Below are 111,981 nucleotides of genomic sequence, written 5' to 3' on the forward strand. Positions count from 1 at the left end.
CTAATCCACCCCGAAGGGCTTCATCGTTCGACTTGCATGTGTTAAGCACGCCGCCAGCGTTCGTCCTGAGCCAGGATCAAACTCTCCGTGAATGTTTTCCCGTAATCGGGATGACACATCACGAGAGCGGTGCGAGGGGAGGAATAATCCCCTCGCACACAGCGTCCTCGCTGTGTTTTTTCAAAGGAACCTCGTCCTCCCGAGCGGGAGAGACGGGGTATCAACATATCTGGCGTTGACTTTTGGCACGCTGTTGAGTTCTCAAGGAACGGACGCTTCCTTTGTACTCACCCTCTCGGGCTTTCCTCCGGGCGCTTCCCTTCGGTCTTGCGTTTCCGACTCTATCAGATCTTTTTCCGATCCGATTTCCTCGGTGCTTTCCAGGTTCCCGCTCTCGCGTTTCCCTTTCCGGCGGTTCCGACTTTATCAGAAGCTTCAGGTCGCTTTGACCGACCGTCTGTTTCCGAATCATCGGGAGGGACTTCCTTGAAATCAACGATCGATGATCGATGTTTCCGGAAGTAGATAGGTTACTCACTGTTGCCGACCGGTGAACCTGGTTCCAGGCAACTGTTCGAATCTACCTCCCCACGCGCTCCGTGTCAACGGCTCTTGTGGGGCGAAGGGAACAGTAGCAGTTCGGTTGGGCCGTCCGCACATCACGCGGCTGTCGGGACGGTCGCGCTGCGCTCGGCTTCCTCGACGTCGCCGGTGTCTCCGGCGCGGGCCGCTCGACCGCCCAGGACATAGACGTAGACGAGGAAGGCCAGCTCGGCGGCGACGCCGATGCCGATGCGGGCCCAGGTGGGGAGGCCCGACGGGGTGACGAAGCCTTCTATGGCGCCCGAGACGAAGAGCACCAGGGCGAGGCCGATGGCCATGCCGACGGCGGCGCGGCCCTCCTCGGCGAGGGCTGTGCGTCGGGTGCGCGGGCCCGGGTCGATGAGGGTCCAGCCGAGGCGGAGCCCGGTGCCCGCGGCGACGAAGACCGCTGTGAGTTCGAGCAGACCGTGCGGGAGGACCAGGCCGAGGAAGGTGTCGAGGCGGCCGACCGAGGACATCAGGCCCAAGCCGACGCCCAGGTTGAGCATGTTCTGGAAGAGGATCCAGAGGACGGGGAGGCCCAGGAAGACGCCCAGGACCAGGCACATCGCGGCGGCTTGGGCGTTGTTCGTCCATACCTGGGCGGCGAAGGCGGCCGCGGGGTGGCTCGAGTAGTACGTCTCGTACTCTCCGCCGGGGCGGGTGAGCTCACGCAGTTCGCTGGGGGCCGCGATGGTGGACTGGACTTCGGGGTGGGTGCCGATCCACCAGCCCAGGAGGATGGCGACGGCGGTCGAGAGCAGCGCGGTGGGTACCCACCAATGGCGCGACCGGTAGACCGCGGCGGGGAAGCCGTGGCCGAGGAAACGCGTCACGTCGCGCCAGGAGGCGCGCCGGTTTCCTGTCACCGCCCCGCGCGCGCGTGCCACCAGCTGACTGAGTCGGCCGGTGAGCTGCGGGTCGGGTGCGCTGGACTGGATCAGGGAGAGGTGGGTGGCGGTGCGTTGGTAGAGGGCGACGAGTTCGTCGGCCTCCGTGCCGGTGAGGCGGCGCTGACGTCGGAGGAGGGCCTCGAGGCGGTCCCACTCGGCTCGGTGGGCGGAGACGAAGACGTCGAGGTCCATCGGTTTTCCTGCTCCTCGGCTGCTCGTCGACGACCGGTCTTGAGCGTCAGCTTGTCGTACTGCGGCGCGATGCGTCCTCAGCTTGGCAGACTGGCCGTCACCGGGGCAGAGCAGGGGAAGGGACGGCGGACGTGAGTGAGCTGGTTACCGGCGAGGCGGTGGCGTTGGAGCTGCGCCCCGCGAAGCTGCCCAGCAGGGCCTTGGCCATCGTGCTGGATCTTCTGGTGGCCATGTTCGCCTACATCGTCGTGACCATGGTTCTGGTGGTGTCCGCGGCTTCCCTGGACGAGGCCGCGCAGATCGCGTTGTCCATCGCCGCGTTCCTGCTTGTGCTGGTGGGTGGTCCGATCGCGGTGGAGACGCTCAGCCATGGGCGTTCGCTCGGGAAGCTGGCGTGCGGGCTGCGCGTGGTTCGGGATGACGGAGGGCCGATACGGTTCCGGCACGCGCTGGTGCGGGGCGCTATCGGCGTGGTCGAGATCCTGATGACGTTCGGAGTCGTCGCCTGTATCGCGTCGCTCGTCTCGGCGCGGGGGCGACGGCTCGGTGACGTGTTCGCGGGGACGCTGGTGGTGCGGGAGCGGGTACCCGTCGGGCACGCGGGCTTCGTGCCGCCTCCTCCGCCCTGGCTCGCCGGTCGCTTCTCCGGGCTCGATCTGTCGGCGGTTCCCGATGCGCTGTGGCTCGCGATCCGGCAGTACCTGGGTCGGATGCAGCAGTTGGATCCGGCGGTGGGTTGGACGATGGCGGAACGGCTCGCCGCCGACCTCTCGACCCGTACGGGCACTCCGGTGCCGCCGGGAGTTCCGCCGGCCGCGTATCTGGCGGCCGTGGTGCAGGAACGGCAGGTGCGGGAGGCGCGACGGGCCTTCGGGAACGATCCGGCGGCTGGTCCGCGGGCGGCGGGGAGCGGCCCCGTCGTGGGCCAGGCGGCCGGGCCCGGAGCCGCAGTGGGTATGCCGGGAGCGTACGGGCCTCCTGCCGGCCAGCAGCCGCCGGCGGGCGCTCCTCTGCCGCCCGCCACGGCGCCCTTCCCTGGGCATCACCCCGGGCATCACCCCGCGCAGCCTCAGACTTCGGCTTCCGTGGGCGCACCCCCGGCCCGCAAGGACGAGCCGCCGGCCGATCGCCCCGCCACCGGATTCGTGCCGCCGGCGTGACTCCGCCCGACCGCACGGCAGGCCGGCCGCTCAGTCGCCGGCTTGACCCCGGCACCGCCGCCTCACTCGAACACCGACGGCGGTGACTCCAGGTCCTCCAGCTCGATGCCGGGTGCCGCGAGGACCACGTCGCCGGCGATGTGCACGGTGTGCCGTTCGCCGGTGTCCAGGGCTGTGACCTGGTATTCGTCCACGGTCAGGGGGCCGTTGTCAGTGGCGTGTGCTTCGCTCTTCACCAGGGCCCAGGACTGGTCGACGGTGCGCGGGGCGAGGACCGGGTCGGTGAAGGCGACGAGGCGTACGCGGGTTGCCGCGGCGGAAGGGGTGAGGCGTAGGAGACGGGCGGTGGCGATGAGAAACGCGGGGGACGTGCCGGTGAAGGCGTGGGCGAGGACGTTGCCCTCCGTGGCCTGAGTGCCGGTGGGGTCGGTGCGGACCCAGGTGACGCCGTCCAGGGCGGCGCCGCGGACCTGCCAGCTTCTCGCGTGGAGTTCGAGGCGGATGGGGCGGCCGAGTTCGTCGAGGGTGAGGTCGACGGAGCCGGAGTGGTCGCCCGAGGGGGTGGTCAGTTGGGAGACGTAGCGCCAGCCGGAAGGGCCGGGGGCGCACTGGAAGTGCTCTTCTGCGAGGGGGGTGTGATCGTGCGGATCGTGGAGCGAATAACGGCCGCGGGGCATGGGGGTCCTGGATCTTGACGGGCTGACCGGGATCGGTGCGGCCGAAGGCCAAAGGGGCAGGCCCCCGGCACGGGGGTGCGGGGGCCTGCCTCGGAGGACCTGCCGCTGTGGGCGCGTCAGCGCACGGACGCGCCCACAGCGGGCGGGGCTACCGACTCGCTCACTACCGGCTCAGTAGCGGTAGTGGTCCGACTTGAAGGGGCCCTCGACCTCTACGCCGATGTACGAGGCCTGCTCGGGGCGCAGCTTGGTGAGCTTCACGCCGAGCGCGTCCAGGTGGAGGCGGGCGACCTTCTCGTCGAGGTGCTTGGGGAGCACGTAGACGCCGGTCGGGTACTCGTCGGGCTTGGTGAACAGCTCGATCTGGGCCAGGGTCTGGTCCGCGAAGGAGTTGGACATCACGAACGACGGGTGACCGGTGGCGTTGCCCAGGTTCAGCAGGCGGCCCTCGGACAGGACGATGAGCACCTTGCCGTCGGGGAACGTCCAGGTGTGGACCTGCGGCTTGACCTCGTCCTTGACGATGCCCGGGATCTTCGCGAGGCCGGCCATGTCGATCTCGTTGTCGAAGTGACCGATGTTGCCGACGATGGCCTGGTGCTTCATCTTGGCCATGTCCGAGGCCATGATGATGTCCTTGTTGCCGGTCGTGGTGACGAAGATGTCGGCCTTGTCGATGACCTCGTCGAGGGTCGTGACCTGGTAGCCGTCCATCGCCGCCTGGAGGGCGCAGATCGGGTCGATCTCGGTGACGATGACCCGGGCGCCCTGTCCGCGCAGGGACTCCGCGCAGCCCTTGCCCACGTCGCCGTAACCGAAGACGACCGCGGTCTTGCCGCCGATGAGGACGTCGGTGGCGCGGTTGATGCCGTCGATCAGGGAGTGGCGGCAGCCGTACTTGTTGTCGAACTTCGACTTGGTGACGGCGTCGTTGACGTTGATCGCGGGGAACAGGAGGACGCCGTCGCGCTGCATCTCGTACAGGCGGTGGACGCCGGTCGTGGTCTCCTCGGTCACGCCGCGGATCTCGGAGGAGAGCTGGGTCCACTTCTGCGAGCCGTCCGTGATGGTGCGGTGCAGCAGTTCGAGGATGACGCGGTGCTCGTCGGACTCGGCGGTGTCGAGGGAGGGGACCTTGCCGTCCTTCTCGTACTCGACGCCCTTGTGGACGAGGAGGGTGGCGTCACCACCGTCGTCGAGGATCATGTTCGGGCCGCCGGTGGGGCTGTCCGGCCAGGTCAGGGCCTGCTCGGTGCACCACCAGTACTCCTCCAGGGTCTCGCCCTTCCAGGCGAAGACCGGGATGCCCTGGGGGTTGTCCGGGGTGCCGTTCGGGCCGACGGCGATGGCGGCGGCCGCGTGGTCCTGGGTGGAGAAGATGTTGCAGGACGCCCAGCGGACCCGCGCGCCCAGGGCGGTCAGGGTCTCGATCAGGACGGCCGTCTGCACGGTCATGTGGAGGGAGCCGGTGACACGGGCACCGGCGAGGGGCTGCGCCTCGGCGTACTCCCTGCGGATCGCCATCAGGCCGGGCATCTCGTGCTCGGCGAGGGTGATCTCCTTGCGGCCGAACTCGGCCAGGGAGAGGTCGGCGACCTTGAAGTCCTGTCGGTTGTCGACAGTCGTCATTACGAGCTGCTCCTCGGGGTTGGGGGCGAGGTGGGTACGGCTGGTCTGCGCGGCGGCGGACACACGGGTGCCCGAAGGAGGACACAGGCATGCCCCCGTACGCGCAGCGCAGTCCGTCGGAGGCCCTCTCTCCCTCGGTCGGTCCGCGGTGGGACCGCCCGACCGCCATCAGCAGCGACGTCTGGCTCCGTCCCAAGCTAACACCGGTCGCCCCGGCCGCCCCAGTCCTCCTTCGCAGACATCCTGCCAACTACGGCGGTCGTTCGGTGTCCCCTGTTTGCGGGAGGGGAGGCCCGCGAGGGGTGGAGCAGCGGTGGCGGGCCCGGAGGACCAGGGACTTTTGCGTGCTTGTGCCTGTCCTTTGAGCGTGGGGGCAGGTGTTGGCAGGATGCGGGGAGATCGGCACAAGCGATCGATCTTGCGGGGCGTCCGGGACGGCGGCCCGTGTGACGAAGGCGTGAGGAGATCGATGTGACCAGTCCGGCCGGCCCTCCCCCCACGGGCAGCGACGACGGCGAGCGGAAGAGGCTCAAACTGCTCGCGGTGACCGCCTGTCCGACCGGCATCGCGCACACGTACATGGCGGCGGAGAAGCTCGCGCAGGCCGCCGAGAGCCGCGGTATCGACATGAAGGTGGAGACACAGGGATCCATCGGGGCCGAGAACGTCCTCGACGACAACGATGTCAGGACCGCCGACGGCATCATCGTCGCGGCGGACAAGGACGTGGACCTGAGCCGTTTCGTGGGCAAGCGGGTTCTGACCGTCGGGGTCGCCGAGGGGATCCGTCACCCCGAGCAACTGATCGAGCAGGTGAGGTCCGCGCCCGTGCACACGGCGGACGGTGCACCGTCGTCGCCGTCGCCGATGGGCGGGGGCCGGGGCGGTGAGCGGAGCGCGGTGTACAAGGCGCTGATGAACGGCGTCTCGTACATGATCCCGTTCGTGGTCGTGGGCGGTCTGCTGATCGCGGTCTCGCTCGCGCTCGGGGGTGATGCGACGGCCAAGGGCTATGTGATCCCGGAGGGCAGCTTCTGGGCCCATGTGAACGAGATCGGTGTCATCGGGTTCCAGTTGATGATCCCGATCCTGTCCGGCTACATCGCGTACGCCATAGCCGACCGGCCCGCGCTCGTGCCGGGCATGATCGGCGGGTGGATCGCCAACACCGGTGCGCTGTACGACTCGGAGGCCGGGGCCGGGTTCATCGGGGCGATCGTGACCGGGTTCCTCGCCGGGTATCTGGTGCTGGGGATCAAGCAGGTGAAGGTCCCGAAGTTCGCGCAGCCGATCATGCCGATCATCGTGATCCCGATCGTGGCGACCACGGCGCTGGGGCTGTTCTTCATCTACGTCATCGGCAAGCCGATCTCCTGGGTGTTCGAGCACCTGACCAGCTGGCTCAGCGGGATGACGGGCACGAGTGCGGTGCTGCTGGGTGCGATCCTCGGGCTGATGATCGCGTTCGACATGGGCGGACCGGTCAACAAGACGGCGTTCCTGTTCGGTGCGGGGCTCATCGCGACCGGCAACCAGACGGTCATGGGCATGTGCGCGGCCGCGATCCCCGTGATGCCGCTGGGGCAGGGGCTGGCCACGCTGATCCGCAGGCGGCTGTACACCGAGCAGGAGCGGGAGACGGGGCTGGCCGCGCTGTTCATGGGCTGCTTCGGCATCTCCGAGGGCGCGATCCCGTTCGCGGCGGCGCGACCGGCGCAGGTCATCCCCGCCAACATGCTCGGCGGCGCGGTGGCCGGTGCGGTGGCCGGGCTCGCCGGGGTGGAGGACGCGGTGCCGCACGGAGGGCCGATCGTGGCGGTGCTGGGCGCGGTGAGCGGCGTACCGATGTTCTTCGTGGCGGTGGTGATCGGCACGGTGGTGACCGCGGTGACGACGGTCCTGCTGCTGGGCTTCGGCGAGCGCGGGCGCCCCGGGGCGCCGGACGCCGGCCTGGGCCCGGCCGGTTCCGAGCCCGTGCTGGTCGGAGCCGGTGTGGGGGCGCCGGGCGGCGGTGTGGTCGTGTCGCAGCGGAGTGCGGAAGCGGCCGTGGGCGAACGGGCCGCGCGGGTCCCTGAGGCCGACGACGCCACTCGTGGGTCTGTGGAGACGGCCGCCGACGAGGCCGGCCGGACAGTCCCGGAAGGAGACGCCGAACCAGAGGTCCTCTCCGGGTATCTCACCGGGCAGACCGTCGAGGTCCGGCTCGAGGTCGCCGACAAGGAGGCCGCGATCCGGGAGATGGCGGGGCTGTTGGCCCGGACCGGGCGGGTCGCTGATGTCGACGCGTTGGTGCGGACGGCGCTGCGGCGTGAGGAGCAGGGCACGACCGGGCTCGGCGAGGAGATCGCGATACCGCACGCGAAGACGGACGCGGTGACCGCGCCGGTCGTCGGGTTCGCGCGGTCCGCCGAGGGCATCGAGTGGGGCTCGCCTGACGGTACGAAGGCCCGGCTGGTGTTCATGATCGCCGTACCGGAGGCGGCCGCGGGGGACGAGCATCTGCGGATCCTGGCGTTGCTGTCGCGCAAGCTGATGGACGCCGGGTTCCGGGAGCGGTTGCTGGCGGCGCCGGACGAGCGGGCCGTCCTCGACGTCCTGGGCGAGATCCGGTAGTCGCGGGCCTGCCTCGGGCCGCACAGGCTGTTCACGGTCCGCCGCTACGGTGCCGTGCTGTCGCTGGTGACCGTGCTGCTCTGGTAGCCGGCCCGCAGGCCCGTACGGGCCAGAAGGTCGACGGGGACGAGGTGCGGCGGGGTGACGTGGTGCTCGGCCTGGCCTCGCTGCTCGGGCTGGTCATGGCGCTGACGGGGCTGGGCCTCGGGATCGCCGCCGTGGTCGTGCGACGGCCGCGCCGGTCCCGGTGCGGCCGGCTTGGCCCACGCACGTCTGAGTGCGGGACCGAGGGGACGTGCGAAGGGGCCCGCCGATGTGCTCGGCGGGCCCCTTCGGCGTGTGTGCGGGGAGCTCAGTGCTCGGTGGGGTGCTGGGCCGGTCCCCCGGGGGTCGCCTCGCGGTCGGGGCCCTTGGCGGCCTCGGCCTCGCTGTAGATGTCGGGTTCGAGGTAGATCACGCGGGCGATCGGCACGGACTCGCGGATACGGGCCTCGGCGGCGTTGATGGCGGAGGCGACCTCGGCGGCCGTGTCGTCGTGCTGGACGGCGATCTTGGCGGCGACGAGCAGTTCCTCGGGGCCGAGGTGGAGCGTGCGCATGTGGATGATGCCGGTGACGGTGTCGCCGTCGACGATCGCGGTCTCGATCCTCTTGACCTCTTCGACGCCTGCGGACTCGCCGAGCAGCAGGGACTTGGTCTCGGCGGCCAGGACGAGGGCGATCAGGATGAGCAGGATGCCGATGCAGAGGGTGCCGATGCCGTCCCAGACTCCGTCGCCGGTGAGGAGCGCCAGGCCGACGCCGCCGAGGGCGAGGATCAGGCCGACGAGCGCGCCGAAGTCCTCCAGGAGGACGACGGGGAGCTCGGGCGCCTTGGCGCGGCGGACGAACTCCTTCCAGGAGAGGTCGCCGCGCAGCGGGTTGGACTCCTTGATGGCCGTCCGGAAGGAGAAGCTCTCGGCGATGATCGCGAAGACCAGGACGCCCACCGGCCAGTACCAGTGCTCGATCTCGTGCGGGTGCTTGATCTTCTCGTAGCCCTCGTAGATGGCGAACATGCCGCCGACCGAGAAGAGGACGATCGAGACGAGGAAGGCGTAGATGTAGCGCTCGCGGCCGTAGCCGAAGGGGTGTTGGGGGGTGGCCTCGCGCTGGGCCTTCTTGCCGCCGAGCAGCAGGAGGAACTGGTTGCCGGAGTCGGCGAGCGAGTGCACGCCCTCCGCGAGCATCGACGACGAGCCGCTGAACGCGAACGCCACGAACTTCGATACCGCGATCGCGAGGTTGGCGCCGAGTGCCGCCACGATCGCCTTGGTGCCGCCTGACGCGCTCATCTGTCCGGAGTGTCCCTTCGCCTTCGTACGTACGCCGTGCAGGGCGTGCCTCGTCGTGCCTGCCTCGTCGTGGCTTTGCCCGTCCTTTGCCGGTGGGCCATTGTTGCAGCCCGGTCCGACAGCGGTGCGGCAGGCCGCCCGTCCGCGGCCCTCGCAGCGGGATCGTCAGGCGATGACCGTGGCCCGGAAGACCGTTCCGGCGCCGGACACCTCGGCCTTTTCGCCCGCCGGGACGAAGACCGACCGGCCAGGCGTCAGTTCGTGTTCCCCCGCGCGGACGGTTCCAGCCGTGCAGAGCAGGATCTGCGGGGTCGCGCGGGTGAGGTCGTGGGCGCCGCCCCCTTCGGGGAGGACGTGGCGGGAGAGGCGGAACTCGTCGATGGGGGTCTCGTAGACCTCCTCGCCGTCCGGGGCGGCCTCCGGGCGCAGGACGCCGGGGTCGCCGGCCTCGAAGCGGACGATGCGCAGGAGTTCGGGCACGTCGACGTGCTTGGGGGTGAGGCCGCAGCGCAGGACGTTGTCGGAGTTGGCCATGATCTCGACGCCGAGGCCGCTGAGGTAGGCGTGCGGTATGCCGGCCCCGAGGAACAGGGCCTCGCCGGGCTGGAGCCGGACGTGGTTGAGGAGCATCGCGGCGATGACGCCCGGGTCGCCCGGGTAGTGGTGGGCGATGCCCGCGTAGGGGGCGTAGTCGCCGCCGAGGCGGTCGCAGGCGGCCGCGGCCTCGGCGACGGTGTGGGCCATCTCCTCGGGGTCGGCGGTCAGTACGGCGGTGAGGACCTCGCGCAGCGCCGCGTCCTCGGGATGGGCGCGCAGGACGTCGACGTACGGCTTGAGGGAACCGACGCCGAGACCCTCGAGGAGGACTGCGGCGCGGGCGGGGTCGCGGAAGCCGCACAGGCCGTCGAACTCGGTGAGGGCGCAGATCAGTTCGGGCTTGTGGTTGGCGTCCTTGTAGTTGCGGTACGGGGCGTCGACGGGGATGTTGCGGCGTTCCTCGTCGGCGTAGCCCTCCCGCGCCTGCTCCAGGTCGGGATGCACCTGGAGGGAGAGCGGGGCGCCGGCGGCGAGGATCTTGAGGAGGAAGGGCAGGCGGGGGCCGAACCTGGCGACGGCGCTTTCGCCGAGCTCTCGCTTCGGGTCGGCGTCGATGACCTCGACGAGCGTGCCGCGCGCGGTGCGCGAGGGTGCGCCCGGGTGCGCTCCCATCCACATCTCCGCCTGCGGTTCACCGGTCGGCTCGACGCCGAGCAGCTTGGGGATGGCGGTGGGGGAACCCCAGGCGTAGGGGCGCACGGTGTTGTCGAGGCGGTCCATGTACGTCGTGCTTCTCTCTGCCGGTTCTCTCGTACGACTCTCAGTGCGCCCGTACGACTCTCAGGGCGTCGTGGTCATGATCGGGCCCGCGAGGCGAGCGCCAGGTAAACGGCGGCGAAATCCGTGATGGCGATCAGTTCGGCGAGGGTCTCCAGTTCGCCCCCGGGCTCCGGCTCGAGCTCACTGATCGGGGTGTCGTGGCTGAGGGCCAGGTCACGGGCGGCGGGGGCGGCGGTGAGGCCGCCGATCGGGCGGTCGCGGAGCAGCACCACGCGCGCGTGCAGGGCAGGCGGCTCATCGACGCGGTCGCGGAAGAAGTCGTCGGGGTCGGCGCTGGCGGCCAGCGGGCCGGCGAGCAGGGCGCTGTGCGCGGCGAGCGCCTCGGGCAGGTCGGCGACGACCGCAGGGGTGCCGGAGAGCTCGGCGAGGGCGGCGACGAAGCGGTGGCCGGCCGGGCCCGCGGAGGTGCCCTCGGTCCAGATCACCGGGAGGGAGTCGGCGAGTTCGGCGGCCAGGGTCTTGGCGGGGTTGCTGTAGGTCGCGATGGCGGGGCCGCAGCGTTCGGCGACCTGGTCGAGGCGGTCGGCGACCTTCTCCAGGGCGTCGGGCTGGGCGGAGATCAGGCCGGCGCGGTCCAGGATCGCGAGGAGCGGGGTGAACAGGGCCCACAGGACGCCGGGGGCCGAGGCCGCGACGGGCAGCTGTTCGTCCAGCTCGTAGGGGGCGGTCGCCATGGGCACGAAGAGGCCGTGCGAGGCGCTGACCGACTCGGTGAGCAGGGCGCCGGCGGGTGCGACGGCGACGACGGTGACGCCGCGCCGGTAGGCCTGTTCGGCGAGCAGGGCGAGGGACGGTTCGGAGCCGTCGGGGGTGGCGATCAGGAGCAGGTCCACGGAGCCGGCCCAGCCGGGGAGTTCCCAGCGCAGGGCGCCGGCGGCGGGGGCCACGCCGGTGGGGGTGAGCCGGATGACGGGGCAGCCGGTGCCGGCGAGGGAGCCGAGGAGGTCGGCGACGCAGGTGGCGGCGGCGCCGGGGCCCGCGATGAGGATCGCGCGGGGGCGGCCGTCGGGTTTGAGGTCGTTGACGCCGGCCTCGGTGGCGTGCCGGAGGGCCGTGCGGACGCGGGCGCCCGCTTCGGCGGCGCCGCGCAGGAGGGCGCGGCGGTCGGCCTCGGCGAGGGCCTCCGGTGTGTCGAGCAGCGATTCGTCGAGCATGGGCGGCAGTCTCCGATCGCCGGGTCGTCGTCGTTAGGCGGGGCGGCGGGCCTCGTCGACGAGGAGGACGGGGATGCCGTCACGGACGGGGTACGCCAGGCCGCAGTCCTGTCCGGTGCAGATCAGCTCGGTGTCCTGTTCCTTGAGGGGGGCGTGGCAGGCCGGGCAGGCGAGGATCTCCAGGAGGCCGGCTTCGAGCGGCATGGGGGTTCCCTTCGGGGCGGGGTGGTGCGCGCGTGCGTGTGGTTTGTGCTTGTGCGGATGTGCCTGGTCAGGTTACCGCCGGTGAGGTTGCGGTGTGGGGGTGCGGCCAGGGCTGGGGCCGGGGGCGGGGTGGATCGCGCGGCCCGGCGCTGACGGGGTGCCGTCCGCGCCGACCCTCACCGGGGGTGTGGGCTCGAGCCCACACCCCCAATGCCTCGGAGGAAGGTCAGCCCCTGATGATCGCCAGGACCTCGTCCCGTACCTGGGCGACCGTCTTCTCGTCGCGGGCCTCGGCGTTGAGGCGCAGGAGGGGTTCGGTGTTGGAGGGGCGGACGTTGAACCACCAGTCGGGAGCGGTGACCGTGAGCCCGTCGAGGTCGTCGAGGGTGACGTCCTCGCGGGCCTCGAAGGCGGAGCGCACGGCGGCGAGGCGGCCCGTCTGGTCGGCGACCGTGGAGTTGATCTCGCCGGAGGCGGCGTAGCGGTCGTACTGGGCGACCAGGGCCGAGAGCGGGCCCTCCTGGCCGCCGAGGGCCGCGAGGACGTGCAGGGCGGCCAGCATGCCGGTGTCGGCGTTCCAGAAGTCCTTGAAGTAGTAGTGCGCGGAGTGCTCGCCGCCGAAGATCGCGCCGGTGCGCGCCATCTCGGCCTTGATGAAGGAGTGGCCCACGCGCGTGCGGACCGGTGTGCCGCCGTTCTCCTTCACGACCTCCGGGACCGACCAGGACGTGATCAGGTTGTGGATGACCGTGCCCTTGCCGCCGTGCTTGGCCAGCTCGCGCGAGGCCACCAGCGCGGTGATCGCGGACGGCGGGATCGGGTCGCCGTGCTCGTCGACGACGAAGCAGCGGTCGGCGTCGCCGTCGAAGGCGATGCCGAGGTCGGCGCCCTCCTCGCGGACTCGCTTCTGAAGGTCCACGATGTTCGCCGGGTCCAGCGGGTTCGCCTCGTGGTTGGGGAACGTGCCGTCGAGCTCGAAGTACATCGGCACGAGCTCCAGGGGCAGACCCGAGAAGACCGTGGGAACGGTGTGGCCACCCATGCCGTTGCCCGCGTCGACGACGACCTTCAGGGGGCGGATGGAGGTCAGGTCGACGAGGGAGCGCAGGTGTTCCGCGTAGTCCTCCAACGTGTCGCGGTGCGTGATCGTTCCCGTCGTCGCCGTCGGCGCGGGGGCGCCCCTGTCCGTCCACTGCTCGGCCAGCTCGCGGATCTCGGCGAGGCCGGTGTCCTGGCCGACCGGCGCGGCGCCCGCGCGGCACATCTTGATGCCGTTGTACTGCGCCGGGTTGTGCGACGCCGTGAACATGGCGCCCGGCAGGTTCAGCGCGCCCGACGCGTAGTACAGCTGGTCGGTCGAGCACAGGCCGATCTCGGTGACGTCGACGCCCAGGGCCGCCGCTCCGCGCCCGAAGGCCCGCGACAGGCCGGGCGACGAGGGCCGCATGTCATGGCCGATCACGATCGCCTCCGCCCCGGTCACCTGGGCGAAGGCCGCCCCGAAGAGCTCGGCCAGCGGCTCGTCCCACTGGTCGGGGACGACCCCGCGTACGTCGTACGCCTTAACGATCTGCGACAGATCAGCAGCCACGGCCAACCCTCCTGAAAGTCCTATCGGTCATCCCAAACTACCCGCCCAGGCTGACAGTCCGCTGTGTGGACCGTGAGTGGATTCCCAGCCGTCACCTCAGGTCAGGGCAGCGTTCGCGAACAGCTCAGGGCAGCATCCAGTCCAGCACCGGCGAGCTCTGGCCGACGACGATCAGGCACATCACCAGCAGCAGGCCCGCGCTCCACGGCAGCACCTTGCGCAGCACATCCCCCTCACGGCCCGCGAGGCCCACGGCCGCACAGGCGATGGTGAGGTTCTGCGGCGAGATCATCTTGCCCAGGACGCCGCCCGAACTGTTGGCGGCGGCGAGGAGTTCGGGCGACAGGCCCGACTCGCGGGCGGCCGTCACCTGGAGAGCGCCGAAGAGCGCGTTGGCGGAGGTGTCCGACCCGGTGACGGCGACGCCGAACCAGCCGAGGACCGGTGACAGGAAGGCGAGTCCCGCGCCGGCCGCCGCCACGAAGTGGCCGATCGTGGCGGCCTGTCCGGAGAGGTTCATGACGTACGCCAGGGCGAGCACGGACGTCACTGTCAGGATCGCGAACCGCAGTTCGCGCACGGTCGCGGCCCACTCCCTGACCGCCACGCGCGCGTGCACCCCGAGGACGACCGCCGTCAGCACCCCGGCGAGCAGCACGAGCGTGCCCCCGGTGGACACGATCGGCCAGGTGAAGAGGTTGCCGCTCACGGGCTTTCCGTCCGGGCCCGCCACGTTCAGGAAGGGCCAGTCGTAGGTCTGGTTCGCCTTCGCGAGCCAGTCCTTGACCGCCGGGATCTGGGCGACGGAGAAGATCGCGACGATCAGCGCGTACGGGGCGTAGGCGCGCACGACCTCGCCGCGCGGGTCGTCCTGGTCGAGTTCCTCGCTGCGTGCGCCGGTCAGGACGGACGCGCGAACGGACTCGGCGGCGGGCACGCGCGCGTGCGGTACGGCGGCCAGGGCCCCTGCACCCGCCAGGGCGGCGCCGATGTCGGCGAGTTGTGCGGAGACGTAGTTGGAGGCGGCGAACTGGGCGACGGCGAAAGCGAATCCGCATGCCAGGGCGGGCACCCAGGTCTCCCGCAGTCCCCGTCGGCCGTCGACCAGCCAGACCAGCACCACCGGCACCACGAGGGCCAGCAACGGCGTCTGACGGCCCACCACGGTGGCCACGGAGTCCAGCGGCAGACCGGTGACCTGAGCGAGCGTCACCACCGGCGTGCCCATGGCGCCGAACGCGACGGGCGCGGTGTTGGCGACCAGCGCGACGACCGCGGCCCGCACCGGGTCAAAGCCGAGTGCGACGAGCATGACCGAGCAGATGGCGACCGGCGCCCCGAACCCGGCAAGCGCTTCCAGGAGCGCGCCGAAGCAGAAGGCGACCACGAGTGCCTGGATGCGCGGATCGTCGGAGAGTCGCCCGAAGGAGCGGCGCAGGATGTCGAAGTGCCGGGTATGGACGGTCATCCGGTAGACCCACAGGGCGTTGACGACGATCCACAGGATGGGGAAGAAGCCGAACACGGCTCCCTGGGCGCCGCTGGAGAGCGTCTGGTCCAGCGGCATGCCGTACGCGAGCCAGGCGACCAGGACGGCCGCCAGGAGGCCTGTGAGGCCCGCCAGGTGTGCCTTGAGGCGGACTCCGCCGAGCAGGATCAGGACGAGGACGAGGGGCAGGGCCGCCACGAGGGCGGACAGGCCGAGTGAGCCGGCGACGGGTTCCAGTTCCTGGACGTACACGGGCGCCTCCCCGATTCCGTCATGCAGAAAGCGATTTCTCGTTTCGGCTGAACGAAATCGTCACGTCCACGACAAGCGCCCGTCAATGGGCGCGCATCGGCGAACGCGGATCATCACAGGAGGGGCACAACGCGCCGAGGGCGACTCAGTTGTCAGGTGAGCGCAGCACCCGCAGGTGGCCGCGGCGCGCGACCTCCATCGGGTCGGCCCGACGCCCCCCGCCGCCACCACCGGCCCCGGCCGCCCGCTCCTGCGGACGGGCCGCCTCGCGCACGGCGTTGGCAAGCGCTTCCAGGTCGTCACCACTGGGGCGCGCGGGAGCCGAGCTGTCGAGGAGCCGGACGACCTCCCAGCCGCGCGGGGCGGTGAGGCGCTCGGAGTGCTCGGCGCACAGGTCGTAGCAGTGGGGTTCGGCGTAGGTGGCGAGCGGGCCGAGGACCGCGGTCGAGTCGGCGTAGACGTACGTCAGCGTCGCGACGGCGGGTCGGCCGCAAGCGGTGCGCGAACAGCGACGTACAGGGCTCACGACGTTGGACGGTACCGCACTCTTGAGCGGGCCGCGACGACTCTGCACCAGGTCACTCCACCGTGTCGCCCCGTGAAACGCCCCACACGCCCCTCCCGGCGCACGGCGCTGACCTGCGTCGACCCCCTTGTCCAAGGTGCCAAACGGACCCGGGTACGGTCATCAGTCGGTACAAACCCCGTCAATTGCCTTGAGGCCGACGGTCTCGGAGAGATACGGAATCGAGCCCAAGCTTGGCTGGAATGGTCATCCTGCGACATGCCGTACGAGGCCGCCCAGCGGCGTCCCGGACAGCCCGGTGGCACCGCGTGGGCACCGGGCGCGCGACCCCGGCGGGGACTACGCTTCACCAGTGATGGACAACCCCGTACCGCCCCGTGCCGCCGGCCCCGGCCCCCGCCGTCGTGATCGACACGGCCGGGGCATGCGCGGGCCGATCGCACCGCCGCAGGTGCCGCTCGCGGCCAGCCGTGCCGAGGTGTTCGCGGACCTGGTGCAGGACTCCGTGGAGCGCCTGGAGCGACGGTGGCCGCAGCTCGCCGACATCGATTTCCTGGTCCTCGAGGTGCCGCGCCTCGACGGGCCCAGCGGTCCCTGGAACGACGAGGCGGTGCCGCTCGGCGGCACGGTGCCCGCGCAGGACGGGCGCCGGGCCCGGGTGGTCGTGTACCGGCGGCCGGTCGAGATCCGCACAAAGGGGCGGGACGAGCGGGCGGCCCTGGTGCACGAGGTGGTCGTCGAGCAGATCGCCGAGCTGCTGGGGCTGACTCCGGAGACGGTGGACCCGCGATACGGCGAGGACTGACCGGACGCAGGCCCGCCGCCGCGGCGACGCCCTACTTCTCCAGGACCGACAGATCCTGGTCCGCCTCCGGTACCGCCACCGTCCCCCGGTCGTCCGGCAGGGTCTGGATCGTGAAGCCCGGGACGCCCTCCTCGGTGGCGGCCAGGGTGCGGGCGGCGTACACCGGGGCGCCCGAGACGGGCTCCACCGTGAGCGCGTAGGTGCCCTTCAGACCACTGGGGACCGGCGGCTCGACGTCCTGGGTCGTCCCGGACTTGATCGTGTACGTCTTCGACGCCGCCGTGCCGCCCTCGCTGCCCGCGGATGCGGTGACCTTGACCTCGGCGGTGCCGGTCGGGGCGGTCAGGGAGAGCGTGGATCCCTTGCCGCTGTTGTCGGCGGACGTCGCGCGCGTGCCGACGGGGTTCGTGGCGGGGATGAACGCCGTCTCCTGCTTGTCGCCCTTGCCGCGGACCACGCGGACGGCCGCGACGACCGGCACCGACCGGTCCGTGGGGGTCAGCACCAGCGAACCCGCCTCCCCGCGCGTGACGTCGCCCAGGTCGACCGCGGTCGTCATGCCGCCCTTGACGTGCAGCGTCTCGCTCCCGGCGGGCGTGATCAGCCCGGAGGGCGAAGCGAGGCGCACCTTCAGGTCCGCGTCGGCGTCGCCCGGCGTGAAGGCGATCAGGCGCACGGACGAGGCGTCCTTCGGGATGCCCGGCAGGACCAGGCTCGCCGCCGGGTCGGTGGACGCGGGCAGCCAGTCGCCGCCGAGCTTCTCGTCCAGCGCCTGGACGGCGGCCCCGACGCGGCCGCTGCGGACGTTCACGTGCACGGTGAGGTTGTCCTGCTTGTCGTCGGTGAGCGTGGACAGCAGTACCGGCTCGCTGGAGTGCGGCTGGATCGTGATGCCGTCCTGCACCGTGGTCTGCAGGGCGCCGTCCTTGCCGTAGAGCTCGATGTCGACGACGGCGGCGGAGTCGTCCGGGTTGGTCAGGTGCACGTAGTCCGTGCGGTCGGTGGCCGTGCTGGCACCCGGGAACCAGAACTCCGTGTCGGGCGCGGTGCAGTTGACACCCTGGAGGCCGCGGCCGGTGCCGGCGGCGACCTCGGTGGTCTCCTGGACGGTCCAGCCGGGGGCGAACTTCCCCTCGGCGGTGCCGACCAGTGCGGGCGAGTCGGCGCCGGAGGCGTCCCCGGTGACGGGCGTGCCGGGCGCCTTCGGCGTGAGGACCGGCTTGTCCCCGCCCTTGCCCTTCTCGCCCTTCCCGTCCTGCTTGCCCTGCTTGTCCTTGGTGCCGTCGTCCCCTGTCCCGTCGCCCGACTGCTCCGTGGCGGACTCGAGTTCGGCCGTGCCGTCGCTTTCCGTGCCCTTGGTGACGGGCGTGAAGGACGTGTACGACGTCTCGGCGAGGTCGGAGGTGCTGGGCGCCGGGCAGAGCAGGCTCGTGCGTTCCACGGGCAGCTCGGCGGCCGCCTTCGTGGTGTCCGTGCCTGAGGCGTCGGGCGGGGTCAGCGCGGCGAATCCGGTGACGGCGGCGAGCGCGGCCACGCCGGCGAACAGGGAGATGGTCGTGCGGTTCACTGCTGGCTCCCGTCGGGGCGCTCACTGCCGTTGCCGTGCTGTTGTTGCTGCTGTTGTTGTTGCTGCTCCGGGTCGTACGCGGGGTCGTAACCCTGGCCGTACGACGGGTCGTAGGCCTGGTCGTACGTCTGGTCGTACGTCTGGTCGTACGGCGCCTGCTGGTTCTGGCCGCCGTAGGCGTACGGGTCGTACTGACCGCCCTGGTAGGGGTCGTAGGTCTGCGTCTGGTCGTAGGTGCCCGCCGAGTAGGGCTGTTGGGCGCCCTGGTACTGGTCGTCGCCGTAGGTGCCGTACTCGTTGCCCGCGTAGTTCGCCGCGTCCCACTCACCGTAGGGCTGCTGCTGGGGTACCGCCGCGACGGGCTCCGGCTGCGGAGGGGCGGGAACGTCCGTGTCCTGGGCGGCCTCCTCGGCCTCCGCCTGGGCGCGCAGGCGGCGGGCGCGGCGGCCCTCGCCGGCGACGGCCTGGGCCGGGACGACCGGCTCCTCGGGGAGGTCGTCGTCGACGTCGCGGCGGCGGCCCGGCAGGGCCAGCACGACGAGGACGACAGCGAGCGCGCCCTGGGCCCACAGCCAGGCGGTGTGGCCGATCGGGTCGTCGTAGGTGACGTCCAGCTTTCCGCCGGAGGCGGGGAGTTCGAAGCCCTGGGCCCAGCCGTCGACCGTGGTGCGGGTGAGCGGCTTGCCGTCCAGGGTGGCCGTCCAGCCCTCGGCGGCGGTGTCGGCCAGGCGCAGGATCCGGCCGTCCGCACCGCTGGGAATCGTGGTGTGGATGTCGACGAGTCCCGCGGCGACCGACCGCGGAGCGCCCGAGCCGGAGGCGGAGACGATGGCCGCGCGGGAGACCTGCTGGTCGACCCGCCACAGGGCGCCGCCGTTCTGCTCGCTGAGCCGGCGCAGTCCGGGCGTGGCATCCAGGACGCGGGTGACGTCGCGGGGCGCGCCCTTGTGGACCAGGACGTAGCGCACGGCGAACTTGCCCAGCTGGTCGACCTGGTCGGCGCCGGAGCCGGCGACCAGGTTGGCCACGATCTTGTCGAGCTTGGCGTTCTCGCCGTCGGCGGCGGCGAGTTCGGCGTCGCCGAGGCGGGCGCCGGAGCCGCGGACGAGCATGTAGGCGACGTGGGCGGCGGAGTCGCTGTCGAGGACGAGGGTGCGGGCCTGGTCGCGGTTGTTGCCGTCCTCGGCGACGAACGCGGGCACCTGCACCGGGTCGCGGCGCTCCAGGGGGTCGTCGGCGCCGCGGATCATCCAGCCGGCGGCGATGAGCAGCGGGCCCGCGGCCGAGGCGAAGGCGATCAGGGCGGCGACCGGCTGGCGCCAGCCGAAGCTCTGCTCGGCCACACGCGCGCGTGCCCCGTCGGCGCCGAGCGCTGCGGCGGCCAGAAGGGCGATGCCGTAGACGAGGGTCGCCGGTCCGGCCCAGGTGGAGCCGTTGGACAGGACCGCGAAGACGAGGCCCACCAGGGCGACGACCCAGGCCGCGAGGATGCCGGCCTGGCGCTCGGAGCGGAGCAGGGCGGCGAGCGCGGCCAGGACGATGCCGATGAGCATCAGGCCGCTGACCGTGCCGGGGCCGCCGGGGCTCGCGCCGAGCAGGTCGAGGGCGGAGGCCGTCGAGGAGCCGTACTCCAGGCCGGCCTCCTTGAAGAAGCCGAACGGCAGCAGCGTCAGGGACCAGGGCGCGAGGATCAGCAGCGGAGTGCCCAGCTGGGCCAGGAAGCGCGGTGCGTAGGCGGTGATGTCGGCGCGGCGCACGGCCAGCACGCCGATGCCCAGGAGCAGGGCGATGGGCCACACGATCGGGGTGAACGCGGTGGTGAGGGTCAGCAGCAGCGCGTACGCCCAGGTGGCGCGCCAACTGCCGCGCGTGTCGGCGGCCTTGGTGAGCCCGGCGGCGGCGATGCCCGCGCGCGCGACGAGCGGCAGCAGGACGGCCAGCACCGCGGTGCCGATGCGGCCGCCCGCGAGGGCGCCGGTGGCGGCGGGCAGGAAGGCGTAGACGACCGCCGCCCACGCGCGCAGGAGGCGGGACTCGACGAGCGGGCGGGAGGCGAAGTACGCGGTGACACCGGCCAGCGGGACCGAGCAGACCAGCAGCACCGTGACCGCGAGGCCGGTCGAGCCGAACAGCAGGGAGGCCAGCAGCGCGACGATCGCGAGGTACGGCGGCGCGGACGGGATGCCGCCGGCGCCGACGGGGTGCCAGGCGTCCAGGTAGCGCGACCACAGTTCGGAGGAGTCGGCCGGGGCCGGCAGCAGGGCGCCGCCCGCGAGCGCGCCGCCGCCGAGGAGGGCGCGACAGGCGGCCAGTGAGACGAGCAGCAGCACCAGGAAGAGCACCGGTCCCGGCTTGCGGGCGATGCGCTTGAGGCGGACGAACTGCTCGATCTCCAGGAAGTCGGCGTCGTCGCCGCCGGGGCCCGACTCGATGGCGCTGCCGTGCCGCCCGGCGCCCGCGGCGGCCTCGGTGTCGGAGCCGCCGACGAGGTTGCCCGCGACCTGTTCGACGGTGGCCCGCACGGTCGCGCCAGGCGGCGGGAACAGTGCCCGCAGTTCGTCCTTGTCGACGGCCGGACGGCCGCGTCGGCGCCGTCCGGCGATGATCCGCTCGGGCCGCAGCAGGGTGCCCAGGAGGCCGCGGATCTCGTCGACGGCCTGTCCGGGGACCTTGCCCACGAGGTAGGCGACGGTCCGCAGCAGGGTGCCGAGGACGAGGCGCAGCAGGATCCAGGGCAGGACCGCGGTGCGGGCGTTGACGAGGAGGGTGTAGGCGGCGCCGGCCTTGTCGACCTTGTGCGGGGAGGCGGTGGTGCGTCCCGCGCAGTCGACGGCGCGGCGCTCGCGGGAGGCCGCCTCGGCGTGTCGTACGACCGCGTCGGGGGCGACGAGGACGCGGTGGCCGGCGGCCTGGGCGCGCCAGCACAGGTCGACGTCGTCGCGCATCAGGGGCAGTCGGCGGTCGAAGCCGCCGAGCTGCTCGAAGACGTCGCGGCGGATGAGCATGCCGGCGGTGGAGACGGACAGTACGGACCGGACGTGGTCGTGCTGGCCCTGGTCCTGTTCACGGCGGTCCAGGCCGGTCCAGCGGCGGCCGGAGTTGGCGATGGTGACGCCGACCTCCAGGAGCTGGCGGCGGTCGTACCAGCCGCGCAGCTTGGGGCCGACGACGGCCACGTCGTCGCGGCCCAGTTCGAGTTCGTTCTCCACGACGCGCAGCAGCTCGGCCAGGGCGTCGGGCTCGGGGGCGCAGTCGTCGTGCAGCAGCCACAGCCACTGGACCGGCTCCCCGTGCGGAAGCTCGGGCATGTCGTAGGCGTCGTCGCGCCACGTGCGCGTGACGGGGTCCCAGCCGCTGGGTCGCTTCAGGTAGGGCAGCTCGTCCGGGGTGAGGACCGGGGCGGTGCGGGTGGCCTCCTCGACGGCTTGGCCGAAACCGGTGCGCCGGGCGAGATGCAGCACCTGGTCGGCGCCGAGGGCGTCGGCGACCAGCTGGGCGGAGTCGTCCGCGCTGCCGGTGTCGGCGGCCAGGGCGAACTGGACCGGGCGCTCCTGGCCGAGCAGTCCGGCGAGCGCGTCGGGCAGCCAGCGGGCGCCGTCGTGGGAGACGAGGACCGCGGTCACCACATGACGCGGAAACTCAGGTGTGGCAGCGGCGTCTTGGCGGGCTGCCGTGTGGCTGTGCACGGACATCGAGGTACGGGCCCCGGTTCGATGGACTGCGGTGGACGCCTGTGCCACCAGGGGGCGGCGGGGCGTCTCGGACGAGCGACCACACTATCGGCTGGGCATGACGACGGCCCGCCGCCTGTGGACAACCCACCCGCGACGGGCCGCTCGTACTGTGGACAACTGCCTGCGTGCGGATGCACGCCCTCCGCTCGGACGGCCATGCTCAGTCGGCCGCACTCAGACGGCCGCACTCAGACGGCCGCACTCAGACGGCCGCGCTCAGACGGCCGTGCTCAGACGGCCGTGCTCAGACGGCCGTGCTCAGACCGCCGCCTTCTTCAGCCGTCGGCGCTCGCGCTCGGACAGACCGCCCCAGATACCGAAGCGCTCGTCGTTGGCGAGGGCGTATTCAAGACATTCGGAGCGGACCTCGCAGGCGAGGCAGACCTTCTTGGCCTCGCGGGTCGAGCCGCCCTTCTCGGGGAAGAAGGACTCGGGGTCGGTCTGGGCGCACAGTGCGCGCTCCTGCCAGCCGAGTTCCTCGTCCGCGTCGTCGACCAGCAGTTGCTGCACCAGCTCGGTCATGTGCGCCCCTCGTCTGCTCTTTCGCGTCCCCGTGATGTTGCCGTTACCGATTCCGGCTGAACGACACGAGTGAAATTACAGGTGTGCTGCTCCGGGCGAGTCAAGCCGAGATCTGCTATTGGGCCCGTTATTCACTCTGCGGAACCAAGGCGGCGCCGAAAGTGTTCAAATCGCCATAAACATTGACACGCAAACGAGGCCCCGGGGGGCATAGGACCCCGTGCAGAGCCTGCACAGGTAAGGACGCCCCCGAGTGCGATCCCGTTGCGACACACACGCCGAAGCGAACCGGATCACAGTCGGATCACGGGACGGCAACGGGGCTTGCGCGACCGGATCGACCGGATGGACGCCATGTGTCCCGAGTACCCCATGCACAAACCTTTCACCTTTGAGGTGACCCGGATGAGGTGAAACACGTCCCACAAAGCGGGTGTCGAGTTGACAGTCGAGGTGTGACCCGATGTCCTTGTGGGCATGCTCGCGAACTTGGCACTCACCTCGACCCGCACCGCCGGGTCCCACGGTGCTGCCCGCGCTCGCTGTAGCTGTTGCTGTCCCAGCTGTTGAGCCCAACGCGCTCCGGCTGCTCTTGAGTCCACCGCGACTCGGCTGCTGTTTTCTCTGCCCTCACCAGGGTTTTCCTCCCGCCCGCGACCCGGGCGGACGGTACGCGACCCCCCAGCCCCCACTCTTCCGCCGAGGAACCACCGCACCCTCATGAACAGCGACAGCGACCTCCAGATCGCCGGCGACATCCTCGAAGTCCCGCACCTGCTCCAGCCCCCGCGCGAGCACCCGGCCACCGTCGCCGAGTTCGTCGGCCTGGCGCGCTCCATCGCCTCCGACCGCTCCCAGTGGGAGCACCTCGTGCAGTACGACGCGACGACGCGCTGGTACCACCGGCTGCGCACCGGCCCGGGCTACGAGGTGTGGCTGCTGTCCTGGGTGCCCGGACAGGGCAGCGGGCCGCACGACCACGGCCGCTCCTCCGGAGTGCTGACCGTGCTGGAGGGCACCCTGACCGAGCGCACGGAGCGCGGCACGCGCGCGTTGGGGGCCGGGGCGGAGCGCGTGTTCGCGCCCGGGTACGTGCACGAGGTCGTCAACGACGCGCTGGAACCGGCGGTCAGCCTGCACGTCTACTACCCGGCGCTGACAGAGATGCCCATGCACGCGGTCGGCTGCTCGGCCTCCGCGGCGCAGGGCCCGGTCGACGCGGTGCCGACTGGCTGACGCGTTGTCGTACCCGCCTGCAAGACTGCTCCCATGCGCATTGTGGTTCTGGCAGGCGGCATCGGCGGTGCCCGCTTCCTGCGCGGCCTGAAGCAGGCCGCGCCGGACGCGGACATCACGGTCATCGGCAACACCGGGGACGACATCCACCTCTTCGGGCTGAAGGTCTGCCCGGACCTCGACACGGTGATGTACACGCTCGGCGGCGGCATCAACGAGGAGCAGGGCTGGGGGCGGGCCGACGAGACCTTCCACCTGAAGGAGGAGCTCGCCGCGTACGGCGTCGGGCCCGAGTGGTTCGGACTCGGCGACCGGGACTTCGCCACGCACATCGTCCGGACGCAGATGATCGCCGCCGGATACCCGCTGAGCGCGGTGACCGAGGCGCTGTGCGACCGCTGGAAGCCGGGTGTGCGGCTGATCCCGATGACCGACGACCGCGTCGAGACCCATGTCGCCGTCACGCTCCCCGACAGCGGCTCCGCCGCGGGCTCCGGCGAGCGCAAGGCCGTCCACTTCCAGGAATACTGGGTGCGGCTGCGGGCCTCCGTACCGGCCCACGCGGTCGTGCCGGTCGGCGCCGAGCAGGCCAAGCCTGCGCCCGGCGTCCTGGAGGCCATCGCCGAAGCGGACGTCATTCTCTTCCCGCCGTCCAACCCGGTCGTCTCCGTCGGCACGATCCTCGCCGTGCCCGGCATCCGGGAGGCCATCGCCGATGCCGGGGTGCCGGTGGTGGGCCTCTCCCCCATCGTCGGGGACGCGCCCGTGCGCGGCATGGCCGACAAGGTGCTCGCGGCGGTCGGCGTGGAGTCCACGGCCGCGGCGGTCGCCGAGCACTACGGCTCGGGGCTGCTCGACGGCTGGCTCGTCGACACCGTGGACGCGGGCGTGGTCGAGCGGATCGAGACGGCCGGCATCCGCTGCCGGGCCGTACCGCTGATGATGACCGACCTCGACGCGACCGCCCGGATGGCCCGCGAGGCGCTGGCGCTGGCCGAGGAGGTACGAGGGGCATGAGTGACGCATCCGCCGACGGCTACCGGGTCTGGGCCGTCCCCGGCCTGCCCGAGGTCGCGCCCGGCGACGACCTCGCCAAGCTGATCGCCGCCGCCGCGCCCGGGCTGGTCGACGGGGACGTACTCCTCGTCACCTCGAAGATCGTCTCCAAGGCGGAGGGGCGCCTGGTCGAGGCGGCCGACCGGGAGGCCGCGATCGATGCCGAGACCGTGCGGGTCGTGGCGCGGCGCGGGGCGCTGCGGATCGTGGAGAACCGGCAGGGGCTCGTCATGGCCGCCGCCGGCGTCGACGCCTCCAACACCCCTTCCGGCACGGTGCTGTTGCTGCCCGAGGACCCGGACGCGTCCGCGCGCGCGATCCGGGACGGACTGCGGGACGCCCTCGGTGTCGACGTCGGGGTCCTCGTCACCGACACCTTCGGGCGGCCCTGGCGCGCGGGGCTCACCGACGTCGCGATCGGCGCGGCCGGCGTGCGCGTGCTCGACGATCTGCGCGGGGGCACGGACGCGTACGGCAATCCGCTCAGTGCGACGGTCGTGGCGACGGCGGACGAACTGGCCGCCGCCGGTGATCTGGTGAAGGGCAAGGCCGCCGGGCTGCCCGTCGCCGTCGTGCGCGGACTGCCGCACGTGGTGGCCGAGGGCGACGGCGAGGGCGCGCGGGCCATGGTGCGCGGCGCGCGCGACGACATGTTCCGGCTCGGGACGTCGGAGGCGGTACGGCTGGCGGTCACCCAGCGCCGTACGATCCGGGCCTTCACGGACGAGCCCGTCGATCCCGGGGCCGTACGACGGGCGGTCGCCGCGGCCGTGACGGCGCCGGCGCCGCACCACACGACGCCGTGGCGGTTCGTGCTGCTGGAGTCGGCTCGGTCGCGGACACGGCTGCTGGACGCGATGCGGGACGCGTGGATCGCGGACCTGCGACGGGACGGCAAGACGGAGGAGTCCATCGCCAAGCGGGTGCGGCGCGGGGACGTCCTGCGGAACGCGCCGTATCTGGTGGTGCCGTGTCTCGTCATGGACGGCTCGCACACCTACGGGGACGCGCGGCGGGACGCGGCCGAGCGGGAGATGTTCGTGGTCGCCACGGGGGCCGGCGTACAGAACCTCCTGGTGGCGCTGGCCGGGGAGCGGCTGGGGTCGGCGTGGGTGTCGTCGACGATGTTCTGCCGGGACGTCGTGCGTGAGGTGCTGGAGCTGCCGGAGGACTGGGATCCGATGGGGGCCGTGGCCGTCGGGCATCCGGCGGAGGAGCCGAGGGCTCGGGCGGAGCGGGATGCGGGGGCGTTCATCGAGGTGCGGTGAGCGGTCTTACGGTCGCTCCTCTCCGGAGGAGCCGGACAGGTCCTAGTCTCATAGGGCACCTTCGACGTCTCACAGGGCACCTTCGACACCCCGGGATCTCATTCGTGGCAGGACGTTTCGCTCCCCGGCCCACGCGTACGACCGTGCGCGGTGGGCAGGTCGGCATGCCCGCGGGGGTACCGCGGCAGGCGACGGGGCCGGGGCGGGTGCGGATGTGGGTGCCCGACGGGCCGCTGGATCTGGGGCTGGTGCTCGGGCCGCTGCGGCGTGGGCCCGGGGACCCGACGTTCCGGGCGACGCCGGACGGGTCCGTGTGGCGGACCTGCCTCACCCCGGCGGGCCCCGGGACGCTGCGGGTCGTCGCGCTCGGCGGGCAGGTGCGGGGGGAGGCGTGGGGGCCCGGCGCGGAGTGGCTGCTGGAGCAGTTGCCGGAGTTGCTCGGCGCCGCCGACGATCCGTCCGTCTTCGTGCCCCGGCACCGGGTCGTCGCGCTCGCGCGGCATCGACGGCCGGGGCTGCGGTTGACGCGGAGCGGACGGGTGCTGGAGTCGTTGATCCCGTCGGTTCTGGAACAGAAGGTCACGACCGATGAGGCGTATCGGGCGTGGCGGTTGCTGGTGCGGAAGTACGGGGAGCCGGCGCCCGGGCCCGCGCCCGAGCGGATGTCCGTGATGCCGGCGCCTCGGACGTGGGCGCTGATTCCGTCGTGGGAGTGGCATCGGGCCGGGGTCGACAACAAGCGGGCGTCGACGATTCTGCGGGCGGTCCGGGTGGCGCGGCGGTTGGAGGAGGCGGCCGGGATGGAGCCGGCGGCGGCCCGGGCGCGGCTGGAGCTGGTCTCCGGGATCGGGCCGTGGACGTCGGCGGAGACGGTGCAGCGCAGTCATGGGGCGGCGGATGAGGTGACCGTGGGGGATCTGCATCTGCCGGGGATCGTGGGGTGGGCGTTGGCCGGGGACCGGGATGCGGATGACGCGGTGATGTTGTCGTTGCTGGAGCCGTATGCGGGGCAGCGGCATCGGGCGGCTCGGCTGGTCTTGTTGAGCGGGGTCGCGCCGAAGCGGCGTGCGCCGAAGATGCGGCGGGTTGATATCGGGCGGTTGTGAGGTTGGGCGGTGCGGGGGTTGGGGCTGGGCGGTTAGTGAGGTTGCGCGGTGGTGGGGCTGAGGCTGGGCCGTTGCGCGGTGCTGGGGCCGAGGCTGGGTGGTTGTGAGGTTGCGCGGTGCTGGGGCTGGGCGGGGGTGGGTCGCGCGGCCCGGCGCTGACGGGGTGCCGCCCGCGCCCACCCGTGCCGCCCCAGCGGCACGACTGCCCGCTCGATCGCCGGGCTGGCTAGGGCGGCCTGCTGCCGGTGGCCGGTGTTACGCGTCCGGGGAGAAGCGCACCGCGCCTGCTGGGATGCGGGCGTCGCACCAGATTCGGGCGCCGTCTCGGAGTTCGTTGTCGGGGCCGATGACGGCTCCGTCGCCGATGACGGTGCCGGTGAGGACGGAGCGTTCGCCTACGCGGGCGCGGGTGCCGATGAGGGAGTCGGTGATGACGGCGCCGGGTTCGATGACGGCGCCGGGGAGGATCGTCGAGCCGAAGACCCTCGCGCCCTCGGCGACGAACGCGCCCTCGCCGACGACCGTGCCGCCGGTCAGCTTCGCGTCGGGTGCGACGGTCGCCGTCGGCAGGACCAGTCGGTCGCCGCAGCGGCCGGGGACCGCGGGGGACGGGGCACGACCGAGGACGAGGTCCGCGGAGCCGCGGACGAAGGCGGCCGGGGTGCCGAGGTCGAGCCAGTACGTCGAGTCGACCATGCCCTGGAGGTGCGCTCCGGCTGCCAGGAGGTCGGGGAACGTCTCCCGTTCGACCGAGACCGGGCGGCCGAGCGGGATCGTGTCGATGACCGAGCGTCGGAAGACGTAGGCACCCGCGTTGATCTGGTCGGTGACGATCTCCTCGGGCGTCTGGGGCTTCTCCAGGAAGGCGAGGACGCGCCCGGTGTCGTCGGTGGGGACGAGGCCGTACGCGCGCGGGTCAGTCACCTTGGTCAGGTGCAGGGAGACGTCCGCGCCCGTCGTCTCGTGGGTGTCGACGAGTCTGCGGATGTCCAGTCCCGTCAGGATGTCGCCGTTGAAGACCAGGATCGGGTCGTCGGGGCCCGAGCGCAGCCGGGACGCGACGTTGCGGATCGCGCCGCCCGTGCCCAGGGGCTCTTCCTCCGTGACGTACTCGATGTGGAGTCCGAGCGACGCGCCGTCGCCGAAGTACGGTTCGAAGACCTCCGCCAGGTAGCTCGTCGCGAGCACGATGTGTTCCACGCCCGCCGCTCTCGCCCGCGCCAACTGGTGCGTGAGGAACGGCACCCCCGCCGCCCTGACCATGGGCTTGGGCGTGTGCACCGTGAGGGGGCGCAGCCGGGTGCCCTTGCCGCCGACCAGGAGGATCGCTTCTGTCACCTTCGTCTCTGCTTCCTGCCGGGACCGGCCGAACTGTCTTTCGACCGGCCAGTGTATGCAGACCGTTGTGTGGCGCCTTCGATGGCCGTGCGTTGTTGGATGTCCCCCCGCTGCCCGTGACCCCGGGTCAGCGCCCCTGGTAGCGCGCCGCCGTCGAACGGGCCGAGCCGAGCTTGCCGTAGAGCTGCCTCCCTGGGCATTCCGTGGCGAAGCCGTCCCGGTGTCCGGAGATCACATGCAGTCGTACGTTCTTACCTTTTGCGTAGAGATTGCCACCGCCGGACTTCAGGTATGTCTTTCCGTTCGGATTGGCTCCGAACAGGCCCAGCTTCCATGCCGTCAGCCGGGCGACGCCCTTGACCGCTGAGGAGGACGGTTTGGAAGATCCGAACGTTCCGAGAACGGCGATCCCCATGCTGTTCGTGTTGAAACCGAGGGTGTGGGCGCCCATGACCGGCTTCGCCACGCCCCCGGCGCGGCCCTCGTAGATGTTTCCGCACTTGTCGACGACGAAGTTGTAGCCGATGTCGCGCCAGCCCATGCTCCTGACGTGGTAGCGGTAGATACCACGGATGAGCGAGGGCGACTGCGAACACTTGTACTTGTTGCCGGAGGCCGTGTGGTGCACGAAGGCGGCCTTCACCTTCTTCGTGTAGACGAACGTCCGCTCGCGCAGTGACTCGTCGGCGCCCCAGCCGCGCCGGGTGACGATGTGTGGGCGGGGGCCGATGTACGGCTTCGCGCGCTGCTGCTCCGTCAGCTCGTCGCCGAGCAGCGTGGACAGCTCCTGCTCCGTCTCCGACCGCGTCAGCTCGGGGATGTCGGTGGCACCCAGTGGTACGCGCAGAAGGTCGGTGTTGGTGGCGGAGGCCTCGGAGGCCTCCGTGCTCAGGGCGGTCTGGTCGTTCGGGTTGAGCAGGGGGCCGGTGCGCGGGACGTGCACGGGGGCGTGCAGCGGCGCGGTGACACCGGCTCTCTCGTCGGAGTCGTCGCCGCCCGGGTCGACGAGTTCGAGGCGCAGGCCCGAGGGAAGGAGGGAGGCGGTGGTGGCCGTGCGGGGGCCTCGGGTGCCGGCGGGGGTGTCGGTGTCGGCGCGGACGCGTACCTCCACACCGTCGGAATCGCCCACCCACAGGGGTGCGGTGGCTCCGCGCACGCGGCCCGAGGTGCGTTCCGCGGTGTCGGGGTCGGCGCCGTGGTCGGCGTTGTGCGTCTCCACGTCCTGCCAGCCGGACCAGGTGGCGGTGCCCGCGGCGCGGGTACGGACCTGGACGCTGCCGTGCAGTTCGGTGGCCGGGTCGTCCCAGACGACGCCGACGAGGGAGAAGTGCCGTACGTCGCGGCGGGTCAGGCCCTGGTCGGTGGCGGGGCCTTGGGTGCGGGTGAGGGGGTTGAGGGGCAGCGACTGGGTGCTGCCGGGGAGGTCGGGGAGTGGGGGAAGGGCATGGGTGTCGGGTGCGAGGGGCGCGCCGTGGACGGTTGCCGCCTCCGCGGTCGGCGCCGCGGGGGTCGCGGCGGCGGGCGGGGCCAGCGGAAGGGCGAGGGCGGCCGTGCAGGTGACACCGATCGAAGAAGCAAGCAGTCCATGCATGCTCCCGATCGTGAACATATCGGTTTATTCCTGTCCATTGGGGAGCTGACGGGTTGTCGGTGAGCGTTCGCCCAATCGGGTGGTGGAGTGGTGGGGTGGTGGTGGGCCCGGCGGTGGGTGGGCAGGCGTGGCGGCGCGTACGCTTGCGCGGGTGAACGCCACTGATCGCACCCCTGCCGACCTGCTGCGTTCCGCGCTCGCCGCGGACCCCGCGCGGCCCTTGGTGACCTTCTACGACGACGCCACGGGCGAACGGGTCGAATTGTCCGTGGCCACCTTCGCCAATTGGGTGGCCAAGACCGCGAACCTCCTCCAGGACGGACTGTCCGCGGAACCCGGTGACCGGGTCGCGCTGTTGCTGCCCGCGCACTGGCAGACGGCGGTGTGGTTGCTGGCGTGTTCGTCGGTGGGGGTCGTCGCGGACGTGGGTGGCGACGCCGGGCGGGCGGACTTCGTCGTGGCCGGGCCCGGGGCGTTCGACGCGGGGCTGGCGTGCGGGGGTGAGCGGTACGCGTTGTCCTTGGCTCCATTGGGGCGGCGGTTCGTGCCGGCTCCTCCGGAGGGGTACGCCGACTATGCGGTGGACGTGCCGAGTCACGGGGACCGGTTCGCGGCGTACGCGCCCGTGGATCCGCAGGCCGCCGCGTTGATCGTGGCCGGGCGGGAGTTCAGCGGGGCGGAGATCGTGGAGCGGGCGTCGGCGGAGGCGCCGGCGGTCGGGCTCACGGGGCCCGGGGCTCGGGTGTTGTCGGCGTTGCCCTATGACACGTGGGAGGGGTTGAGCGCCGGGTTGTACGCGCCCTTGGCCACGGGTGGGTCCGTCGTGCTGTGCCGGCATCTGGAGATGCTGGAGGAGGAGGCAGTGGCCAAGCGGATCGAGAGCGAGAGGGTTACCGCCACGGCCCGCTAGCCCTTCGGGGGGAGGCCGGGGAGGTACGGGGCACTGGTGCCGTTCACCTGCTCGGCACCCGGTGCTGTTGCGGGCGCGGAGGCGGGTCGCGCGGCCCGGCGCCGACAGGGCACCGCCCGCGCGCCCACCCTCCCCCATTCGGCTCACCCCCACCCCCCACCCCCGCCCCTCCCGCGTCATCGTCGTAAGGGCAGGCAGGACGGTGGCACGTATGTGAGGGGGCGATGGCGTGGGCGGAGGTTCCGGGGTGGTGGGGCCCAGTGCCGCGTGTTCCGCTCTCGGGGTGGGGCTCGCGCGGCGGAGGAGGCGGCGGTGGGCGCGGTGGGGGTGTGGAGGGGTCGGCGGGGTCCTGGTGGTGCTCGTGGGGGTGGGGTGGGGGGTCTATCTCAAGCTGGACGGCAACATCACCGCCGACGAAGCGGCGGCGGCCGAGCTCAGGCGGTACGAGAAGGAGCGGCCGACCTCGTTGGCGCGCGGCGCGCAGAACATTCTGCTGATCGGGTCGGACTCGCGTTCGGGGAACGGCAACCGGAAGTACGGGCGGGACAGCGGGACCGAGCGGTCGGACACGACGATCCTGTTGCATCTCGCGGCGGAGCGGGACAGCGCCACCGCGATCTCGCTGCCGCGTGACCTGATGGTGGACGTGCCCAGTTGTCGGCGGCCCGACGGCACCCGGACCAGACCCATGTTCGCCATGTTCAACTCCGCCTTCCAGACGGGCGGCTCGGCCTGCACCATCCGTACCGTCGAGAAGCTGACCGACATCCGCGTCGACCATCACGTCGTCGTCGACTTCCACGGGTTCAAGAAGATGGTGGCCGCCGTGAACGGGGTCGAGGTCTGCCTGAAGGAGCCCGTCAACGACAAGGCCGCCAAGCTGCGGCTGCCCGCGGGGCGGGTGACGTTGGACGGGGAGCAGGCGCTCGGGTACGTCCGCGCCCGCAAGTCGCTGGGCGACGGAAGTGACACCGATCGCATGGACCGGCAGCAGCGGTTCCTCGGCGCGCTCGTCAACAAGGTGCAGAGCAACGACGTCCTGCTGAATCCGGTGAAGCTGTACCCCGTGCTGGACGCGGCCACTTCCTCGCTCACCACTGACCCGGGCCTGGCCAATCTGCGTGGTTTGTATCAACTCGTGCGCGGCGTGCGGAACATCCCCACCGAACATGTGCGCTTCCTGACCGTTCCGCGGGAGTCGTACGTCTACAACGCCAATCGCGACCAGCTTGTGGAGCCCGAGGCGGAGAGGTTGTTCAAGCGGCTTCGCCGGGACGAGCCCGTGGAAGTCGCCCCGGGAGACGGTTCGGGAGCCGAAAATGCGCGCGGGAAGGGCGCGCGGGACCCCGGCGAAGAGGTTTCGCCCGCGCCCACGTTCCGCGGGAACACGGCCGCCGAGGACCCCTGCGAGTAAAGCGCTTGCCAAGCCGGTGAACGCGAGTTCCAAGAAATGGGTGAATTGCCCAGTTGTAGGGACGTGGAATTTGTCACCGTCGTCGCTTGACGCTGAACTGGGCGGATAGTGTGAGCGGTCCGGTGCACCCGGCCCAGAGGACCGTCCTGGGGGTCGCGCACTGTTTGTACGAGACCCGAGCGTCTTTGAGGGGAAAGGCGCCGCGTGGCCCCGACGGAGGATTCAGACAACCGTGGACGCGCAAGGCCGTGGGCGGGCGGACAACATCGACCCCGCAGACCAGTGGGTGCTCAATCCGAACACCGGTGAATACGAACTGCGACTGAGCCCTTCCGCACCGCAGTCGGCGGTTCCCGGACCCCGTAGATCCGCCTCGCGCGGAGCGGGGCCCGGTGCCAAGGGCGCGGTGCGCAGCCGCACAGCCGCGCCCGGCCGGGACGCGCCGGGTCGTGACGTCCCGGGGCCGCGTCGGCGGCGGGGCGCGCCCGCACCCGCGCCCGAGGACCCGCTTCCCGGGCGGCGCGGGCGACGGCCGGTGAAGAAGCAGTCGAAGGCCAAGAAGGCGCTGGCGTGGACCGGCGGCACGCTGGCGTTCATCGTGCTCGCCGCGGCCGGAGCGGCGTATCTCTACATAGAGCACCTCAACGACAACATCGCGTCCTCGCCGGACGACGGCGCGAGCACCGGTGGCTTCCAGAAGGACAAGGCCATCAACATCCTGTTGATCGGCACCGACAAGCGCACCGGAGCGGGCAACGAGGGCTACGGCGACGCCGGCAGCGTCGGCCACGCCGACACCACGCTCCTGCTGCACGTCTCCAAGGACCGTACGAACGGCACCGTCCTCAGCATCCCGCGCGACCTCATCGTGAACGTCCCCGACTGCCCGACCACGCAGGAGGACGGCTCCAGCAAGGTCATCCAGGGCACCCAGAACGTCCGCTTCAACACGAGTCTCGGCCAGGACGAACGTACGCCCAGCTGCACCATGCGTACCGTCACCGAGCTGACCGGGATCACCCCGGACAACTTCATGGTGGCCGACTTCAACGCGGTCAAGACGCTGACCACCGCGGTCGGCGGCGTGGACGTGTGCCTGGCCAAGGACCTCAAGGACCCGGACTCGCACCTGAACCTGAAGAAGGGCACGCGGCACATCGCGGGCGAGACGGCGCTCGCCTTCGTCCGCACCCGGCACGCCGTCGGCTTCGGCGGCGACCTGAGCCGGATCGGGCTGCAGCAGCAGTTCCTCAGCGCGCTGATGCGCAAGCTGAAGTCCAACGACACGCTCACCAGTCCGACGAAGATGATCAAGCTGGCCGAGGCGGGCACCAAGGCGCTGACCGTCGACTCCAAGCTGGACAGCATCGGCAAGCTCAAGGACCTCGGTCTGGAGCTGGGCAAGCTCGACACCAAGAACCTGACGTTCGTCACCGTGCCGGTGGTCGACAACCCGACGGAGAAGGTCAAGGCGACGGTCGTCCTGAACCAGTCGCAGGCTCCCCAGGTCTTCCAGGCGATCCAGGACGACGTCTCCTTCACCGCGGTGAAGCAGAAGGAGAAGCAGAAGAAGGACGCGGCGGCTCAGGCCGCGGCCGCCCGCCTGGAGGGCACCAAGTCCGAGGCCTCCGAGGTGCGGGTGCGGGTCCTCAACGGCGGCGCTCCGGCCGGCAGCGCACAGGAGACTCTCAGCTGGCTGCAGAACACCGTGGGCGTGGAGAAGTCCGAGAACGGCGGCAACGCGCCGGCGGAACTGAGCAAGACCACGCTCGAGTACGCGCCCGACCAGGCCGACCAGGCACGCAAGCTCGCCGAACTCATGGGGCTCTCCGGAGCCGCGATGAAGCCGGGCAAGAGCGTGACCAACTCCCAGGGTCTGCCCGCGATCACGCTGACTCTGGGCAAGGACTTCAAGGGCGCGGGCGTCTCGCTCACCGCCCCGACGACGGCTCCGGACGTCGAGAAGTCGACAGCGGACAAGGTCGAGTGCGCCAAGTGATCTGACAAGTGCACCGAGTGATCTCAAAAGCAGGTCAAGTCACCTGACCGAAACATCTGGTGACCTAACCAAACGGGTCCGTCGTGCGTCTAACGGGGCGCGGGGCGGACCCGTGTCATGGGCAGGGTGGGGAGGGGCTGGAGTTGGCGGGCAGCAGTGTGCGGGGGGAGGCTCCCGCGGCCGGGGACAAGGCGTCCCCGGAGCCGCGGGGCGAAGGGACGTCGGACGGGCGTGGCCGGCACGGCGGCGGGGGTGGCCGGCGCAGGAGCGGCGGGCGCGGCACCGGCCGTGCGCGGCGCAGCCGCCGTGCGCTGCGCTGGTCGGCGACGGTGCTGGCGGTGGTGATAGTGGGCACCGCCGGGGCCGGGTACCTCTACTACCAGCACCTCAACGGCAACATCAAAAAGGACGCCCTGAACATCGGCGACGAGAAGGACCGGGCGGCCCAGACGGAGGCCAACGCGGCCGGTCAGACGGCGCTGAACATCCTGCTCATCGGTTCGGACGCGCGGAACACCAAGGAGAACCAGAAGCTCGGCGGCGCCAAGGACACCTTCGACGGCCCTCCGCTCGCGGACGTCCAGATGCTGCTGCACGTGTCGGCGGACCGCTCCAACATGTCGGTCGTCAGCATGCCGCGCGACACGCTGGTGGACATCCCCAAGTGCACCGACCCGGAAACCGACGAGGAGTACGAGGCGCTCACCCGGAAGATCACGAACAGGTCGTTGAGCCGTGGTGGTCCGGGCTGCACGGTGGCGACCTGGGAGAAGCTCACCGACATCCACATCGACCACTTCATGATGATCGACTTCTCGGGTGTGGTGTCGATGGCGGACGCGATCGGCGGCGTCCCGGTCTGTGTGCGGGCCAACGTCTACTCGCACACCTCCGACGGCAAGGGCTCGGGCCTGAAGCTGAAAAAGGGCACCACGTCCGTCAAGGGCAAGCAGGCCCTGCAGTGGCTGCGCACCCGCTACGGCTTCGAGGACGACACCGACCTCGCGCGCGCCAAGGCGCAGCACCAGTACATGAACTCGATGGTCCGCGAGCTGCGTGAGAACGCCACGCTCAGCAACCCGAACAAGCTGCGCAAGCTCGCCGAGGCGGCCACGAAGGCGATCACGGTCGACGAGGGCCTGGGCAGCCTGAAGAAGATGTACGACCTGGCCAACGAGCTGAAGAAGGTGCCGACCGAGCGCATCACCATGACGACGATGCCGAACCGGTACGTCGGCGAGCGGGTGGAGCCCACCGAGGACGCCACGAAGCTGTTCCGTCTGGTGCGCGAGGACGTCGCCCTCGACGGCAAGGACAAGAAGGACAAGAAGAAGACCACCGAGACGCCGGCCACCGAGGACAAGGCCGCCGCGGACGGCGAGATCGCGGTCCAGGTCCACAACGGCACCGCCGACGCCACGCTGGGCGCCGCCCGCGGTCGCGCGACGGCCGTGAAGGAGTTGCTGGTCGGCAAGGGCTTCACCCAGGCCGTGGCGGACCCGTCGGCCTCGACGACCGAGAAGACCACGGTGGTCCGCTACCCGAGCGCCGACCTTCAGGGCGACGCCGAGCGGGTCGCTGAGGCCCTCGGCATCCCCAGGAGCGCGGTGAAGAAGTCCACGGACGTCTCCGGCATCACCCTCGTCGTCGGCGCGGACTGGCGGTCGGGTACGACGTACGAGGCGCCGAAGGAGGACGACACGACGCCCGAGTCGGCGAACGCCCTCAACGCGTCCGACAAGACCGCGTGCATGAAGGTCGACCCGGCCTACACCTGGTAGACCGGGCCTGTGGTGCGCGTATGTCCGGCGGTGCTCACCGCGAGGTGAGGACCGCCGGGCGGCGGGAGGCGATGACCTTCCTGGCCAGCGCGCGCGGGCTGGTGAGGAAGCCCCAGCCCCACGACATGTGCATGGTGGCGAGCGCCACCGGGATCTGCAGCCGCGCCTTCAGCGGCAGGCCCTTGCCGGCGGGCAGCGAGCCGGCGACGATCGCCGCGAGATAACCGCCCGGCACCACGAAGCCCCACGGCGTGAGCAGTGCGCCCACCAGGATCCCGGCCGCGATCGCGCACACGGCGGTCGGCGGGGCGAGGTAGCGCAGGTTGATGGAGCCCTCGTGGTAGCGGGCGACGACGTGCCGCCAACGCCCGTAGTCCTTGTACTGCTTGGCGAGCGCCTTCACGCTGGGCCGCGGCCGGTACGACACCCTCAGCTCCGGCGAGAACCAGATCAGCCCGCCCGCCTCCCGTATGCGGAAGTTGAGCTCCCAGTCCTGGGCGCGGATGAACTCCTCGTTGTAGCCGCCCTGTTGCTCCAGCGCCTCACGCCGGAAGACTCCGAGGTAGACGGTCTCCGCCGGAGCGGCCTGCCCACCGGTGTGGAAGGCCGCGTTCCCGACGCCGATCTTCGAGGTCATGGCGGCCGCGACGGCGTGCTCCCAGTCGTTCTCGCCCTCGGCGTGCATGATGCCGCCGACGTTCTGCGCGCCGGTCTCCTCCAGGAGCCGTACCGCGGTGGCGATGTAGTTCGGCGAGAGCATGCCGTGCCCGTCGACGCGGACCACGATCGGATGGCGGGAGGCCTTGATCGCGGCGTTCAGCGCGGCCGGCGTACGGCCCGTCGGGTTGGGCACGGTGTGCACGCGCGCGTCTTCGGCCACGAGCTGGGCGGCGATCTCGTCCGTGCGGTCCGTGGACGGACCGATGGCGATCACGACCTCCATCTCGCCGGCGTACTCCTGCGCGAGGATCGCTTGGACGGCTCCGCGCAGATGCCGCTCCTCGTTGAGGACGGGCATGATGACGGACACGGCGGGGAGCTGCACGTCGGAGTTGGCGTTCATAGGGGGCTCACGTTACCGCGAACGGGGGACAGCCCCGCGCCCCGCCGGGTGCGCTGCGCCAGGCGACAGATCGTATGGGCCTACGGTGCTCACGGATCCCCCACGTACGGCCGACGCCCGGAGGTGTCCCCTTGCCCACGCCGCCTCGGTCCCCCGCCCAGCCGCAGCGTTACGCGTACCGCCGCCCCTCCCGACGCCCGCCGCCGCCGCCCGTACGGCGGAAGCGGCCGCGCTGGGCCATGCGGGCGGTGATCACGGTGTCCGTGGTGGTCCTCGCCGCCGCCGGGATCGGGCACTCGCTGGTCACCAGCCTCGACTCGGACATCGACCGGGTGGATCCCTTCAAGGACATGAAGAACCGGCCCCGCGCGGGCCACGGCATGAACGTGCTGCTGGTCGGCACCGACGGCCGCGAGAAGATCTCGCTGGCTGAGCGGCGCAGATACCGGCTGGGCGGCGCCCCCTGCCACTGCACCGACACCATCATGATCGTGCACATCTCGGCGGACCGGGAGCGGGCGAGCGTGGTCAGCCTGCCGCGCGACTCGTACGTGGAGACGCCCCCGCACATCGACCGGAACACCGGCAAGCAGCACGCCGGACACCCGCTCAAGATCAACGCGGCGTACGCGGAGGGCGGGCCGCAGCTGACCGTACGGACCGTCGAGCACATGACCCGCGTGAAGATCGACCACTACCTGGAGGTCGATTTCACCAGCTTCATGAAGACGGTGGACGTGCTCGGCGGTGTGCGGATCTGCATCGCCGAACCGCTGAAGGACATCTACACCGGCCTCGACCTCCCGGCCGGCACGCACAGCCTCAGGGGCGGCGCGGCGCTCCAGTACGTGCGCTCCCGGCACGTCGACGTGGACTCCGACCTCGGCCGGATGAAACGCCAGCAGCGTTTCCTGGCGGCCCTGGTGGACCGCGCGAGCTCCTCCGGCGTCCTGCTGAACCCGCTGCGGTTCAGGGACGTGGCGCGGGCGGTGCTGGGCTCGGTGCGGGCGGACCGGGGTTTCGGCACGAACGAACTGCTGGGCCTGGGGCGGGCGATGCGGAACTTCTCGCCGTCGTCGTCGGAGTTCACGACCGTGCCGGTCGGGGACATGGGCTACGTCGTGAAGGGCATCGGCTCGACCCTGAAGTGGGACCCCGTCCGCTCCGAGCGCATCTTCGAGGCTCTGCGCGACGACAGGCCGCTGTCCGCCGGCCCCCGGCCGCGCAGTCCGTTCACGCCCGTGGACGTGGCCCCGCAGCAGATCCGCGTCCAGGTGGAGAACGGCTCGACGACATCGGGGCTTGGCCGGCGCGTGGATGTCGCGCTGGCGGCGGCCGGGTTCCGTACGACGGGGCGGCCGGTGACCGCGGACCACACGGTGAAGCGGACGGTCGTCGCCCACGACCCGCGTTGGGACCGCTCGGCGAAGTCACTGGCGGCCGCGCTTCCCGGCAGCGAACTGCGGGCCGTGCCGGGGCTGGGGCCGACGCTGAAGGTCATCGCGGGGGCTGACTTCCACCAGGTGCGGAAGGTGCGCGCGGAGGATCCGTACCGGGCGGAGTCGGGGGTCGTGCGGGGCGACGAGGTGGGGTGCTCCTAGCGGGAGGCCGCGGTCAGTCCTCGTACCGTTCCTGAGGACTGAGCGGGAGTGAGTCCTGTTGCCAGGACCCCTGCTCAGCCGAACGCCCCGAACGGTGTTGGGCGTTCTGGTCCCCCGCGTTCGCTCCGCATCCGGCGCGCACGGATCGTGTCCGTGGTCCGGGAATGCAGTGACGGGTTCCCTCACGCCCGAGGACGCCTGGTCGGGCCTGGACGGTCCGATGCCCCTGTTCATCGCTCTGGTGAGCAGGGGGCGGTGCCGTCCGTCGCCGGATCGGGTGTCCCTGGGCGCGTCGTCCGATCGCCACGGCGGCCGCGTCGTGGCGAGTAGTTGTGTGGGTCTTGCCAGAGAGAGGCCTTTGCCAGTGCTGGGCGCCCCAGCGGCTGGTGTAGGCCGGGTCCACAGCGATCACCGCGATACCGGTCTGGTCGGCCATCGACGTGAGCCGGGCACGAAGCCGGCCAGTGGGCATGGCGGAGATCAGCCGGCGAAACCGCTTGTTGCGTCCATGCTTCTCACGGGTCTTGGCCGCGCCGAAGTCCAGGTCCTCGATCGCGATCGCCTTCACCCCGCAGGCCCGGGCCCAGTGCAGCAGCCGGGTGAGGGCGTGGCGGACCTGGGCGTCACGGTGCTCGCGTGTGCCGGACAGGTCATAGGAGAAGCGGCGCGGGCTGCCGGTCGGATTGCCGTGGACATCCAGGCGCCAGGCGGCGAGGTGGTCGGCGTTCATGTCCACGCCGATCACCCCTTGGGCGAGCGCGGCATCGAGCGGGATGGTCGGGGTGGGCAGGGCCTGCCAGGAGGCGGTCACGTACCAGCGGTCCCGGCCGGCGTCCAAGTGGACGCGGTAGGCGACGGCCCGGTTGGCTGCGACGCGGTCGGCCCACTCAGGGCCCCGATGCGCAAACCGCACCCGCGCGGCGAGCACGTACCGGCCGTGCGGGGCGTTCGCCAGATGCGCGAGCGGCGTGGGGAGCTTGATGCTCACCTCGCCCTGGGGGCTGACGCGGATAGTTTCGTTGCCGTAGCGCTTGCCGGACTCGCCGTCGGCGGCGCAGAACCAGCGTTCGGCCTCCCAGCGCTTGCGCCACCCGGACTCGGTCAGCCGGGCGGCCTCCAGGTGGTGCCGGGTGCGGGCCAGGCGCTTCCCACCACGCACCACGTGCACCACACCCGCTGCACGGTCGGCCCGTTCCTGCTCCAACCGGCCCTCAAGGGCACGCAGGCGGCGCGACTTGGCATGCCACTCCCGCCGGGACCGGTAGCCGCCCGGCGCCCCCCTGGTGCCCTTCTGCCCGACGGGCAGGGACAGTCGGTGCGTGAGGGTACGGATGCCCGTTTCCAGCTTCTGGATGTGCGCCTGCTGGCCGCGGCGGGCCAGCGCCCACTGATCATGCGTGGCCTTGGTGATACTGCCCGCCCAGCGCGACGACGACACCGCCGTCAGCTCCCGCTTGCGGGCCGCCCAGGTGTCGGCGGAATGCTCCAGAGCATCCCGGCAGCGCGCCCTGAGGTCCTTCGCGGCCAGTGCGCCCAGATGCGCACCTACCAGGCACAGCACCTTCTCATCTTCCGGCTTCAGTTGCTTGAGCCGGGTACGGATGGCCACGCCGCTCGGGCCGGACGCCACGAAGGGCTCCGCCACCTCCCGCAGCCCACCCATCCCCACACCACCACCCGGCCCCACCCGAAGATCCCCGTCACCGCATCCAACGAACGCCACCGACACAGGTCACGCCTTCGACACACGAACTCCCATTCAATGCCGAAGGGCCGGGGGCAGGCCGACACGAGCAGCACGACAAAGACACCAGGACTCGCCCACACTCACCGAAACATGCCCGAGCACACTCGGCGTTGGTACTGGTGGGCTCGCGTATTCAACTGTCGCCAGTTCGCCGAGGAGTCCACCCGGCTGGTGACCTTGTGTGATCGCCGGCGGCGTACGGCTCCAGGTCCCGCTGGTCTCCTGCATCGACCACAGCCAGAGGCCTTCGAGTCCGCTGATAGATTCCTGCGGTGAGCGAGCAACTGCCCAGCGGCGGCATCGAGCTGTCACCCGACCAGATCGAAGCCCTCCACGCCAGGTGGTCATCCTGCTGGACCCCCAGTGAGGTCGCGCAGCAGTTGGCCGGGATCGGCACGCCGTGGTACGTGGCCGCGGGCTGGGCGCTGGACCTGTTCCGCGGCAGGCAGACGCGCACTCATGGAGACATCGAGATCGCGATTCCGGCCGCGAGCTTTCCCGAGGTCCGCTACCGCTTCCCCGGATACGTCTTCGACGCGGCAGGCAGCGGCCGGATCTGGGGGGACGCCCCACCGGAGGTGCTGGCCGCCGTACATCAGACATGGCTCCGCGATCCGGCCACCGGAAACTACCTGCTCGACGTGTTCCGCGAACCGCACGACGGCGACACCTGGATCTGCCGACGCGATGAGAGGATCCGGCTTCCCTACAGCGACATCATCCACCACACCCAAGACGGCATCCCGTATCTCGCACCCGAACTGGTCCTGCTGTTCAAGGCCAAGCACGCCCGCCGAAAGGATCAATCAGACTTCGACGCGACCGTCCCGCACATGACCCCGGCTCAGCGCGAGGCCCTGACCGAGCTACTCGACCGCGTACACCCGGGGCATCCCTGGATTGCGGATCTGTAGCCGTCTACTGGTGGGCTCGCGTAATCGTCTGTCGCGCGGATGCCCCGCCTCACCCTGCCACCCCAGGTCATCAACCAGGACCAAGCGCCGCTGCACCAGCACCGCCGACTCGCCATCCTCCGGCGGACGCTCAACGACGACTCCCTGTCCCTGCGAGCCCGGGTCGCCGCCGCACTCGTTCTCCTCTACGCGCAACCCGTCACCCGCATCGTCCGCCTCACTGTCAACGACGTCATCGACGACGGGGCCACCGTCACCATCCGGCTGGGAGACCCGCCGTCCCCACTTCCAGAGCCCGTCGCTGACCTCATGCGGGCATACGTCCAGTCCTGCCAGCACCTGCCCTATGCCAGCAGCAGAAGCTCAGTGGCTTTTCCCGGGTCGCCAGCCCGGACAGCCGATGAATCCGGTCAGCCTCCAAGTCCACCTGCGGAAGATCGGTGTCCCACCGCAACGCGGCAGGACCTCCGCGATCCGCCAAATCGTTCTCCAGGCCCCGGCCCCCGTCATCGCGAAGGCGCTCGGCTACCACGACAAGACAGCCACCCGCCTGGTCACCGAAGCCGGAGGAACCTGGAGCCGATACGCCCCCGGCGACCACAGACGCTGACGGGGGGGCGCCATGGTTGCTCTGGCGGGCCAACCTCCCGGAACCGGCATGATGTCAGTAGCAGGTGGCATGCTCTGCCGCCATGGACAAAGAGCAGTTCTGGCAGCTCATCGAGGCAGCCCGCAACCAGGTGTCCAACCCGAACGACGGAGAAGTGTCGCCCGCCGGGCAGCCTCGCAACTGGCCACGCACCCGGCCGAGGAGATCGTCGCCGCTCAGCAGGTGTTGTGGGACCTGATGGCCGACTCTTACACGAATCCTCTGTGGGCCGCTGCCTACGTGATCAATTATGCTGCTCCAGACCCTCCGCCGCCCGCTTCTCGCGCAGTTCCTTGATGGCGCGGCGGCGGGCCAGGCGGTGGGTGCGGCGGATCTGGGCCTCCTGGTTGCGCCGCTTGTCGCGCTCCGTCTCGGGGACGACCGGCGGCACCCGGCGCGGCGTGCCGTCGGCGTCGACGGCGGCGAAGACCAGGTAGGCCGAGCCGACCTGGGTGGCGGGGGCGGACTCGTTCCAGCGTTCGGCCAGGACCCGCACGCCGACCTCCATGGACGTCCGGCCGGTCCAGTTGACCTGGGCCTTCACATGGACGAGGTCGCCGACGCGGACCGGCTCCAGGAAGACCATCTCGTCCATGGACGCGGTGACGGCGGGCCCGCCGGAGTGGCGCCCGGCCACCGCACCCGCCGCGTCGTCGACGAGCTTCATGATCACGCCACCGTGCACGGTCCCCAGCAGGTTCGTGTCGTTGTGGGTCATGATGTGGCTGAGGGTGGTCCGGGAGGCCGCGGTCGGCTTGCCCGGGATATCCGGAGTTTCCGATTCCGCGACGGGGGCCTGTTCTGTCATGGCCTCCACCTTATGCCGAGGTGACATCTGCGGAATTTGTGTCAGGTTGGCAACAGCCAGGCCTTTATTTTCCGACGAACCTTGTAAGGCACATAGCCCTGCCCTGCACACTGGGGCGCATGAACGATTGGCCCGAGGGATGGTCCGACGACAACCGCGGCTCCGGATACGGAGGCGGCAGCGCGAGCGCACAGCCTGAGAGCGCGCGCGTCATGCGGCAGGTCCGCCGGCCCGGCCCGGGCGCGTACGGGGGTGGACCCGCCCCCGCGTCGCCGCCGTACGCGGGCGGGGTCCCGCAGCAGCCTTCGTACGTCGATGGCGGCGAGGCCTACGGCAGCGACTACAACACCGGGCAGGTGTACGGCTCCCCCGGCGGCGGAGGGCCCAACCTGCCCGGTTCGCGTATGCGGGAGCCGCGGCCCGCGCCGAACTGGCGGCGCCGGATCAAGTGGACGGCGATCACGGTTCTCACGGTGACCGTCGTCACGGCCGTCGGCACGTACTTCTGGGCCGACTCCAAGCTGCACCGTGACGTCGACCTCTCCAAGGTGATCGACCGGCCGGAGGCGGGCGAGGGCACGAACTACCTGATCGTCGGCTCCGACAGCCGCGCCGGCCTGTCCGACGAGCAGAAGAAGAACCTCCACACCGGGTCCGCCGAGGGCAAGCGCACGGACTCGATGATGATCCTTCACACCGGGAGCAACGGCCCCACCCTCGTCTCGATGCCCCGCGACTCGAACGTGACGATCCCCTCGTACACGGGGTCCGACTCCGGCAAGACCTACCAGGGCACCGGCCGTCAGGTGAAGCTGAACGCGGCGTACGCGGAGGACGGGCCCGAGCTGCTGGTGCGCACGGTCGAGGCCAACACGGGCCTGCACATCGACCACTACGTGGAGATCGGCTTCGCGGGCTTCGCGAACATCGTCGACTCGGTCGGCGGCGTCGAGATCGAGATCCCCAAGGGCGGTATGAAGGACAAGAAGTCCGGGGCGAACTTCGAGGCGGGCAAGCAGACCCTCAACGGCGAGCAGGCCCTCGCCTTCGTCCGCACCCGGTACGCCCTCGCGGGCAGCGACCTGGACCGTACGAAGAACCAGCAGAAGTTCCTCTCGGCCCTGGCCAGTCAGACGGCGACGCCGAGCACGATCCTCAACCCGTTCAAGCTGTACCCGACGATGAGCGCGGGTCTGGACACCCTGGTCGTCGACAAGGACATGAGCCTGTTCGACCTGGCCGACATGTTCTGGGCCATGAAGGGCGTCACGGGCGGCGACGGCAAGTCCATGAACATGCCGATCTCGGGCAACTCGCCCAACGGGAACCTCCAGTGGAACACCACGAAGGTCAAGCAGCTGGTCAACGAGCTCAAGAACGACGAGACGGTGACCGTCTCCTCGAACTGAGCGCCGACCTGGTCGAGGGCACCCCGAACAGGGGGTGCCCTCGATCGCGTTCAGGGGGACGTCACATCGCGGCGCCCGCCATCGTGCGGCACGTCTCGGCGCAGCGACGACAGGCCTCGGCGCAGCGCATCATCATGGGGTCGTCCGGCATGGACATACACGCCTCGGCGCACATGGCACAGGCCTTGGCGCACATGGCGCACATTTCGCCCGACATCGGCGAGCGGCGCATCATCATGTCCGCGCACATACGGGTCGTCTCGGAGCAGTCCATCAGGGCGCGCATGATCTGCATGCGGTCCTGGCCGCCCGCCTGCATGCAGGAGCTCATGGTCTCCTCGCAGACGGTGTGGCACGACATGCACGCCTCGACGCAGGCCTGCATCTCCCTGGTCATGGCGGTCATGCCGCCGGACTGCATACCGGGCTGCATTCCGGACTGGGTCATGGCTCCTCCTGGGGGTGAGTGCCCCGGGCTCTCATGGGCCTGGGTGCCCTTCCGGCATACGCCTCCCGGCGGCCCCGCGCCATCCGGCGGACGTCGGTAATCCGCTTCGTGTGCGAAGGGGCCGGTGGAGTTACGGCTTGCGGCCCACTCCGGCGAAGTGCGTGACGTCGACGATGTCGGACTCGGCCGTGTCGGGGCGCCAGCGCGAGCAGGTGACGACGCCCGGGTCGAGGAGTTCCAGGCCCTCGAAGAAGCGAACGAGGTCAGCGCGGCTGCGCAGGGTCATCGGAGCCGACCCCTGGCTGTTCCAGTACTGCACCGCGCCCGTCATCGCCTCCCCGTCGACCTCGGTGGTGGGGTGGGAGACGACGAGGTGACTGCCCGGGGGGACGGCGTCCATCAGGCGGCGCACGAGGGCGACGGCCTCATCGGTGTCCATCACGAAGTTGAGGACGCCCAGCAGGGTGACGGCCACGGGCCGGTCGAGGTCGAGGGTGCGGGCGGCCTCCCCCAGGATCGCCTCCGGGTCGTGCGCGTCCGCCTGCACATAGGCGGTGGCCCCCTCGGGGGTACTGGTCAACAGCGCGTGGGCGTGGGTGAGCACGAGGGGGTCGTTGTCGACGTACACGATCCGCGCCTCGGGCGCGACCCGCTGGGCGACCTCGTGCGTGTTGTCGGCGGTCGGCAGGCCGGCACCGATGTCCAGGAACTGCCGTATCCCCGCCTCCCCCGCCAGATGCCGCACCGCCCGAGCCAGAAACCGCCGGTCGGCGACGGCCGAGCGGGGCAGCGCCGGCACGAAGGAGAGGATCTGGTCGCCGACCTCCTTGTCGGCGGGGTAGTGGTCCGTGCCGCCCAGCCAGTAGTTCCAGATTCGGGCCGAGTGGGACACGTCTGTACGGAGGTCGGACATCGCGGTCGGTCTCCTTCGGGCATCGGCGGTCGGAATGCGCACCAACCTAGTGAGGGAGACTGCAGACCAGGACCGGTTTTGCCCGGCCTGGGGGACCGCGTGCTGTGGCAGGATGCCGCGATGACCCCCAGCACACCCATACCGGCCGTCGTCCCCGCAGGCCGGATGGCCGACAGCGCCCAGCCGGTGCTGCCTTTGCCGGACTCCGGCCTGGAGCTGCGCCCTTGGGAGCCGTCCGACGCCGACGCCCTGGTGGCCGCCGGCCGGGATCCGGCGATCCGGCAGTGGAACCTCCTGGCCGTGGAGACAGCCAAGGACGCACGCGGACGCATCGCGCGCATGCACGAGCGGTGGCGCGCCGAGGCCGGTGCCGTCTGGGCCGTCGCGCGGCCGGACGGCGGGGAGGCCCTGGGGCTCATCGGGTTCAACGACGTCGACCTGGCGGGCGGGAGCGCCGAGATCGTGTACTGGGTTCTGCCGCAGGGCCGGGGCAACGGGGTAGTGGTCGAAGCGACACGACGGGTCAGCCGATGGGCCCTGGACGACCTCGGCCTGCACCGACTGCGGCTGTGCCACTCCGTGGCCAACGAGGCGTCCTGCCGGGTGGCCGCCAAGGCCGGGTACGCCTTCGAGGGCACGATGCGCGGTGCGCTGCTGCACGCCGACGGGTGGCACGACCAGCATCTGCACGCGCTGGTTCGAGGGGACGCATGAAAGAAGGGTGCCCGGAGTTCCGGGCACCCTTCCGTCATCAACTCACCTGCGGTTACGGCAAGTTGCGCGCCATCACGATGCGCTGAACTTGGTTCGTACCCTCATAGATCTGAGTGCTTTACAGGTCATACGGCGCTGACCTGCACGAACAACCCTCTCAGAGGGACCTGCCCAGCATTTCCCCATGATCGTCAAGAGTCTGCCCAGGTAGGGGTGGCACTGATGGCATCTCCTCCGACCGGTCCGAGGAGTGGCAGGCTCCGGGCAGGTTACGCGGTTTCCTGTTCCGTCAACCGTGATCGCTTGACCGGTGCGCCTCACCCTCGGGAGCATCAACCCAGATGCGGGGCACTGGCAGCGGCATGGGAGAGGGGAACCCAGACCATGAAGGTCACCAAGCTGGTCAGCACGTGCGACATCAAGGACTGTCCGACCATCTACGCGACAGACCGAGGCACCCTCCTGGTTCAAGGCGAGACGCCCACCGATCACGGGCTGGAAATTCCCGCTCACGAAACCCTGGTCGAGATCCCCATGGAACTGATTCAGAAGGCCATTCGTGACAACCTCCTCTAAGACCCTCGGCGACCTCTTCGACTCTTTCGAGCGCGAGGCGTTCCGCCTGGAGACTCTGGACGACTACAGCCAGTCGGGGAACGTGGACGCTTTCCAGGCATTCCAGGCCGGGGAGCCTCAGCCGAAGGACTACAACGCGGGCTGGATCGAAGAACTCCGCTCACACACCGAGAAGGGGAAGCGGATTTACCGGGTGCACATTCTGTCGCGCCCACTCACGGACTATCTTTGCTTCGAACTCGGTTGGGGCTACCGGAAGAACATGACCGGAAGCGAAGAGTTCTTCATCCTCGACGTCACCGAGAAGCCCAACCCGCTGGAGAACGTCCCGGATTTCTGGTTCTTCGACTCCTCCTCCGTGGCCGTCATGAACTACGACGAAAACGGGAAGTACCTCGGATCGGAAGTGCTGCCACCGGAACGCACGGCGGAATTCACGCAGTACCGTGACGCGGCACTCGCACACGCAGAACCATTTAACGAATGGTGGGCCAAGTACGGGGCGTGAACAGAGCACAGCTTGGGGCCGCGCTGCGGGCGCTGCGAGTGGCATCCGGAAAGGAAGCCAAAGCAGTGGCCCGCAGCGCCCTCATGTCTCCGTCCAAGCTGTCCAAGATCGAGAATGCCAAGCTGGCACCCAGCGCAACAGACGTTGAGCGCATCCTCACCGCCATCGGCGTATCGGACGAGGTCAAGGCTGAATACACGGAGGCAGCCCGAGCATCTGCGACGGAGGCAACAGCATGGCGGCTCCTGAAACGGATCGGCGTTCACAAGGGCCAGCAGGCAGCCAAGGCCCTGGAAGCGCAGATGTCGGTGCTGCGGTTGTTTCAACCCGCGCTGGTTCCCGGCCTGCTCCAGACACCTGAGTACATCCGGGCCATCCTGCAACGCCATGATTTGAGCGATGACGCCCTGACGCGAACGATCAACGGGCGACTTGAACGACAAGCGATTCTCTATGACAACGCCAAGTCCCTGCGGTTCGTCATCACAGAGACAGTTCTGCGCTGGCAAATCGTCCCGCCACAGATGATGGCTGCGCAGTTGGACCGCATCGTTTCCATATCCCGGCTGCCCCACGTAGATATCCGTGTAGTTCCGCTGACGATTCAGCAGCACGACATTGCAAATCATGCGTTCGTTATCCGTGACAACCGAATGGTCACCATAGAAACGGTTCACGCCGAGGTGGTTGTCACGGACCCCCGGGACGTAACTTTGTATGTTGATAAGTTCGATAGGTTCGAGCAAGTGGCACTGGCCGGCGCTGATATGCGGAATCTGATCGAGGGTATCCGAAACGACTTTTTGCGGGAACAGGAAACAGGCTAGATACGCATCCGCGGGCCGCCGAAGATGGCGGCATGGAGAGCGAAGAAAGAACGTCCGGTCCTGCGACCGAACCCACGGTGGGGACGTGCTTGTCGGAGCTGCCGCGCGAACCGTCACCCATGCCCGGCTGTCCCGTGTGCCTTTCTCAGTCGGTCGCCCGAGAGAACGCCCGCTCCACGGGGGACTACAGCGCCGTATCCGATGCCAACGTGAAGCTGCGTCAGCACCAGAGAGACGAGCACGCGGGGGACCAGCGGTGAGCGTCACGGCCGACGACATCGGTAAGCGGGTCCGGGACGCATCGGGAAGGGTCGGCATCCTCCGCGACGTGATCCGGGATTACGAGGACCCGGGAGAGCCGCCGGGTGAACGCCTGAAGCGCCCTGTTGCCTTCCTGTGGCCCGAGGGCGGCGGCAGAGAGTGGTTGGCCCCGCCGCAGCAAGTAAGGCGTGTCTGAAGTCCGCTGATCGCTTGGGAGAACTCCGTGTCCGTTCAGGACCTGCTGAACCTGCTTGCACCCCGGACAGGTCAGGTGGACCCGGCGTCGTGCGTCCAATGCGCAACGCTCCGCAAGCGGGTTCGCGCGGCCAATCGATCCGGAAATCCGGCCAAGGCGCTGGAGACCGTCGAGGCGATGCGGCTGCACAAGCGTTACGGGCATCCCAACGACACGCGACAGCTCCCCATTGACCTCTCCGCGCACGGTCCCCAACTGACCTAGGGGAACAGACTCCCGTCCGGTATGGGCGGCGGCGGTCAGTCATGGCCGCGATTAGTTGAGCAGGAAGGTGCAGTGATGCAGAACGGAACCGACCTGTACGCGCTCGACATCAACGGGGCCTCGTTCGTCCAGGCGTGCGGCGGCCCCTGTTCCGAGGGGTGTGTGACGCTGGCCCAGATCGGCGAGGACGCCTGGGCCCTCGGTGACAGCAAGCGGCCGGACGCGCAGCCGCTGCGGTTCACCACGGAGGAGCTGGACGCGGCCGGTATCGACCCGGCGCGGTTCGGCCTGAACGTCTGATCCCCCCTCCCCCGCCAGTCGGGCCCGACCGCTTTCTTGGGTCGGGCCCGGCTGGTCCTCCGACCGCTGACACCGAACGGGAACAACAGGTGCACCACCACGGCTATCTGTGGACCGGCCCGAAAGAGCGTTTCGACCAGGAAGCATTGCGACGGCCCCCTCATCCTGAGCCGCCCCCGGCTGGAAGCAGACCGGAACTGATCCAGCGCTATCGGGAAGTGGTGGCGGAGTTCCCCACTGCCGATCTGCCGCCCATCGAAACGGCGTACTGGCTCATCAAGCCCCGCTCCCTCGTTCGTGGAACCTGGGAGGAGGCCAAGGAGGCGGCGGCCTGGCTCGGCGAGCGACTGGCCGAGTACGCCCCTCGGTTCGCGTCGGAGAAGGACCGAGACACCACACGTCTGGCCCAGATGGTGAACGCTGCTGCCGAACGACTGCACTCGGGCAAAGATGTGTCCTACGGCTGCTACCTCGAACGCCCCTCGTATCTGTCCCTGGCGGTGGTGACGTGTTCCCCGAATCATGCGATTCCTGAACTGGCCTGCCCAGTCGCGTAGTCGAAGCAACAAAGAAGCCCCGGCCATTCGGCCGGGGCTTCGTTTGGTTGGTTAGAGCAGTGCCCGGAAGGGGTTGAAGTCTGCGAGCGGTTCCGACCGCTTCGGTTCCGGCGCGGGCTCGGGGGCCTGCTTGGGTGCCGGACGGTAAGCGTCCAACCGGACGACTCGCGCGCGGTTCTGCTCACGCTCCGCGCTGGCCGGCTGCGCCTCTGCGTGACGGGAAGTGTTTCCGTTCTTGTTGCTGTCCGTGCTGGCCGGCTGCGGCACAGAGTCACCGGAAGCGTCACCGCGGAGTGAGAAGACGGTAGCCGGTCGGCCGGTCTTCCCCGCCCGTTCCACGGTGACGACGATTCCGGACAGTTCCTTGACCTCTGCGGCCGTCGCTCCGACGTACGGGAGCACCTGGGAGGAAGTGGCCCGACCGCCGTGCAATTCGATTCGGGCCCGCACCTTGTTCTCAAGGCTGAGCGGCTGACGCTTCACCTTGGGAGAGGTAGCCCCCTTGGTAATCCGGACTGCGTCCTGGACAGAACGGCGAACCAGGGTGAAGGCGGCCGACAGCATCTCTTCCGTAACCGTCTCCGAGCACTCGGACGCTGCCAGGCAGGCAGCGACCCTGAGCGTCTGTTCTGCGGTCCGCTCGATGAACACGGCCTGTCCCTCCGGCAGGGACTCACCCAGGATGCGGGCGTATCGGCGCACGATCCGCCACAGCGGCCGGGCGTCCTCTGCAAGCGTGATCACGCGCGGCCGGGCAGTGGCCCAACCGTAGGCGTCGGACAGGTCCCGCCCGTCCACCTCGGGCAGGCTCACCCGGTCGTCGTCCAGCAAAGGCACCGACCCCAGCAGGAACGGAAGAATGCGGTTGTACGAGCCGCCCGCCGCTTCGGACTCGCCCACGTACTTCGCCCAGTCAGAGGGCGTGACGTGGCAGTGCAGGACCATGGCAGGGTCGCGTACTTCCTGCGCCACATCCTTGGTGGTGTTCCGCAGCGTTGCCCCATCCCATGCGCTGCGCAGCTTGGTCGTGAACGAGGCATCCCGCTTCACTCTGCGCAGTACCTCTGACCACTCTTCCTCACACACGAAACTGCGGACGTCCCGCCCATGCTCGGTCTCTGCGGTCGCTTCCTGCTGCTCCCAGAGGTGATTCACCATGCTCGCCCCGGACGTGATCCCGGATGTGGTGTGCGTGGCCACAAAGCGGCCCAGGGACTTGTCCAGGACGTGATGCGCGGCCCGTAGCGCGGTTCCCTTGCCTCTGCCCGTTCCAGCCACCAGGGCCGACCACAGCAGCACGGGCCGACCGCTGCCACGGGACGAGACCTTGACCGTGCCACCAATGGCGGCCGACCACATCGACAGGGCGGCCACGTACACCCCCAATGCATCCGCTTCCAGGAACGGGGCGATCCTGCGGACCGCACGACCGATCGGACCGTACAGAACGGGGGTGTTCATGCTGCCTCTATCTCGAAAAGGGTTGGTTGGTTGGCCTCTGGCCGGGGAGGCCGGGCGCACTCCGCGCCCGGCACGGCGGGGGCGGCACTCAGGCCGCTGCCGCTTTTCCCTCCGACGCGTCCCGGTGCGTCAGTTCGTAGGCGTGGCGCACGTGCATGGGGATGCGTCCCTTGGTGGGAACTGCGTAGCCGTTCTCTCGCGCCCATGCCCGCACGGCACGGTTCCGCTCCCGTTCGCTCATCCCGGAACGGTCGACCTTGGCAGCCTCCGGAAGCGGGTCACCACCGACCAACTCACCTGAGCGAACAGCCGACTTGAAGCGTCCAGGTTCCCGCACGTCCATCACGGGAATGGCCCGCTCGGATGCGTCTCGCAGCTTGGTGGCGTTCCGGTCGCCACCCTCCCCCAGGATCAGCAGAACCGTGCTGTCATCGGCACGGCCGACCACCTCATAGCCAAGGTTGCGGACCGCTTCCCGCGCGTCGTCCCACTCGTAACCCGGCACCTCACCGGCGATCATCACGGACAACACAGGTTCAGGGTCGGTCGACACTTCCGGCTCCGGCTCCGGCTCCGGCTCCGGCTCCGGCTCCGGCTCCGGCTCCGGCTCCGAGACAGGCTCAGCAACCGGCACGCGCTCAACCGGCGCACCCTTGGCAGTCTCAGGCACACCAAGAGCGTCCATCAGGTACCTGCCGAACAGGATGTCGTGCTCAAGGCAGAGGTCCCACGTGTGCGCGCCCAGGGTAAGAGTCGTGCCCGCTTCTTCCTCACTGCCATCACGCGCTATGTGGGCGTCGCACAGAACCTTTTCCACGGGCATGAGCACGGTCTTACGCATAGCGCTGCATTCCTTTGTTAGGGCGGAGGTCTCAGCGAGCGTCCGGAGCGTTGCTCTACGGCTGCCCGCTTGATCTCCATTCTCCCCCACCCCTATCACGGAACGGTAACTAACGAATAACTGAAGTATTACTCAATTGTTTATGAATGACGGGGGTAATGGTAATTAGATAAAGAATAGGACCCACCGGGGGTGCTGTCCTTCCATCGCGTTTGCCAATCAAATCCCCAAAGCCCGGCAGTTCACATCTGGCGGCATCCATAACACTTCTTCGGCTGATGCTTCAGTTTGTCGCCCCAGGGATGCACTTCCCCGGAAAGTTCCCACCCGACGTGAATAGCGAACTCCTCGACACATTCCGAGCACTGGGGCTCACCCCATGGGCACTCATAGCCAGCCCGATGCGTGCCGTCGTGGGTTCCTGCTGCCCCGGCCTTGGCCGCTCGTCTGCTCACTCGTCCCCCTCGAAGGCCCAGCCCAGCCGCTTCATGCCGTCGGCCGTCAAGCCAAGGGCCGTAGCCAACTGGCGGAACTCGGTGAGGTGATCGCGGGTAGCGGTGCCGTCAAGGATCTTGCCGTAATAGGTCAGCATGACTGCCACAGTCGGGACGTAGGACTCATCCCAGCGCGCGGACTGAGGACTGCTCCACCATTGATGCCATTGCTCGGATTCGGCATCTGACCAATCCCTTACCGATGGCAGATCAGGAACGGGCAGGCCGTGATCGTTCGGCAGCACATCCAATCCCTTGTATCGAGAGTGCGGCGAATCTGGGTTACGCATTTTCGGCATGGTCCCTCCGGTTTCCGTTACGCGCCGTCGACGGCCGGCGCAGGCTTCTGATCCACGGACAGTGAGAAGAACGGGCCCCCGCTGGTCGGCAGGGGCCCGAACTAATCAAGGGTTAGGCAGTAGGCCAAGTGACAGCAGCCTTGACAATTCCCTTGGTCGGCTTCGACTCATCAAAGGTGTTGTCGGTCTTCTTGGTATCCAGCTCCGGGTATCGCACGATCTTGCCGCCGTACAGATGCAGGGTGTCGATGTAGTCAGCCCTGTACTTCTCCGACTGTCCCTCACGGAAGCCCGTGAACTGGCTTGCGTAGGTGGCGAACTCCGAGTGACCGGCCACGATGTCCACACCGGCGGGCATGGCCGTAGTGGTCAGGATCGTGAACCCGGCGAGGCGGGCGACAACGCCATTGGCGGTCACGCCACCTTCGCCGTAGGCAGCAGCATTAGCCACGGCCGGATGCTCGATGAGGTATCGCTTCACGCGCGGCGAGACCACCACGTAACGGCCTGCCGGGATGTCGTTGTCATCCAGGGCCAGCATCATGTCCAGAATCGCGCTGTACAGGATCTGAGGGATGTTGTCGGCGGTCGGCGCGATGGCCGGAAGCGCCGTCGCCCCGGTGGCGATGATGTTGCCCATGAAGGTGTCGGCCTCACGGGCCAGGGCTCGAATCATCTGCTGGTTGATCGGCGAGCCAAGGCCCCCAGCGAGCTGGACCCGTTCCGCATCTTCGACAAGAACCTGAAGGTACTTCGCCTCAGTAATTGTGAGCTTCTGATCCACGGCTTCCGGCCGCTGTGCGGTCATACCGTCGGCGATCGTGTAATCACCCACGGTCGGCCGAAGAAGGCTGTTGATGTGAACCACATCGCCCTTCTTGCGGATCTCTCCTTCGTACTTGTTATTCGCCACGAACGGAGACGCCCAGACCAGAAGCGGGTCAAATGCTACGAGAAGTTCGGCATCCCAGATCTCGGGAATGAAAGTGGTAGTTCCGGGCTGCTGGTAGGCAAGAGTCATACAGGTACTCCTAATTAGCGCTTACGAACATCGAGAGAAACACGGCGACGCTCCGGAATCGGGCTGCCGTCGCGGTTGTGACCGGCCCCGACAAGTTGGGGAAACGTCGGGTCCTTGGGCTTGAAAGGCACCAGGGCCTTATCCATGGCATCAGTCGATGGCTTGCCATCTTCACCAAGCAACTTGGAAGCGTCCAGGTAATCCGTGAATCCGTCAGGGAGATTGATTCCGACCTGGGCGGCATGATTCTTGAGTTCAGCCCGCGCCAGCTGCCCCGCATATTCCCGCTCGACCTCGGCCCGAATGGAATCGGAAGGGTCGGCCGGCGTGGCCTCGAAAATCCGTTCCGCGTCGCTCATGGCGACACCTCCTAGAGAACTAATCAACGTGAAGGGAAGAAGTAGAGAGAAGGGCCGCCTAAGAGCGGCCCTATACCTCACAAGAGGACAACGTAAGAGAAGACACTGCCCCCCCTTACCCCCCACTGTGAACGATGCAAGTAGGAAGTAAGGGGAGGAGTGTTTCTCTACGTTGTCCCTCTCACAGGGAGGTGTCCGCAGAGCCTCATAACGACTTAGGAACTGCCCAGCCCGCAGGCCGTGCCAGAGGCACACCGCCGAGTGTGCATGGCCCCAGAGGATCGCTCCTCCACTGTTCTGAATTAATGCGACACAGGAGGAGGCCGCCCGGAGGTGGCTTCCCTCACGTCACGTCCCTGTGGTGTTGATACGGCCCCACACTTCCCGGTAGCCCGACAGATCTTGTTCCGTCAGGCCATCGAAGTCGTACACAAGGTTTCTGTTCCGGCTTACGTGGATGCCCGCATACCTCAAACGCCGCGTACGGGCCTTGGCGGGCTTTTGGTGGGTCTCGCAATACCTCCGGGGGCGTCCACGTTTCCGTGTCGCCTGCGAGGCGTACAAAGGCTCACGGCATCCGACCCATCGGCAGGACTCTGGGGGATAGTTCCGACGTTCCACCACGTAGCCGGAACCGTGCCGCGCACCCGCCTCATCTGCTGCGGAGAGCAGAGAAAGCAATTCGCCATAGTGGTCCGGATCATCCGCACCGGGGCGCTGTTGCATGACGGATTGCATCTCTCGGTGGCTCAACTCAGGATCAAATGTGGGAAGAGTCGCCACGATGGGAGCCCAGCACAGGGAGACCATCCCGGTATGAGCTATCGCTATCCGCTCGAACTCCGTTTCCGTCTGCTCGGCCCAGAGGCTCGGCCATTCCTCGGATGCTTCTTCACCGGCAGCCTCTAGTAGTGCATCCGCGTGGCGCTCCAGCTCGGCCTGGCCAGGTTCGTCCACAGGTGGAATCGTCTTGGTCACGTAGTCCTCTCAGTAAACAAAAAGCCCCCGAATTCCCTCGGGGGCGTTCACTACTGGCAATTCTTCAGTTCTGTTCGTCCAGCCATTTTTCCAAGTCAGCCGGTCGACAGCGGAGGGACTGACCCACCTTCCGGAACGGGATCTGTTCGTCCTTCCAATTCCCGTACACCCACGACCGGGGCTTGTTCAGGTAATCGGCAACATCACCAACGGTCATCAGCTTGGTCAATCGACTCTCCAGAAAAAGAAAGCCCCCGAGTCGCCTCGGGGGCTCAATTTTGATATGGAATTAAGAGCTAGCGGTGGCGCAGGCTAGTCCTCTCCGCTCCCCATGGATTCCAAGACCCTCAATGTCTTCTCGGTCAGGTCTCCTCCAGCTTTCCCTGCCACAGTGCTGAGGTAGCCTTCGCGCCGAGCTTTCTTCAAGTGGTCCTTTATGGTCTCTGGCTGACGACCGATCATGACTGCCAATTTCCGCACCGGGGCCACCGCTCCCGTGTCCGCCATCGCCTTGTATGTAGACGCGAGCATGGCCAAGTACCTCTCCGAGACGCCTTCACTGGCCAACAGCAACTCAGCCGCCTCACCCGCCTCGGTGAGCTTCTTGGCTGCGGTCTCCAGGGTGCTCTGAGCCTCCGGTGCCATCTTGGCCAGGTTCAGGGCCGCCGCGAGATCCAGCCTGCGCAGCACGGTCGTGGAGATGCCCCGCGCCACGTCGCGCGCGGGTGCGTCGGCGGCCGACTCGATGGTGATGCGTTGAGGCCCGCCAGTCACGGGCCCTGTGGGCCACCACATCCGAATCGTCCACCCCCCTTGCTGCTGCTCGATCTCGAAGCCGCTCTCATCTGCTCGCATACCCTCAGAGTACACCACCCCGGGTGTTCCACCTAGGGTTGACAACACAGGGTGGACAAGCTCAGTCTGAAGTTAGGTGCTCCCGGCGCATCGGCGAGCACTCCCCTTGGACAGAAAGGCCAGCACCTCCGTGGCTAGAGCTTGGGTTGCGCGTTCGAAGGACGACCCGAAGAAGTGGACGACGTACTGGTACGACCCAGACGGCAAGCAGCGGCAGAAGACCTTCGAGACCAAGAAGCGAGCCGACGACCAGCGCAAGCGCAAGGAACAGGAACTCGATGCCGGTACCTACCTGGACGACCGATTGGGCAAGCAGCCCGTGACGGCTGTCTGGGAACAGTGGACGAATCAAAGGAAGCTGGAGAACAGCACCAAGAAGCAGTACCGGTCCATCCAGAAGACAACCCTTGAACCGTTCTTCAAGGCCCGTTCCATCGTGTCCCTCAAGGTCGCTGACGTTGAGCAGTGGCTCTTGTGGATGGAACAGGACCGGAAGCTCTCCGCTCGCACACGGCGTCAGCGGTTCTCGTTCTTCTCCGGGATGATGGACTGGGCTGTCGTCAACGAGATCATCGGCCGGAACCCGTGCAAGAAGGTCAAGGGCGCGGGCAGCCGCGCCAAGGAGATCCGGGAGCACAAGAGCACCGCGCGGCGACTCACGACGCGGGAAGTCCTGGCGATGCTCGATGCCGCTCCTCCGCGATACCGCGCGATGCTGTGGCTCATGGCCGGGTGCGGCCTGCGGTTGGGTGAGGCCATGGCGGTGTCCCGCGATCAAATCGACTTCAAGGCCGAGACGCTTCGCGTCGACTTCCAGATTGCGGAGGACGGAGACACCGCATCGGGGAAGAACAGCGCGATCCAGCGTCGGCACATCAAGGCTCGTGACGAAGGCGAGCCAGGGCGTTCCGTCCCCCTCCCGCCGAACGTCGCCTTCGAGCTTCGGCGGCACATCAGGAACCACGGCGTATGGGGGCCGGAACGGCTTCTCTTCCCCAACGTGACGCGGACTGGCTACCTCTACGCGTCGTACTTCTACCCGAAGATCTGGATGGAGGCTCTGGGCAAGGGACAGGTGAAGTACTGCAAGGCTCACTCGCTCCGGCACTACTACGGGTCGCGGCTGCTGTACGCCGGAGTCCCCGAGAACGACGTGGCCGACTGGATGGGCCACAGCAGTACTGACGTGCTCAGGGAGCACTACCACTACATCTTCGAAGGGGCCGAGCAGCGCGGCCGTGCAGCCATCGCAACCATGCTGACGCCCGGCGCGGACGACCCCACGGAGGCGACAGAGGTCGCCTGATCCACGTACGACAACAGCCCCCGGCAAGTACGCCGGGGGCTGTGTTGTTTGTGCAGGTCAGTGGCCGTTTTCAGCCCGGCATCCACCCAGGATTCCCCCAGCATGACGCCCAGGAACGGTCCTGATCGGGCCGCAACGGGCAGAAAGCCGAGGGCGTCCCTCCGGACCTTCGAAACAGCTTCTGACCTGCAAAAACCCTGCTAAGGCAGGTTCCTCGCCATCACGATCCGCTGCACTTGATTCGTTCCTTCATAAATCTGGGTGATCTTGGCGTCGCGCATCATGCGCTCCACCGGGTAGTCACGGGTGTAGCCGTAGCCGCCGAGGAGCTGCACCGCGTCCGTGGTGACCTCCATGGCGACGTCGGAGGCGAAGCACTTGGCAGCCGCGCCCTGGAAGGTGAGGTCGCTGTCGCCGCGCTCGGACTTGGCGGCGGCGGCGTACGTCAGCTGGCGGGCGGCCTCGATCTTCATGGCCATGTCGGCGAGCATGAACTGGATGCCCTGGAAGTCGGCGATCGGCTTGCCGAACTGCTTGCGCTCGCGGACGTAGCCCTTGGCGTAGTCGAGGGCGCCCTGGGCGACACCGAGGGCCTGCGCGGCGATCGTGATGCGGGTGTGGTCGAGGGTCTTCATCGCCGTCGCGAAGCCGGTGCCCTCCTCGCCGATCATGCGGTCGGCCGGGATGCGCACGTTGTCGAGGTACACCTCGCGGGTCGGCGAGCCCTTGATGCCGAGCTTCTTCTCCGGGGCACCGAAGGAGACACCCGGGTCGGACTTCTCCACGACGAAGGCCGAGATGCCCTTCGAGCGCTTCTCGGGGTCGGTGACCGCCATCACCGTGTAGTAGTCGGAGACGCCCGCGTTGGTGATCCAGCGCTTCACGCCGTTGAGGACGTAGTGGTCGCCGTCACGGACCGCCTTCGTCTTCATGCCGGCCGCGTCCGAACCCGCGTCGGGCTCGGAGAGCGCGTACGAGAACAGCGCGTCGCCCTTGGCCAGCGGGGTCAGGTACCTCTTCTTCAGGTCCTCCGAGCCGGAGAGGATCACCGGCAGGGAGCCCAGCTTGTTCACCGCCGGGATAAGGGAGGAGGACACACAGACGCGCGCCACCTCCTCGATGACGATCACCGTCGCCAGCGCGTCCGCGCCCGCGCCGCCGTACTCCTCGGGTACGTGCACGGCGTGCAGGTCATTGGTGACGAGCGCGTCCAGCGCCTCCTGCGGGAAGCGGGCCTCCTCGTCCACCGCTGCGGCGTACGGCGCGATCTTCGCCTCGGCCAGCGAACGGATCGCGTCCCGGAGCATGTCGTGCTCCTCGGACGGGCGGTACAGGTCGAAGTCAGCCGATCCGGCCAAGGTCTCTCACGCTCCAAAAAGGCTGGGGTGATCTCGCTAATTACCGTTAAGTAACTCAAATTTTAGAGGTCCGCCCACGCGACTGATACGTGACCTTGGCGACAAGGGGAATCTGCCCGGTGAATCGCCCCGGCACGCCCCGACTATGCTCGGGCCCGCACCGACGACATCCAGACCAGGAGCACCCATGGCCCTCAAGATCACCGTGATCGGCACCGGTTATCTCGGCGCCACGCACGCCGCGGCCATGGCCGAACTCGGTTTCGAGGTGCTCGCCCTGGACGTCGTCCGCGAGAAGATCGAGAAACTGGAGCGGGGCGAGGCCCCGATGTACGAGCCCGGTCTGGAGGAGTTGCTGCGCCGGCATGTCGCCGGATTCCAGGGTACGACCGGGCGGCTGCGCTTCACCCAGGACTGGGCGGAGATCGGCGCGTTCGGCGACGTCCACTTCGTCTGCGTGAACACCCCGCAGAAGCACGGCGAGTACGCCTGCGACATGTCGTACGTCGAGTCCGCGATCGCCTCGCTCGCTCCGCACCTGCAGGGGCCCGCCCTCGTCGTCGGCAAGTCCACGGTGCCCGTCGGTTCCGCCGACCGTCTGGCCGCCTACCTGGCCGAGAACGCGCCGGCCGGCGCGGACGCCGAGCTGGCCTGGAACCCGGAGTTCCTCCGTGAGGGCTTCGCCGTGGACGACACCCTGCACCCCGACCGGATCGTGGTCGGCGTGCGCAGCGAGCGCGCCGAGAAGCTGCTGCGCGAGGTGTACGCCACCCCGGTCGAGGAGGGATCGCCGTTCGTCGTGACGGACTTCCCGACCTCCGAGCTGGTGAAGACCTCCGCGAACTCCTTCCTCGCCACCAAGATCTCCTTCATCAACGCGATGGCGGAGGTCTGCGAGGCCGCCGGCGGCGACGTCGCCAAGCTCGCCGAGGCCATCGGCTACGACGACCGGATCGGGAAAAAGTTCCTGCGGGCCGGGATCGGGTTCGGCGGCGGCTGCCTGCCGAAGGACATCCGTGCCTTCATGGCCCGGGCCGGTGAGCTGGGCGCCGACCAGGCGCTGACCTTCCTGCGCGAGATCGACTCCATCAACATGCGTCAGCGCGGCCAGATGGTGGAGCTGGCCCGGCAGATACTGGGCGGCGGCCCCTTCCTGGGCAAGCGCGTCGCGGTGCTCGGCGCCACCTTCAAGCCCGACTCCGACGACGTGCGGGACTCCCCCGCGCTGAACGTCGCCGGGCAGATCCACCTCCAGGGCGGCCAGGTGACCGTCTACGACCCGAAGGGCATGGAGAACGCCCGCAGGGTCTTCCCCACCCTGGGCTACGCCGACTCGGCGCTGGAGGCCGTCCGGGGCGCCGACGTCGTCCTGCACCTGACCGAGTGGCGGGAGTTCCGCGAGCTGGACCCGGCCGCGCTGGGCGAGGTCGCGGCGGCCCGGGTGATCCTCGACGGGCGCAACGCCCTCGACCCGGAAGTGTGGCGCAAGGCCGGCTGGACGTACCGGGCGATGGGACGGCCGACCGCCTGACCCTGCCATGACGACGACGCCGGTTCGGCCGAGGCTCAGTCGGCCGAACCGGCGTCTGTCTGCATTCTGCCCCACGGGAGAGGCGCATGGCCGATGAACTCCCTGTGGATCACCCCTCCTTGGCCCGGTACCTGCGCATCTTCGCGCGGGCCCCGCACACCTGCATCGAGCACCAGCGGCTGCGTCCGGCCGGGCTGCGGTCGTAGTACGCCCAGTGGCAGGTCACGGCCTCGCAGGCCTTCAGCCGGGTCCAGGTGCTCGCGACGAGCGCCTCGGCGACGGCCGCGGCGACACGGGAGGGCAGCGGGCCCGCGTCACCGGGTGCGAGGCGGGCCGAGCCGTCCCGTGCGTCGACCGTCACGAGCAGAGGGGCCGCCGCGAGCAGGTCGCCCAGCGGGGTGACCGTGCGGTGCGGGAGGTGGCCGGCGTGGGCGAGCAGGGTCGCGCGCAGCGACTCGCGCAGCTCGCGGGCGTACGGCAGGTCGTCCTCGGTCAGACCGAAGCGCCGGCGCGCGTCGGCCGTGTCGAGGGCGTCCGTGCCCGTCTCGACGTCCAGCGTGTTCACCAGGGACTCGATCAGAGCCAGGCCGCCCGGCGCGGGCGATCTTTCACTCATGGCTGCACGCTACCTCCCGCATTTCCCCTTGCGACGTTACTGCTTATGCGGCAGCATGCGGTAACGGTTACTGGTTACCTGCTTCTACGGGTAACACCCGCCTTCGAGGAGGAAGTCATGGCTCTCGCCAACCTGGGCACCGTCGTCCTGGACTGCCCCGACCCGCGCGCGCTGGCCGGTTTCTACGCCGAGGTACTGGGCGGCACCGTCGAGGGAGAGGGGGACTGGGTCGACCTGAAGGTGCCCGCAGGACCGTCGCTGGCCTTCCAGGCCGCCCCAGGATTCGTACCACCGGCGTGGCCGGCGGGGGACCACTCGCAGCAGTTCCACCTGGACCTCACCGTGGAGAACCTGGACACGGCCGAGAAGGGCGTGCTCGCGCTGGGCGCGAAGCCGCTGGACGCGGCGGATCCGTCGCGCACGTTCCGTGTGTACGCGGACCCGGCCGGGCACCCGTTCTGTCTCTGCGCCTGCTGAGAAGCTGCGCCTGCTGAGAAGCTGCGCCTGCTGAGAAGCTGCGCCTGACGAGAGCCGGAGGCCCCATGCCGTCCGTGGCACGTATCCGCAACGTCGTGATCGACTGCCCCGACCCGCGCGCGCTCGCCGACTTCTACGCCCGGGTCGGCGGCGGCACGCCCCGGTCGGAGGACGACGACTGGGTCGTCCTGCAGATCCCTGAGGGGCCGCGGCTCGCCTTCCAGCGGGTCGAGGGCCTCACCCCGCCCGAGTGGCCGCGCGCCGACAGCAACGCCCAGCAGTTCCACCTGGACTTCGACGCCGGAGCCACCTGGGAGGAGTTCGACGCGGCCCACGAGAAGGTACTGGCGCTGGGCGCGCGGCCACTGGACCTGGAGGACCGGGAGAAGAAGGACTTCCAGGTGTACGCCGACCCGGCGGGGCACCCCTTCTGCCTGTGCCGGATCGAGAACCCGGAGGGTCTGGAGTAGGGCCTGGTTCAGCCGTCGAGCTCGGCGATCTTCGCCGTCGACGGTTCCCTGCGCTGCTGGGCCGCCTTGGCGGTGAAGTCGGCGGTGCGCAGGGCGCGCTGGACGTTGCCCCAGGTGAGGAGGGCGATGTCCGGCTCGGACCAGCCGCGGCGGAGCAGTTCGGCGATGAGGCGGGGGTAGCAGGAGGCGTCGGCGAGGTCCTGGGGGTGCGCGGCGCCGGAGTCGTAGGTGCCGGACAGGCCGACGCACTGCGGTCCGGCGACCTCGCGGACGTGGTCGATGTGGTCGGCGACGTCACGGACCGTCGGGCCGGTCTGCTCGGCGGTCAACGGCACCATGCACACACCCTTGGCGGCGCCCAGCTCGGCGAGCAGGTCGTCGGGGAGGTTGGCAGGGTGGGGGCGCAGCTCGCGGGCGGCGGAGCGGGTGCACAGCACCGGCGCCTTGGAGAGCGCGAGCGCGCGGCGGATCGTGGCCTCGGAGGCACCGGAGAGGTCGGCGAGGACCCCGAGCCGGTTCATCTCGCGCACGACCTCCTCGCCGAACCGGGTCAGTCCCGCCTCACTCGCCCAGGACGTGCCGGAGAGCGTGAGGACGCGCAGGCCGAGGGAGTGCAGGACGCGCAGGATGCTCACGGAGTCGTCGACCGCGGCGGCCGCGGCGGGGCCCAGCAGGACGGCGACCCGGCCGCAGTTGCGGGCGTCGATGACCTGCCCGGCGCTGCGGGCCAGGCGCAGCCCCTCCGGGTGCGTGCCGATCACCGACCGCACGAGGTCCAGCTGCTCCAGGGTGGCCCCGACGGCCCGGTCGGCGGCCAGCCCCTCCGGCAGGTGCAGCGACCACAGCAACGCGGCGACATGGCCCTCGCGCAGCCTCGGCACGTCCGTGTCGACGGCTCTCTCGCCGGCCTCCAGGTCGTACCAGGGCAGGTGCCGCAGCGCCCACGGCAGCCCGCTGTAGCCGTCGGCGACGGGGTGGGCGACGAGGATGGCATGGGCGCGTTCCAGGGGGGCGGCGTCGGGGTCGGAGATGAGGTCGTAGGTGTCGAAGGGATCAGGCAGCTCGTCGAGCTCGCCGACCTCGGGGGTGGTGTGCAGTTCGTCCTGGAGGTCTGCCATAGCGTCTCCGTACGTCGTGATCGGCGTCCTGATCAGCAGTACGGTCACCGTCGCACGGAGCCGAGGGGGGTTCCTGGTGGGTGGGGCGTTCGGGGGTACTCCGCGCGTGCACGCCGGGCCGGTCAGCGGCCCTGGGCCACCTGGATCACCTCGTCCAGGGTGTCCCGGGAGCGGACCAGGTCGCGGATCATCCGGTCGATGCGTTCGCGCTCGGAGGTGAGGTTCTCGACCAGCTTCGGTGTGGCGACGGCGGAGGGGCCGCCGTCGGTGTCGCGCATGCAGGGCAGCAGCTCCGCGATCTTCGAGCTGTGCAGCCCGGCCGCGAACAGCTCCTGGATGCGGACGACCCGGTCGACGGCCGCCTCCGGGTACTCCCGGTGCCCGCCGGGCGTGCGCTCGGGGCGCAGCAGCCCCTGGGTCTCGTAGTAGCGCAGGGAACGCTGGCTCACCCCGGTGTGCCGGGCCAGTTCACCGATCCGCATGGTCACCTCGCCTTGAATCTGACACCAGTGTCAGGTTCTAGCGTACGGTCATGACGCAGACGACGGATCTCTTCGAGCCAGTCCAGGTGGGTCCCGTGGCCCTCCCCAACCGTCTCGTGATGGCCCCCCTGACCAGGAACCGGGCCGACGCCGACGGCACCCCCACCCCGCTCATGGCCGCCTACTACACCCAGCGCGCCTCCGCGGGCCTGATCGTCGCGGAGGCCTCCACGCCGAACGCGGTCGGGCAGACGTACCCGAACATCACGGCGATCCACTCGCCCGCGCACGTGGCCGGCTGGCGACGGGTCACCGAGGCCGTGCGCGAGGCGGGCGGGCGGATGGTCCTCCAGCTCCAGCACGGGGGCCGGATCGGGCATCCGGCGACCAGCGGGCACGCGCCGGTGGCGCCCTCGCCGGTGCCGCTGCCCGAGACGATCTTCACGCCGGAGGGTCACCAACAGGCCGTCGCACCGAGGGAGATGACCCTCGACGAGATCCGCTCCACCGTCGCGGACTTCGCCGAGGCGGCACGCCGGGCGGTCGACGCGGGCTTCGAAGGAGTCGAGGTGCACGGTGCGAACGGCTATCTCCTGCACCAGTTCCTGGCCCGCAACACCAATCACCGCACGGACGGGTACGGCGGCTCGGTGGCCGGGCGGATCCGGTTCGTGGTGGAGGTCGTCGAGGCCGTGGCCGCGGCCGTCGGGCCCGAGAGGGTGGGAGTGCGCCTGTCCCCCGGGAGCACCGTCAACGGGATCGAGGAGGGCGACACCGAGGAGCTGTACCCGGCTCTCGTCGAGCGCCTCCCGCGCGTGGCCTGTCTGCACCTCGTCCGCGCCGAGCCGGACGCCCCGCTGTTCCGGACGATCCGCGCGGCCTGGCCGGGGGCGCTCATCGCCAACCCGCTGCTGCGGGAGCTCACCACGGGGGCCGTCGTGAGCGCGGCCGAGGACCTGCTGGCCGCCGGCGCCGACCTCGTCGCGCTCGGCCGGCCCTTCCTCGCCAACCCCGACCTGGTGACGCGGCTGCGGCTGGGGGCGCCGCTCAACGAGGTGCGGGACCGGTACCTGATGTACGTGGGCGGGGCGACCGGCTACACCGACTACCCCGCCCTGTCCCGGGAATCCGAGGAGTCCGGTCAGCCGTCGAGCGACTCGATCGTCGCGTGGGACGGCCCACGCGTGGCCTGAAGGTCGCGGGCCACGTCCTCCGCCGCGCCCAGCACCCGCACCGCGTTCTGCCAGGTCAGCTTGGCCAGGTCGGTCTTCGACCAGCCTCGGTCGAGGAGTTCCGCGATCAGGTTGGGGTAGCCGGAGACGTCGCTGAGGCCGTCGGGTGTGAAGGCCGTGCCGTCGTAGTCGCCGCCGATGCCGAGGTGGTCGATGCCGGCGACCTCCCGCATGTGGTCGAGGTGGTCGGCGACCGTGGACGCCGTGGCGATCGGGCGGGGCGTGCGCTCCTCGAAGGCGCGGTGGACCTTCATCGCCTCGGCGGTGGTGTCGAGATGGTGGAAGCCGTGGGCGCGCATGTTCGCGTCGGCCTCGGCCGTCCAGTCGACGGCCGCCTGGAGCACGAACTTCGGCACGAACGTCACCATCGCGACGCCGCCGCCCGCGGCCAGCCGCTCCAGCACGTCGTCCGGGATGTTGCGCGGGTGGTCGCACACGGCCCGCGACGAGGAGTGCGAGAAGATCACCGGGGCGCTCGTCGCGTCCAGCGCGTCCAGCATGGTCGTCGCCGCCACGTGGGAGAGGTCGACGAGCATGCCGAGACGGTTCATCTCCCGGACCACCTCGCGCCCGAACGCCGAGAGGCCGCCGACCACCGGTTCGTCCGTCGCCGAGTCCGCCCACGCCACGTTGTCGTTGTGGGTGAGGGTCATGTAGCGCACGCCGAGGCCGTACAACCCCCGCAGGGTGCCGAGGGAGTCGGCGATGGAGTGGCCGCCCTCCGCGCCCATGAGCGAGGCGATACGGCCCTCCGCGCGCGCGTCCTCCATGTCGGCCGCCGTCAGCGCGGCCCGCAGGTCCGCCGGGTAGCGGGCGATCAACTGCCGTACGCAGTCGATCTGTTCCAGCGTCGCGGGGACGGCGTCGGGCAGGTCCGCGCGGACGTACACCGACCAGTACTGCGCGCCGACGCCGCCCTCGCGCAGGCGGGGGATGTCGGTGTGCAGGTGGGCGCTCTGGGAGGTGGCGATGTCACGGGCGTCGAGGTCGTAGCGGACCTGTTGGCGCAGCGCCCACGGGAGGTCGTTGTGCCCGTCGACGACGGGGAACTCCCGCAGCAGCTCCCGGGCTTGTGTCAGGGAGGTCATCCGCGTCATTTCCCGAAGCCGAAGCCGTTGCCCGCGCCCTCGACCTTGGAGCGCAGGCGCTTGCCCTTCTCGGTGGCCTGGTCGTTCAGTTCCTGCTGGAACTCCCGCATGCGGCCGAGGAGTTCCTCGTCGTGCGTGGCGAGGATGCGGGCCGCGAGGAGACCCGCGTTGCGCGCGCCGGCGACCGAGACGGTGGCGACCGGGACACCGGCCGGCATCTGCACGATCGACAGCAGGGAGTCCATGCCGTCCAGGTACTTCAGCGGCACGGGCACGCCGATCACCGGCAGCGGGGTGACCGAGGCGAGCATGCCGGGCAGATGGGCGGCGCCGCCCGCACCCGCGATGATCACCTTGAGGCCCCGGTCCGCGGCCTGCTCGCCGTACGCGACCATCTCGCGCGGCATGCGGTGCGCGGAGACCACGTCGACCTCGTACTCGAGCTCGAACTCGTCGAGCGCCTGGGCGGCGGCCTCCATGACGGGCCAGTCGGAGTCCGAACCCATGACGATGCCAACAACAGGGCTCATTCGGTGATCGTGCCTCTCAGGTAGCCGGCTGCGTGACGGGCGCGCTCCAGCACGTCGTCGAGGTCGTCGCCGTAGGTGTTGACGTGGCCGACCTTGCGGCCGGGCTTCACGTCCTTGCCGTACATGTGGATCTTGAGCTGGGGGTCGCGGGCCATGCAGTGCAGGTACGCGGAGTACATGTCCGGGTAGTCGCCGCCGAGGACGTTGACCATGACGGTCCACCGCGCGCGCGGGCGCGGGTCGCCGAGGGGGAGGTCGAGGACCGCGCGGACGTGGTTGGCGAACTGGGAGGTGATCGCACCGTCCATCGACCAGTGGCCCGAGTTGTGCGGGCGCATCGCCAGCTCGTTGACGAGGATGCGGCCGTCGCGGGTCTGGAACAGCTCGACGGCGAGGTGGCCGACGACACCGAGCTCCTGGGCTATCCGCAGGGCCATCTCCTCGGCGCGCAGGGCGAGGCCCTGGTCGAGGTCGGGGGCCGGGGCGATCACCGTGTCGCAGACGCCGTTGACCTGCCGCGACTCGACGACCGGGTAGGCCACGGCCTGGCCGTGCGGGGAGCGTACGACGTTGGCGGCGAGTTCGCGGACGAAGTCGACCTTCTCCTCCGCGAGCACGGGGACGCCGGCGCGGAAGGGGTCGGCGGCCTCCTCGACGGAGTCCACCACCCACACGCCCTTGCCGTCGTAGCCGCCGCGGACGGTCTTGAGGACGACGGGGAAGCCCGCGCCCTCGGCCGCGAAGGCGCCCACGTCCTGCGGATCGCTCACGATGCGGTGCCGTGGGCACGGCACGCCGATCGCGTCGAGTTTCGCGCGCATCACGCCCTTGTCCTGGGCGTGCACGAGCGCGTCGGGGCCGGGGCGCACGGGGATGCCGTCCGCCTCCAGGGCCCTGAGGTGCTCGGTGGGCACGTGCTCGTGATCGAAGGTGATCACGTCACAGCCGCGCGCGAACTCGCGCAGCGTCTCCAGGTCGCGATAGTCGCCGATGACGACTTCGTTCACGACCTGCGCCGCTGAGTCCTGAGGAGTGTCACTGAGGAGCTTGAACCTGATGCCCAACGGGATGCCCGCTTCGTGTGTCATACGCGCGAGCTGGCCCCCGCCGACCATGCCGACTACCGGGAACGTCACGCCCCTAGGGTATCGGCCAGGCCACGCAGGCCGGATCCCGCGCCTCTTACCCGTCCCTTTCCGGCCTCATAACAGGTGTTTCCCGACCTCTTTCCGAGCTGTGGCCAACGCGTGAGCCGGTCCACAGGCAATCCCTTGAAGGGGTGGATAGCATGGCTGGGTTGACGAATCCGACCGGACGGGGGCCTGTACGACCATGGAACGTGGTTCCTCGGGGCTTCAACGGCTCATGCACGAAGTGGTCAAGTTCGGCGCCGTGGGAGGTGCCGGTCTCCTCGTCAACCTGGGCGTGTTCAACCTGGTACGCCATGTCACCGATCTCCAGGTCGTGCGGGCCAGCGTGATCGCGACCGTCGTCGCGATCATCTTCAACTACATCGGCTTCCGCTACTTCGCGTACCGGGACCGTGACAAGGGCCGCCGCACCAAGGAACTCACGCTGTTCCTGCTGTTCAGCGCGGTCGGCCTGGTCATCGAGAACGGCATCCTGTACGCGGCGACGTACGGCTTCGGCTGGGACAGCCCGCTGCAGAGCAACGTCTTCAAGTTCCTCGGCATCGGCGTCGCGACGCTCTTCCGCTTCTGGTCCTACCGCAGCTGGGTGTTCCGCGCGCTGCCGGCCCGGGAGGCCGTGGCCGACGCGGAATCGTTCCTGGAGGCGGAGGCGAAGGAGAAGCCGAGGACACGCGTCAGCTGACGGGCGCTCCTTCAGCGGGTCTCAGCAGACCGCCGGTTGCTTCGGCCGGTTCTCAGCGGACCGTCGGTTCCTCGTCGTCCGTCGTCAGCGGCCGCTTCAGCGGCGTACGGGACAGGAACAGCCCGAACACCGGCGGCTGGGCCTGGAGCATCTCCAGGCGGCCTCCGTCGGCTTCCGCGAGGTCGCGGGCCACGGCCAGGCCGATGCCCGTGGAGTTGCGTCCGCTGATCGTCCGCTCGAAGATCCGCGCCCCGAGGTCGGCGGGCACGCCGGGGCCCTCGTCGGTCACCTCGATCACGGCCTGGTTGCCGATGACACGGGTGCGCAGCGCCACCGTGCCCCCGCCGTGCATCAGCGAGTTCTCGATCAGCGCCGCCAGCACCTGCGCCACGGCGCCGGGCGTCCCGACGGCCTCGAGGTGGCGCTTGCCCGAGCTGACGATCGCGCGGCCCACGCCGCGGTAGGCAGGGCGCCACTCCGCGAGCTGCTGCTGGATCACCGCGTCGAGGTCGAAGGAGACGGCGGAGCCCGTGCGCGGGTCGCGGGAGTTGGTCAGAAGGCGTTCGACGACGTCCGTCAGGCGCTCCACCTGGGTGAGCGCGATGGTCGCCTCCTCCTTCACCGTGTCCGGGTCGTCGGTGAGGGTGATCTCCTCCAGGCGCATCGACAGCGCGGTGAGCGGCGTACGCAGCTGGTGGGAGGCGTCGGCGGCGAGGCGGCGCTCGGCGGTGAGCATGCGGGCGATGCGTTCGGCGGAGGAGTCGAGGACGTCCGCGACCCGGTCCAGCTCTTGGACCCCGTAGCGCTTGTGACGAGGGCGCGGGTCGCCCGAGCCGAGGCGTTCGGCGGTCTCCGCGAGGTCGGTCAGCGGGGAGGCGAGGCGGTTGGCCTGGCGGATCGCGAGGAGAACGGCGGCGATCACCGCGAGCAGCGCCACCGCGCCGATGATCAGCAGCGTGCGGCCGACCTCCCGGGTGACGGTGGAGCGCGGCTCCTCGACCCGGACGAGCTCGCCCTCCTCGCCCCGCTCCTCGGCGCGGATGACGTCACCGGCCGGTTTGGTGCCGACCTCGATGGTCGGACGTCCGGGGATGGTGATCACGGCGTAGCGGTCCTGTGTGACCTGTTCGCGCAGGATCTCCTCGGTGACGTCCTCCTTGCCGAGCAGCCTGCTGTCGACGATGCCGACCAGCCGTACGGCCTCGGAGTCCACGCGTTCCTGGGCGCTGCTGCTGATCGTGCGGCTCTCGACGATCACCAGGGACACGCCGAAGACCGCGATGACGACGAGAACCACGGCGAGCGTGGACTGGATCAGCCGGCGACGCATGTCCTCTTATCCCACACGGAGCCCGTGGGCTCAGCTCTTCTCGAAGCGGAAGCCCACGCCGCGCACGGTCGCGATGTAGCGGGGGTTCGCCGCGTCGTCGCCGAGCTTCTTGCGCAGCCAGGAGATGTGCATGTCGAGGGTCTTGGTCGACGACCACCAGGTGGTGTCCCAGACCTCGCGCATCAGCTGGTCGCGGGTGACGACCCGGCCCGCGTCCCGCACCAGGACCCGCAGCAGGTCGAACTCCTTGGCGGTGAGCTGGAGCTCCTCGTCGCCCATCCACGCGCGGTGCGACTCGACGTCGATGCGCACGCCGTGGGTGGCGGGTGGCTGCTGCGGTTCGGCGGCGCCGCGCCGCAGCAGGGCCCGGACGCGGGCGAGCAGCTCGGCGAGCCGGAAGGGCTTGGTGACGTAGTCGTCGGCGCCCGCGTCGAGGCCGACCACGGTGTCCACCTCGTCGGCACGCGCGGTCAGGATGAGGATGGGGATGGTGTGCCCCTCGGCGCGCAGGCGGCGAGCCACCTCGAGACCGTCCATGCCGGGCAGGCCGAGGTCCAGCACGACCAGGTCGATGCCGCCCTGGATGCCGGCGTCGAGTGCCGTCGGGCCGTCCTCGCGGACCTCGACCTCGTAACCTTCCCGGCGCAGTGCGCGGGCCAGCGGCTCCGAGATGGACGCGTCGTCCTCGGCGAGCAGTACACGGGTCATGAGCTGATGGTAGTCCGCCCGGTGGTCACTCAGAGGTGTGATCGGCGCCTCTGTTTCTTACCGAGGGACATGCCGGACACACCAGCGCACAGATCCCTCACGGACCCCCCGCATCACCCGCCGCGATCTTGGTACGGACCTACGGTCGCGGGGTGTCATCCTGGTAGGGACCTTCGAAACAGCGCCCAGGTTCCATGATCCCCTGTGATCCCTGTCTCAAGTCCTTCCATATCCGGCAGTGTGCTGTCGTATGGTGAATCTACGCCTGTAGCACCGTGGGGACCTTTGGCGCTCATCTGACGCTGAAGGTCTCTTTTGTGTGCGGGGCCGGCGACCGTCGGCCTCGAAAGGAAAGCCCCCCAGCAAGGAACGACCATGCCGTCCAGCCTGACGAAGGACTCGGTCCGCCCGGGCACCCCCGGATCCGGGAAGACCTTCTTCGGCCACCCACGAGGACTGGCCACTCTCTTCATGACCGAGATGTGGGAGCGCTTCTCCTACTACGGCATGAGGGCCCTGCTCCCGCTGTACCTGGTGGCACCGGGCGGGCTGCACCTGAGCGCGGGATCGGCCACCGCGATCTACTCGGTGTACCTGTCCCTCGTGTACCTGCTCACCCTCCCCGGCGGCTGGTTCGCGGACCGTGTCCTCGGCCCCCGCAAGACGGTCGCCGTCGCGGGCGCGGTCATCATGCTGGGCCACCTGACCCTGGCCCTGCCGAACTCCGGCACGTTCTACGCCGGCCTCGGTCTGGTCGCGATCGGTTCCGGTCTGCTGAAGGCCAACATCTCCACGATGGTCGGCCACCTCTACGACGGCCCGCAGGACCCGCGCCGCGACGGTGGCTTCACGATCTTCTACATCGGCATCAACCTCGGCGCCTTCGCGGCCCCGCTGGTCATCGGCACCATCGGTGAGAACGTCAACTGGCACCTGGGCTTCGCGCTCGCCGCGCTCGGCATGGCGCTGGGTCTCGCCCAGTTCCTGCTCGGCAGCCGCCACCTGGACGCGCGCTCGAACGTCGTCCCGACGCCGCTGTCGGCCGAGGAGAAGGCGGCCACGCTGCGCAAGTCGGCGCTGTGGGCGGGCGTCGCGATCGTCTTCTACGCGATCGTCGGCTTCTCGGGCCACTACACGCTGAACTGGCTGCTGGTCCCGATCACCCTCGCCGGTGTGATCATTCCGGTCCTGGTCATCGCCCGCATCAAGCGGGACAAGGAACTGGACCGCGTCGAGCAGTCGAAGATGTCCGCGTACATCTGGTTCTTCGTGGCCGCGGCCGTGTTCTGGATGATCTACGACCAGGGCGGCTCGACGGTGTCGCTGTTCGCCGAGTCGTCCGCGAAGAACACCGTCTTCGGCTGGGACTTCCCGGTCTCCTGGTACCAGTCGGTCAACCCGGTCATGATCATGGCGCTGGCTCCGGTCTTCGCCTGGGCGTGGCTGGCGCTGGCGCGGCGCGGCAAGGAGCCGAGCACGGCCGTGAAGTTCACGATGGGCCTGCTCCTGATCGGTACGTCGTTCTTCCTGTTCCTCGCGCCGCTGTCGATCGCCGAGGGCGGTCACAAGGCGGCCGCGCTGTGGCTGGTGGCGATCTACTTCGTCCAGACCGTCGGTGAGCTGACCGTCTCCCCGGTCGGCCTGTCCGTCACGACGAAGATGGCTCCCGCGAAGTACGCCTCCCAGATGATGGGCGTCTGGTTCCTCGCCGTCACCGCCGGTGACGCCACGACCGGCCTGCTCTCCATCGCGGGCGTCGACCTCAACAGGTCGGGCATCGTGGCGCTGGAGGCGGCCCTCGCCGTCATCGCCGGCGTGGCGGTGTGGATGTACCGCAAGCGGGTCAAGGAGCTCATGGGCGACGTCAACTGAGGCGACGTTCCCACGGAGGGCCACCGCATCCTCGGGGTGCGGTGGCCCTCCTGGCGTTGGTAGGGGGTGTTCCTCAGCTGTACGGGGTGTTCCTCAGCGCGTGCGCCTGCCCGGCAGGAACGTGAAGACCGCGCCACCCAGGAGAACCGCCGTGCCGGCGACCAGCGCGAGGGCCTTGAGGGTGCCGTGGTCGCCGGCGCCGGTCTCGGCGAGGCCGCCCGAGGTCGACGTACCACCCGAACTCCCGGAGGAGCCGCCCGAGGTCGAGGAGCCGCCGGAGGCGCCGCCGGGCTGCTCGGTGGTGTCGAGGGTCAGGGAGACCTCCGACTTCTTCGGGGTGCAGGTCGTGGTCGTGCCGAGAGCCTTGATCGTCAGGACACCGGGCGACAGCGTCGACTTTCCGTTCGCGCCCGGCTTGTAGGTGCCGGTCAGGTCGGGGATCTCGATCGGGTCGCCCGCCTTGATGTCCGCCGCGTTGGCCGGGCCCGTCACCTGCACCGTCCCGCTGTCGGCGCCGCCCAGGACGACCTGCATCGACGGCTCGACCGAGCCCTTGGGGATGTTGGCCGGGCTGTCCATCACGGACTTCCCGAACTTCACGGTGAGGCCGTAACTCCCGCCGTTCTTCTTGGCGTTGATCTGGACCGGTGAGGTCGCCTCCTTGTTGCCGATGGGCGTCTTGCAGGCGTAGGGGACCTGGACCTCCTTGCCGGTGAAGTCGGTCTGCCCGCTGTCGCTCGCGCTCGTGGTCGGCGACGGGCTCGCCGATCCGCTGGGCGTGCCGGACGGGGTCGGCGAGGTCGAGGGCGAGCCCGTCGGATCGGGCGTGGTGCTCGGCGTGCCGCTGCTCCCTTCGGTGACCGTGATGGTCGCCGCCGGCTGCACGGCCTGTGTCGGCGCGCACTTGGTGTCGGTCCCCATGGCGTTGACCACGTACGCGTCCGGTGTCAGCGTCACCTGCCCCGCCGTCGTGACCTTCAGCGTGCCCTTCATGTCGGACAGCACCATGGCGCCGCCCTTGGGGATCGCCGGGTTCTCGCGCGGCCCCTGCATCGCGACGTCCGCGGCCTGCGCGCCGGCCGCCTTGAGGGTGCCGGACGGCTGGACCGAGTTCGCGGGCAGGTCGATGATGTCGGGGTTCTTCGAGGCGGCCTGGGTGAACTTCCAGACGATGTCGACGGTGTCGCCGACCTTCGCCGTCGCCGGTGCGGTGATCTCGACCTTGGTGGTGCCCTCGATATCGGGCAGGCCGATGCCGGCCGGCGGGATGCACTTGGTCGCGTACGACACCTCGGCGGCCTGTGCCGGGGCGGCCACGGCCACTCCCAGCAGCACGGCCGCGCCGCCGCACGCCAGCGCGACGCCCGCCGCGCCCGCTCTCCTTCGCGTTCTCACATGGGTCCCTTCGTGGTGGGAGTCGTAGGACTCGTCGGGCTGTCGTCGTGCGGTGCGGTGAGCCGGCCGGCCGTGCCCGGGTCGGAGTCCGGGGTGAACCACGGCAGGGTCGAGGTCGTCGGGGACGCGCTGTCGGCGGCGCCGAACCTCGGCAGGCGCAGGGTGCGTTCGGGCAGGCGCGGGCCGCGGTGCCGGACACCACCGGGCCGCGGCCGGCGTACCCCGCCGGGCCCCGGCCTCCGGGGCCGGACCCGGTCCACCACGGCCATCCCGATGCGGAAGAGGGCTGTCGGCACGACCAGGCAGAGCAGGATCCAGAACAGGGTCACGCCCCAGGGGCGGCCGACGCCCCACGGCTGCTCGGCGAGGACTTTCCCGCCGTACTTCAGCGACACCGTGTAGTCGCCGTGCGCCCCGGCCGTGAGTTCGACCGGCAGTCTGATCCGTGCCTTCGCGCCGGGTGCGAGGGTGCCGCGCCACTGCTGTTCCTGCCACTGCGGGGCGAACACGCCGTGCGCGGTGCCGACCTGGAAGACGGGGTTCTTCACGGTGCCGGAACCGACGTTGCCGACGGTGAGGACGAGCGTGCGGGCCGGTGGCGCCCCGAACCAGGTCAGCAGCCCGCTGGAGCCTTCGAGCCGGGTGTCGGTGAGCACGGAGAGGCGCCCGCCGGTCGTCTGCGCGGGCAGCGGCTCGACCGGGTGCCCGGCGACCTGGAAGACGGCGTCCGCCTCCGCCTTCGCCCCCGTCACGGTCGCCACGTGCACCACACAGGGGCACGGCACCGGCGGTTCGGTCACCGGCAGCTTTCTGCTGAACCGTCCGTCGGAGTCGGTGGTGACGGCCCGGCCGTCCGCGTTGGCGCAGGAGTTGGTACCGCCGGGCACACCGCGCGAGGGCACGGACTGCCCGCAGACCAGCATCATCAGCAGCGCCCGCGGAGGCCAGCCACTACCGCTGACGGTGATCGAACCCCCGGTCCCCGCCTGCGCCTCGGACAGCTTCACGGTCGGCCCGTCCGCCGCGGCCGTCCCCGCCAGGGGCAAAAGGAGCAGCGCGAGCACCGCCGCCAGCGCGGTCGCGATCCGCAGCTTCCCGCTCACGTCACCGCTCCCGTCAACTCGGCTTCCGCACGCGGGGATCCGGGCGCTTGCTCCGCCGGCTCACGACCCCCGCGCCGCCGCGAGGCCCCGGCTGCCACGAGGAGCAGGGCGCCGGCCGCGGTGCCCGCCACCGCGCCCCACGGCACGAACCGCGCGGAGGTCCGGGCCGTGTCGTGCGCGCCGCCCGCCGCCGTCACCGTCAGCCGGACGTCGACCGCGTCCAGGGCGGGCCGGTCGGGCCACGGCTCGTCGAGCTTCAGGCGGCTGCCCGGGGCGAGTTCGACGGGCAGGGTGCGCGGGGCGCGGTCGAGGACCCGGCCGAGCATGCCGTCCGCGCGCACCGCGAGCCTCGGTACGAGTGCCGTGGTGCCCCGGTTGACCAGCTCGTACGTGATGCGGTCGCCGCGCACGGCCACGCGTTCCACGGTCAGCGCGGACAGTTCGGGCCCGCCGGTCCGCAGCAGCAGCCGTACGCCGCCCCGCCGGCCGTCGGCATCCCGGGCGACGATCGCGCCCGTACGGTCGCCGGGCGCGCTCCCGGCGGGGACGGTCACGGTGAAGGGGACGTCGGCGCGGGTGCGGGCGGGGATCCGTACGGCGGTCTCGGCGAAGGCGACCGGCACGCCGGTGCCGGTCAGCCGTACGGTGACCGGTCGCGTGTCCCGGTTGGTCACGGACACCGTGTCCCGCAGGACCGTCCCGGGCGCGCCCTCCGCGTAGAAGGACGGCCGCCCGCTGCCGGAGGGCGCGAGGGACCAGCCGTCGGCTGCGGTGGCGGCGGGGGTCGTGCCCAGGACGCACAGCGCGGCCAGGAGCAGGACACGGGCGGCGTACGGCATCGGCGGCTCCAGCGGTCGTGTCGGCTCCGGTGGTCGGAGCGACTCCGGCGGTCGTGTCAGCTCCGGCGGTCGTGTCGACGGTGGTCAGCGGTGTGCGCGCGCCGTCTGGTTGCGGCGGGTCAGCCACAGGGCACCCGCGGCGCCCGCGAGGAGCACGGTGCCGCCGAGCGTGCCGAGGGCGACGGCGGAGTCCTCGGGGCCGGTCTGCGGGAGCTCGGCGCCGGAGTCGCCGCCGCTCCCGGTTCCGCCGCTCTGTGGGGCGCCCCCCGAGCCGCCGCCGGACGCCGCCGTCACATCGAGGGTGAGGGAGGCACCGGGGTTGTTGGTGGGGGTGCACGTCGTGGTCGTACCGAGGGCCTTGATGGTGAGCACACCGGCCGTGAAGGTGACCTTGCCGGTCTTCTTCGGGGTGTACGTGCCCGACAGGTCGCTGATCTTGATCGGGGTGTCGGCCGGGATCGCGGCCTGGTTGGCGGAGCCGGTGACGGCCAGGGTGCCGCTGTCGGCGCCGCCCAGCTTGACGGTGGCGCTCGGGTTCATCGCGCCCTTGCCCAGTTCGACGGGGCTGGACGAGACGCCCTTCTGCCAGGACATGGTGATCTTGTAGCCGGAGCCGCTCTTTACGCCCTTGATGTCGATGGGCGAGACGGCGCTCTTGTCGCCGATGGGCGTCTTGCAGGCGTAGTTGACGTCGACGACCTCGGCCCGGGCCACCGGGGCGGCCCCCCACACCGCCGAGCCGGCCAGGGCCGCGACAGTCGCGAGCGAGGCGGTTCGCTTCTGATACGACACGGTCCCCTCATTCCTGACGGCACATCAGATCGGGCCGTCAAGGTACGCCCGGGTACGTGAGGAAGGAAGACACGGGGCGGGCCGGAGTTGTGGGCATCCGGGGTGGGTGCGGGACGGGGATCGGGACAGCCCGAGGGGATGTGCCGGGCTGACGAGTGCGCGAGCGTCTGCAAGGCCGGTGCGGTGCGGCATGCGGTTGTCGGATGTGCCACACCGGGCGGCGCCTGCATCCCGGGGCCGAGCGGGCGCAGTTCAGCCGACTCCACGGACGCCTGGCGAGCCACGCGGATACCGGCGGGACGGCGCGGGCACGCAGGGCGGTGCGGCGCGTGCGCGGCGACGCGGCGTGCGCGGCGACGCCGGCAGGCGCAGGGTGGTGCGGCATGTGCGGGTGGCGCCGGCAGGCGTAGGGCGGTGCGGGCTCCCGTGAAGCGCCGGAGGTGTTACGCCGGGGCGCCCAGTTCCGCCCAGACCTTCTTGCCCGCCACGCCGGGGGTGCGGACGACGCCCCAGTCCAGGCAGAGGCGCTGCACGATGAACATGCCGTGGCCGCCGGGGCGGCCGGCGCGGTGGGGGGTCCGGGGGGCCGGCTGGCCGGTGCCGCGGTCGGAGACCTCGACGCGGATCACCTTGTTGTCGCAGCCGATCTGCAGCTCGTCCGGTCCCTCGGCGTGCAGGCAGGCGTTGGTGACCAGCTCGGACACGACGAGCAGCACGTCCTCGGCGGCGGCCCGCTGGTCGGCGGTCGCGGCGGGCAGCCAGCCCCACGCGTACAGCGCCTGGCGGGCGAAGTCGCGGGCGAGCGGGACGACGCCGCTCGCGCCGTCGAAGCTCAGCCGGCGGACCTGCCGGCCCGGCGATGCCGCTCCGGTCGAGGGCGTTCCGGTCGGGCCCGGCGCCGCGGTCGCCCCCGGTCCGCCTGATGTCTCCACGGCCCCCGGCGCCCCCGACGGGACGGACGGCACGGCCGTGCCGTCGCCGGACACACCGCCCCCCGGCACGCTCCCCGGGGTCGCCCCGGACCCCGGCGCGCCGCCTCCCTGGAACGCCCCGGAAGCGCCGCTGGGCTCGGGGGAGCCCGGCGAGTAAGGCCGGGTGGTGCTCATCAGCGCTTCACCTCACCGATTCACCAGTTCACGATTCAAAAGTCATTCTGTCCGGTCAGTCAGTACACACGGCTCTTGCAGTACACACGGTTCCGGCCCGGTCCGCCGCCGATCCTCCCGGATTCACGGCCGGCCGTCCTCGATTCTGGCGCCGGAACGCCGGTACCGCGTCCTCCCGTCACCTTGCCGCCGACATGTTCAGGATGTCTCCTGCCCGTGCGAACCGGCAGAACACCCCTCTTTTCGGCGCCGATGGTGTGACGTAGGGGACGCACCGTCGTACGAGTGCCAGGGGAACGGCGATGAGCAGGCACGACGGCCGGGCGCCTCACCGTCCCGTCCGCCGGGTCAGCCGGCGTCGCCGGCCAGGGCCGCCTCGACCGTGTCGTGCACGGTGAAGACCGCGTCCGCCCCGGTGATCTCGAAGACCCGGGCCACCACGGGCAGCATCCCAGCGAGATGCACCCCGCCTCCGGCGGCCTCCGCCTTCAGCCGGGCGCCGAGCAGTACGTTCAATCCGGTGGAGTCGCAGAACTCCAGCCGTGAACAGTCGACGACCAGCCGACTGAAGCCCTTGTCGAGGCAGTCCTCAAGTGGTTCACGCAACAAATCGGCCGTGTGGTGATCCAACTCACCTGCCGGAGTCACGACGGCGCTGGAGCCTTCTTGCCGCACCTCCACCAGAAGCCGGCCCGACTGTGCGCTGCCGACCGTCCCGTGGTCCATGCCGTCTCTCTCCCGAGGTCGTGGCTGCTGACTGACGCCCTCGAACACTACGCCTTCCTCACACACTCCGACACCCGAACAACCACCCACAAACGGACATTTGCGAACGAAACGCACTTGCGAGGGGCTCGGGAAAGCGGGTAGGGCTAGTAAGTACACGTAACCGACACGGCCGGCTTTGGAGGCGCCGCACACCGCAGTGCACGAACTGGCTCCGGCAGCCATATGCCGAGAACGATGGAGGACATCATGTCACCCCGGCTCGACGCCTCGCATACCCAGACGGCGACGTCGACACCCCCTCCGGAACATCTGAATCCCATCGAACAGGACCACGGCACACACGCCGAGCACGACAACTTCCTGTCCGGACTTCCGGAGATACCCCCGTACGACGAGGTCGGACCCGTCGACGCACGGGCCCTGTCCAAGACCCTCTTCGAGCGGCTGGAGTCACTCGAGGAAGGCACTCACGAATATTCGTACGTTCGCAACACCCTCGTCGAACTCAACCTCGCCCTGGTCAAGTTCGCCGCCTCCCGCTTCCGCTCCCGCAGTGAACCGCTCGAGGACATCATCCAGGTCGGCACCATCGGCCTGATCAAGGCGATCGACCGCTTCGAGCTGTCCCGTGGAGTCGAGTTCCCCACGTTTGCGATGCCAACCATCGTCGGCGAGATCAAGCGTTTCTTCCGCGACACCTCGTGGTCCGTGCGCGTCCCGCGCCGGCTGCAGGAACTCCGGCTCGACCTGGCCAAGGCCGGCGACGAGCTCGCCCAGAAACTGGACCGAGCCCCCACGGTCCAGGAACTCGCGGAGCGCCTGGGCCTGTCCAGGGACGAGGTCGTCGAGGGCATGGCGGCGTCGAACGCGTACACCGCCTCCTCCCTGGACGCCCAGCCCGAGGAGGACGACTCCGAGGGCGCGCTCGCGGACCGGATCGGCTACGAGGACCACGGAATCGAAGGCATCGAGTACGTCGAGTCGTTGAAGCCGCTCATCGCCGAACTCCCGCAGAGGGACAGAAAGATCCTCTCCCTTCGCTTCGTCGCCAACATGACCCAGTCGGAGATCGGCGACGAGCTCGGCATCTCCCAGATGCATGTCTCGCGACTGCTGTCGCGGACGCTCGTACGCCTGCGGAAGGGACTCACAGTCGAGGAGTAACCCGACACGGAGCAACAAAACCCCACAGCCTTGCCGACCTGCCTCGGCGCTCCCCCGTAGCGCTCATGGGCAGGCGGATCAGGCGACCCGTACGCCCCTGCGCCACACCTGCGACACCAGCGGGACGCCGGGGCGGTAGGCCAGGTGGACATGGCTCGGGGCGTCCAGGAGGGTCAGATCGGCGCGGGCGCCGGGGCTGAGGCGGCCGATGTCGTCGCGTCGCAGGGCCGCCGCGCCGCCCGCCGTGGCCGACCAGACGGCCTCGTCCGGGGTCATGCGCATGTCCCGGACGGCGAGCGCGATGCAGAACGGCACGGACGAGGTGAAGGACGAGCCCGGGTTGCAGTCCGTGGAGAGGGCGACCGTGGCACCCGCGTCGAGGAGACGACGGGCGTCCGGCCACTCGGCGCGCGTGGAGAACTCGGCTCCGGGGAGGAGCGTGGCGACCGTGCCGCTGTTGGCCAGGGCGTCGACGTCGGCATCCGTCAGATGGGTGCAGTGGTCGGCGCTGGCCGCGTCGAGTTCCACGGCGAGCTGGACGCCGGGGCCGTAGGACAGCTGGTTGGCGTGGATGCGGGGGTGCAGGCCCTTCTCCTTGCCCGCGGTGAGGATCGCGCGGGCCTGGTCGCCGTCGAAGGCGCCCTTCTCGCAGAAGACGTCGATCCACCGGGCGTACGGGGCGCAGGCGTCGAGCATCTCTCCGGTGACCAGCGCCACATAGGCGGCAGGGTCGTCGGCGTGGTCCGGGGAGACGATGTGGGCGCCGAGGTAGGTGACCTCGTCGGTGTGGGCGGCGGCGATACGCAGCGCGCGGGCCTCGTCCTCGACGGTCAGGCCGTAGCCGGACTTGGTCTCGAAGGTGGTCGTGCCCTGACGGAGGGCCTCGGCGAGGTAGTGCGTGAGGTTCGCCTCCAGCTCGGCGTCCGTCGCGGCGCGGGTGGCGGCGACGGTCGTACGGATACCGCCCGCGCTGTAGGGCCGGCCGGACATGCGGGCGTTGAACTCCTGCGTGCGGTCACCGGCGAAGACCAGGTGGGAGTGGGAGTCCACGAAGCCCGGCAGGACGGCCCGGCCGCCCGCGTCGACCCGATTGTCAGTGGCGGGTGCTTTGCTTTGATCACCGGTCCACGCGATGCGGTCGCCTTCGATGACGACGGCCGCGTCCTGGACCAGTCCGAGGGGGGAATTGTCACCGAGGGAGGGGTCGTTGGTGACCAGGGCGGCGATGTTGGTGATGAGCGTGCTTGCGGTGCTCGCGGAGTGGGCGGGACTGTCGGTCGTCGCGTTGCTCATGGCGTCCTTGCTGGCCTGGTCGGCGGTGGGGTGGGGTTCGGGGGCGGAGGCGGGCCGCGCGGCGGGGCGGCCCAGGGTCATCCGCGCAGGGCTGCGACGGCGTCCGCGAGGGCTTTCGGCACATCCGGTACGAGGCAGTGGACCCCGTCGCGTACGACGTGCCGGCCTCCCACGACCGTATGCGACACGTCCGCTGCCGACGCGGCGAATACAGCCGTCTCGGCCCCGAGCCGCGGAAGCGGCCCTGCTGTCCTGACCGAGTCGAGCGCGATCGTCGTGAAGTCGGCGCGTGCGCCCGGCTCCAGGATGCCCGCGTCGTCCCAGCCGAGGGCGGCGTGGCCCTCGGCGGAGGCGGCCCTCAGCAGGGCGGCGGCCGTCCAGTGGCCCCGGCTGCGGGTGCGCAGGCGCTCGTTCAGCTCCATCGCGCGTGCCTCTTCGAGCAGGTCGATCACGGCGTGGCTGTCGGAGCCGAGGGAGAGCGGGGAGCCGGCCCGCTGAAGGGCGGCGGCCGGGCCGATGCCGTCCGCCAGGTCCCGCTCCGTCGTCGGGCACATGCAGGTGCCGGTCCCGCTGCCGCCGATCAGCGCGATGTCCGTGTCCGTGAGGTGCGTGTTGTGGACGCCGGTGGTGCGCGGCCCGAGGACGCCGTGATCGGCGAGGAGCTGCGTCGGTGTGCGGCCGTGTGCTTCGCGGCAGGCGTCGTTCTCGGCGGTCTGCTCGGAGAGGTGCACGTGGAGCGGGGCCCGCCGCTCCTCGGCCCACTGCGCGACGGTCGCCAACTGCTGGGCGGGCACGGCCCGTACGGAGTGGATCGCCGCCCCGATCCGTGCGTGATCCCGTTCCTTGAGAACTGAACAGCGTTCGGCCCAGGCGTCCGCGCTGCCGTCGGAGAAGCGGAGCTGGTGGGTGTTGGGCGGCTGTCCGAAGCCGGAGGAGAGATAGGCGGTGTCGAGGAGGGTGATGCGGACACCGGCGTCGGCGGCGGCCGCGATGAGGGCCTCGCCCATCGCGTTGGGGTCGGCGTACGGGGTGCCGCCGGAGGCGTGGTGCACGTAGTGGAACTCGCCGACGCAGGTGACGCCCGCCAGCGCCATCTCCGCGTACACGGCGCGGGCGAGCGCGTGGTAGTTCTCCGGGGTGAGCCGGTCGGCCGTGGTGTACATGACCTCACGCCAGGTCCAGAAGGTGCCGGAGCCGACCTGGACGGTGCCGCGCAGGGCGCGGTGGAAGGCGTGGCTGTGTGCGTTGGCGAGGCCGGGCAGGGTGAGCCCGCGCAGGATCTCGGCGCCCGGGGGCGGGGTGTCGGTGCCCGTGCGGACATCGGTGATGCGGCCGTCGCTGATCTCCAGGGTCACGCCCGGCTCGACGTGGGTGTCGAGCCAGGCGTGCTCCAGCCAGTACGTCTGCGTCACGGGCAGACCAGTCCTTCCAGTACGTCGGCGAGTGCGAGGACCCCGGCGACGCAGTCGTCCTCGGCCGCGAACTCGGCCGGGGAGTGCGAGACACCGGTGGGGTTGCGCACGAACAGCATGGCGGTCGGGATGCTCCCGGAGAGGATCCCGGCGTCGTGTCCGGCACCGGTACCCAGGACCGGCACGTCGAGTGCCGTCTGCTTGCCGAGGATGCGGGCGAGTTCGTCGCGCAGGGCGTGGTCGAACTCCACGACGGGCGTGAAGGACTCCCGGACCACGTCGAGGTCGACGCCCTGTTCCTGCGCGTGGGCGCGCGCCGCCTCCTCCACGCCCGCGACCACCGCGTCGAGGGTTTCCTGGTCGGCGGCGCGGGAGTCGAGCCAGCCGCGGACCAGGGAGGGGATGGCGTTGACGCCGTTGGGCTCGACGGCGATCTTGCCGAAGGTGGCGACGGCACCGGCGAGTTGTGCCTCGCGGCGGGCGGCCAGGACGGTCTCGGCGTAGGACAGCATCGGGTCGCGCCGGTCCACGAGCCGGGTGGTGCCGGCGTGGTTGGCCTCGCCCCGGAAGTCGAACCGCCAGCGCCCGTGCGGCCAGATGGCACTCGCGATACCGACCCGGTCACCGGACAGGTCGAGGGCCCGCCCCTGCTCGACGTGCAGCTCGACGAACGCACCGATGCAGGCGAGCCGCTCGGGGTCCGCGCCGATGCCGTCGGGGTCGTATCCGGCGGCTTCCATGGCCTTGGGCAGCGTGACCCCGTCCCCGTCGGTCAGCTTGTGCGCCTGCCCGACGGTGAGCTGACCGGCGGTCAGCCGCGACCCGACACAGGCGAGCCCGAACCGGGCACCCTCCTCGTCACCGAAGTTGACGATGGCGAGGGGCCTGGTGAACGTGACGTCCCGCGCGCGGAGTTCATCGAGGGCGGCAAAGGAGGACACGACCCCGAGGGGCCCGTCGAAGGCCCCGCCATCGGGCACGGAGTCGAGATGCGACCCGGTGACGACGGCATCCCCTTGGGCGGGATCCCCGAGCCAGGCCCACTGATTCCCGTTCCGGTCGACCTCATAGGTCAACCCGCGAGCCCGGGCCTGCTCCTGGAACCAGGTTCGGCAGTCGGCGTCGGCAGAGGTCCAAGCGAAGCGCCGGTAGCCGTGGGAGTCGGGATGCCGGCCGATGGGGAGCAGCTCGCGCCACATGGAGTGGAAGGAACCGCCAGTCGGTACAGGCTGTGGGCAGTCGTTACGCAGGAAGGAACGGGTGGGCACAGCCGGACCCGCGCCCGGCGACGAGCCCTCGGCCCCCACCGGACGGTCACCGTCGACCCCACTCACGTCCCTTCACCTTCACGCATAGGCACCCGCACATCCCGCTCGTCCGCCACCGACTCCGCGATGTCGTACCCGGCATCCACATGCCGAATCACACCCATCCCGGGATCATTCGTCAGCACCCGCCGGATCTTCTCCCCGCCCAGCTTCGTACCGTCGGCCACCGTCACCTGCCCGGCATGGATGGACCGCCCCATCCCGACGCCGCCCCCGTGGTGGAGGGAGACCCACGACGCACCCGACGCCACGTTCACCATCGCGTTCAGCAACGGCCAGTCGGCGATCGCGTCGGAGCCGTCGAGCATGGCCTCCGTCTCACGGTAGGGAGAAGCCACCGACCCGCAGTCCAGGTGGTCCCGCCCGATCGCCAGCGGAGCGGCCAGCTCGCCGCTCGCGACCATGTCGTTGAACCGCTCACCGGCCTTGTCCCGCTCGCCGTAGCCGAGCCAGCAGATGCGCGCGGGCAGGCCCTGGAAGTGGACCCGCTCCCCCGCCAGCTTGATCCAGCGGGCGAGGGACTCGTTCTCCGGGAACAGCTCCAGAATCGCCTTGTCGGTCTTGGCGATGTCGGCGGGGTCGCCGGACAGCGCGGCCCAGCGGAAGGGCCCCTTGCCCTCGCAGAACAGTGGCCGGATGTAGGCGGGCACGAAGCCGGGGAAGGCGAACGCCCGGTCGTACCCGGCGAGCTGCGCCTCACCCCGGATGGAGTTGCCGTAGTCGAAGACCTCCGCGCCGGCGTCCAGGAAGCCGACCATCGCCTCGACGTGCCGGGCCATCGACTCGCGGGCGCGGGTGGTGAAGCCGGCCGGGTCCTTCGCGGCGTAGGAGGCCATGTCCTCGAAGGCGACGCCGGTCGGCAGGTAGGCCAGGGGGTCGTGGGCCGAGGTCTGGTCGGTGACGATGTCGATGGGGGCGCCCATGGCGAGGAGCTGCGGGAGGAGGTCGGCCGCGTTGCCGAGGACGCCGATGGACAGCGGCCTGCGCTGGTCACGGGCCTCGACGGCCAGCTGGAGCGCGTGGTCGAGCGAGTCGGCCTTCACGTCGAGGTACCGGTGCTCGATGCGTCGCTCGATGGCCCGGGGGTCGCAGTCGATACAGAGGGCGACGCCGTCGTTCATGGTGACGGCGAGCGGCTGGGCGCCGCCCATGCCGCCGAGGCCGGCGGTGAGGGTGATCGTGCCGGCGAGGGTGCCGCCAACCCCTTTACCCATTGAATGCAGCTTCGCGGCGACGGCGGCGAAGGTCTCGTAGGTGCCCTGGAGGATGCCCTGGGTGCCGATGTAGATCCAGGAGCCGGCGGTCATCTGGCCGTACATGGTCAGGCCGAGAGCCTCCAGGCGGCGGAACTCCTCCCAGTTGGCCCAGTCGCCGACGAGGTTGGAGTTGGCGATGAGGACACGCGGGGCCCACTCGTGGGTCTGCATGACGCCGACGGGGCGGCCCGACTGGACGAGCATGGTCTCGTCCTGCTTCAGGGTGCGCAGCGTGCGGACCATGGCGTCGAAGGAGCGCCAGTCGCGGGCCGCCTTGCCGGTGCCGCCGTAGACGACGAGCTTGTCGGGGTGTTCGGCGACCTCGGGGTCGAGGTTGTTCTGCAGCATCCGCAGGGCGGCTTCCTGCTGCCATCCCAGGGCGCTCAGTTCCGTACCGCGCGGCGCTCGTACGGGGCGGGGTCCTGACATGGTCTGCCTCCTGGAGGTTGCACGAGTTATTCACATCCTGACTTCCTGAATAGACCTAGTCAATACATCGGGGCGCCAGCGCGCCCGCGTCGTGGGTGTTTGGCTGGATGTGTGAGCACGGGAACGAAACGGATGGGGGACACGGTGGGCGACGGCAACGGGGCGGGCCAGGCACGGGCGGCGCGACGCGACGAGGCGGTGCGGGCCGCCGTGGAGCAGGGGCTGCTCGGGCCCGGCGCACCGCTGGTGGGCCTGCTCGACGTCACCGGTATCCGGGAGTCGGCGGCGGCGCTGCGGGCGGCGTTCGACGCGGTCGTGGCGCCCGGGACGCCGGTGCTGCACGCCTTCGCGGTGAAGGCGACCCCGCTGGTGCCGGTGCTGCGGCTGCTGCGCGAGGCGGGGATCGGCGCGGAGGTGGCGAGCCCGGGCGAGCTGGCGCTGGCGCGGGCGGCGGGACTGCCGCCGGGCATGACGGTGCTCGACTCCCCCGCCAAGACCCCGGCCGAGCTGCGCGAGGCGCTGGCCCTGGGGATCGCCGTCAACGTGGACAATCCGCAGGAGCTGGACCGCATCGACGGCCTGATGCTCCCCCACGGCCCGAAAGGCGTGGGATGTGCCCCCATGGCCGCGAGCCGCTCCCCGCTGGGGATCAGGGTGAACCCGCAGGTCGGTGCCGGTTCCATCGAGGCACTGTCGACGGCCACGGCGACCTCGAAGTTCGGGGTGGCGCTGCGCGACGAGGGGGCGCGGGAGTGGGTCGTACGGGCGTACATGGAGCGGCCGTGGCTGACCCGGATGCACGCGCACACCGGGTCGCAGGGCGTTCCGCTGTCGCTGATGGCGCAGGGCATCGCGGAGACGTACGCGCTCGCCGAGGAGATCAACCGGCGGATCGGGCGGCAGCAGATCGACACGATCGACATCGGCGGCGGGCTGCCGGTGAACTTCGGCTCGGACGTGACGACGCCGACGTACGCCCAGTACGCGCGGCTGTTGAGCGAGGCGGTGCCGGGCCTGTTCGACGGGCGGTACGGGCTGGTGACCGAGTTCGGGCGGTCACTGCTGGCGAAGCACGGGACGGTGGTGGCGCGGGTGGAGTACGCCAAGAGCGCGGGCGGGCGGCCGGTCGCGGTCACACACGCGGGCGTGCAGGTCGCGACACGGACGGTGTACGTGCCGGGGGCCTGGCCGTTGAGGATCGCCGCGTACGACGCGAAGGGGCGGCCCAAGGAGGGGCCCGCGGTCGTGCAGGACGTGGCGGGCCCCGCCTGTTTCGCGGGCGACCTGCTGGCCCGGGGATGCGCGCTGCCGCTCCTCGAACAGGGTGACTACGCGGTGGCACTGGACACGGGTGCGTACTACTTCGCGCACCACTACGGGTACAACTCCCTCGCCCGGCCCGGGATTTACGGCTTCGCTCCGGACGGGGTCGGGGGTGTCGCCTTCGCGACGGTGCGCGAGCCGCAGACGCCGGAGGAGATCGTGGCCGAGTCGGGAGGGGCGCACGCCTTGGCGCTCACCACCCTGCCGACGCCCGGGCGCCCTTGACGTACGCCGGTGACCTGCACGTTTGCTACGTGATCAACTGGGTTGAAAACGACGTCAGTTGACCCATGTTAGCCGTTGGGCGCATGTTCCACTGGAAATTGCCAGAAGACTCACCCGCCGCACACACGTTGCGTAGTTTCACTGTCACTCAGCCGAACCCCAGGCGGGAGGGGAGCGACGGTGCCCGGAATCGACGAGTGCCTACTGGAGGCCATGCGGCTGCCCGGTGCGTTGGGCGCATCGCTGGTCGACTGGACGAGCGGACTGGCCCTGGGCACGGTCGGGGACGCCCCGGGCGGCGACCACGAGGCGTCGGCCGCCGAGGCCGCGGAGCTGGCGCGGCTGGCGGCCGAGCAGCGGGCGTTCGCGCCCGGTGACGCCGCCGGGGAGGCGGGCCCCTCGGATCCCCCCGTCGAGGACCTGATCATCAGCAACCGGGACAGCTACCACCTGCTGCGGTTCGTGCCGACGTCGTTCGACAGCAGTGTGTTCCTGCACCTGTGGCTGGGCCGCGCGGACGGCAACCTGGCGCTGGCCCGCATCCGGCTGGGCGAGATGGCCGGACGGCTGGTGCTGGGATGACCGTGGTCGGGACGACCCCGCCGCCCCGGCTGCCGGTGCGGAACAAGACGACGGCCGACGAGCACGTGGTCACTGGCCTCTCCCCCATGCTGACCCGGCTCGCGGCCGAGCGGGCCACCGGTGTCCTGGTCCGCGAACGCGGCACGCTCTACCTCGCCGACGGCCATGTGGTGCACGCGGAGAGCCCGCTGGCCCCCGGCCTCGACGTCCTCCTCACGGCGCACGGCACCCTCGACGCCGAGAGCTGGCGGCAGGCGGCGGACCGGGCCGACGAGCGGCACGGCGCCGGACGTCTCCTGCTCGACGCCCGGCGCGTCACCCGGGGGACGCTGGAGCTGTGCCACCTGGGGGCGCTGTACGACGCCGCGTACTTCGCGCTGGCCCCCAGCAGCGCCCCGGGCCGCTTCCGCTACGGCACCGGGCACTGGCTCGGCCCGGTACGACCGGTGCCGGTGGCCGCCGTGGAGCGCGAGACGCTGCGCCGCCGCGAGCTGCTGCACCGCATCTGGCCGGACCCGTGGGCGGACAGCGCGCCGCTGGTCCGCACCGACCCCGGCCCCGCCCCCGCGGTGCCGCCCCGGCAGACGGTGGTCCTGGCCCTGGTGGACGGCGCGCGTTCGGCGCCGGACATCGCGCGGGAGCTCGGCCGGCCCACGTTCCACACGCTGGTGGACGTACGACGCCTGGCGGCGGCGGGGCTCGTGGCCCCGCACGCCCCACCACCCGCCCCAAGCCCGTTGCCCGTCGTCACCGACCCCGACATCACCCTGCTGAAGAGGCTCAGGGATGCGCTGGAGGCCCTTTGAACGGCAAAGCCCGCGTGCCGAGAGGAGTAACCCGATGGCGGCCGAGCCCCAGATACTCGACGAACTGCGCCGACTGAGATCCCGTATGCCCCAGCTCAACGGCGCCCTCGCCGCCAGCGTGGACGGGCTCGTCCTCGCCCACGACACACCCGGCATCGAACCGGACCACGTGGCCGCCCTGACCGCGGCAGCGCTCGGCGTGGCGGTGCGGATGGCGGACGCGACCGGCCGGGGCGACCTGCGCGAACTGCTCGTACGCGGCGCCTCCGGCTACGTCGCGACGTACGCGGCGGGCCGCACCGCCGTGCTGACGCTCCTCGCCGAGGACCGCGTCAACGTGGGCCGCCTGCACCTGGAGGGCCGCCGCGCCGGCGCCCGCATCGGGGAGCTGGTGGACGCCGAGATCGCCGCCCGGGCGGCGGCCGCCGAGAGCGTGGCCGTCAGGCCGGCTCCCACCCGGACCAGAACCACGCGCGCCTCGCGCACCACTGCGACCAACGCGCGTACGACAACCGACAGTTGACAGGAAATGAGGTAACCACCATGGCCAACACCGAGACCGCGCTGAAGGAAGCGCTCGCCTCCATCGAGGGCGCCACAGCCGCCGCGCTCGTCGACTACACCAGCGGGATGGCGCTGGGCACGCTGGGCGGCAGCAAGAGCTTCGACCTCAATGTCGCCGCCGCCGGCAACACCGATGTCGTACGCGCCAAAATGCGCACGATGGAGCACCTCGGCCTGAAGGCCGAGATCGACGACATCCTGATCACCCTGTCCGGCCAGTACCACCTGATCCGGCTCCTCAAGGGCCGTGGCGGCAACGGCCTCTTCCTCTATCTGGTCCTGGACTCCACCCGGGCCAACCTGGCGATGGCCCGGCACCAGCTGCGGAAGATCGAGGAGGACCTGGAGGTCTGACGGCGCTCAGACCAGCGCGGCGGTGCGGCGCCGGGCCCCGCCCGGGGCCGCGTCGCCCGCCGCGACGCCCGTACCGCGGTACGCCTTGACGGCCTTGCCGGCCGGGCGTCCGCCGCGCTGGTCGAGCCAGTCGACGCGCACCCACAGCAGCGTGTCCTCGGCCCGCTCGCGCCGCCCGAGCCACGCGGCCTTCAGCCGCAGACCGGCCCCGCACCCGGCCAGCAGCATGCCACCGGCCGCCGGTACGGCGAACGCGCTGCCGAGCGCGGCCGCGAAGGCGAGCAGCAACCACCAGAGGTGCCCCCGACGCCAGTTGCGCACGGTCACCGCACGATCCTGGAGCACGTCGTGCTTGCCCGCGCGGGCCGCCGAACGGGCCAGGTCGGTGTACCGCCCGCGGCGGCGCACGGCCACGACGGCGAGGGCGAGGAGGAACAGCGCGGCCCCCGCCAGGACCCCGATCCGCCGGCCGGTGATGCCGGGCACCAGCACCCCGATGCCCGCCCCGAACACTCCGAGCCACCACAAGGGCGCCGCCCCGGCCCGTACCACGACCGCCACCCGAGCCAGCCCCTGACCTCCGCGTGCCACGTTCCGCCTCCCACTCGCCTCGGCACAGCCTTTCTGGCCGCGCAGACTAGCGAGCGAAGGTGAGACGAGTCTGAGAGCGCCTCAGGGCCTGTCCGGCGGATCATGTCCTCACTCGACGAACAGCCCGCGCGCCGCCGCCCTCGCGTCGAACTCCTCCAGGCGTGCCTGCGCGTCCGGCAGGTCGTCGCACATCGCCTCCAGGAGTACGCGGCCGAGCAGCATCGGCGCGCACGCCGTGTCGAAGGCGAGCCCGGTGCCGACGGCGGCGGGCAGCAACAGGTCGGAGGCCTTGGCGACCGGCGCGAAGGCGGAGTCGGCGACGGTGACAACGGTCAGCCCCGCCTCACGGGCGTAGCCGAGGGTGTCCACGACCTCGCGGGGGTGGCGCGGCAGCGCGAAGCACAGCAGCGCTGATGCGCCGGCCCGGACGGCCGCGTCGATGCGGTCGTGGATCATCGTGCCGCCCTCGTTGAGCAGCCGTACGTCCGGATGGACCTTGGCGGCGAAGTAGGCGAAGCCGTACGCCTGGGAGGCCGCGGCGCGCAGCCCCAGCACGGGCAGCGGGCGACTGGCGGCCAGGACCTGCCCGGCCCTGCGCACCGGCATCGGGTCGGCCAGCAGCTCCGCCAGGTGGCGGAGGTTCTCGATCTCGGCCTCGACGGCCTGCTGGTACTCGTTGTACGCGGCCGTTTGCGCCGTCTGTTCCGTGGGCGCGACCTCGCGCAGGTGCCGGCGCAGCGCCGGGTAGCCGTCGAAGCCGAGGGCGACCGCGAACCGGGTCACCGACGGCTGGCTGACCCCGGCCAGCTCGGCCAGCTCCACGCTGGACAGGAACGGCACGTCGGCGGCGCGGCGCACCATGCAGTGGGCGATGCGCCGCTGGGTCGGCGTGAGCCGGCGCCCCTCGAAGAGCGCCTGCAGCCGTGCGGCTGGGCTGTCGGTCACGCCCATCACGTGCTCCCCCTCGACCTATTCAGGCACCATCAACTCTGTATGCCGTTATACAGGCGAACCGCCGGCGGCGCACGGCCCGGCGGACCGGAGAGGGAATCCGGGGGATATCCCCAGTGCGGCGGGCGCCCTCACTCCCTACCGTGAGTGACATGACGGGATGGGAGATCGGTATGGACGCGCGGGACGCCGACCTGAAGAAGGAACTCAACGCCACCCTGCAGGCCCGCAGGGAACTGGGCGAGGAGTACGAGTCGGCACTGGTCGACTCGTTCCTGGAGAAGGTCGACGAGCGCATCGACGGCGCGGTCGACCGCCGGGTGCGGCGCCAGCTCGCCGAGCAGCAGATGACGACGGCCCGCGACTCCCGGTCGCCGAGGCCCACCGACTCCTGGGGCGAGCGCTTCGGCTTCGGCATCGTCTCGCTGGTCCTGGCGATGCCGCTGTCCGCGATCGGCGCCGGCACCGCGCACCTGCCCGGGCTGCTGATCTCCTGGCTGGGCATCGTCGGGGTCAACGTGGTGCAGGCCGCCCGTACCAACCCCGGCCTGTTCGGCGCCCGGCGCCGCAAGGGCGACCGGGACGGCGACTGGGAGGACTGACTCACGCCTGCCGGGTCGGCAGCACCATGATCTGCCGCAGGTTCACCCGTCGCGGCCGGCTCGTCACGTACGCCACGACGTCCGCGACCTCCTCGGACGCCAGCCCGCCGATCTCCTCGAACATGCCATCGACCTGCCCCCGCAGTTCGGCGCTGCCGATGTGCGAGGTCAGCTCGCTCTCCGTGAGCCCCGGCTCGATGTTGGTGACCCGCACGTCACGCGGCCCGAACTCGGTGCGCAGGCACTGGGAGAGGTGGGTGAGCGCGGCCTTGGTCGCCCCGTACACCGCGTAGTCGGGGAACGTGATGTGCGCGCCGACCGACGAGATGTTCACCAGGTCCGCGGTACGGCCCTGGGCGGCCGCGTCCACCAGGTCGCCGGTGAAGGCGCGGATGATCCGCAGCACGCCGGTGACGTTGGTGTCGATCATCCGCTGCCACTCGTCGAGGCGGCCGTCCGTCATGGGATGCGGAAGCATGACGCCGGCGTTGTTGACGACCAGGTCCACGGCGCCGTAGGCCTCGTGGACCGCGGCGACGGCGGCCTCCACGGACGCGTCGTCGGTCACGTCGGCGACGACGGCGAGGGCCTCGCCCCCGTCGGCCCGGATCTTCCCGGCGACCGCCTCCAGCCGCTCCCCGCGCCGGGCCAGCAGCGCGACCCGCGCCCCCTGCGCGGCCAGCAGCACGGCCACGGCCTCGCCGATCCCGCTCGCGGCGCCGGTGACGACGGCGGTGCGTCCGGTCAGGTTCTCGTACGACATGAAGCACTCCTCGGTGGGTGGTGCCGCCGGTCCGCCCGGCGACGACCACCACCCTGTGCCGACGCTCCCGTCCTACCCAGGGATGCGCTTTTCCTGGGTCTGCCAGTACCAGGTTCGGCGTCCGCGGCTCCTCTACGATCGAACCCATGGACGGGGACCTCGGAGATTTCCTGCGCTCGCGCCGCGCCCGCATCCAGCCCGAGGAGGTGGGGCTGCCCTCGTACGGGCGGCGCCGCGTGCCCGGGCTGCGCCGCGAGGAGGTGGCGCAGCTGGCGGGAGTGAGCGTCGACTACTACATCCGCCTCGAGCAGGGCAGGGGGCCTGGGGGCCCCTCCCGGACGAAGTCTGGGGGAGTGTCGGACGCGGTCCTTGACGCCGTCGCGCGCGTGTTGCGGCTGGACGAGGCGGAGCACGCGTACCTGCGCACAGTGGCCCGCCCGCGGAGGAAGGGCGGCCGCGGCCGGACCGCGCCCCGCGTCCGCCCCGGCGTCCAACTCCTGCTCGACAGCATGGACCGCACCCCGGCGTTCGTCCTCGGCCCCCGTATGGAGGTCCTGGCCTGGAACGCCCTCGGCGACGCCCTGAACGGGTTCAGCCGCATGGCGCCCGCGCGGCGCAACGTCGTCCTCCATGCCTTCCTCGACACCGACGGGCGCGACCTCTACCCCGACTGGGCCGCCGTCGCCGCCCAGACCGTCGCCCATCTGCGCCTGAACGCGGGCTCGCGCCCCGACGACGCCGAGCTGTGCGCCCTCGTCGGCGAACTCTCCGTCAAGAGCGAGGACTTCCGCCGCCTCTGGGCCGACCACGAGGTCAAGCCGTGCATGTACGGCGTGAAGCGCGTCCGCCATCCGGTCGCGGGCCTGCTCACCCTCCCGTACGAGACCTTGACGGTCCCCCAGGACCCGGAGCAGACGATCGTGGTCTACACCCCGGAGCCGGGCTCGGAGACCGCCGAGCGCCTTGCCTTGCTGGGCAGTTGGAAAGCGACCACGACCGCAACCATCAATTGAGCAACCACGACGCCGAGCAACCACGTCCGCGAGAGCGGCGCCGGTTCAGGCGCAAAGGGGGGTGTGTGCGCGGGGACCGCCGCACCCCCGTTGCCGGGGGGCGGGACGACGGCGGTCCCCGCGAGGGACGTTGACCGGGTCAGGGCCGGGTCTCACGTCCGGCGTCCATGGAGGTCCGGGAGCCGCTCCGGAGGTCCTTGGACGTTTGGCGCCGGCCGGGGCGGGGAGCCGCTCCCGCCCTGCCGACACCCACCAATCTGCCGGACGCGTGTTAAGCGTGTGCTGCGTGGACGTGACACGCTCGTACCACTTCCGCGAAGTCCACCACTCCGGTAGGCAAACGGAAGTTCGCCGTCAGCTCCGCCCGTTCACCGGACGTTTCCCGTTACTTTCCGCCCTTGGCAAGGAAGGCCAGCAGGTCCTGCCGGCTGACCACACCGGTCGGCTTGCCCTCGACGAGGACGATCGCCGCGTCCGCCGCGCCGAGCACCGACATCAGGTCCCCGACCGGCTCGCCGGAGCCGACCTGGGGCAGCGGCGCCGACATGTGCTTCTCCAGCGGGTCCTCGAGCGAGGCCCGCTGGGTGAACAGGGCGTCGAGCAGCTCGCGTTCGACCACGGAGCCGACGACCTCGGCGGCCATGACGTCGGGGTGACCGGCGCCCGGCTTGACGATCGGCATCTGTGAGACGCCGTACTCGCGCAGCACCTCGATGGCCTGACCGACCGTCTCGTCCGGGTGCATGTGGACGAGGGAGGGGATGGCGCCGTGCTCCTTGTCGTTGAGGACGTCGCCGACGCGGGCGCTGGGGCCCTCGTCCTCCAGGAAGCCGTAGTCGGCCATCCATTCGTCGTTGAAAATTTTACTGAGGTAGCCGCGCCCGCTGTCGGGCAGCAGTACGACCACGACGTCGTCGGGACCGAGCCGCTCGGCGACCCGCAGCGCCGCCACGACGGCCATGCCGCAGGAGCCGCCGACGAGGAGGCCCTCCTCCTTGGCGAGCCGGCGGGTCATCTGGAAGGAGTCCTTGTCGGACACGGCGACGATCTCGTCGGCGACGGTCCGGTCGTAGGCGGTCGGCCAGAAGTCCTCACCGACGCCCTCGACGAGGTACGGCCGCCCGGACCCGCCGGAGTACACGGACCCCTCGGGGTCGGCGCCGACGACCTTCACCTTTCCGTCGCTGACGTCCTTCAGGTACCGGCCCGTGCCGGAGATGGTGCCGCCCGTGCCCACACCGGCCACGAAGTGGGTGATCCGGCCCTCCGTCTGCTCCCACAGCTCGGGGCCGGTGGAGTGATAGTGGGAGAGCGGGTTGTTGGGGTTGGAGTACTGGTCGGGCTTCCAGGCGCCCGGCGTCTCACGCACCAGCCGGTCGGAGACGTTGTAGTACGAGTCCGGGTGCTCCGGGGCCACGGCGGTCGGGCAGACGACGACCTCGGCGCCGTACGCGCGCAGCACGTTGATCTTGTCCGTCGACACCTTGTCGGGGCAGACGAAGATGCAGTTGTACCCCTTCTGCTGCGCCACGATCGCCAGGCCCACACCGGTGTTTCCGCTGGTGGGTTCGACGATGGTCCCGCCCGGCTTGAGCTCGCCGCTCTGCTCGGCCGCCTCGATCATGCGCAGGGCGATGCGGTCCTTCACGGATCCGCCCGGGTTGAAGTACTCCACCTTGGCCAGGACGGTCGCCTGAATGCCCTTGGTCACGCTGTTGAGCCTCAGCAGCGGGGTGTTGCCGACGAGGCTGATCATCGAGTCGTGGAATTGCACCGTTGTCTCCGGATGCTTGCAAAAAACGTGGTCGTGGTGGTGCCGCCAGCCTACGGCCCGCCGATGACGTTCACTCCCGGTTGAGATTGACCGACGGTCGGTTCGGGGCAAGGAGTGGGTGTACGGCTACGAGGAGGTGGCGGCGACGCATGAGCAGCATGTCGAGGGCGCGGGTGGCGCGGCGCATCGCGGCCGGCGCGGCGTACGGCGGCGGCGGCATCGGGCTGGCCGGGGCGGCGGCGGTCGGCCTGCTGCTGGCCGAGGTGCAGCTGGCCCGGCGCCAGGTGGGCAACGGAACGCTCCCGCACGTACCCAACGCGCAGGGACTGTACGGCCCCGTCTACGCCACCCCGGCGCAACCGCCCCTGCGTCTGACGATGCTGGGCGACTCCACGGCCGCGGGCCAGGGCGTGCACCGGGCCGGGCAGACGCCGGGCGCGCTGGTGGCGTCGGGGCTCGCGGCGGTGGCGGAACGGCCGGTGGAGCTGCGCAACGTCGCCCTGCCCGGGGCCCAGTCCGACGACCTGGAGCGCCAGGTGGCCGAGGTGCTGGCGAGTCCGGGCCCGGTGCCCGACATCTGCGTGATCATGATCGGCGCGAACGACGTGACGCACCGGATGCCGCCGACCCGCTCCGTGCGCTGCCTCGCGACGGCGGTACGGCGGCTGCGGACGGCCGGTGCGGAGGTGGTGGTCGGCACCTGTCCCGACCTGGGCACGATCGAACTGGTCCAGCAGCCCCTGCGCTGGCTGGCCCGCAGAGCCTCCCGCCAGCTGGCGGCCGCCCAGACGATCGGAGTCGTCGAACAGGGCGGCCGCACTGTGTCCCTGGGTGACCTGCTGGGCCCCGAGTTCGCGGCGAACCCGCGGGAGCTGTTCGGGCCGGACAACTACCACCCCTCGGCGGAGGGGTACGCGACGGCGGCGATGGCGGTGCTGCCGACGGTGTGCGCGTCGCTCGGCCTGTGGCCGGCGGAGGAGGAACGGCCGGACGTCTTCCGCCGCGAGGGGTTCCTGCCGGTGGCCCGGGCGGCGGCGGAGGCGGCCGCGGAGGCGGGCACGGAGGTCGCTGCCGCGATGCCGACGGGGCCTCGGGGGCCGTGGGCGCTGCTCAAGAGGCGCCGGCGCCGGCGGGTGCCGGAGGTGGAGCCGACGCCTGCTCCTTCGTCGCCGTGAGTTGCGGCTGAGGCCGGGTGGGTCGCGCTGCCCGGCGCTGACGGGGTGCCGCCCGCGCCCACCCTCCCCCACTCTCGGCTTCGCTCGAGCGGGGGGACCCCCATCGCCCCAGCGGCACGCATGCCCGCGGGCTGGACGCCCCAACAAAGCAAGCGCTTAGAAAACTGCGGCCTGAGTCACACCGCCATACCCGTGACCTCGCCCATACGTACGGGTAACTTCCCAGACAGCCCTGCCCGATCCCCCGTACTCCCACCCGTCGCCCGGCCACCACCCCTCAACGAGGCGCTACGCGCCGCCCCTTCTCGTCTGGAGCCGTCATGCCCGAAGCCGTGATCGTCTCGACCGCCCGCTCCCCCATCGGCCGCGCTTTCAAGGGCTCCCTGAAGGACCTGCGCCCGGACGACCTGACCGCCACGATCATCCAGGCGGCCCTCGCGAAGGTCCCCGAGCTGGACCCGAGGGACATCGACGACCTGATGCTCGGCTGCGGTCTGCCCGGCGGTGAGCAGGGCAACAACCTCGGTCGTATCGTCGCCGTACAGATGGGGATGGACCACCTCCCGGGCTGCACGATCACCCGCTACTGTTCCTCGTCGCTGCAGACCAGCCGCATGGCCCTGCACGCGATCAAGGCCGGTGAGGGCGACGTCTTCATCTCGGCCGGTGTCGAGACGGTCTCCCGTTTCGTCAAGGGCAACTCCGACAGCCTGCCCGACACGCGCAACCCCCTCTTCGCCGACGCGGAGGCCCGTACCGCCGCCGTCGCGGAGCAGGAGGGCACCACGTGGCACGACCCGCGTGAGGACGGCCTCGTCCCCGACCCGTACATCGCGATGGGCCAGACCGCCGAGAACCTCGCCCGCTCGAAGGGCATCACCCGGCAGGAGATGGACGAGTTCGGCGTCCGCTCCCAGAACCTCGCCGAGGAAGCCATCAAGAACGGCTTCTGGGAGCGCGAGATCACCCCGGTGACCCTCCCCGACGGCACGGTCATCAGCAAGGACGACGGTCCGCGTCCCGGCGTGAGCATGGAGGGCGTGGCGGGCCTCAAGCCGGTCTTCCGCCCCGACGGCCTGGTCACCGCCGCCAACTGCTGCCCGCTGAACGACGGTGCCGCCGCGGTCGTCGTCATGAGCGACACGAAGGCCCGCGAGCTCGGCCTCACCCCGCTCGCCCGGATCGTGTCGACCGGCGTCTCCGGCCTCTCCCCCGAGATCATGGGCCTCGGCCCGGTCGAGGCGTCCCAGCAGGCCCTGCGCCGCGCCGGCCTCACCATCGACGACATCGACCTCGTCGAGATCAACGAGGCGTTCGCCGCCCAGGTGATCCCCTCCTACCAGGACCTCGGCATCGACCTCGACAAGCTGAACGTCAACGGCGGCGCCATCGCCGTCGGCCACCCCTTCGGCATGACCGGCGCCCGCATCACCGGCACGCTCATCAACTCCCTCCAGTTCCACGACAAGCAGTTCGGCCTGGAGACGATGTGCGTCGGCGGCGGGCAGGGCATGGCGATGGTCATCGAGCGCCTCAGCTAGACCCCTCGGTAGCCGTCAGGGCACCCACCGTGAGCCCACGGCCCAGAGTCCGGGAAGCACCCGAACTCTGGGCCGTTTTGTGATCCAATCTCCCTCAGGATGTGACCTATCTCCCTTACCGCAGGGATTTACGCAGGTCAGCGACACTTCTCACGAAACACAACCCCCCGAGCTCTGTCCGTTTCGTGACGTTACGCACTGACAGCTTGATAGTCCACCCTTCAAGCTGATGTAGGAAGTCGGGGGTCGACTTTGAACCGGGAGTACGTCAGTGAGCGCCATGCCGATCGCCTTGCTGGTCACCACGGCCGCCACCGGCGCCGTGGGCGTCGCCGTCCTGCGCACCCTCGTGCTGCTGCGCCGACAGGTAGCGGCCCTGCACGCGCAGCTCGCCGACAACCAGACCACCGCGACCCGCGGACTCGTGCCCGCCGCCCGCGAGGCCGATGAGATACGCGCCGCCGTCGCCGAGGCCCTCGCCGAGGAGCGCGAGCGCGAACTGGCCGAGGCGCGGGCGTTCTGGGCGGCCCAGGAGGCCCGTGACGCCTCCGACGCGCCGTCCCTGCTGGGCCTGCCGGACAGCGAGCTGTTCCTGCCCCGTCAGGCCGATTTCGTGGGCCTGGAGCCGGTGACCGAGCCGACCTCGGATGCCGAGGAGTTCACCGGGGAGTCCCCTGAACTGGCCGCGGCCCGCCGCCGCCACCCCTCCCACCCGGACTTCGTCCCGGTCCAGTCACCGGTCGTGAACGACCACGAGCGCACCGTCGCCACCCTGGAGGAACTGGCCGCGTCCCGCGTCGAACTGACCGACGTCCGCCCGGGCCCCCTCGGCACCCTCGACGTCTACGTCTTCGCCGACGGCACCACCCTCTGCATGACCCCGGGCCACCGCGAAACCGCGGAACGCCTCGCCGCCGCCCTCAACGCCGGCGAAACCCCCATCCTCCTCGGCGGCTCCGGCATCTCAGGCGCGTACACCCTCACCTTCGAATGCGGCGAGGAGAACGTCTACATCCTGGCGGACAGGGTCATAGCTTCGCTGTAGGTCTTTCAGGGGCGCGGGGCTGTTCTGAACATGCGGCTCCGCCGCGTGGGCGCGAACAACCACAACGCACCCGCAGTCGCGCACGCACCTCAAACCCCCGCCCTCTTCTGTGCCTCCTCCACCAACCGCACCGCTTCACTCACCTCGGCGTCACTGGCAAGCACCACCGCCAGATCATGCCCCGCCACGGTGATCTGATCCGCAGCCGCAAACATCCCCGCATCCGGCATCTCCCGAGGCTCCACCCCCGGCGCCTCCACCCTCTGCGCCCACCGGGCCAGCTCCCGGGCCAACCCCAGCGCCTCCGCGGCAGCGCCTCTCTGCAGCCGGCTCTGCGGCGCCGCCCGCAACCGGTCGGCAAAGTGATCCACGGCTCGGCTCAGACGCGTCGTATCCACCACGCGGCGAGCGTACTCGCCCCGGACTGTTGCCAACACGCGAACGCTCAGGCACGGTGACCTGAAGGACCGGCTTACATCCCATTGCGTCCGGAGGCGCCGATGTCCCAAGTCTTCTCCGAGGAGACCCACCGCAACATGCTCGCCCGCATCCCCCACTGCACCGGTCGTGAAGTCGCCGACTGGCTGCGCACCGTCGAGGACGGCCCCGCTCTCTTCCGCTTCGAGGAGAAGGTCAGCTGGCTGCGCCACGAACACAACCTCGCGTACGGCCACGCGAAGGCGATCATCCACGAGTACGACCTGAGGAGGGCCGCGCGCAAACTGCTCTAGGCGCGCACCTGGAGAAGAACACCGAAGGGCCCCGGGAGACACTCCCGGGGCCCTTCGGTGTCCTGCGGCCGGCGGGACTCCCGCCGGCCGGGACTAATCGTTGTTGAGGATCGAGATGAGCCTCAGGAACTCCATGTAGATCCACACCAGCGTCATGGTCAGGCCGAAGGCCGCCAGCCACGCCTCCTCGCGCGGGGCACCGTAGGCGATGCCGTCCTCGACCTGCTTGAAGTCCAGGGCGAGGAAGCAGGCGCCGAGCAGGATGCCGATGACGCCGAAGACGACACCCATCGCGCCGCTGCGGAAGCCGAGGCCGTCACCGCCGCCGAACACGGCGAACAGCAGGTTGACCGCCATCAGCAGGACGAAGCCGAGCGCGGCCGCCATCACGAAGCCGTAGAAGCGGCGGTTGACGCGGATCCAGCCCGCCTTGTACGCCACCAGCACACCGGCGAAGACCGCCATCGTGCCGATCACGGCCTGCATGGCCGCACCGTCGGCGATGCGGCTGTCGACGACGTTGGAGACGACGCCGAGGAAGACGCCCTCGAACGCGGCGTAGGTCAGGATCAGCGCCGGCGAGGCCTGGCGCTTGAAGGACTGCACGAGCGCCAGGACCATGCCGATCAGCGCGGCACCGATAGCGATGCCGTACGACCGTCCGATGTTGGCGTCGTCCACCGGCAGCAGCGCCCAGGCGAGCGCGGCGGTGACGATGAGGACACCGAGCGTCGTGCCCGTGCGCAGGACGACGTCGTCGATCGTCATGCGGCCGGTGGCGGCCGGGGCCTGCGGCGGTGCGCCGTGCTGCTGGCCCTGCTGGGCGTAAGGGTTCTGCGCGTACGGGTTGCCGGTCGGCTGGGCGTACGGGTTGCCCTGCGTTCCGACGGCGGCGCCCCCGGCCTGCGGCGCGGTGTTGAAGCCCGCGTAGCCGTTGTCGCGGCTGAACCCCCGTCGCGAGAAGACCGGGTTGCTGCTCCTCATTTCACTCCTCCGTGGCCACCCTGCGTAGCCTTGGCCTCAAGAGTAATGGAAGGGCAAAGGATTGGCCCTAGTGCTTGAGTAGGATCTTTCCCTTGCCACGTGCGCAACACGCTACGCGCAAGCGTGATTCCCGGCACCGGTCGGGGTCATTCATGACCAACCCGCGACACGTCCGGAACCGGCCGGTGATCAGGCCCTTGTCCGGAGTGACCCGTTCCCCTCGTCCCTCACTCGAAGGGGAACCCGGTGTACCCCTCCGCCAGGTCCGTCTCGGCGGCGCGCGAGGAGGCGATCCGCTCCAGTCGCGCCAGCTGGAGGCGGTCCTCGAAGGGGGTGGCGTCGGGGGCCCGGTGCAGGAGCGTCGTCATGTCGTACGAGAACCGCTCGGCCTGCCAGACGCGGCGCAGGCAGGTCTGTGAGTAGGCGTCGAGGAGGCCGGACGAGCCCGTCTCCCGCTGGTGCGTCAGCGCCCTCGCGAAGGTGACGACGTCCCCGACGGCGAGGTTCAGCCCCTTCGCCCCCGTCGGCGGCACGATGTGGGCCGCGTCCCCGGCGAGGAAGAGCCGGCCGTGGCGCATGGGCTCGTGGACGTAGGAGCGCATGGGGGTGACCGACTTCTGGGTGATCGGGCCGCGCGCCAGGCGCCAGTCGTCGGCGGTCTCGAAGCGGCGTTCCAGCTCGTCCCAGATCTCGTCGTCGCCCCACGCCTCGGCGTCCGTGCCCTCGGGGACCTGGATGTAGAGGCGGGAGACGGACGGGGAGCGCATGGACAGCAGGGCGAAGCCGCGGTCGTGGCGGGCGTAGACGAGCTCGTCGTGCGAGGGTGCGACATCGGCGAGGATGCCGAGCCAGCCGAAGGGGTACGTCCGCTCGAAGACCCGGATCAGCTCGGCCGGGATCGCCTTGCGCGCGACGCCCCAGAAGCCGTCGCAGCCCACGACGTAGTCGCAGTCGAGGACGTCCTCGACCCCGTCGTGGCGGAACCGCACGCGTGGGCTGTCGGTGTCGGCGCCCTCCACGGCCAGCGCCTCGGCCTCGAACAGCAGCGGGCCGCCCTCCTTGAGCTGGAGGGCGATGAGGTCCTTGCAGACCTCCGTCTGGGCGTAGACCATCACGGACCGGCCACCGGTGAGGGCGGGGAAGTCGACGCGGTGACGCTTCTTGTCGAAACGCAGTTCGATGCCGTCGTGGCGCAGGCCCTCACGGTCCATGCGCTCCGCGGCCCCGGCCGCGCGCAGCACGTCCACCGTGCCCTGCTCCAGGATCCCGGCCCGCTGCCGGTGCTCGACGTAGGCGCGGTCGCGGCTCTCCAGGACGACCGAGTCGATGCCGGCGTTGTGCAGCAGCCGGGCGAGGAGGAGGCCGGCCGGGCCGGCGCCGATGATGCCGACGGTGGTGCGCATCGGTCGTTCCCTTCGAGACGGTGTTCGCCTAGTGTTGTTCGCCTGGTGAAATTAACTTCACTTGCTTCCGCTCGTGAGTCTGCGCCCGCCTCCACCCGCTGTCAACGGTCGTGCGGTGAACGTTGCGGCGAGGGTCGCGGTGGAAGCTGCGGTGAAGTCCTCAATGGACGATGCAGGGAATCCGTACAGCGTGGAGGTGCCCGGAACCGGACTTGAACCGGTACGCCCGCGAGGGGCAGCGAGGTTTAAGCTCGCCGTGTCTGCATTCCACCATCCGGGCAGGCCATGGGCTCCGCGTCGAGGTTCCGAGCCTATCGGGATACATCCCCCGAACAGCGGACGGGCGGACCGATGTTGTCTTATTTTATTGACGTCTGAGGGTGCATCAGCCCACGGTACGGGCCATCCGCACTTGCCAATAGCCTGTCGTGCGGCGGTCGGTCGCGCATGCGGAATGACGGAATTTCACCGCCCGAACGAGGGAGCTCCACCTGTTCTCGACCGACCCGCTCCCGGGGCGGCCGTCATCCCCAGGTATGACACGGCCGCCCGTGGTCAGACTCGAGTCTGTCTTCGGAACCAGAACAACGGGTGACTACACGGCCCCTGACGGCCGCGACGATGGTTCACGTCCTCGAGAAAACCACCGTCGTCCCCCACAGGAGCGTCAACCCGTGACCACCACTCCCATCGCCGACCGGACCACCGCCGTGGCCGCGCGCGCCACGGATCTGTCGAAGATCTACGGACAGGGCGAGACCCAGGTGGTCGCCCTCGACCGGGTCTCCTTCGACTTCAAACAGGCCGAGTTCACGGCGATCATGGGTCCCTCCGGCTCCGGCAAGTCCACGCTGATGCACTGCGTGGCCGGGCTCGACACCTTCTCCTCCGGTTCCGTGCGCATCGGCGACACCGAGCTGGGCTCCCTGAAGGACAAGCAGCTCACCAAGTTGCGACGGGACAAGATCGGCTTCATCTTCCAGGCGTTCAACCTGCTGCCGACGCTGACCGCCCTGGAGAACATCACCCTCCCGATGGACATCGCGGGCCGCAAGCCGGACCAGCAGTGGCTGGACACCGTCATCCAGATGGTGGGTCTGAAGGACCGGCTGAGCCACCGCCCCTCCCAGCTCTCCGGCGGCCAGCAGCAGCGCGTCGCCGTAGCCCGCGCCCTGGCCGCCAAGCCGGACATCGTCTTCGGCGACGAGCCGACCGGAAACCTCGACTCCCGCTCCGGCGCCGAGGTGCTGGGCTTCCTGCGCAACTCCGTGCGCGAGCTGGGGCAGACGGTGGTGATGGTGACCCACGACCCGGTGGCCGCGGCGTACGCGGACCGCGTGGTGTTCCTCGCGGACGGACGGATCGTCGACGAGGTGTACGGGCCGACGGCCGACTCGGTCCTCGACCGGATGCGGAATCTTCCTGGGGGAAACCCCCAGACCCCCGAGTTCGACGCCAAGGGCCGCACCAGCTGATCTCCGGCTGACACCCGGTCAAGAACCTTCGGAGTAGACACCCTCATGTTCCGTACCGCCTTGCGCAACGTACTCGCGCACAAGGCCCGGCTCCTGATGACCGTGCTCGCCGTGATGCTCGGCGTGGCCTTCGTGTCGGGGACCCTGGTCTTCACCAACACCATCTCCGACGCCTACCAGAACAGCTCGGCCAAGGGCTTCGACCAGGTCGACGTGGCCGTGCAGCCCAAGTACCAGGAGGACAAGGGCGACCGCGTCGGCAAGACCCCCGAGCTGACGCAGGCGCTGCTCGACCAGAGCGCCAAGGCGCCGGGGGCCGCCTCCGCCATCGGTGTCGTGGGCGGCTTCACCGCCATCGCCGACAAGGACGACAAGCTCATCGGCGGCGGCTTTCAGTCGCAGGGCGGCAACTACTGGGGCGACAAGGACCCCCGCTACCCGCTGAAGTCCGGCTCCGCGCCCCACGGCGAGAACCAGGTCGCCATCGACTCGGAGACCGCACGGCGCGCCGGCTACGAGGTCGGCGACACGGTCCGCCTCTCGGTCGACGGGCCCGTCCTCTCCCCGAAGATCACCGGCATCTTCACCACGGACGACGGCAACGTCGCCGCCGGCGGCAGCCTCGCCCTGTTCGACACGGCGACGGCCCAGCAGCTGTTCGGCAAGGCGGGCACGTACGACGAGATCGACGTGAAGGCGAAGGCAGGCACCAGCCAGTCGGCGCTGAAGGCCGCGCTGGACCAGGCGCTGCCGAAGGGCGTCACCGAGACCACCACCGGCAAGCAGCTCGCCGACGACCAGGCGGCGATGATCTCCTCCTCGATGAGCGGACTGCGCCAGGGCCTGCTGGTCTTCGCGGGCATCGCGCTCTTCGTCGGCACGTTCATCATCGCCAACACCTTCACCATGCTGGTCGCCCAGCGCACCAAGGAGCTGGCGCTGCTGCGGGCGGTCGGCGCCTCCCGCCGGCAGGTCACCCGGTCGGTGCTGATCGAGGCGTTCGTGGTGGGCACGGTCGCCGGCGTGACCGGTCTGATCGCCGGTGTCGGCATCGGGGCCGGGCTGCGCTCCCTGATGGGCTCGCTCGGCGCGACCGTCCCGGACGGGCCGCTGGTCATCACACCGAGCACCGTCGCGGCCGCCCTCGTGGTCGGAATCGTCATCACCATGCTCGCCGCCTGGCTGCCCGGCCGCCGGGCCGCGAAGATCCCGCCGGTCGCGGCGATGAGCAGCGTGCACGCGCAGGCGACCACCCGGTCGCTGGTGCTGCGCAACACCATCGGGGCGCTGTTCTCGGCGGCGGGTGTCGCGGTCGTCCTGGCCGCCACGACGATGAGCGGCTCGGACGGGCAGGCGCCCATGGGCATGGGCGCGGTGCTGCTCATCATCGGCGTGTTCATCCTGACGCCGCTGCTGTCCCGCCCGCTGATCGCGGCGACGGCGCCCGTCCTGCGCGTGTTCGGCGTCTCGGGCAAACTGGCCCGCCAGAACTCGCTGCGCAACCCGCGCCGTACGGCCGCCACGGCCTCCGCGCTGATGATCGGCCTGACCCTCATCACCGGCATGACGGTGATGGCGGGCAGCCTGCAGAAGTCGATCGACAAGATGGCCTCGTCCGCGATCCGCGCCGACTACGTCGTGTCGATGGCGAACGGCAACGAGCTCTCCACCGACGTCGACAAGAAGCTGGCCGCCACCGAGGGCGTGACCGCCACCAGCCCGCTGCGCAACGCCCCCTCCCGCATCGACGGCGAGACCGAGTACCTGACCGGCGTCAACGGCGCCGCGATCGGCAAGCTGACCGACCTCAAGGTCGACAACGGGAAGTTCGAGGTCGGCGGCAGCAAGGTCGTCGTCGACGCCGACACCGCCAAGACGCACGGCTGGAAGGCCGGTTCCGCCTTCACGGTGGCATACGAGGACGGCAAGAAGCAGCGGCTGACCGTCGCCGGGGTCTACGAGGGCAACGAGCTGGTCCGGGGCATCATGCTCGACCTGACCGCCCTGGCCCCGCACCAGACGGACGCGGCGGACATGCAGGTCATGCTCAAGACGTCCGACGGCGCGTCCGACGCGACGAAGGACCGGCTGGAGAAGGCCCTCGGCTCCAACCCGGCCATCAAGGTCCAGAGCAAGCAGGACCTGTCCGACGACATCGCCAAGATGTTCACGCTGATGCTGAACATGCTCTACGGGCTGCTCGCGATGGCCGTGATCGTCGCGGTGCTCGGTGTCATCAACACCCTGGCGATGTCGGTCTTCGAGCGCTCCCAGGAGATCGGGATGCTGCGCGCGATCGGCCTGGACCGCAAGGGCGTCAAGCGGATGGTCCGTCTGGAATCCCTGGTCATCTCCCTCTTCGGCGGGGTACTCGGCATCGGCCTCGGCGTGTTCTTCGGCTGGGCGGCCGGTGAGCTCCTCGGCACGACGATGCCGACGTACGAGCTGGTCCTGCCGTGGGCCCGGATGGCCGTGTTCCTGCTCCTGGCGGCGGCGGTCGGCGTCCTGGCGGCGCTGTGGCCGGCCCGGCGGGCGGCCCGGCTGAACATGCTGACGGCGATCAAGTCCGAGTAGCGTAGGGGTTACGGCCATGAGGGCCCCGCTCCCGGGACGACCGGGAGCGGGGCCCTCTCGCGGTCAGTTCCAGGTACGTGCCCTCAGCGGCATCCCGGAGGCGCCGGACCCGGGGGTACGCACCGCCACCACCTGGTTGACGCCGATGTGGTTGCGCTCGAAGGACAACGCGCAGGCCGCCATGTACAGGCGCCAGACGCGGGCCCGGCCGGGGCTCGTCAACGCCACCGCACGCGACCAGTCGGCCTCCAGGTTGGCGACCCAGCGGCGCAGGGTGAGCGCGTAGTGCTCGCGGATCGACTCCACGTCCCGGACCTCGAACCCGGCGCCCTCCAGTTGGGTGACGGTGGTGCCGATCGGGGCGAGCTCGCCGTCGGGGAAGACGTAGGCGTCGATGAACTCGTCCACGTCGTACGACGTCTCGTCGCGCTGCGGGCGGCGGGCGATCTGGTGGTTGAGCAGCCGGCCGCCGGGCCGCAGCAGGGCGTACAGGTTCTTCGCGTACTCCAGGTACCGGTCGCCACCTACGTGTTCGGCCATGCCGACCGAGGAGATCGCGTCGTACGGCCCGTCGGTGACGTCCCGGTAGTCCTGCACCCTGATCTCGACCCGGTCCGTGAGGCCCTCGTCGGCGACGCGCTTACGGGCGTACGCCGCCTGCTCCTGCGAGAGCGTGACGCCGACGACGCTCACGCCGTGCTCGCGGGCGGCGTGCACGGCCAGGGAGCCCCAGCCGCAGCCGACGTCGAGCAGGCGCCGACCGGGTCTCAGGTCGAGCTTGCGGCAGATGAGTTCGAGCTTGTCGCGCTGGGCGTCCTCGAGGGTGGCGTCGGGTGCGGGGGTCTGCCAGTAGGCGCACGAGTAGACCATCGACGGGCCGAGGACGATCTCGTAGAAGTCGTTGCCGACGTCGTAGTGGTGGCTGATGGCGCGTCTGTCGGTGTGCCGGGTGTGGAGGTGGCGGCGGCGCCGGACCTCCTCGCGGGGCGGGGCCGGCGGCAGTGGGAGGCCGGCGAGTCTCACGAGGCCGCGCACGGCGGCCCACACCTCGGGGTCGCGCAGCGCCTGCGCGAGGGTTCTGGCGTCCTCGCCGCGCTCCCAGACGGTCCCGGCGAGCAGGCCGAGGGCCGCGTAGAGGTCGCCCTCGATGTCGAGGTCCCCGGCGACCCAGGCGCGGGCGAGGCCCAATTCGCCGGGTTTCCAGAGCAGTCGGCGCAGGGCGCGGCGGTTGCGGACGACCAGTGTCGGCGCGTTGGGCGGTCCCGACTGCGAGCCGTCCCAGGCGCGGATCCGGACCGGGAGCGGGGCTCCCAGTACCTGTTCCAGCAGGCTCTTCAGCCGCAGCGCGGCGTCGGCCATGGTGCACACCTCCGTGACAATCGATCCCGGAATGTCCAGCACCACGTAAACACCTGCGGGGCCCGGCCACAGTCCCCCACGCGCGTTATGGCTGAGGAAAAACTGTCGTGCGAACGCCGAGGGACCTCCCGCACCACGGATGGCGGGAGGTCCCTCGGGTGGATCGGTGACCGGGGAGGGTCAGGAGGCCTTGGCCTTCTCCTCGGACTTCTCGGTCTTGCTCGCGGCGGCGACCGGCGCCGGCTTGGCGGCCTCGTAGAACTCCTCGCGCGGAGTCTCCAGGGCGCCCAGGGCGACGACCTCGCGCTTGAGGAACATGCCGAGGGTCCAGTCGGCGAAGACGCGGATCTTGCGGTTCCAGGTCGGCATGGCCAGACCGTGGTAGCCACGGTGCATGTACCAGGCGAGACGGCCCTTGAGCTTGATCTTCATCTTGCCCATGACGATCATCGCGACGCCCTTGTGGAGGCCGAGACCGGCCACCGCGCCCTTGTTGGCGTGGCTGTACTCCTTCTGCGGGAAACCCCGCATGCCGGAGACCACGTTGTCGCCGAGGACCCTCGCCTGACGCAGCGCGTGCTGGGCGTTCGGCGGGCACCAGGCGTTCTCGACGCCGGCCTTGCGGGCGGCGACGTCCGGGACCTGGGCGTTGTCGCCGGCGGCCCAGATGTAGTCGGTGCCCTGGACCTGGAGCGTCGGAGCGCAGTCGATGTGACCGCGGGGGCCGAGCGGCAGGCCGTAGCGGGACAGGGCCGGGTTCGGCTTGACGCCGGCGGTCCAGACGATGGTGTTGGAGTCGACCTCGAGGCCGTTCTTCAGCACCACGTGGCCGTCGACGCAGGAGTCCATGGAGGTGGAGAGGTAGACCTCGACCCCGCGGGCCTCCAGGTGCTCCTTGCCGTACTGGCCGAGCTTGGGGCCGACCTCGGGAAGGATCTTGTCTGCGGCGTCGACGAGGACGAAGCGCATGTCCTCGCGGGACACGTTCTTGTAGTACTTGGCCGCGTCCCGGGCCATGTCCTCGACCTCACCGATGGTCTCCGCACCGGCGAAGCCGCCGCCGATGAAGACGAAGGTGAGCGCCTTGCGGCGGATCTCGTCGTCGGTGGTGGAGTCAGCCTTGTCGAGCTGCTCGAGGACGTGGTTGCGCAGGCCGATGGCCTCCTCGATGCCCTTCATACCGATGCCCTGCTCGGCGAGGCCGGGGATCGGGAAGGTGCGGGAGACCGCGCCGAGTGCGACGACCAGGTAGTCGAAGGGCAGCTCGTACGCCTCGCCGACCAGCGGGGAGACCGTGGCGACCTTGCGGTCCTGGTCGATGGTGGTGACCCGGCCGGTGAGGACCTCCGCCTTGGGAAGCACGCGCCGCAGCGGGACGACGACGTGACGCGGGGAGATGCTGCCGGCGGCGGTTTCGGGGAGGAAGGGCTGGTAGGTCATGTACGACCGGGGGTCGACGACCGTGACGGTCGCCTCGCCGTAGCGCATCTTCTTGAGGATGCGCCGAGCTGCGTACAGGCCTACGTACCCACCGCCTACTACGAGGATCCTGGGACGCTCCGTGGTGCTCATGCCATCGAGTATCCACCCGCCCCTAGGGGGTCGCTCGTGCGCCCCTTCACAAGCTCTTGCCGGGTGTGTGCTATCCTCCGCGGCTCGCGTGATCCACATCATGATGACAAGTGGGAACCGGTGTGCACGGTGACCCGTTGTCAATGCCGCGTGAGCTGCCTCTCTGGGTCGCCGACCCCCCTGCGAGCCCTCGCTCGAGCCCCTCTCCGGCGCCGCTCCGGAACACCCTCATACCATGCTTCTGAACGCGTTCAAAGGCCTATTGGGCCCCCAGAAGGGTCAACCGGACCCTTCTCGTCGCCCTGGAGTGCCGAATTCCTTGTGAAGAACTTCACGAACTTTTCCGGCGGGGTGCCTCCGAGGGGTTCATCCGAACCCCTCGGACGCGCTCATCCGTGATACATGCCTGCTCAGAAGGGGCCTACACCGCGGAGAACGCGATGCCGTCGAGGATGTCGTGTTCACTCACCACGACCTCCTCGGCACCGATTCGCTCCATGATCGTCAGGAGGACGAGGGCGCCCGCCGCGATCACGTCCACGCGCCCCGGGTGCATGGAGGGGATGGCCGCGCGTTCGGCGTGGGTGGAGTGGAGGAGCCGGTCGGTGATCTCGCGGACCGTGTCGCGGGAGACGCGGGAGTGGTGGATGACGGACGAGTCGTACTCGGGGAGGTCCTGGGCGATCGCCGACACCGTCGTGACGGATCCGGCGAGACCGACCAGGGTGCGCGCCTCGCGCAGGGGCACGGTCTCCTCGGCGAGATCCAGGGCCGCCTCGATGTCGGCCCGCATCGCGGCGATCTGCTCCTCGGTGGGCGGGTCGGCGACCACGCCGTCCCGCACGAGGTGCCGCTCGGTCATCCGTACGCAGCCCACGTCGACCGAGCGCGCCGCGCGCACGTGGTCGTCGCCGACGACGAACTCCGTCGAGCCGCCACCGATGTCCACCACCAGGTAGGGACGGGACAGGTCGTCGCGGCCCGCCAGCTCCTTCGTCGCCCCGGTGAAGGAGAACTCGGCCTCCTGGTCGCCGGAGATGACCTCGGGTTCGACGCCCAGGATGTCCACCACGCCGCGCACGAACTCGTCGCGGTTGGAGGCGTCCCGGGAGGCCGACGTGGCCACGAACCGCACCTTGCCCGCGCCCAGTTCGCGGATGACCTCCGCGTACTCGCGGCACGCCGCGAACGTGCGCTCCAGCGCCTCGGGGGCCAGCCGGCCGGTCCGGTCCACGTCCTGGCCGAGCCGAACGATCGTCATACGCCGGTCGAGCTCCAGCAGTTCACCCGTGGCGGGGTTGACGTCCGCGACGAGGAGCCGGATGGAGTTCGTACCGCAGTCGACGGCGGCGACCCGGCCGAAACCGTCGGGAACGAGCGGGGTGTCCGCGAAGAAGCCGCTGCGGGCCTCGGCGGGGTCGGAGACCGTGCCCTCCTCGCCCGGGTGCTCGTCCGCCGGGTCCGGCGCCACGAGCTGCTGCACGCACGGCCCCTTGCGCCACCACTCCGGCAGCATCGCGAGCGCCTCGTCGCCCAGCGGGTTCACGCCCGGCCCCGCGGCGAGGGAGTGGCCCACCAGCACGTGCAGGCACTTGACCCGGTCCGGCATGCCGCCCGCGCTCGGGAAGCCCTTCAGGACCTCGATGGCGTCACGGCGCGCGATGTAGTCCTCGTGTGCGGCACGGTACGCGGCGGCGAGTTCCGGGTCGGTCTGCAGCCGCTCCGTCATCTCCTTCATGACGCCGTTCGCCTCCAGCGTGCCGATCGCCGAGGCGGCGCGCGGGCACGTCAGGTAGTACAGCGTCGGGAAGGGCGTGCCGTCGGGCAGACGGGGGGCCGTCTCGACGACGTCCGGCCGGCCGCACGGACACCGGTGCGCGATGGCGCGCAGCCCGCGCGGCGGGCGTCCGAGCTGCTGCTTGAAGGCCTCGACGTCCGCGTCGGTGGGCTCGGTGCGCGGAGTGGTCGGCGGGGGCGTTTCCATGCCTGTCTTTCTATCGGGTCTACCGGTCCATCGGGCCTACCGGCCCATTGGGTCTACCGGTCTCACTGGTCGGAGGCGTCGGACTTGTCGACCCCGTCCCAGACGTTGGAGTACCAGGGGCGGTCGGCCGCCACCAGGTCGGCGTGTGCCTGCTTGGCCGCGGCCGGGTCGATCACGATGTACCCGGTCTCGCCGGGCATCACATAGTGCAGCCGCTGCCGGATCTGCTGCTCCGCGTACGCGTCGTCCTGCCAGCGCGCCTTGAGGTCGCGCAACTGTTCGACCCGCTGCTTGGCCTGCGCCTTCTCCCGCTGCAGATCGGCGACCTCGGCGCGCTGGGAGACGTACTGCCTTATCGGATAGGCGAGGGCCACGATCAGCGAGCACAGGACCAGGGCGAGCAGGGCCGCCCGGCTGGTCAGGCGGGAGCGGCGGGCCTGCCGCTTGGTCTGGGAGCGGTAGACACGGGCCGCCGTCTGCTCACCGAGCAACCGGATCCTGGTCGCGGTGGAGAAACGGTCCCGGTCCTTCACGGCCATGTCCCCGCGCCTCCCGTTTCACACGTGCGTACGTCCCCGCACACGGTACGGGACCGAGTACGGGGACGTACGTACGACTGGCTAAGGCTTAACCCGGGAAGGCCCAGCCCTTGAAGGTTCAGCCCTTGAAGGTTCAGCCCTTGAAGCGGGGGAAGGCCGAGCGGCCCGCGTACACCGCCGCGTCGTCGAGGATCTCCTCGATGCGCAGCAGCTGGTTGTACTTGGCGACGCGCTCGGAGCGGGCCGGGGCGCCGGTCTTGATCTGGCCGCAGTTGGTGGCGACGGCCAGGTCGGCGATGGTGACGTCCTCGGTCTCGCCGGAGCGGTGGGACATCATGCACTTGAAGCCGCTGCGCTGGGCCAGCTCGACGGCGTCCAGGGTCTCGGTCAGCGAACCGATCTGGTTGACCTTGACCAGCAGGGCGTTGGCGGCGCCCTCGTCGATACCGCGGGCGAGGCGCTCGGGGTTGGTGACGAACAGGTCGTCGCCGACGAGCTGGACCTTGTCACCGAGCTTCTCGGTGATGGTCTTCCAGCCGTCCCAGTCGTCCTCGAACAGCGGGTCCTCGATGGAGACGAGCGGGTACGCCGCGACGAGCTCGGCGTAGTAGTCGGTCATCTCGGCGGCGGAGCGCTCCTTGCCCTCGAAGAGGTAGGAGCCGTCCTTGTAGAACTCGGACGCGGCGACGTCGAGCGCCAGGGCGATCTGCTCGCCGGGGGTGTAGCCGGCCTCCTTGACGGCCTCGAGGATGAGGTCGAGGGCCTCGCGGTTGGAGCCGAGGTTCGGGGCGAAGCCGCCCTCGTCGCCGAGGCCGGTGGCCAGGCCCTTGCTCTTCAGGACCTTCTTGAGGGTGTGGTAGACCTCGGTGCCCCAGCGCAGCGCCTCGGAGAAGGACTCCGCGCCGATCGGGGCGATCATGAACTCCTGGATGTCCACGTTGGAGTCGGCGTGCGAGCCGCCGTTCAGGATGTTCATCATCGGCACCGGCAGCAGGTGCGCGTTCGGGCCGCCCAGGTAGCGGAAGAGGGGGAGGTCGCTGGCCTCGGAGGCGGCGTGGGCGACGGCGAGCGAGACGCCGAGGATGGCGTTGGCGCCGAGCGAGCCCTTGTTGTCGGTGGCGTCCAGGTCGAACATGGCCTGGTCGATCAGGCGCTGCTCGGTGGCGTCGTAGCCGACCAGCTCCGGGCCGAT

At 70.1% G+C, this 111,981-nt stretch carries 102 protein-coding genes, 1 tRNA gene, 1 rRNA gene and 2 pseudogenes (1 of these 106 only partly in view); 44 read left to right on the forward strand and 62 right to left on the reverse strand.

What is annotated here, in order from left to right; translation table 11 throughout:
• Nucleotides 1-92 (reverse strand): 16S ribosomal RNA (locus ACFYWX_RS17710); the annotation flags it as partial.
• Nucleotides 93-659: 567 nt separating this feature from the next.
• On the reverse strand, nucleotides 660-1,667 hold the full coding sequence (locus ACFYWX_RS17715; protein WP_389424958.1) for a stage II sporulation protein M: 1,008 nt from the start codon (nucleotides 1,665-1,667) through the stop codon (nucleotides 660-662).
• A gap of 131 nt (nucleotides 1,668-1,798) precedes the next feature.
• Here ACFYWX_RS17715 and ACFYWX_RS17720 point away from each other — a divergent pair, with 131 nt between their 5' ends.
• Nucleotides 1,799-2,827 (forward strand): RDD family protein, encoded by a 1,029-nt coding sequence (locus ACFYWX_RS17720; protein WP_389424959.1) that lies wholly within the window; start codon nucleotides 1,799-1,801, stop codon nucleotides 2,825-2,827.
• Between the two features lie 62 nt (nucleotides 2,828-2,889).
• On the opposite strand, the gene ACFYWX_RS17725 is transcribed toward ACFYWX_RS17720, so the two are convergent.
• Nucleotides 2,890-3,504 carry a hypothetical protein gene (locus ACFYWX_RS17725; RefSeq protein WP_389424960.1) on the reverse strand — a complete coding sequence of 205 codons (615 nt, stop codon included), beginning with the start codon at nucleotides 3,502-3,504 and terminating at the stop codon, nucleotides 2,890-2,892.
• Between the two features lie 171 nt (nucleotides 3,505-3,675).
• A complete protein-coding gene (gene ahcY / locus ACFYWX_RS17730) occupies nucleotides 3,676-5,133 on the reverse strand; it encodes an adenosylhomocysteinase (RefSeq protein WP_389424961.1) in 1,458 nt (485 codons plus the stop codon).
• Between the two features lie 471 nt (nucleotides 5,134-5,604).
• Here ahcY and ACFYWX_RS17735 point away from each other — a divergent pair, with 471 nt between their 5' ends.
• Complete coding sequence (locus ACFYWX_RS17735; protein ID WP_389424962.1) at nucleotides 5,605-7,746, forward strand: fructose-specific PTS transporter subunit EIIC; 2,142 nt, start codon at nucleotides 5,605-5,607, stop codon at nucleotides 7,744-7,746.
• Nucleotides 7,747-8,098: 352 nt separating this feature from the next.
• Here the strand turns inward: ACFYWX_RS17735 and ACFYWX_RS17740 are convergent, their stop codons facing one another.
• From ACFYWX_RS17740 to ACFYWX_RS17770, 7 genes are all read right to left on the reverse strand, one after another.
• Entirely contained in the window at nucleotides 8,099-9,079 is a 981-nt protein-coding gene (locus tag ACFYWX_RS17740) for a cation diffusion facilitator family transporter (RefSeq protein ID WP_389424963.1), read from the reverse strand.
• Nucleotides 9,080-9,244: 165 nt separating this feature from the next.
• Complete coding sequence (gene manA, locus ACFYWX_RS17745; RefSeq protein ID WP_389424964.1) at nucleotides 9,245-10,396, reverse strand: mannose-6-phosphate isomerase, class I; 1,152 nt, start codon at nucleotides 10,394-10,396, stop codon at nucleotides 9,245-9,247.
• Between the two features lie 74 nt (nucleotides 10,397-10,470).
• Complete coding sequence (locus ACFYWX_RS17750) at nucleotides 10,471-11,610, reverse strand: SIS domain-containing protein (RefSeq protein WP_389424965.1); 1,140 nt, start codon at nucleotides 11,608-11,610, stop codon at nucleotides 10,471-10,473.
• A 33-nt stretch (nucleotides 11,611-11,643) separates the two neighbouring features.
• Nucleotides 11,644-11,814 (reverse strand): Trm112 family protein, encoded by a 171-nt coding sequence (locus ACFYWX_RS17755; RefSeq protein ID WP_007382472.1) that lies wholly within the window; start codon nucleotides 11,812-11,814, stop codon nucleotides 11,644-11,646.
• A 226-nt stretch (nucleotides 11,815-12,040) separates the two neighbouring features.
• Nucleotides 12,041-13,405, reverse strand: a complete 1,365-nt coding sequence (locus ACFYWX_RS17760; RefSeq protein ID WP_389424966.1) for a phosphomannomutase/phosphoglucomutase — start codon at nucleotides 13,403-13,405, stop codon at nucleotides 12,041-12,043.
• Between the two features lie 124 nt (nucleotides 13,406-13,529).
• On the reverse strand, nucleotides 13,530-15,146 hold the full coding sequence (locus ACFYWX_RS17765; protein ID WP_389424967.1) for an L-lactate permease: 1,617 nt from the start codon (nucleotides 15,144-15,146) through the stop codon (nucleotides 13,530-13,532).
• Between the two features lie 145 nt (nucleotides 15,147-15,291).
• The gene (locus ACFYWX_RS17770) at nucleotides 15,292-15,720 is read right to left on the reverse strand and encodes a DUF3499 domain-containing protein (protein WP_389424968.1); all 429 of its coding nucleotides are present in this window, start codon (nucleotides 15,718-15,720) and stop codon (nucleotides 15,292-15,294) included.
• 307 nt (nucleotides 15,721-16,027) lie between these two features.
• Between ACFYWX_RS17770 and ACFYWX_RS17775 the strand changes: the two genes are divergently transcribed.
• Nucleotides 16,028-16,477, forward strand: a complete 450-nt coding sequence (locus tag ACFYWX_RS17775) for a metallopeptidase family protein (RefSeq protein ID WP_389425189.1) — start codon at nucleotides 16,028-16,030, stop codon at nucleotides 16,475-16,477.
• A gap of 31 nt (nucleotides 16,478-16,508) precedes the next feature.
• On the opposite strand, the gene ACFYWX_RS17780 is transcribed toward ACFYWX_RS17775, so the two are convergent.
• The 3 genes from ACFYWX_RS17780 to ACFYWX_RS17790 all read right to left on the reverse strand — a co-directional run bounded on the left by ACFYWX_RS17780 (nucleotide 16,509) and on the right by ACFYWX_RS17790 (nucleotide 22,300).
• Entirely contained in the window at nucleotides 16,509-18,044 is a 1,536-nt protein-coding gene (locus tag ACFYWX_RS17780) for a DUF5719 family protein (RefSeq protein WP_389424969.1), read from the reverse strand.
• Complete coding sequence (locus tag ACFYWX_RS17785) at nucleotides 18,041-21,736, reverse strand: glycosyltransferase (protein WP_389424970.1); 3,696 nt, start codon at nucleotides 21,734-21,736, stop codon at nucleotides 18,041-18,043. The genes ACFYWX_RS17780 and ACFYWX_RS17785 overlap by 4 nt, the downstream gene beginning before the upstream one ends.
• A gap of 300 nt (nucleotides 21,737-22,036) precedes the next feature.
• A complete protein-coding gene (locus ACFYWX_RS17790) occupies nucleotides 22,037-22,300 on the reverse strand; it encodes a WhiB family transcriptional regulator (protein ID WP_003975777.1) in 264 nt (87 codons plus the stop codon).
• Nucleotides 22,301-23,020: 720 nt separating this feature from the next.
• Between ACFYWX_RS17790 and ACFYWX_RS17795 the strand changes: the two genes are divergently transcribed.
• The 4 genes from ACFYWX_RS17795 to ACFYWX_RS17810 all read left to right on the forward strand — a co-directional run bounded on the left by ACFYWX_RS17795 (nucleotide 23,021) and on the right by ACFYWX_RS17810 (nucleotide 26,966).
• Entirely contained in the window at nucleotides 23,021-23,536 is a 516-nt protein-coding gene (locus ACFYWX_RS17795) for a cysteine dioxygenase (protein ID WP_389424971.1), read from the forward strand.
• 33 nt (nucleotides 23,537-23,569) lie between these two features.
• Nucleotides 23,570-24,553 carry a 2-phospho-L-lactate transferase gene (cofD, locus tag ACFYWX_RS17800; protein ID WP_389424972.1) on the forward strand — a complete coding sequence of 328 codons (984 nt, stop codon included), beginning with the start codon at nucleotides 23,570-23,572 and terminating at the stop codon, nucleotides 24,551-24,553.
• Nucleotides 24,550-25,860, forward strand: coding sequence for a coenzyme F420-0:L-glutamate ligase (locus ACFYWX_RS17805; RefSeq protein ID WP_389424973.1), 1,311 nt, complete (start codon nucleotides 24,550-24,552; stop codon nucleotides 25,858-25,860). Before cofD ends, ACFYWX_RS17805 begins: the two co-directional genes overlap by 4 nt.
• A 104-nt stretch (nucleotides 25,861-25,964) precedes the next feature.
• Entirely contained in the window at nucleotides 25,965-26,966 is a 1,002-nt protein-coding gene (locus ACFYWX_RS17810; protein WP_389424974.1) for a DNA-3-methyladenine glycosylase family protein, read from the forward strand.
• Between the two features lie 255 nt (nucleotides 26,967-27,221).
• On the opposite strand, the gene ACFYWX_RS17815 is transcribed toward ACFYWX_RS17810, so the two are convergent.
• Both ACFYWX_RS17815 and ACFYWX_RS17820 read right to left on the reverse strand, forming a co-directional pair.
• Nucleotides 27,222-28,304, reverse strand: coding sequence for a sugar phosphate nucleotidyltransferase (locus tag ACFYWX_RS17815; protein ID WP_389424975.1), 1,083 nt, complete (start codon nucleotides 28,302-28,304; stop codon nucleotides 27,222-27,224).
• Nucleotides 28,305-28,431: 127 nt separating this feature from the next.
• The gene (locus ACFYWX_RS17820; protein WP_389424976.1) at nucleotides 28,432-29,895 is read right to left on the reverse strand and encodes a peptidoglycan recognition protein; all 1,464 of its coding nucleotides are present in this window, start codon (nucleotides 29,893-29,895) and stop codon (nucleotides 28,432-28,434) included.
• Nucleotides 29,896-30,046: 151 nt separating this feature from the next.
• Between ACFYWX_RS17820 and ACFYWX_RS17825 the strand changes: the two genes are divergently transcribed.
• From ACFYWX_RS17825 to ACFYWX_RS17840, 4 genes are all read left to right on the forward strand, one after another.
• Nucleotides 30,047-30,805, forward strand: a complete 759-nt coding sequence (locus tag ACFYWX_RS17825; RefSeq protein WP_389424977.1) for a TIGR03089 family protein — start codon at nucleotides 30,047-30,049, stop codon at nucleotides 30,803-30,805.
• Nucleotides 30,806-31,052: 247 nt separating this feature from the next.
• Nucleotides 31,053-32,219: an LCP family protein gene (locus tag ACFYWX_RS17830; RefSeq protein WP_389425190.1), complete on the forward strand. Its 1,167-nt coding sequence runs from the start codon at nucleotides 31,053-31,055 to the stop codon at nucleotides 32,217-32,219.
• Nucleotides 32,220-32,451: 232 nt separating this feature from the next.
• On the forward strand, nucleotides 32,452-34,218 hold the full coding sequence (locus tag ACFYWX_RS17835) for an LCP family protein (protein WP_389424978.1): 1,767 nt from the start codon (nucleotides 32,452-32,454) through the stop codon (nucleotides 34,216-34,218).
• Nucleotides 34,219-34,361: 143 nt separating this feature from the next.
• Nucleotides 34,362-35,999 (forward strand): LCP family protein, encoded by a 1,638-nt coding sequence (locus ACFYWX_RS17840; RefSeq protein WP_389424979.1) that lies wholly within the window; start codon nucleotides 34,362-34,364, stop codon nucleotides 35,997-35,999.
• Between the two features lie 34 nt (nucleotides 36,000-36,033).
• On the opposite strand, the gene ACFYWX_RS17845 is transcribed toward ACFYWX_RS17840, so the two are convergent.
• Nucleotides 36,034-37,062 carry a glycosyltransferase family 2 protein gene (locus ACFYWX_RS17845; protein WP_389424980.1) on the reverse strand — a complete coding sequence of 343 codons (1,029 nt, stop codon included), beginning with the start codon at nucleotides 37,060-37,062 and terminating at the stop codon, nucleotides 36,034-36,036.
• A gap of 74 nt (nucleotides 37,063-37,136) precedes the next feature.
• Between ACFYWX_RS17845 and ACFYWX_RS17850 the strand changes: the two genes are divergently transcribed.
• Nucleotides 37,137-38,663, forward strand: coding sequence for an LCP family protein (locus ACFYWX_RS17850; protein WP_389424981.1), 1,527 nt, complete (start codon nucleotides 37,137-37,139; stop codon nucleotides 38,661-38,663).
• Between the two features lie 13 nt (nucleotides 38,664-38,676).
• Here ACFYWX_RS17850 and ACFYWX_RS17855 read toward each other — a convergent pair.
• Nucleotides 38,677-40,326: pseudogene (locus tag ACFYWX_RS17855) on the reverse strand (IS200/IS605 family accessory protein TnpB-related protein).
• 356 nt (nucleotides 40,327-40,682) lie between these two features.
• Between ACFYWX_RS17855 and ACFYWX_RS17860 the strand changes: the two are divergent.
• From ACFYWX_RS17860 to ACFYWX_RS17870, 3 genes are all read left to right on the forward strand, one after another.
• Entirely contained in the window at nucleotides 40,683-41,324 is a 642-nt protein-coding gene (locus ACFYWX_RS17860; RefSeq protein WP_389424982.1) for a nucleotidyltransferase domain-containing protein, read from the forward strand.
• A 400-nt stretch (nucleotides 41,325-41,724) separates the two neighbouring features.
• Nucleotides 41,725-41,934: a hypothetical protein gene (locus ACFYWX_RS17865; RefSeq protein WP_389424983.1), complete on the forward strand. Its 210-nt coding sequence runs from the start codon at nucleotides 41,725-41,727 to the stop codon at nucleotides 41,932-41,934.
• A gap of 69 nt (nucleotides 41,935-42,003) precedes the next feature.
• Entirely contained in the window at nucleotides 42,004-42,270 is a 267-nt protein-coding gene (locus ACFYWX_RS17870) for a DUF4240 domain-containing protein (protein ID WP_389425191.1), read from the forward strand.
• Here the strand turns inward: ACFYWX_RS17870 and ACFYWX_RS17875 are convergent.
• A complete protein-coding gene (locus ACFYWX_RS17875) occupies nucleotides 42,218-42,808 on the reverse strand; it encodes an acyl-CoA thioesterase (protein WP_389424984.1) in 591 nt (196 codons plus the stop codon). The genes ACFYWX_RS17870 and ACFYWX_RS17875 overlap by 53 nt on opposite strands.
• A 92-nt stretch (nucleotides 42,809-42,900) precedes the next feature.
• Between ACFYWX_RS17875 and ACFYWX_RS17880 the strand changes: the two genes are divergently transcribed.
• Nucleotides 42,901-44,190, forward strand: a complete 1,290-nt coding sequence (locus tag ACFYWX_RS17880) for an LCP family protein (RefSeq protein ID WP_389424985.1) — start codon at nucleotides 42,901-42,903, stop codon at nucleotides 44,188-44,190.
• Between the two features lie 61 nt (nucleotides 44,191-44,251).
• Here ACFYWX_RS17880 and ACFYWX_RS17885 read toward each other — a convergent pair whose 3' ends face one another.
• Both ACFYWX_RS17885 and ACFYWX_RS17890 read right to left on the reverse strand, forming a co-directional pair.
• The gene (locus tag ACFYWX_RS17885) at nucleotides 44,252-44,638 is read right to left on the reverse strand and encodes a four-helix bundle copper-binding protein (protein WP_389424986.1); all 387 of its coding nucleotides are present in this window, start codon (nucleotides 44,636-44,638) and stop codon (nucleotides 44,252-44,254) included.
• 130 nt (nucleotides 44,639-44,768) lie between these two features.
• Nucleotides 44,769-45,551 (reverse strand): SAM-dependent methyltransferase, encoded by a 783-nt coding sequence (locus tag ACFYWX_RS17890; protein WP_389424987.1) that lies wholly within the window; start codon nucleotides 45,549-45,551, stop codon nucleotides 44,769-44,771.
• A gap of 120 nt (nucleotides 45,552-45,671) precedes the next feature.
• Here ACFYWX_RS17890 and ACFYWX_RS17895 point away from each other — a divergent pair, with 120 nt between their 5' ends.
• From ACFYWX_RS17895 to ACFYWX_RS17925, 7 genes are all read left to right on the forward strand, one after another.
• Nucleotides 45,672-46,265: a GNAT family N-acetyltransferase gene (locus ACFYWX_RS17895; RefSeq protein ID WP_389424988.1), complete on the forward strand. Its 594-nt coding sequence runs from the start codon at nucleotides 45,672-45,674 to the stop codon at nucleotides 46,263-46,265.
• A 384-nt stretch (nucleotides 46,266-46,649) separates the two neighbouring features.
• Nucleotides 46,650-46,841, forward strand: a complete 192-nt coding sequence (locus ACFYWX_RS17900; RefSeq protein WP_256908686.1) for a hypothetical protein — start codon at nucleotides 46,650-46,652, stop codon at nucleotides 46,839-46,841.
• Nucleotides 46,825-47,349, forward strand: a complete 525-nt coding sequence (locus ACFYWX_RS17905) for a DUF6879 family protein (protein WP_389424989.1) — start codon at nucleotides 46,825-46,827, stop codon at nucleotides 47,347-47,349. The genes ACFYWX_RS17900 and ACFYWX_RS17905 overlap by 17 nt, the downstream gene beginning before the upstream one ends.
• The gene (locus ACFYWX_RS17910; RefSeq protein ID WP_389424990.1) at nucleotides 47,346-48,176 is read left to right on the forward strand and encodes a helix-turn-helix domain-containing protein; all 831 of its coding nucleotides are present in this window, start codon (nucleotides 47,346-47,348) and stop codon (nucleotides 48,174-48,176) included. Before ACFYWX_RS17905 ends, ACFYWX_RS17910 begins: the two co-directional genes overlap by 4 nt.
• A gap of 484 nt (nucleotides 48,177-48,660) precedes the next feature.
• Complete coding sequence (locus ACFYWX_RS17915) at nucleotides 48,661-48,897, forward strand: hypothetical protein (protein ID WP_162252504.1); 237 nt, start codon at nucleotides 48,661-48,663, stop codon at nucleotides 48,895-48,897.
• 75 nt (nucleotides 48,898-48,972) lie between these two features.
• Nucleotides 48,973-49,197 carry a DUF397 domain-containing protein gene (locus ACFYWX_RS17920; protein WP_389424991.1) on the forward strand — a complete coding sequence of 75 codons (225 nt, stop codon included), beginning with the start codon at nucleotides 48,973-48,975 and terminating at the stop codon, nucleotides 49,195-49,197.
• A gap of 89 nt (nucleotides 49,198-49,286) precedes the next feature.
• A complete protein-coding gene (locus ACFYWX_RS17925; protein ID WP_389424992.1) occupies nucleotides 49,287-49,754 on the forward strand; it encodes a hypothetical protein in 468 nt (155 codons plus the stop codon).
• A 51-nt stretch (nucleotides 49,755-49,805) separates the two neighbouring features.
• Here the strand turns inward: ACFYWX_RS17925 and ACFYWX_RS17930 are convergent, their stop codons facing one another.
• From ACFYWX_RS17930 to ACFYWX_RS17965, 8 genes are all read right to left on the reverse strand, one after another.
• Entirely contained in the window at nucleotides 49,806-51,215 is a 1,410-nt protein-coding gene (locus tag ACFYWX_RS17930; protein ID WP_389424993.1) for a DUF3987 domain-containing protein, read from the reverse strand.
• 88 nt (nucleotides 51,216-51,303) lie between these two features.
• Nucleotides 51,304-52,056 (reverse strand): histone-like nucleoid-structuring protein Lsr2, encoded by a 753-nt coding sequence (locus tag ACFYWX_RS17935; protein ID WP_389424994.1) that lies wholly within the window; start codon nucleotides 52,054-52,056, stop codon nucleotides 51,304-51,306.
• A 451-nt stretch (nucleotides 52,057-52,507) separates the two neighbouring features.
• Nucleotides 52,508-52,840, reverse strand: a complete 333-nt coding sequence (locus tag ACFYWX_RS17940) for a hypothetical protein (protein WP_389424995.1) — start codon at nucleotides 52,838-52,840, stop codon at nucleotides 52,508-52,510.
• A gap of 121 nt (nucleotides 52,841-52,961) precedes the next feature.
• A complete protein-coding gene (locus ACFYWX_RS17945; protein ID WP_389424996.1) occupies nucleotides 52,962-53,870 on the reverse strand; it encodes a hypothetical protein in 909 nt (302 codons plus the stop codon).
• Between the two features lie 14 nt (nucleotides 53,871-53,884).
• On the reverse strand, nucleotides 53,885-54,229 hold the full coding sequence (locus ACFYWX_RS17950) for a hypothetical protein (RefSeq protein ID WP_389424997.1): 345 nt from the start codon (nucleotides 54,227-54,229) through the stop codon (nucleotides 53,885-53,887).
• 348 nt (nucleotides 54,230-54,577) lie between these two features.
• Complete coding sequence (locus ACFYWX_RS17955; protein ID WP_389424998.1) at nucleotides 54,578-55,207, reverse strand: hypothetical protein; 630 nt, start codon at nucleotides 55,205-55,207, stop codon at nucleotides 54,578-54,580.
• Between the two features lie 64 nt (nucleotides 55,208-55,271).
• The gene (locus ACFYWX_RS17960; protein WP_266409313.1) at nucleotides 55,272-55,424 is read right to left on the reverse strand and encodes a helix-turn-helix domain-containing protein; all 153 of its coding nucleotides are present in this window, start codon (nucleotides 55,422-55,424) and stop codon (nucleotides 55,272-55,274) included.
• Between the two features lie 95 nt (nucleotides 55,425-55,519).
• The gene (locus tag ACFYWX_RS17965; RefSeq protein WP_389424999.1) at nucleotides 55,520-56,062 is read right to left on the reverse strand and encodes a hypothetical protein; all 543 of its coding nucleotides are present in this window, start codon (nucleotides 56,060-56,062) and stop codon (nucleotides 55,520-55,522) included.
• Between the two features lie 130 nt (nucleotides 56,063-56,192).
• Between ACFYWX_RS17965 and ACFYWX_RS17970 the strand changes: the two genes are divergently transcribed.
• Entirely contained in the window at nucleotides 56,193-57,368 is a 1,176-nt protein-coding gene (locus ACFYWX_RS17970; RefSeq protein WP_389425192.1) for a tyrosine-type recombinase/integrase, read from the forward strand.
• Between the two features lie 200 nt (nucleotides 57,369-57,568).
• Here the strand turns inward: ACFYWX_RS17970 and ACFYWX_RS17975 are convergent, their stop codons facing one another.
• A complete protein-coding gene (locus tag ACFYWX_RS17975; protein WP_389425000.1) occupies nucleotides 57,569-58,726 on the reverse strand; it encodes an acyl-CoA dehydrogenase in 1,158 nt (385 codons plus the stop codon).
• Between the two features lie 187 nt (nucleotides 58,727-58,913).
• Between ACFYWX_RS17975 and ACFYWX_RS17980 the strand changes: the two genes are divergently transcribed.
• Nucleotides 58,914-60,257 carry a UDP-glucose dehydrogenase family protein gene (locus tag ACFYWX_RS17980; protein WP_389425001.1) on the forward strand — a complete coding sequence of 448 codons (1,344 nt, stop codon included), beginning with the start codon at nucleotides 58,914-58,916 and terminating at the stop codon, nucleotides 60,255-60,257.
• A 109-nt stretch (nucleotides 60,258-60,366) separates the two neighbouring features.
• On the opposite strand, the gene ACFYWX_RS17985 is transcribed toward ACFYWX_RS17980, so the two are convergent.
• On the reverse strand, nucleotides 60,367-60,873 hold the full coding sequence (locus tag ACFYWX_RS17985; protein ID WP_389425002.1) for a CGNR zinc finger domain-containing protein: 507 nt from the start codon (nucleotides 60,871-60,873) through the stop codon (nucleotides 60,367-60,369).
• Nucleotides 60,874-60,990: 117 nt separating this feature from the next.
• Here ACFYWX_RS17985 and ACFYWX_RS17990 point away from each other — a divergent pair, with 117 nt between their 5' ends.
• Complete coding sequence (locus ACFYWX_RS17990; RefSeq protein ID WP_389425003.1) at nucleotides 60,991-61,350, forward strand: VOC family protein; 360 nt, start codon at nucleotides 60,991-60,993, stop codon at nucleotides 61,348-61,350.
• Between the two features lie 65 nt (nucleotides 61,351-61,415).
• A complete protein-coding gene (locus tag ACFYWX_RS17995) occupies nucleotides 61,416-61,820 on the forward strand; it encodes a VOC family protein (protein ID WP_389425004.1) in 405 nt (134 codons plus the stop codon).
• Nucleotides 61,821-61,828: 8 nt separating this feature from the next.
• Here ACFYWX_RS17995 and ACFYWX_RS18000 read toward each other — a convergent pair whose 3' ends face one another.
• Nucleotides 61,829-62,938 carry a dipeptidase gene (locus ACFYWX_RS18000; RefSeq protein ID WP_389425005.1) on the reverse strand — a complete coding sequence of 370 codons (1,110 nt, stop codon included), beginning with the start codon at nucleotides 62,936-62,938 and terminating at the stop codon, nucleotides 61,829-61,831.
• 122 nt (nucleotides 62,939-63,060) lie between these two features.
• The gene (locus tag ACFYWX_RS18005; RefSeq protein WP_389425006.1) at nucleotides 63,061-63,420 is read right to left on the reverse strand and encodes a MerR family transcriptional regulator; all 360 of its coding nucleotides are present in this window, start codon (nucleotides 63,418-63,420) and stop codon (nucleotides 63,061-63,063) included.
• 50 nt (nucleotides 63,421-63,470) lie between these two features.
• Between ACFYWX_RS18005 and ACFYWX_RS18010 the strand changes: the two genes are divergently transcribed.
• Nucleotides 63,471-64,613 (forward strand): alkene reductase, encoded by a 1,143-nt coding sequence (locus tag ACFYWX_RS18010; RefSeq protein ID WP_389425007.1) that lies wholly within the window; start codon nucleotides 63,471-63,473, stop codon nucleotides 64,611-64,613.
• Here the strand turns inward: ACFYWX_RS18010 and ACFYWX_RS18015 are convergent.
• The 3 genes from ACFYWX_RS18015 to ACFYWX_RS18025 are packed head-to-tail and all read right to left on the reverse strand — an operon-like array spanning nucleotide 64,562 to nucleotide 67,406.
• Nucleotides 64,562-65,740 carry a dipeptidase gene (locus ACFYWX_RS18015; protein WP_389425008.1) on the reverse strand — a complete coding sequence of 393 codons (1,179 nt, stop codon included), beginning with the start codon at nucleotides 65,738-65,740 and terminating at the stop codon, nucleotides 64,562-64,564. The two genes, ACFYWX_RS18010 and ACFYWX_RS18015, sit on opposite strands and share 52 nt — an antisense overlap.
• Nucleotides 65,741-65,745: 5 nt before the next feature.
• Nucleotides 65,746-66,270, reverse strand: a complete 525-nt coding sequence (gene purE, locus ACFYWX_RS18020) for a 5-(carboxyamino)imidazole ribonucleotide mutase (protein WP_389425009.1) — start codon at nucleotides 66,268-66,270, stop codon at nucleotides 65,746-65,748.
• Nucleotides 66,267-67,406, reverse strand: a complete 1,140-nt coding sequence (locus ACFYWX_RS18025) for a 5-(carboxyamino)imidazole ribonucleotide synthase (RefSeq protein WP_389425010.1) — start codon at nucleotides 67,404-67,406, stop codon at nucleotides 66,267-66,269. The genes purE and ACFYWX_RS18025 overlap by 4 nt, the downstream gene beginning before the upstream one ends.
• A gap of 196 nt (nucleotides 67,407-67,602) precedes the next feature.
• Between ACFYWX_RS18025 and ACFYWX_RS18030 the strand changes: the two genes are divergently transcribed.
• Complete coding sequence (locus tag ACFYWX_RS18030) at nucleotides 67,603-68,103, forward strand: GtrA family protein (protein WP_389425011.1); 501 nt, start codon at nucleotides 67,603-67,605, stop codon at nucleotides 68,101-68,103.
• A 52-nt stretch (nucleotides 68,104-68,155) separates the two neighbouring features.
• Here the strand turns inward: ACFYWX_RS18030 and ACFYWX_RS18035 are convergent, their stop codons facing one another.
• Entirely contained in the window at nucleotides 68,156-69,433 is a 1,278-nt protein-coding gene (locus ACFYWX_RS18035; RefSeq protein ID WP_389425012.1) for an ATP-binding protein, read from the reverse strand.
• Between the two features lie 30 nt (nucleotides 69,434-69,463).
• Nucleotides 69,464-70,141 (reverse strand): response regulator transcription factor, encoded by a 678-nt coding sequence (locus ACFYWX_RS18040; RefSeq protein WP_037677291.1) that lies wholly within the window; start codon nucleotides 70,139-70,141, stop codon nucleotides 69,464-69,466.
• A 375-nt stretch (nucleotides 70,142-70,516) separates the two neighbouring features.
• On the opposite strand from ACFYWX_RS18040, the gene ACFYWX_RS18045 reads away from it, so the two are divergent.
• Complete coding sequence (locus ACFYWX_RS18045; protein ID WP_389425013.1) at nucleotides 70,517-72,013, forward strand: oligopeptide:H+ symporter; 1,497 nt, start codon at nucleotides 70,517-70,519, stop codon at nucleotides 72,011-72,013.
• Between the two features lie 93 nt (nucleotides 72,014-72,106).
• Here the strand turns inward: ACFYWX_RS18045 and ACFYWX_RS18050 are convergent, their stop codons facing one another.
• The 6 genes from ACFYWX_RS18050 to ACFYWX_RS18075 all read right to left on the reverse strand — a co-directional run bounded on the left by ACFYWX_RS18050 (nucleotide 72,107) and on the right by ACFYWX_RS18075 (nucleotide 77,974).
• The gene (locus ACFYWX_RS18050; RefSeq protein WP_389425014.1) at nucleotides 72,107-73,408 is read right to left on the reverse strand and encodes a hypothetical protein; all 1,302 of its coding nucleotides are present in this window, start codon (nucleotides 73,406-73,408) and stop codon (nucleotides 72,107-72,109) included.
• A complete protein-coding gene (locus ACFYWX_RS18055) occupies nucleotides 73,405-74,511 on the reverse strand; it encodes a hypothetical protein (protein ID WP_389425015.1) in 1,107 nt (368 codons plus the stop codon). Before ACFYWX_RS18055 ends, ACFYWX_RS18050 begins: the two co-directional genes overlap by 4 nt.
• Nucleotides 74,508-75,350: a hypothetical protein gene (locus ACFYWX_RS18060; protein WP_389425016.1), complete on the reverse strand. Its 843-nt coding sequence runs from the start codon at nucleotides 75,348-75,350 to the stop codon at nucleotides 74,508-74,510. Before ACFYWX_RS18060 ends, ACFYWX_RS18055 begins: the two co-directional genes overlap by 4 nt.
• Before the next feature lie 84 nt (nucleotides 75,351-75,434).
• Nucleotides 75,435-76,142 carry an LPXTG cell wall anchor domain-containing protein gene (locus ACFYWX_RS18065; RefSeq protein ID WP_389425017.1) on the reverse strand — a complete coding sequence of 236 codons (708 nt, stop codon included), beginning with the start codon at nucleotides 76,140-76,142 and terminating at the stop codon, nucleotides 75,435-75,437.
• Between the two features lie 443 nt (nucleotides 76,143-76,585).
• On the reverse strand, nucleotides 76,586-77,248 hold the full coding sequence (locus ACFYWX_RS18070; protein ID WP_389425018.1) for an ATP-binding protein: 663 nt from the start codon (nucleotides 77,246-77,248) through the stop codon (nucleotides 76,586-76,588).
• 348 nt (nucleotides 77,249-77,596) lie between these two features.
• Complete coding sequence (locus ACFYWX_RS18075) at nucleotides 77,597-77,974, reverse strand: STAS domain-containing protein (RefSeq protein WP_133928635.1); 378 nt, start codon at nucleotides 77,972-77,974, stop codon at nucleotides 77,597-77,599.
• Nucleotides 77,975-78,223: 249 nt separating this feature from the next.
• Here ACFYWX_RS18075 and ACFYWX_RS18080 point away from each other — a divergent pair, with 249 nt between their 5' ends.
• Nucleotides 78,224-79,141: an RNA polymerase sigma factor SigF gene (locus ACFYWX_RS18080; protein ID WP_389425019.1), complete on the forward strand. Its 918-nt coding sequence runs from the start codon at nucleotides 78,224-78,226 to the stop codon at nucleotides 79,139-79,141.
• 78 nt (nucleotides 79,142-79,219) lie between these two features.
• Here ACFYWX_RS18080 and hutI read toward each other — a convergent pair whose 3' ends face one another.
• From hutI to hutU, 4 genes are all read right to left on the reverse strand, one after another.
• Nucleotides 79,220-80,515: an imidazolonepropionase gene (gene hutI, locus ACFYWX_RS18085; RefSeq protein ID WP_389425020.1), complete on the reverse strand. Its 1,296-nt coding sequence runs from the start codon at nucleotides 80,513-80,515 to the stop codon at nucleotides 79,220-79,222.
• Nucleotides 80,512-81,852 (reverse strand): formimidoylglutamate deiminase, encoded by a 1,341-nt coding sequence (locus tag ACFYWX_RS18090; protein ID WP_389425193.1) that lies wholly within the window; start codon nucleotides 81,850-81,852, stop codon nucleotides 80,512-80,514. Before ACFYWX_RS18090 ends, hutI begins: the two co-directional genes overlap by 4 nt.
• Nucleotides 81,843-83,045: an allantoate amidohydrolase gene (locus tag ACFYWX_RS18095; protein WP_389425194.1), complete on the reverse strand. Its 1,203-nt coding sequence runs from the start codon at nucleotides 83,043-83,045 to the stop codon at nucleotides 81,843-81,845. Before ACFYWX_RS18095 ends, ACFYWX_RS18090 begins: the two co-directional genes overlap by 10 nt.
• Nucleotides 83,046-83,176: 131 nt before the next feature.
• Complete coding sequence (gene hutU / locus ACFYWX_RS18100) at nucleotides 83,177-84,859, reverse strand: urocanate hydratase (RefSeq protein WP_389425021.1); 1,683 nt, start codon at nucleotides 84,857-84,859, stop codon at nucleotides 83,177-83,179.
• A gap of 132 nt (nucleotides 84,860-84,991) precedes the next feature.
• Between hutU and ACFYWX_RS18105 the strand changes: the two genes are divergently transcribed.
• The 5 genes from ACFYWX_RS18105 (at nucleotide 84,992) to ACFYWX_RS18125 (ending at nucleotide 88,713) form a co-directional block, all read left to right on the forward strand.
• The gene (locus tag ACFYWX_RS18105; RefSeq protein WP_389425022.1) at nucleotides 84,992-86,407 is read left to right on the forward strand and encodes a diaminopimelate decarboxylase; all 1,416 of its coding nucleotides are present in this window, start codon (nucleotides 84,992-84,994) and stop codon (nucleotides 86,405-86,407) included.
• A gap of 180 nt (nucleotides 86,408-86,587) precedes the next feature.
• Complete coding sequence (locus ACFYWX_RS18110) at nucleotides 86,588-86,989, forward strand: hypothetical protein (RefSeq protein WP_389425023.1); 402 nt, start codon at nucleotides 86,588-86,590, stop codon at nucleotides 86,987-86,989.
• Nucleotides 86,986-87,795, forward strand: a complete 810-nt coding sequence (locus tag ACFYWX_RS18115) for a transcriptional regulator (protein WP_389425024.1) — start codon at nucleotides 86,986-86,988, stop codon at nucleotides 87,793-87,795. Before ACFYWX_RS18110 ends, ACFYWX_RS18115 begins: the two co-directional genes overlap by 4 nt.
• A gap of 34 nt (nucleotides 87,796-87,829) precedes the next feature.
• Nucleotides 87,830-88,318: a roadblock/LC7 domain-containing protein gene (locus tag ACFYWX_RS18120; protein ID WP_389425025.1), complete on the forward strand. Its 489-nt coding sequence runs from the start codon at nucleotides 87,830-87,832 to the stop codon at nucleotides 88,316-88,318.
• 20 nt (nucleotides 88,319-88,338) lie between these two features.
• Complete coding sequence (locus tag ACFYWX_RS18125) at nucleotides 88,339-88,713, forward strand: hypothetical protein (protein ID WP_389425026.1); 375 nt, start codon at nucleotides 88,339-88,341, stop codon at nucleotides 88,711-88,713.
• Nucleotides 88,714-88,719: 6 nt separating this feature from the next.
• Here ACFYWX_RS18125 and ACFYWX_RS18130 read toward each other — a convergent pair whose 3' ends face one another.
• Nucleotides 88,720-89,304, reverse strand: a complete 585-nt coding sequence (locus tag ACFYWX_RS18130; RefSeq protein ID WP_389425027.1) for a hypothetical protein — start codon at nucleotides 89,302-89,304, stop codon at nucleotides 88,720-88,722.
• Nucleotides 89,305-89,412: 108 nt separating this feature from the next.
• Nucleotides 89,413-90,255 carry a MurR/RpiR family transcriptional regulator gene (locus ACFYWX_RS18135; protein ID WP_389425028.1) on the reverse strand — a complete coding sequence of 281 codons (843 nt, stop codon included), beginning with the start codon at nucleotides 90,253-90,255 and terminating at the stop codon, nucleotides 89,413-89,415.
• A 173-nt stretch (nucleotides 90,256-90,428) separates the two neighbouring features.
• Here ACFYWX_RS18135 and ACFYWX_RS18140 point away from each other — a divergent pair, with 173 nt between their 5' ends.
• Complete coding sequence (locus ACFYWX_RS18140) at nucleotides 90,429-90,857, forward strand: hypothetical protein (RefSeq protein WP_389425195.1); 429 nt, start codon at nucleotides 90,429-90,431, stop codon at nucleotides 90,855-90,857.
• Nucleotide 90,858: 1 nt separating this feature from the next.
• On the opposite strand, the gene ACFYWX_RS18145 is transcribed toward ACFYWX_RS18140, so the two are convergent.
• Nucleotides 90,859-91,620, reverse strand: coding sequence for an SDR family oxidoreductase (locus ACFYWX_RS18145; protein WP_389425029.1), 762 nt, complete (start codon nucleotides 91,618-91,620; stop codon nucleotides 90,859-90,861).
• A gap of 146 nt (nucleotides 91,621-91,766) precedes the next feature.
• Between ACFYWX_RS18145 and ACFYWX_RS18150 the strand changes: the two genes are divergently transcribed.
• Complete coding sequence (locus ACFYWX_RS18150) at nucleotides 91,767-92,633, forward strand: helix-turn-helix transcriptional regulator (protein WP_389425030.1); 867 nt, start codon at nucleotides 91,767-91,769, stop codon at nucleotides 92,631-92,633.
• Nucleotides 92,634-93,018: 385 nt separating this feature from the next.
• On the opposite strand, the gene ACFYWX_RS18155 is transcribed toward ACFYWX_RS18150, so the two are convergent.
• Complete coding sequence (locus ACFYWX_RS18155; protein ID WP_389425031.1) at nucleotides 93,019-94,407, reverse strand: cystathionine beta-synthase; 1,389 nt, start codon at nucleotides 94,405-94,407, stop codon at nucleotides 93,019-93,021.
• A 149-nt stretch (nucleotides 94,408-94,556) separates the two neighbouring features.
• On the opposite strand from ACFYWX_RS18155, the gene ACFYWX_RS18160 reads away from it, so the two are divergent.
• From ACFYWX_RS18160 to ACFYWX_RS18170, 3 genes are all read left to right on the forward strand, one after another.
• Nucleotides 94,557-95,582, forward strand: a complete 1,026-nt coding sequence (locus tag ACFYWX_RS18160; protein ID WP_389425032.1) for an SGNH/GDSL hydrolase family protein — start codon at nucleotides 94,557-94,559, stop codon at nucleotides 95,580-95,582.
• Nucleotides 95,583-95,902: 320 nt separating this feature from the next.
• Entirely contained in the window at nucleotides 95,903-97,123 is a 1,221-nt protein-coding gene (locus ACFYWX_RS18165; RefSeq protein ID WP_389425033.1) for an acetyl-CoA C-acetyltransferase, read from the forward strand.
• A 271-nt stretch (nucleotides 97,124-97,394) separates the two neighbouring features.
• Nucleotides 97,395-98,168: a hypothetical protein gene (locus ACFYWX_RS18170; RefSeq protein WP_389425034.1), complete on the forward strand. Its 774-nt coding sequence runs from the start codon at nucleotides 97,395-97,397 to the stop codon at nucleotides 98,166-98,168.
• A gap of 89 nt (nucleotides 98,169-98,257) precedes the next feature.
• Here ACFYWX_RS18170 and ACFYWX_RS18175 read toward each other — a convergent pair whose 3' ends face one another.
• Nucleotides 98,258-98,569, reverse strand: coding sequence for a hypothetical protein (locus ACFYWX_RS18175; RefSeq protein ID WP_389425035.1), 312 nt, complete (start codon nucleotides 98,567-98,569; stop codon nucleotides 98,258-98,260).
• 99 nt (nucleotides 98,570-98,668) lie between these two features.
• Between ACFYWX_RS18175 and ACFYWX_RS18180 the strand changes: the two genes are divergently transcribed.
• Entirely contained in the window at nucleotides 98,669-98,899 is a 231-nt protein-coding gene (locus ACFYWX_RS18180; RefSeq protein ID WP_389425036.1) for a DUF4287 domain-containing protein, read from the forward strand.
• Between the two features lie 93 nt (nucleotides 98,900-98,992).
• On the opposite strand, the gene ACFYWX_RS18185 is transcribed toward ACFYWX_RS18180, so the two are convergent.
• The 3 genes from ACFYWX_RS18185 to ACFYWX_RS18195 form a co-directional block, all read right to left on the reverse strand.
• Nucleotides 98,993-99,883: a Bax inhibitor-1/YccA family protein gene (locus ACFYWX_RS18185; protein WP_389425037.1), complete on the reverse strand. Its 891-nt coding sequence runs from the start codon at nucleotides 99,881-99,883 to the stop codon at nucleotides 98,993-98,995.
• 227 nt (nucleotides 99,884-100,110) lie between these two features.
• Nucleotides 100,111-101,286, reverse strand: coding sequence for a 4-hydroxybenzoate 3-monooxygenase (locus ACFYWX_RS18190; protein ID WP_389425038.1), 1,176 nt, complete (start codon nucleotides 101,284-101,286; stop codon nucleotides 100,111-100,113).
• 197 nt (nucleotides 101,287-101,483) lie between these two features.
• A tRNA-Leu gene (locus ACFYWX_RS18195) sits at nucleotides 101,484-101,566 on the reverse strand.
• 394 nt (nucleotides 101,567-101,960) lie between these two features.
• Here ACFYWX_RS18195 and ACFYWX_RS18200 point away from each other — a divergent pair.
• Both ACFYWX_RS18200 and ACFYWX_RS18205 read left to right on the forward strand, forming a co-directional pair.
• Nucleotides 101,961-102,761, forward strand: a complete 801-nt coding sequence (locus tag ACFYWX_RS18200) for an ABC transporter ATP-binding protein (protein WP_389425039.1) — start codon at nucleotides 101,961-101,963, stop codon at nucleotides 102,759-102,761.
• Nucleotides 102,762-102,806: 45 nt separating this feature from the next.
• Complete coding sequence (locus ACFYWX_RS18205) at nucleotides 102,807-105,335, forward strand: ABC transporter permease (RefSeq protein ID WP_389425040.1); 2,529 nt, start codon at nucleotides 102,807-102,809, stop codon at nucleotides 105,333-105,335.
• Between the two features lie 63 nt (nucleotides 105,336-105,398).
• Here the strand turns inward: ACFYWX_RS18205 and ACFYWX_RS18210 are convergent, their stop codons facing one another.
• The 6 genes and pseudogenes from ACFYWX_RS18210 to eno all read right to left on the reverse strand — a co-directional run.
• Entirely contained in the window at nucleotides 105,399-106,694 is a 1,296-nt protein-coding gene (locus tag ACFYWX_RS18210) for a class I SAM-dependent methyltransferase (protein ID WP_389425041.1), read from the reverse strand.
• A gap of 180 nt (nucleotides 106,695-106,874) precedes the next feature.
• Nucleotides 106,875-108,266, reverse strand: a complete 1,392-nt coding sequence (locus ACFYWX_RS18215; protein WP_389425042.1) for an NAD(P)/FAD-dependent oxidoreductase — start codon at nucleotides 108,264-108,266, stop codon at nucleotides 106,875-106,877.
• 421 nt (nucleotides 108,267-108,687) lie between these two features.
• The gene (locus tag ACFYWX_RS18220; RefSeq protein WP_389425196.1) at nucleotides 108,688-109,590 is read right to left on the reverse strand and encodes an exopolyphosphatase; all 903 of its coding nucleotides are present in this window, start codon (nucleotides 109,588-109,590) and stop codon (nucleotides 108,688-108,690) included.
• Between the two features lie 255 nt (nucleotides 109,591-109,845).
• A pseudogene (locus ACFYWX_RS18225) lies at nucleotides 109,846-110,250 on the reverse strand (DUF501 domain-containing protein); the annotation flags it as partial.
• Nucleotides 110,251-110,312: 62 nt separating this feature from the next.
• Nucleotides 110,313-110,789 (reverse strand): septum formation initiator family protein, encoded by a 477-nt coding sequence (locus ACFYWX_RS18230; RefSeq protein ID WP_389425043.1) that lies wholly within the window; start codon nucleotides 110,787-110,789, stop codon nucleotides 110,313-110,315.
• 133 nt (nucleotides 110,790-110,922) lie between these two features.
• Nucleotides 110,923-111,981, reverse strand: partial view of a phosphopyruvate hydratase gene (eno, locus tag ACFYWX_RS18235; protein ID WP_389425197.1) — the 3' portion only. 222 nt of this gene lie beyond the right edge of the window; the window shows 1,059 of its 1,281 coding nt (coding positions 223-1,281); the start codon falls outside the window, past its right edge — the gene reads right to left on this strand; its stop codon occupies nucleotides 110,923-110,925.

Source organism: Streptomyces sp. NPDC002888 (assembly GCF_042888465.1).
Taxonomy (GTDB): Bacteria; Actinomycetota; Actinomycetes; order Streptomycetales; family Streptomycetaceae; genus Streptomyces.

What these genes read in the sequence shown, in the direction of transcription:
- ACFYWX_RS17715 (WP_389424958.1), bottom strand. Translation starts at nt 1,667, where the DNA reads ATGGACCTCGACGTCTTCGTCTCCGCCCACCGAGCCGAGTGGGACCGC.
- ACFYWX_RS17725 (WP_389424960.1), bottom strand. Translation starts at nt 3,504, where the DNA reads ATGCCCCGCGGCCGTTATTCGCTCCACGATCCGCACGATCACACCCCC.
- ahcY (WP_389424961.1), bottom strand. Translation starts at nt 5,133, where the DNA reads ATGACGACTGTCGACAACCGACAGGACTTCAAGGTCGCCGACCTCTCC.
- ACFYWX_RS17740 (WP_389424963.1), bottom strand. Translation starts at nt 9,079, where the DNA reads ATGAGCGCGTCAGGCGGCACCAAGGCGATCGTGGCGGCACTCGGCGCC.
- manA (WP_389424964.1), bottom strand. Translation starts at nt 10,396, where the DNA reads ATGGACCGCCTCGACAACACCGTGCGCCCCTACGCCTGGGGTTCCCCC.
- ACFYWX_RS17750 (WP_389424965.1), bottom strand. Translation starts at nt 11,610, where the DNA reads ATGCTCGACGAATCGCTGCTCGACACACCGGAGGCCCTCGCCGAGGCC.
- ACFYWX_RS17755 (WP_007382472.1), bottom strand. Translation starts at nt 11,814, where the DNA reads ATGCCGCTCGAAGCCGGCCTCCTGGAGATCCTCGCCTGCCCGGCCTGC.
- ACFYWX_RS17775 (WP_389425189.1), top strand. Translation starts at nt 16,028, where the DNA reads ATGGACAACCCCGTACCGCCCCGTGCCGCCGGCCCCGGCCCCCGCCGT.
- ACFYWX_RS17785 (WP_389424970.1), bottom strand. Translation starts at nt 21,736, where the DNA reads ATGTCCGTGCACAGCCACACGGCAGCCCGCCAAGACGCCGCTGCCACA.
- ACFYWX_RS17790 (WP_003975777.1), bottom strand. Translation starts at nt 22,300, where the DNA reads ATGACCGAGCTGGTGCAGCAACTGCTGGTCGACGACGCGGACGAGGAA.
- ACFYWX_RS17795 (WP_389424971.1), top strand. Translation starts at nt 23,021, where the DNA reads ATGAACAGCGACAGCGACCTCCAGATCGCCGGCGACATCCTCGAAGTC.
- cofD (WP_389424972.1), top strand. Translation starts at nt 23,570, where the DNA reads ATGCGCATTGTGGTTCTGGCAGGCGGCATCGGCGGTGCCCGCTTCCTG.
- ACFYWX_RS17805 (WP_389424973.1), top strand. Translation starts at nt 24,550, where the DNA reads ATGAGTGACGCATCCGCCGACGGCTACCGGGTCTGGGCCGTCCCCGGC.
- ACFYWX_RS17820 (WP_389424976.1), bottom strand. Translation starts at nt 29,895, where the DNA reads ATGCATGGACTGCTTGCTTCTTCGATCGGTGTCACCTGCACGGCCGCC.
- ACFYWX_RS17845 (WP_389424980.1), bottom strand. Translation starts at nt 37,062, where the DNA reads ATGAACGCCAACTCCGACGTGCAGCTCCCCGCCGTGTCCGTCATCATG.
- ACFYWX_RS17850 (WP_389424981.1), top strand. Translation starts at nt 37,137, where the DNA reads ATGGGCCTACGGTGCTCACGGATCCCCCACGTACGGCCGACGCCCGGA.
- ACFYWX_RS17865 (WP_389424983.1), top strand. Translation starts at nt 41,725, where the DNA reads ATGAATCCGGTCAGCCTCCAAGTCCACCTGCGGAAGATCGGTGTCCCA.
- ACFYWX_RS17870 (WP_389425191.1), top strand. Translation starts at nt 42,004, where the DNA reads ATGCTCTGCCGCCATGGACAAAGAGCAGTTCTGGCAGCTCATCGAGGC.
- ACFYWX_RS17875 (WP_389424984.1), bottom strand. Translation starts at nt 42,808, where the DNA reads ATGTCACCTCGGCATAAGGTGGAGGCCATGACAGAACAGGCCCCCGTC.
- ACFYWX_RS17880 (WP_389424985.1), top strand. Translation starts at nt 42,901, where the DNA reads ATGAACGATTGGCCCGAGGGATGGTCCGACGACAACCGCGGCTCCGGA.
- ACFYWX_RS17885 (WP_389424986.1), bottom strand. Translation starts at nt 44,638, where the DNA reads ATGACCCAGTCCGGAATGCAGCCCGGTATGCAGTCCGGCGGCATGACC.
- ACFYWX_RS17890 (WP_389424987.1), bottom strand. Translation starts at nt 45,551, where the DNA reads ATGTCCGACCTCCGTACAGACGTGTCCCACTCGGCCCGAATCTGGAAC.
- ACFYWX_RS17895 (WP_389424988.1), top strand. Translation starts at nt 45,672, where the DNA reads ATGACCCCCAGCACACCCATACCGGCCGTCGTCCCCGCAGGCCGGATG.
- ACFYWX_RS17900 (WP_256908686.1), top strand. Translation starts at nt 46,650, where the DNA reads ATGAAGGTCACCAAGCTGGTCAGCACGTGCGACATCAAGGACTGTCCG.
- ACFYWX_RS17920 (WP_389424991.1), top strand. Translation starts at nt 48,973, where the DNA reads ATGCAGAACGGAACCGACCTGTACGCGCTCGACATCAACGGGGCCTCG.
- ACFYWX_RS17930 (WP_389424993.1), bottom strand. Translation starts at nt 51,215, where the DNA reads ATGAACACCCCCGTTCTGTACGGTCCGATCGGTCGTGCGGTCCGCAGG.
- ACFYWX_RS17935 (WP_389424994.1), bottom strand. Translation starts at nt 52,056, where the DNA reads ATGCGTAAGACCGTGCTCATGCCCGTGGAAAAGGTTCTGTGCGACGCC.
- ACFYWX_RS17940 (WP_389424995.1), bottom strand. Translation starts at nt 52,840, where the DNA reads ATGCGTAACCCAGATTCGCCGCACTCTCGATACAAGGGATTGGATGTG.
- ACFYWX_RS17945 (WP_389424996.1), bottom strand. Translation starts at nt 53,870, where the DNA reads ATGACTCTTGCCTACCAGCAGCCCGGAACTACCACTTTCATTCCCGAG.
- ACFYWX_RS17950 (WP_389424997.1), bottom strand. Translation starts at nt 54,229, where the DNA reads ATGAGCGACGCGGAACGGATTTTCGAGGCCACGCCGGCCGACCCTTCC.
- ACFYWX_RS17960 (WP_266409313.1), bottom strand. Translation starts at nt 55,424, where the DNA reads ATGACCGTTGGTGATGTTGCCGATTACCTGAACAAGCCCCGGTCGTGG.
- ACFYWX_RS17965 (WP_389424999.1), bottom strand. Translation starts at nt 56,062, where the DNA reads ATGCGAGCAGATGAGAGCGGCTTCGAGATCGAGCAGCAGCAAGGGGGG.
- ACFYWX_RS17980 (WP_389425001.1), top strand. Translation starts at nt 58,914, where the DNA reads ATGGCCCTCAAGATCACCGTGATCGGCACCGGTTATCTCGGCGCCACG.
- ACFYWX_RS17985 (WP_389425002.1), bottom strand. Translation starts at nt 60,873, where the DNA reads ATGAGTGAAAGATCGCCCGCGCCGGGCGGCCTGGCTCTGATCGAGTCC.
- ACFYWX_RS17990 (WP_389425003.1), top strand. Translation starts at nt 60,991, where the DNA reads ATGGCTCTCGCCAACCTGGGCACCGTCGTCCTGGACTGCCCCGACCCG.
- ACFYWX_RS17995 (WP_389425004.1), top strand. Translation starts at nt 61,416, where the DNA reads ATGCCGTCCGTGGCACGTATCCGCAACGTCGTGATCGACTGCCCCGAC.
- ACFYWX_RS18000 (WP_389425005.1), bottom strand. Translation starts at nt 62,938, where the DNA reads ATGGCAGACCTCCAGGACGAACTGCACACCACCCCCGAGGTCGGCGAG.
- ACFYWX_RS18005 (WP_389425006.1), bottom strand. Translation starts at nt 63,420, where the DNA reads ATGCGGATCGGTGAACTGGCCCGGCACACCGGGGTGAGCCAGCGTTCC.
- ACFYWX_RS18010 (WP_389425007.1), top strand. Translation starts at nt 63,471, where the DNA reads ATGACGCAGACGACGGATCTCTTCGAGCCAGTCCAGGTGGGTCCCGTG.
- ACFYWX_RS18015 (WP_389425008.1), bottom strand. Translation starts at nt 65,740, where the DNA reads ATGACCTCCCTGACACAAGCCCGGGAGCTGCTGCGGGAGTTCCCCGTC.
- purE (WP_389425009.1), bottom strand. Translation starts at nt 66,270, where the DNA reads ATGAGCCCTGTTGTTGGCATCGTCATGGGTTCGGACTCCGACTGGCCC.
- ACFYWX_RS18030 (WP_389425011.1), top strand. Translation starts at nt 67,603, where the DNA reads ATGGAACGTGGTTCCTCGGGGCTTCAACGGCTCATGCACGAAGTGGTC.
- ACFYWX_RS18035 (WP_389425012.1), bottom strand. Translation starts at nt 69,433, where the DNA reads ATGCGTCGCCGGCTGATCCAGTCCACGCTCGCCGTGGTTCTCGTCGTC.
- ACFYWX_RS18040 (WP_037677291.1), bottom strand. Translation starts at nt 70,141, where the DNA reads ATGACCCGTGTACTGCTCGCCGAGGACGACGCGTCCATCTCGGAGCCG.
- ACFYWX_RS18045 (WP_389425013.1), top strand. Translation starts at nt 70,517, where the DNA reads ATGCCGTCCAGCCTGACGAAGGACTCGGTCCGCCCGGGCACCCCCGGA.
- ACFYWX_RS18060 (WP_389425016.1), bottom strand. Translation starts at nt 75,350, where the DNA reads ATGCCGTACGCCGCCCGTGTCCTGCTCCTGGCCGCGCTGTGCGTCCTG.
- ACFYWX_RS18070 (WP_389425018.1), bottom strand. Translation starts at nt 77,248, where the DNA reads ATGAGCACCACCCGGCCTTACTCGCCGGGCTCCCCCGAGCCCAGCGGC.
- ACFYWX_RS18075 (WP_133928635.1), bottom strand. Translation starts at nt 77,974, where the DNA reads ATGGACCACGGGACGGTCGGCAGCGCACAGTCGGGCCGGCTTCTGGTG.
- ACFYWX_RS18080 (WP_389425019.1), top strand. Translation starts at nt 78,224, where the DNA reads ATGTCACCCCGGCTCGACGCCTCGCATACCCAGACGGCGACGTCGACA.
- hutI (WP_389425020.1), bottom strand. Translation starts at nt 80,515, where the DNA reads ATGACCCTGGGCCGCCCCGCCGCGCGGCCCGCCTCCGCCCCCGAACCC.
- ACFYWX_RS18095 (WP_389425194.1), bottom strand. Translation starts at nt 83,045, where the DNA reads ATGTGGCGCGAGCTGCTCCCCATCGGCCGGCATCCCGACTCCCACGGC.
- hutU (WP_389425021.1), bottom strand. Translation starts at nt 84,859, where the DNA reads ATGTCAGGACCCCGCCCCGTACGAGCGCCGCGCGGTACGGAACTGAGC.
- ACFYWX_RS18105 (WP_389425022.1), top strand. Translation starts at nt 84,992, where the DNA reads ATGGGGGACACGGTGGGCGACGGCAACGGGGCGGGCCAGGCACGGGCG.
- ACFYWX_RS18115 (WP_389425024.1), top strand. Translation starts at nt 86,986, where the DNA reads ATGACCGTGGTCGGGACGACCCCGCCGCCCCGGCTGCCGGTGCGGAAC.
- ACFYWX_RS18120 (WP_389425025.1), top strand. Translation starts at nt 87,830, where the DNA reads ATGGCGGCCGAGCCCCAGATACTCGACGAACTGCGCCGACTGAGATCC.
- ACFYWX_RS18125 (WP_389425026.1), top strand. Translation starts at nt 88,339, where the DNA reads ATGGCCAACACCGAGACCGCGCTGAAGGAAGCGCTCGCCTCCATCGAG.
- ACFYWX_RS18135 (WP_389425028.1), bottom strand. Translation starts at nt 90,255, where the DNA reads ATGGGCGTGACCGACAGCCCAGCCGCACGGCTGCAGGCGCTCTTCGAG.
- ACFYWX_RS18140 (WP_389425195.1), top strand. Translation starts at nt 90,429, where the DNA reads ATGGACGCGCGGGACGCCGACCTGAAGAAGGAACTCAACGCCACCCTG.
- ACFYWX_RS18145 (WP_389425029.1), bottom strand. Translation starts at nt 91,620, where the DNA reads ATGTCGTACGAGAACCTGACCGGACGCACCGCCGTCGTCACCGGCGCC.
- ACFYWX_RS18150 (WP_389425030.1), top strand. Translation starts at nt 91,767, where the DNA reads ATGGACGGGGACCTCGGAGATTTCCTGCGCTCGCGCCGCGCCCGCATC.
- ACFYWX_RS18160 (WP_389425032.1), top strand. Translation starts at nt 94,557, where the DNA reads ATGAGCAGCATGTCGAGGGCGCGGGTGGCGCGGCGCATCGCGGCCGGC.
- ACFYWX_RS18165 (WP_389425033.1), top strand. Translation starts at nt 95,903, where the DNA reads ATGCCCGAAGCCGTGATCGTCTCGACCGCCCGCTCCCCCATCGGCCGC.
- ACFYWX_RS18180 (WP_389425036.1), top strand. Translation starts at nt 98,669, where the DNA reads ATGTCCCAAGTCTTCTCCGAGGAGACCCACCGCAACATGCTCGCCCGC.
- ACFYWX_RS18185 (WP_389425037.1), bottom strand. Translation starts at nt 99,883, where the DNA reads ATGAGGAGCAGCAACCCGGTCTTCTCGCGACGGGGGTTCAGCCGCGAC.
- ACFYWX_RS18190 (WP_389425038.1), bottom strand. Translation starts at nt 101,286, where the DNA reads ATGCGCACCACCGTCGGCATCATCGGCGCCGGCCCGGCCGGCCTCCTC.
- ACFYWX_RS18205 (WP_389425040.1), top strand. Translation starts at nt 102,807, where the DNA reads ATGTTCCGTACCGCCTTGCGCAACGTACTCGCGCACAAGGCCCGGCTC.
- ACFYWX_RS18210 (WP_389425041.1), bottom strand. Translation starts at nt 106,694, where the DNA reads ATGGCCGACGCCGCGCTGCGGCTGAAGAGCCTGCTGGAACAGGTACTG.
- ACFYWX_RS18215 (WP_389425042.1), bottom strand. Translation starts at nt 108,266, where the DNA reads ATGAGCACCACGGAGCGTCCCAGGATCCTCGTAGTAGGCGGTGGGTAC.
- ACFYWX_RS18230 (WP_389425043.1), bottom strand. Translation starts at nt 110,789, where the DNA reads ATGGCCGTGAAGGACCGGGACCGTTTCTCCACCGCGACCAGGATCCGG.